This is a genomic window from Glutamicibacter sp. AGC46 (assembly GCF_053543715.1).
In genome coordinates this window covers 50,693-135,870 of sequence record NZ_JBLVOJ010000016.1, presented here as the reverse complement: position 1 = coordinate 135,870, position 85,178 = coordinate 50,693, and the positions used below count along the sequence as shown (strand labels likewise).

The 85,178-nt window shown below is 61.2% G+C and carries 85 protein-coding genes and 1 tRNA gene; 36 read left to right on the top strand and 50 right to left on the bottom strand.

From position 1 onward, the window contains the following. The 3 genes from ACNPM8_RS11285 to ACNPM8_RS11275 all read left to right on the top strand — a co-directional run. The coding region (locus ACNPM8_RS11285; protein WP_448939851.1) for an HNH endonuclease at positions 1–343 on the top strand (343 nt) is incomplete at its 5' end. A gap of 380 nt (positions 344–723) precedes the next feature. Further along, a complete protein-coding gene (locus ACNPM8_RS11280) occupies positions 724–1,518 on the top strand; it encodes a creatininase (protein WP_426733586.1) in 795 nt (264 codons plus the stop codon). A gap of 121 nt (positions 1,519–1,639) precedes the next feature. Next, the gene (locus ACNPM8_RS11275; protein WP_426733585.1) at positions 1,640–3,265 is read left to right on the top strand and encodes a BCCT family transporter; all 1,626 of its coding nucleotides are present in this window, start codon (positions 1,640–1,642) and stop codon (positions 3,263–3,265) included. On the opposite strand, the gene ACNPM8_RS11270 is transcribed toward ACNPM8_RS11275, so the two are convergent. After that, complete coding sequence (locus ACNPM8_RS11270) at positions 3,231–3,491, bottom strand: hypothetical protein (protein ID WP_448939850.1); 261 nt, start codon at positions 3,489–3,491, stop codon at positions 3,231–3,233. The two genes, ACNPM8_RS11275 and ACNPM8_RS11270, sit on opposite strands and share 35 nt — an antisense overlap. Before the next feature lie 69 nt (positions 3,492–3,560). Between ACNPM8_RS11270 and ACNPM8_RS11265 the strand changes: the two genes are divergently transcribed. From ACNPM8_RS11265 to ACNPM8_RS11245, 5 genes are all read left to right on the top strand, one after another. Next, a complete protein-coding gene (locus tag ACNPM8_RS11265; protein WP_426733583.1) occupies positions 3,561–4,814 on the top strand; it encodes an aminopeptidase P family protein in 1,254 nt (417 codons plus the stop codon). A 192-nt stretch (positions 4,815–5,006) separates the two neighbouring features. Beyond that, positions 5,007–6,359 (top strand): MFS transporter, encoded by a 1,353-nt coding sequence (locus ACNPM8_RS11260; RefSeq protein WP_426733581.1) that lies wholly within the window; start codon positions 5,007–5,009, stop codon positions 6,357–6,359. A gap of 31 nt (positions 6,360–6,390) precedes the next feature. Beyond that, positions 6,391–7,164: an IclR family transcriptional regulator gene (locus ACNPM8_RS11255; RefSeq protein WP_400341169.1), complete on the top strand. Its 774-nt coding sequence runs from the start codon at positions 6,391–6,393 to the stop codon at positions 7,162–7,164. 2 nt (positions 7,165–7,166) lie between these two features. Further along, the gene (locus tag ACNPM8_RS11250; protein WP_426733579.1) at positions 7,167–7,502 is read left to right on the top strand and encodes a cupin domain-containing protein; all 336 of its coding nucleotides are present in this window, start codon (positions 7,167–7,169) and stop codon (positions 7,500–7,502) included. 138 nt (positions 7,503–7,640) lie between these two features. Continuing rightward, on the top strand, positions 7,641–8,228 hold the full coding sequence (locus ACNPM8_RS11245) for an NADPH-dependent FMN reductase (protein ID WP_400341173.1): 588 nt from the start codon (positions 7,641–7,643) through the stop codon (positions 8,226–8,228). A 16-nt stretch (positions 8,229–8,244) separates the two neighbouring features. Here the strand turns inward: ACNPM8_RS11245 and ACNPM8_RS11240 are convergent, their stop codons facing one another. Both ACNPM8_RS11240 and ACNPM8_RS11235 read right to left on the bottom strand, forming a co-directional pair. Beyond that, entirely contained in the window at positions 8,245–8,817 is a 573-nt protein-coding gene (locus ACNPM8_RS11240; protein WP_426733577.1) for a dihydrofolate reductase family protein, read from the bottom strand. Positions 8,818–8,951: 134 nt separating this feature from the next. Next, positions 8,952–9,027 (bottom strand) — tRNA-Ala (locus ACNPM8_RS11235). A 191-nt stretch (positions 9,028–9,218) separates the two neighbouring features. On the opposite strand from ACNPM8_RS11235, the gene ACNPM8_RS11230 reads away from it, so the two are divergent. Continuing rightward, entirely contained in the window at positions 9,219–9,644 is a 426-nt protein-coding gene (locus ACNPM8_RS11230; protein ID WP_426733576.1) for a VOC family protein, read from the top strand. A 9-nt stretch (positions 9,645–9,653) separates the two neighbouring features. Here ACNPM8_RS11230 and ACNPM8_RS11225 read toward each other — a convergent pair whose 3' ends face one another. Next, positions 9,654–10,880, bottom strand: coding sequence for an MFS transporter (locus ACNPM8_RS11225; RefSeq protein ID WP_105656358.1), 1,227 nt, complete (start codon positions 10,878–10,880; stop codon positions 9,654–9,656). Between the two features lie 208 nt (positions 10,881–11,088). Between ACNPM8_RS11225 and ACNPM8_RS11220 the strand changes: the two genes are divergently transcribed. Then, a complete protein-coding gene (locus tag ACNPM8_RS11220) occupies positions 11,089–11,967 on the top strand; it encodes an endonuclease/exonuclease/phosphatase family protein (protein ID WP_388023018.1) in 879 nt (292 codons plus the stop codon). On the opposite strand, the gene ACNPM8_RS11215 is transcribed toward ACNPM8_RS11220, so the two are convergent. Beyond that, on the bottom strand, positions 11,964–12,638 hold the full coding sequence (locus ACNPM8_RS11215) for an alpha-ketoglutarate-dependent dioxygenase AlkB family protein (RefSeq protein ID WP_426733573.1): 675 nt from the start codon (positions 12,636–12,638) through the stop codon (positions 11,964–11,966). The two genes, ACNPM8_RS11220 and ACNPM8_RS11215, sit on opposite strands and share 4 nt — an antisense overlap. 290 nt (positions 12,639–12,928) lie before the next feature. Here ACNPM8_RS11215 and cobA point away from each other — a divergent pair, with 290 nt between their 5' ends. The 4 genes from cobA to ACNPM8_RS11195 all read left to right on the top strand — a co-directional run bounded on the left by cobA (position 12,929) and on the right by ACNPM8_RS11195 (position 16,978). Further along, positions 12,929–13,948: a uroporphyrinogen-III C-methyltransferase gene (cobA, locus tag ACNPM8_RS11210; protein ID WP_402696947.1), complete on the top strand. Its 1,020-nt coding sequence runs from the start codon at positions 12,929–12,931 to the stop codon at positions 13,946–13,948. Next, on the top strand, positions 13,948–15,048 hold the full coding sequence (locus ACNPM8_RS11205) for a uroporphyrinogen-III synthase (protein WP_448939849.1): 1,101 nt from the start codon (positions 13,948–13,950) through the stop codon (positions 15,046–15,048). Before cobA ends, ACNPM8_RS11205 begins: the two co-directional genes overlap by 1 nt. 46 nt (positions 15,049–15,094) lie before the next feature. Beyond that, complete coding sequence (locus tag ACNPM8_RS11200) at positions 15,095–16,003, top strand: carbohydrate kinase family protein (RefSeq protein WP_448939848.1); 909 nt, start codon at positions 15,095–15,097, stop codon at positions 16,001–16,003. Between the two features lie 201 nt (positions 16,004–16,204). Then, positions 16,205–16,978, top strand: a complete 774-nt coding sequence (locus ACNPM8_RS11195; RefSeq protein ID WP_402735141.1) for an IclR family transcriptional regulator — start codon at positions 16,205–16,207, stop codon at positions 16,976–16,978. 7 nt (positions 16,979–16,985) lie between these two features. Here the strand turns inward: ACNPM8_RS11195 and ACNPM8_RS11190 are convergent, their stop codons facing one another. From ACNPM8_RS11190 to ACNPM8_RS11160, 7 genes are all read right to left on the bottom strand, one after another. Beyond that, on the bottom strand, positions 16,986–17,996 hold the full coding sequence (locus ACNPM8_RS11190; protein WP_448939847.1) for a sugar phosphate isomerase/epimerase family protein: 1,011 nt from the start codon (positions 17,994–17,996) through the stop codon (positions 16,986–16,988). Between the two features lie 13 nt (positions 17,997–18,009). Then, positions 18,010–19,116: a Gfo/Idh/MocA family protein gene (locus ACNPM8_RS11185; protein WP_448939846.1), complete on the bottom strand. Its 1,107-nt coding sequence runs from the start codon at positions 19,114–19,116 to the stop codon at positions 18,010–18,012. 18 nt (positions 19,117–19,134) lie between these two features. Then, entirely contained in the window at positions 19,135–19,974 is an 840-nt protein-coding gene (locus tag ACNPM8_RS11180) for a carbohydrate ABC transporter permease (RefSeq protein WP_105656351.1), read from the bottom strand. Further along, complete coding sequence (locus ACNPM8_RS11175) at positions 19,967–20,959, bottom strand: carbohydrate ABC transporter permease (protein WP_105656350.1); 993 nt, start codon at positions 20,957–20,959, stop codon at positions 19,967–19,969. Before ACNPM8_RS11175 ends, ACNPM8_RS11180 begins: the two co-directional genes overlap by 8 nt. A 95-nt stretch (positions 20,960–21,054) precedes the next feature. After that, on the bottom strand, positions 21,055–22,407 hold the full coding sequence (locus tag ACNPM8_RS11170; protein WP_448939845.1) for an ABC transporter substrate-binding protein: 1,353 nt from the start codon (positions 22,405–22,407) through the stop codon (positions 21,055–21,057). A gap of 46 nt (positions 22,408–22,453) precedes the next feature. Beyond that, a complete protein-coding gene (locus ACNPM8_RS11165) occupies positions 22,454–23,566 on the bottom strand; it encodes a Gfo/Idh/MocA family protein (protein WP_105656348.1) in 1,113 nt (370 codons plus the stop codon). Positions 23,567–23,571: 5 nt separating this feature from the next. After that, positions 23,572–24,312, bottom strand: a complete 741-nt coding sequence (locus tag ACNPM8_RS11160) for a sugar phosphate isomerase/epimerase family protein (protein ID WP_426733562.1) — start codon at positions 24,310–24,312, stop codon at positions 23,572–23,574. A gap of 158 nt (positions 24,313–24,470) precedes the next feature. Between ACNPM8_RS11160 and ACNPM8_RS11155 the strand changes: the two genes are divergently transcribed. Continuing rightward, positions 24,471–25,685, top strand: coding sequence for an ROK family transcriptional regulator (locus ACNPM8_RS11155; protein ID WP_133834000.1), 1,215 nt, complete (start codon positions 24,471–24,473; stop codon positions 25,683–25,685). Positions 25,686–25,815: 130 nt separating this feature from the next. Then, the gene (hutU, locus tag ACNPM8_RS11150) at positions 25,816–27,492 is read left to right on the top strand and encodes a urocanate hydratase (protein WP_448939844.1); all 1,677 of its coding nucleotides are present in this window, start codon (positions 25,816–25,818) and stop codon (positions 27,490–27,492) included. Positions 27,493–27,570: 78 nt separating this feature from the next. Here the strand turns inward: hutU and ACNPM8_RS11145 are convergent, their stop codons facing one another. After that, positions 27,571–28,080 carry a Dps family protein gene (locus ACNPM8_RS11145; RefSeq protein ID WP_105656344.1) on the bottom strand — a complete coding sequence of 170 codons (510 nt, stop codon included), beginning with the start codon at positions 28,078–28,080 and terminating at the stop codon, positions 27,571–27,573. 379 nt (positions 28,081–28,459) lie between these two features. On the opposite strand from ACNPM8_RS11145, the gene ACNPM8_RS11140 reads away from it, so the two are divergent. From ACNPM8_RS11140 to panD, 4 genes are all read left to right on the top strand, one after another. Further along, on the top strand, positions 28,460–28,873 hold the full coding sequence (locus ACNPM8_RS11140) for a hypothetical protein (RefSeq protein ID WP_426733556.1): 414 nt from the start codon (positions 28,460–28,462) through the stop codon (positions 28,871–28,873). A 273-nt stretch (positions 28,874–29,146) separates the two neighbouring features. Beyond that, complete coding sequence (locus tag ACNPM8_RS11135; RefSeq protein WP_448939843.1) at positions 29,147–29,725, top strand: DUF3060 domain-containing protein; 579 nt, start codon at positions 29,147–29,149, stop codon at positions 29,723–29,725. A 169-nt stretch (positions 29,726–29,894) separates the two neighbouring features. Then, positions 29,895–31,436: a histidine ammonia-lyase gene (hutH, locus tag ACNPM8_RS11130; protein ID WP_133834003.1), complete on the top strand. Its 1,542-nt coding sequence runs from the start codon at positions 29,895–29,897 to the stop codon at positions 31,434–31,436. Positions 31,437–31,546: 110 nt separating this feature from the next. After that, the gene (panD, locus tag ACNPM8_RS11125; RefSeq protein WP_332503325.1) at positions 31,547–31,969 is read left to right on the top strand and encodes an aspartate 1-decarboxylase; all 423 of its coding nucleotides are present in this window, start codon (positions 31,547–31,549) and stop codon (positions 31,967–31,969) included. Between the two features lie 7 nt (positions 31,970–31,976). Here panD and ACNPM8_RS11120 read toward each other — a convergent pair whose 3' ends face one another. Both ACNPM8_RS11120 and ACNPM8_RS11115 read right to left on the bottom strand, forming a co-directional pair. Then, a complete protein-coding gene (locus tag ACNPM8_RS11120; RefSeq protein ID WP_448939842.1) occupies positions 31,977–34,433 on the bottom strand; it encodes an ABC transporter in 2,457 nt (818 codons plus the stop codon). Between the two features lie 53 nt (positions 34,434–34,486). Continuing rightward, positions 34,487–34,864, bottom strand: coding sequence for a hypothetical protein (locus ACNPM8_RS11115; RefSeq protein WP_359185519.1), 378 nt, complete (start codon positions 34,862–34,864; stop codon positions 34,487–34,489). A gap of 155 nt (positions 34,865–35,019) precedes the next feature. Between ACNPM8_RS11115 and ACNPM8_RS11110 the strand changes: the two genes are divergently transcribed. Further along, positions 35,020–35,505: a DUF6328 family protein gene (locus tag ACNPM8_RS11110; RefSeq protein ID WP_105656337.1), complete on the top strand. Its 486-nt coding sequence runs from the start codon at positions 35,020–35,022 to the stop codon at positions 35,503–35,505. A gap of 12 nt (positions 35,506–35,517) precedes the next feature. Here ACNPM8_RS11110 and ACNPM8_RS11105 read toward each other — a convergent pair whose 3' ends face one another. The 8 genes from ACNPM8_RS11105 to ACNPM8_RS11070 form a co-directional block, all read right to left on the bottom strand. After that, positions 35,518–36,318 (bottom strand): oxygenase MpaB family protein, encoded by an 801-nt coding sequence (locus ACNPM8_RS11105; protein WP_359185517.1) that lies wholly within the window; start codon positions 36,316–36,318, stop codon positions 35,518–35,520. Positions 36,319–36,381: 63 nt separating this feature from the next. Further along, positions 36,382–36,573 carry a TRADD-N-associated membrane domain-containing protein gene (locus ACNPM8_RS11100; RefSeq protein WP_359185514.1) on the bottom strand — a complete coding sequence of 64 codons (192 nt, stop codon included), beginning with the start codon at positions 36,571–36,573 and terminating at the stop codon, positions 36,382–36,384. Positions 36,574–36,626: 53 nt separating this feature from the next. Then, positions 36,627–37,010 (bottom strand): D-ribose pyranase, encoded by a 384-nt coding sequence (rbsD, locus tag ACNPM8_RS11095; protein ID WP_359185512.1) that lies wholly within the window; start codon positions 37,008–37,010, stop codon positions 36,627–36,629. Positions 37,011–37,044: 34 nt separating this feature from the next. After that, positions 37,045–37,968 carry a ribokinase gene (locus ACNPM8_RS11090; RefSeq protein WP_359185510.1) on the bottom strand — a complete coding sequence of 308 codons (924 nt, stop codon included), beginning with the start codon at positions 37,966–37,968 and terminating at the stop codon, positions 37,045–37,047. A gap of 74 nt (positions 37,969–38,042) precedes the next feature. Beyond that, positions 38,043–38,978 carry a substrate-binding domain-containing protein gene (locus tag ACNPM8_RS11085; RefSeq protein ID WP_105656332.1) on the bottom strand — a complete coding sequence of 312 codons (936 nt, stop codon included), beginning with the start codon at positions 38,976–38,978 and terminating at the stop codon, positions 38,043–38,045. Between the two features lie 49 nt (positions 38,979–39,027). After that, positions 39,028–39,996, bottom strand: coding sequence for an ABC transporter permease (locus tag ACNPM8_RS11080; protein ID WP_359185508.1), 969 nt, complete (start codon positions 39,994–39,996; stop codon positions 39,028–39,030). After that, positions 39,996–41,510, bottom strand: coding sequence for a sugar ABC transporter ATP-binding protein (locus ACNPM8_RS11075; RefSeq protein ID WP_105661958.1), 1,515 nt, complete (start codon positions 41,508–41,510; stop codon positions 39,996–39,998). Before ACNPM8_RS11075 ends, ACNPM8_RS11080 begins: the two co-directional genes overlap by 1 nt. A 21-nt stretch (positions 41,511–41,531) precedes the next feature. Continuing rightward, positions 41,532–42,563, bottom strand: a complete 1,032-nt coding sequence (locus ACNPM8_RS11070) for a LacI family DNA-binding transcriptional regulator (RefSeq protein ID WP_426733543.1) — start codon at positions 42,561–42,563, stop codon at positions 41,532–41,534. A gap of 239 nt (positions 42,564–42,802) precedes the next feature. On the opposite strand from ACNPM8_RS11070, the gene ACNPM8_RS11065 reads away from it, so the two are divergent. Next, positions 42,803–43,480 carry a metal-dependent transcriptional regulator gene (locus ACNPM8_RS11065; RefSeq protein WP_133834013.1) on the top strand — a complete coding sequence of 226 codons (678 nt, stop codon included), beginning with the start codon at positions 42,803–42,805 and terminating at the stop codon, positions 43,478–43,480. Between the two features lie 291 nt (positions 43,481–43,771). Next, positions 43,772–44,644 carry an HNH endonuclease family protein gene (locus tag ACNPM8_RS11060; RefSeq protein WP_448939841.1) on the top strand — a complete coding sequence of 291 codons (873 nt, stop codon included), beginning with the start codon at positions 43,772–43,774 and terminating at the stop codon, positions 44,642–44,644. Between the two features lie 290 nt (positions 44,645–44,934). Here ACNPM8_RS11060 and ACNPM8_RS11055 read toward each other — a convergent pair whose 3' ends face one another. From ACNPM8_RS11055 to ACNPM8_RS11030, 6 genes are all read right to left on the bottom strand, one after another. Beyond that, positions 44,935–45,810 (bottom strand): metal ABC transporter permease, encoded by an 876-nt coding sequence (locus ACNPM8_RS11055; RefSeq protein ID WP_448939840.1) that lies wholly within the window; start codon positions 45,808–45,810, stop codon positions 44,935–44,937. Next, positions 45,807–46,562 (bottom strand): metal ABC transporter ATP-binding protein, encoded by a 756-nt coding sequence (locus ACNPM8_RS11050; protein ID WP_448939839.1) that lies wholly within the window; start codon positions 46,560–46,562, stop codon positions 45,807–45,809. Before ACNPM8_RS11050 ends, ACNPM8_RS11055 begins: the two co-directional genes overlap by 4 nt. Beyond that, entirely contained in the window at positions 46,559–47,515 is a 957-nt protein-coding gene (locus ACNPM8_RS11045; RefSeq protein ID WP_448939838.1) for a metal ABC transporter substrate-binding protein, read from the bottom strand. The genes ACNPM8_RS11050 and ACNPM8_RS11045 overlap by 4 nt, the downstream gene beginning before the upstream one ends. Before the next feature lie 113 nt (positions 47,516–47,628). Further along, positions 47,629–48,594, bottom strand: a complete 966-nt coding sequence (hutG, locus tag ACNPM8_RS11040) for a formimidoylglutamase (RefSeq protein WP_332487565.1) — start codon at positions 48,592–48,594, stop codon at positions 47,629–47,631. Positions 48,595–48,672: 78 nt separating this feature from the next. Further along, a complete protein-coding gene (locus ACNPM8_RS11035) occupies positions 48,673–50,634 on the bottom strand; it encodes an SH3 domain-containing protein (protein ID WP_448939837.1) in 1,962 nt (653 codons plus the stop codon). A gap of 145 nt (positions 50,635–50,779) precedes the next feature. After that, positions 50,780–51,433 (bottom strand): peptidyl-tRNA hydrolase, encoded by a 654-nt coding sequence (locus ACNPM8_RS11030; protein WP_105656322.1) that lies wholly within the window; start codon positions 51,431–51,433, stop codon positions 50,780–50,782. Between the two features lie 147 nt (positions 51,434–51,580). On the opposite strand from ACNPM8_RS11030, the gene ACNPM8_RS11025 reads away from it, so the two are divergent. Continuing rightward, positions 51,581–51,850: a hypothetical protein gene (locus ACNPM8_RS11025; RefSeq protein ID WP_105661964.1), complete on the top strand. Its 270-nt coding sequence runs from the start codon at positions 51,581–51,583 to the stop codon at positions 51,848–51,850. A gap of 124 nt (positions 51,851–51,974) precedes the next feature. Here the strand turns inward: ACNPM8_RS11025 and ACNPM8_RS11020 are convergent, their stop codons facing one another. Beyond that, positions 51,975–52,784: a hypothetical protein gene (locus ACNPM8_RS11020; RefSeq protein ID WP_332487560.1), complete on the bottom strand. Its 810-nt coding sequence runs from the start codon at positions 52,782–52,784 to the stop codon at positions 51,975–51,977. Positions 52,785–53,288: 504 nt separating this feature from the next. On the opposite strand from ACNPM8_RS11020, the gene ACNPM8_RS11015 reads away from it, so the two are divergent. Continuing rightward, positions 53,289–54,080 (top strand): MerR family transcriptional regulator, encoded by a 792-nt coding sequence (locus ACNPM8_RS11015; protein WP_332487558.1) that lies wholly within the window; start codon positions 53,289–53,291, stop codon positions 54,078–54,080. Between the two features lie 47 nt (positions 54,081–54,127). On the opposite strand, the gene ACNPM8_RS11010 is transcribed toward ACNPM8_RS11015, so the two are convergent. Next, positions 54,128–54,334: a helix-turn-helix domain-containing protein gene (locus ACNPM8_RS11010; RefSeq protein ID WP_105656318.1), complete on the bottom strand. Its 207-nt coding sequence runs from the start codon at positions 54,332–54,334 to the stop codon at positions 54,128–54,130. 227 nt (positions 54,335–54,561) lie between these two features. On the opposite strand from ACNPM8_RS11010, the gene ACNPM8_RS11005 reads away from it, so the two are divergent. After that, on the top strand, positions 54,562–55,044 hold the full coding sequence (locus tag ACNPM8_RS11005; protein ID WP_105656317.1) for an Lrp/AsnC family transcriptional regulator: 483 nt from the start codon (positions 54,562–54,564) through the stop codon (positions 55,042–55,044). A 74-nt stretch (positions 55,045–55,118) separates the two neighbouring features. On the opposite strand, the gene ACNPM8_RS11000 is transcribed toward ACNPM8_RS11005, so the two are convergent. Both ACNPM8_RS11000 and ACNPM8_RS10995 read right to left on the bottom strand, forming a co-directional pair. Beyond that, complete coding sequence (locus ACNPM8_RS11000; protein ID WP_105656316.1) at positions 55,119–56,312, bottom strand: MFS transporter; 1,194 nt, start codon at positions 56,310–56,312, stop codon at positions 55,119–55,121. Positions 56,313–56,326: 14 nt separating this feature from the next. Next, positions 56,327–56,731 carry an arsenate-mycothiol transferase ArsC gene (locus ACNPM8_RS10995; protein ID WP_105656315.1) on the bottom strand — a complete coding sequence of 135 codons (405 nt, stop codon included), beginning with the start codon at positions 56,729–56,731 and terminating at the stop codon, positions 56,327–56,329. A 167-nt stretch (positions 56,732–56,898) separates the two neighbouring features. Between ACNPM8_RS10995 and ACNPM8_RS10990 the strand changes: the two genes are divergently transcribed. After that, entirely contained in the window at positions 56,899–57,147 is a 249-nt protein-coding gene (locus tag ACNPM8_RS10990; protein ID WP_146112217.1) for a hypothetical protein, read from the top strand. A 91-nt stretch (positions 57,148–57,238) separates the two neighbouring features. Here ACNPM8_RS10990 and ACNPM8_RS10985 read toward each other — a convergent pair whose 3' ends face one another. The 3 genes from ACNPM8_RS10985 to ACNPM8_RS10975 form a co-directional block, all read right to left on the bottom strand. Continuing rightward, positions 57,239–58,762, bottom strand: coding sequence for an APC family permease (locus ACNPM8_RS10985; RefSeq protein ID WP_448939836.1), 1,524 nt, complete (start codon positions 58,760–58,762; stop codon positions 57,239–57,241). 151 nt (positions 58,763–58,913) lie between these two features. Then, positions 58,914–59,786: a universal stress protein gene (locus tag ACNPM8_RS10980; protein WP_359185483.1), complete on the bottom strand. Its 873-nt coding sequence runs from the start codon at positions 59,784–59,786 to the stop codon at positions 58,914–58,916. Positions 59,787–59,789: 3 nt separating this feature from the next. Continuing rightward, positions 59,790–61,217, bottom strand: a complete 1,428-nt coding sequence (locus ACNPM8_RS10975; RefSeq protein ID WP_448939835.1) for a flavin monoamine oxidase family protein — start codon at positions 61,215–61,217, stop codon at positions 59,790–59,792. 106 nt (positions 61,218–61,323) lie between these two features. Between ACNPM8_RS10975 and ACNPM8_RS10970 the strand changes: the two genes are divergently transcribed. Further along, positions 61,324–61,971, top strand: a complete 648-nt coding sequence (locus ACNPM8_RS10970) for a TetR/AcrR family transcriptional regulator (protein ID WP_448939834.1) — start codon at positions 61,324–61,326, stop codon at positions 61,969–61,971. A 2-nt stretch (positions 61,972–61,973) separates the two neighbouring features. After that, the gene (locus ACNPM8_RS10965) at positions 61,974–62,195 is read left to right on the top strand and encodes a LapA family protein (RefSeq protein WP_105656309.1); all 222 of its coding nucleotides are present in this window, start codon (positions 61,974–61,976) and stop codon (positions 62,193–62,195) included. Here the strand turns inward: ACNPM8_RS10965 and ACNPM8_RS10960 are convergent. The 10 genes from ACNPM8_RS10960 to ACNPM8_RS10915 all read right to left on the bottom strand — a co-directional run bounded on the left by ACNPM8_RS10960 (position 62,192) and on the right by ACNPM8_RS10915 (position 71,184). Continuing rightward, a complete protein-coding gene (locus ACNPM8_RS10960; protein WP_332487547.1) occupies positions 62,192–62,380 on the bottom strand; it encodes a hypothetical protein in 189 nt (62 codons plus the stop codon). The genes ACNPM8_RS10965 and ACNPM8_RS10960 overlap by 4 nt on opposite strands. 163 nt (positions 62,381–62,543) lie before the next feature. Continuing rightward, complete coding sequence (locus tag ACNPM8_RS10955; RefSeq protein WP_105656308.1) at positions 62,544–62,915, bottom strand: hypothetical protein; 372 nt, start codon at positions 62,913–62,915, stop codon at positions 62,544–62,546. 359 nt (positions 62,916–63,274) lie between these two features. Next, positions 63,275–63,520, bottom strand: coding sequence for a hypothetical protein (locus ACNPM8_RS10950; protein WP_105656307.1), 246 nt, complete (start codon positions 63,518–63,520; stop codon positions 63,275–63,277). A gap of 200 nt (positions 63,521–63,720) precedes the next feature. Continuing rightward, positions 63,721–64,209, bottom strand: coding sequence for an Lrp/AsnC family transcriptional regulator (locus tag ACNPM8_RS10945; protein WP_105661972.1), 489 nt, complete (start codon positions 64,207–64,209; stop codon positions 63,721–63,723). A 152-nt stretch (positions 64,210–64,361) separates the two neighbouring features. Then, a complete protein-coding gene (locus ACNPM8_RS10940) occupies positions 64,362–65,618 on the bottom strand; it encodes an MFS transporter (protein ID WP_332487544.1) in 1,257 nt (418 codons plus the stop codon). A gap of 7 nt (positions 65,619–65,625) precedes the next feature. Continuing rightward, entirely contained in the window at positions 65,626–66,759 is a 1,134-nt protein-coding gene (locus tag ACNPM8_RS10935; RefSeq protein ID WP_332594609.1) for an NAD(P)/FAD-dependent oxidoreductase, read from the bottom strand. Next, positions 66,760–67,077, bottom strand: coding sequence for a bifunctional 3-phenylpropionate/cinnamic acid dioxygenase ferredoxin subunit (locus ACNPM8_RS10930; RefSeq protein WP_105656303.1), 318 nt, complete (start codon positions 67,075–67,077; stop codon positions 66,760–66,762). It lies immediately after the preceding gene. A 96-nt stretch (positions 67,078–67,173) separates the two neighbouring features. Then, positions 67,174–68,103 (bottom strand): N-acetylglucosamine kinase, encoded by a 930-nt coding sequence (locus tag ACNPM8_RS10925; RefSeq protein WP_448939833.1) that lies wholly within the window; start codon positions 68,101–68,103, stop codon positions 67,174–67,176. Between the two features lie 571 nt (positions 68,104–68,674). After that, positions 68,675–69,991 (bottom strand): ABC transporter substrate-binding protein, encoded by a 1,317-nt coding sequence (locus tag ACNPM8_RS10920; RefSeq protein WP_105661977.1) that lies wholly within the window; start codon positions 69,989–69,991, stop codon positions 68,675–68,677. A gap of 173 nt (positions 69,992–70,164) precedes the next feature. Continuing rightward, on the bottom strand, positions 70,165–71,184 hold the full coding sequence (locus ACNPM8_RS10915; RefSeq protein ID WP_105656299.1) for a LacI family DNA-binding transcriptional regulator: 1,020 nt from the start codon (positions 71,182–71,184) through the stop codon (positions 70,165–70,167). A 174-nt stretch (positions 71,185–71,358) separates the two neighbouring features. On the opposite strand from ACNPM8_RS10915, the gene ACNPM8_RS10910 reads away from it, so the two are divergent. From ACNPM8_RS10910 to ACNPM8_RS10890, 5 genes are read left to right on the top strand one after another with little or no spacing between them, the layout of a single operon-like run. Continuing rightward, positions 71,359–72,495: a Gfo/Idh/MocA family protein gene (locus ACNPM8_RS10910; RefSeq protein WP_365943759.1), complete on the top strand. Its 1,137-nt coding sequence runs from the start codon at positions 71,359–71,361 to the stop codon at positions 72,493–72,495. A gap of 11 nt (positions 72,496–72,506) precedes the next feature. Further along, a complete protein-coding gene (locus ACNPM8_RS10905) occupies positions 72,507–73,745 on the top strand; it encodes a dihydrodipicolinate synthase family protein (protein WP_448939852.1) in 1,239 nt (412 codons plus the stop codon). Continuing rightward, positions 73,742–74,650 (top strand): sugar phosphate isomerase/epimerase family protein, encoded by a 909-nt coding sequence (locus ACNPM8_RS10900; protein ID WP_105661980.1) that lies wholly within the window; start codon positions 73,742–73,744, stop codon positions 74,648–74,650. Before ACNPM8_RS10905 ends, ACNPM8_RS10900 begins: the two co-directional genes overlap by 4 nt. A gap of 30 nt (positions 74,651–74,680) precedes the next feature. After that, positions 74,681–76,810, top strand: coding sequence for a DUF6807 family protein (locus ACNPM8_RS10895; RefSeq protein WP_448939832.1), 2,130 nt, complete (start codon positions 74,681–74,683; stop codon positions 76,808–76,810). Between the two features lie 2 nt (positions 76,811–76,812). Beyond that, complete coding sequence (locus ACNPM8_RS10890) at positions 76,813–77,907, top strand: M24 family metallopeptidase (RefSeq protein ID WP_105656294.1); 1,095 nt, start codon at positions 76,813–76,815, stop codon at positions 77,905–77,907. A gap of 76 nt (positions 77,908–77,983) precedes the next feature. Here ACNPM8_RS10890 and ACNPM8_RS10885 read toward each other — a convergent pair whose 3' ends face one another. The 4 genes from ACNPM8_RS10885 to ACNPM8_RS10870 all read right to left on the bottom strand — a co-directional run bounded on the left by ACNPM8_RS10885 (position 77,984) and on the right by ACNPM8_RS10870 (position 82,252). Next, positions 77,984–78,892: an NAD-dependent epimerase/dehydratase family protein gene (locus ACNPM8_RS10885; protein WP_105656293.1), complete on the bottom strand. Its 909-nt coding sequence runs from the start codon at positions 78,890–78,892 to the stop codon at positions 77,984–77,986. A gap of 8 nt (positions 78,893–78,900) precedes the next feature. Beyond that, positions 78,901–80,256 carry a Gfo/Idh/MocA family protein gene (locus ACNPM8_RS10880; protein ID WP_105656292.1) on the bottom strand — a complete coding sequence of 452 codons (1,356 nt, stop codon included), beginning with the start codon at positions 80,254–80,256 and terminating at the stop codon, positions 78,901–78,903. A 96-nt stretch (positions 80,257–80,352) separates the two neighbouring features. Next, positions 80,353–81,333 carry a carbohydrate ABC transporter permease gene (locus tag ACNPM8_RS10875; RefSeq protein WP_286134060.1) on the bottom strand — a complete coding sequence of 327 codons (981 nt, stop codon included), beginning with the start codon at positions 81,331–81,333 and terminating at the stop codon, positions 80,353–80,355. After that, complete coding sequence (locus tag ACNPM8_RS10870; protein WP_105656291.1) at positions 81,326–82,252, bottom strand: carbohydrate ABC transporter permease; 927 nt, start codon at positions 82,250–82,252, stop codon at positions 81,326–81,328. The genes ACNPM8_RS10875 and ACNPM8_RS10870 overlap by 8 nt, the downstream gene beginning before the upstream one ends. A gap of 280 nt (positions 82,253–82,532) precedes the next feature. On the opposite strand from ACNPM8_RS10870, the gene ACNPM8_RS10865 reads away from it, so the two are divergent. Both ACNPM8_RS10865 and ACNPM8_RS10860 read left to right on the top strand, forming a co-directional pair. Next, complete coding sequence (locus tag ACNPM8_RS10865; protein ID WP_448939831.1) at positions 82,533–83,756, top strand: mandelate racemase/muconate lactonizing enzyme family protein; 1,224 nt, start codon at positions 82,533–82,535, stop codon at positions 83,754–83,756. 259 nt (positions 83,757–84,015) lie between these two features. Beyond that, positions 84,016–85,149 (top strand): L-talarate/galactarate dehydratase, encoded by a 1,134-nt coding sequence (locus ACNPM8_RS10860; protein WP_105656289.1) that lies wholly within the window; start codon positions 84,016–84,018, stop codon positions 85,147–85,149. Positions 85,150–85,178 lie beyond the last annotated feature (29 nt).

Below are 85,178 nucleotides of genomic sequence, written 5' to 3'. Positions count from 1 at the left end.
CCGCGACCGGCACTGCCGCACCCCGTTCTGCGACGGCATCGTGGAGGAAATAGACCACGTCAAGCAATACGCCCGCGGAGGCAAGAGCACCGTCTTCAACGGCGATGGCCGATGCGCTAGTTGCAACAAGGCCAAGGAAGCCGCCGGCTGGTACGAATACACGACCTACGGCAACGGCCACACCATCATGATCTGTCCCGGCTCGGCGATGTCCTACAAGTCCACCGCCCCGCCAGCCACGGGGTACGCGCACAAGCCGTTCCCGCAATTGAGACGCGACTCGAAATGGATACAGCAACTCAAGGAACGGCTGAAGCCCCCACCCGAACAACCGGATCCATGAGCCGCGAGGTAAACCGATCGTTTGCACCGCTCGCCGCTATTACGCAACCACGCATCACCCCGTCCCACCCCTGCTTGGCGCGCTAATCCAAACCGCCTGGCATGCATCCGCCACGCAACACTTCGATTTTCGTGCACCGCGCAAGCTGGCACCTCGTTACCGCACTGGCTTGGCACCTCTTCTTGCCGCTCATCGTGCAGATGCTGAACCCGCGAGATGCGCCACGACCACCATGCGAAGTTTTTCACCATGAGGCTTGACTGTGACGTGAGCCACTGAAATGATTCAGTGAAACACTGTTGCGCTTCTTGCAACCGTATTCCGATACCGAATCTTTCCCGCCTGCGGCATTACTTGCCCCACGGGTCCAGGAGAATTCCATGCACTCAGTATTCATAGACGAACTCGATGCCCAGACTTACGCCGAGAACGTAGCGCGTACCGGATCCACCATTATCATCCCGGCCGGAGCGACCGAACAGCACGGACCTCACATGCCACTGGGCGTAGATGCCATGCTCTCGCGTTCCATCGCAGAAGCCGTCGCGCAACGCACAGGTGCTTTGGTTGCGCCGGCGTTGAGCTACGGGTACAAATCCCAGCCCCGCTCCGGCGGCGGCAACCACCGCAAAGGCACCACCAGCCTCGGCGGCACTTCGCTTAGCTTGATGATTGAGGACGTAGTTGCATCCTTCATCTCCCAGGGCTTCGATAATGTTGTCGTCCTCAACGGGCATTTCGAGAACTACCAGTTCATCTACGAAGGATTGGACAACGCAGTAGCCAAGTGCCGAGCCGCCGGCGCGGCGTCGCGCGCCATCCTGCTGTCTTACTGGGACTTTGTCGATGAGGAAACCTTGGCCAAGGTCTTCCCCGACGGCTTCCTCGGCTGGGACATCGAGCACGGAGGCATCCTCGAAACTTCCTTGATGCTCCTGCTCCACCCGCACCTGGTAAACATGGATCGGGTTGTCGACCACCCGCCCGCTAAGCTCGCGCCCTATGACATCTTCCCGGAGGATCCGTCACGCACCCCGGACAGCGGTTGCCTCTCTTCTGCGAAGGGCGCCACGGCAGATCGCGGCCAGCTGCTATTCGAAACCGTCACAAACCAAGTTGCCGATGCACTCAAAGGCGAGCTGCTGCTGGGCAACATCAGCATCGAGGTGAAATAGCATGTCTGTGGATAGCTCGACATCCCAAGACAGGAAAAAGTCCGCGAAAGCACCCCGGACCCCTGAAGGCACTAAGAAGCAAGTTGAGGTACCACGTTTCATGGGGCGGCACATACCTCCCATGGATCGACTGCTCATTCGCGTAATCCCCCCAGTACTGATTATCGCCGTGATGATTTGGGTCCTGTCCAATCCAGAAGCCGCCTCAGCCGCGATTTCCGAAATGCGCACTTTCGTCACCGGAAAATTCACCTGGCTCTTCATCTTGTATTCAGTATTCACAGTGGTGGTGTGCATTTGGCTCTCCATGAGCCGAGTAGGCAAGATCCGTCTCGGTGGCCCGAATGCCAAACCGCAGCACAGCAAATTCGCATGGTATTCCATGCTGTTCGCTTGCGGCCAAGGCATCGGCTTGATCTTCTGGTCAGTTGCCGAACCAATTATGCTTCGCGATGAAAACCCCGTGATCCCAGCAGGGCCAAACGGTGGCGGCGAAGAAGGGGCCATTGTTTGGACCTACTTCCACTGGGGCTTGACCGCCTGGGCAATGTATTGCGCCGTTGCAGTGTGCTTGGCCTACTCGCATCACAACCTCGGCAAGACATTGACTTTTCGCGAGGCTACCGTGGATATGCTGCCCCGCTGGTCGCGACGCGGAGCCGGTGTCATCGTTGAGCTCCTGGCAATTATCGCGACCGTACTCGGCCTGGCTACCTCCTTCGGATTCGCAGCCATGCAGTTCTCCTCCGGCCTGACTTCCTTCACTGGATTAACCGCCAGCCCAATGATGTGGTTCATGGTCATTCTGATCTTCGCCGGCATCACCTCAATTTCGGCTATCGTCGGCATCAGCAAGGGTATGGCACGCATCAGCGGATTGAACTCGATCCTCAGTATCGTGCTGATCGCAGCGGTGCTGATTTTCGGCCCATCGCTGTACATCATCTCGAATCTGTCCCAGACCTTTGGCAGCTTCTTCACGAACTTCGCCAATATGAGCCTATGGAGCGATTCAGGATTGGCCACCACCACCCTGGATTCATGGCAAGACAGCTGGAATGGCTGGTGGACGGTCTTCATATGGTGCTGGGTTATTGCCTTCTCCCCATTTGTGGCCGGATTCATTGCCCGCATTTCGCGTGGCCGTACCATCCGCGAATTCGTTCTCGGCGTGACCATAATTCCTTCATTGATCGTGATGGTTTGGGTTGCAGTGATCGGCTCCGCAGCCCTCTACTACGATGACCAGACTAATCGTGGCATCAGCAGTGCAGTCGCCGAGGACACTTCCTCCGGCTTGTTCGTCATGCTTGACTCCGTGCCTGTCGTTGGCACGGTCTTGCTAGTTGTTTCCACCATCCTGGTGGCCACCTACTACGTGACATCCTTGGACTCTGGCATTTACGCACTCAGTGAATTCGTCTCCGCCCCGGGCAAATCCGGTCCAGTCTTCCGTGTAGTCCTCGTGCTGTCTGTCGCAACGGTGACCACCGTGCTGCTGACCATGGGCGGAACCGCGGTGGTCGATACGGTCCAAACTGGCACCATTATCGGCGCCTTCCCCTTCTCCTTCGTGATCATTTTGATGATCATCAATTTGATCCGGAGGCTGCTCAAACGAGACAAGGCGATCAAGCAGCTGGAAAAGGACATCAACAACCCCGACCCGAATCTGGTCTTCGTAGCCGACCCCGATGGCGGCGGAGCGATCCTCAAGGAAGACCCAGGACAGGACCCACAGAATTAAGCAGTAGAACCCGCATTGGCATGAAGGCCGCGATGCTCGCCATGATGAGCTTCGCGGCCTCCTGCATTACCTCGTGGTTTTCATATTCATGCAGGACAATTCCGATCTTGTGCACTGCAGAAAAAGTTTTCACAATCGCCCTTGACAGTGACGCAGGGCACACATAATCTAAATGCAACGGCGTTGCAGTGAGCGCAACACGTACTTCTTCTCCGGCGATTCCCATGAATCCTCGCAATCCATCTGATTGGGCCGGCCTCCCTTGACAGTTGATTTCCCACAAGGAGCCAAAACCATGACTACCGCCAATATCGCCACCAATGTTTCCGAACTGGCCCGACTGAAGACCCTGCACAACGGCGCCAAGGAGCAGCTGACCTTCTCGGATGCCGAGTTCGAGCGCCGCCTGGCCGGCCTGCGCCAGATCATGGCCACGAAGTCGCTGGACGCAGTCATCCTGACCAGCTACCACGGCATCAAGTACTACTCGGACTTCCTGTACACCACCTTCGGCCGCAACTACGCGCTGGTGGTCACCGCCAGCAACTCCACCACCGTCACCGCGAACATCGATGCCGGCATGCCATGGCGCACCAGCTACGGCGACAACATCGTGTACACCGACTGGAAGCGCGACAACTTCTTCTACGGCCTGCAGGAAGCACTTAAGCGCGACGGCGTGAAGGCAACCCGGATCGGCGTGGAAGACGACTTCCTGCCAGGCCGCACCCGCCAGCAGATCGCCGACACCTTCGACGGGGCGGCTCTAGTAGATGTTTCGCAGGACGCCATGCGCCAGCGCATGATCAAGTCCGCCGAGGAAATCGAAGTCATCAAGCACGGTGCGCGCATCGGCGACCTGGGCGGCGAAGCCATCAAGGCAGCGATCCGCGAAGGCATCAGCGAATACGAGGTCGCACTGATCGGCACCGAGGCGATGGTGCACGAGATTGCCAAGACTTTCCCGCACCGCGAAGTGCGCGATACGTGGGTCTGGTTCCAATCGGGCATCAACACCGATGGCGCCCACAACTGGGCCACCACCCGCAAGCTGGAGCGCGGGGACATCCTCTCGCTGAACTGTTTCCCGATGACCTCCGGCTACTACACCGCTCTGGAGCGCACCTTGTTCCTCGGCGAGCCGGATGCCCGCAGCCTGGAACTGTGGAACGTCAACGTCGAGGTCCACAAGCGTGGCCTGGAGCTCATCAAGCCCGGAGCGGTCTGCAAGGACATCGCAGCGGAGCTGAACGAAATCTACATCTCCCACGGACTGCTCCCGAACCGCACCTTCGGCTATGGCCACTCCTTCGGCGTGCTCTCGCACTACTATGGCCGCGAAGCTGGTCTGGAACTGCGCGAGGACATCGAGACTGTTCTGGAGCCGGGCATGGTCGTTTCGATGGAGCCAATGATCACCGTCGCTGATGGCGAGCCAGGTGCCGGCGGCTACCGCGAGCACGACATTCTGGTCATCGGCGAGGACGGCGGCGTCGAGAACATCACCAAATTCGGCTTCGGCCCGCAGAACAACATCATCGATGCCTAGGGGCAACTGATAACCGTGGGGCGGGGCCCGAGCCCCCCCCCACGGCTGCTTTAGCCATCTGGGGCGCAGCAAGCAGGGGGCTGTGCCTAGAACCGAAGACCACCCACCGGTCTGCCGGAACACTTCATCATTCCAGCGGCAAAGAAGCCAGCACTGGCCAAAGCCGTTGCCCTCCAGAGGCGGTTTCACCCCATGAACCATTCCAGCAACTCCCCACTGCAAGCTCCCACCGGAACCACGGCCGCAGCGGCCACCGGCGTGCCCCAGTCCCGCACCATTGACGCGAAGACCCGCCGCAAGGTGATCGCTGCCAGCTTCATCGGCAACTTCGTGGAATGGTTCGACTACGCGGCCTACGGCTACTTCGCCGTCACCATCGCCGCCGTATTCTTCCCCAGCGACGACCCCCAAGCTGGTCTGCTGATGACTTTCGGGGTATTCGCCATCTCCTTCCTGGTCCGTCCTGTCGGCGGGTTCATATGGGGGCATCTGGGCGACAAGATCGGCCGGCGTGAAGCCCTGTCGTGGTCGATCCTGCTGATGACCGGTGCCACCTTCTGCATAGCGCTGCTCCCCGGCTACGCATCCATCGGTTTTGGCGCGCCCCTGCTGCTCCTGGCCCTGCGTCTGGTCCAGGGCTTCTCTGCCGCCGGCGAGTATGCCGGCGCCTCCGCCTTCCTGGTCGAGTACGCGCCGGCCAACCGGCGCGGCCTGTACGCGGCAGTGGTTCCGGCGAGCACTGCCACCGGCCTGCTCTTCGGCTCACTGATGGCCGCCGGGCTGACCGGGTTGCTGTCAACCGGGGATCTGGAGTCCTGGGGATGGCGCATACCGTTCTTGCTAGCTGCGCCCATGGGGCTGATTGGCCGCTATATCCGCACCAAGCTGGAGGATTCGCCAGCTTTCCTTGAAGCATCCGAGTCCTCCACTCCTGAGGGATCCCCAGTCGGATCGTTGCTGAAGAACCACTGGCGCCAGCTGGTCCAGGCTGCGGGCGCAGTGCTGCTGAACGCCGTCGGGTTCTACGTCATCCTTTCCTACATGCCGACCTATCTCTCTGAAGAGCTCGGACTGGACGCCACCCGTTCCTACCTGGCAACGACAGTTGCACTGTTGACCTACGTCGGATTCATCTTTGTCACCGGCATGCTTTCGGATCGCTTCGGCCGCAAGCGTGTCTTGATCAGCGCATCGATTCTGTTCATCCTGTTCACCGTTCCTGCATTCATGGCCTTGGAATCGGGAAACTTCTTGGTCATTGTCTTGGTCCAGGTCCTGCTCGGCGCGATGCTCACGCTCAACGACGGCACCCTTCCGAGCTACCTCGCGGAAATGTTCCCCACCAAGGTCCGCTATTCCGGCTTCGCGGTGTCGTTCAACCTCTCAAATGCATTGTTTGGCGGAACGGCGCCATTCGTGGCCACATTACTGATTGCCACTAGCGGCAACGTCCTTGCCCCCGGCTGGTACTTGATGGGCGCAGCGGTGATTTCGCTGGTGGCGGTGGCCTGCTCGGTCGAAACCAGCCGCAAACCACTGGTTTGAGCCGTAGGATAGTAGCAACTCAGGAGGGGAAATGACTGAAATTCGCAGTGAAACCCGAGGCACCTCGGTGATCGTCAACGTGCTCGATGTGCTCCGTTGCTTCACCGTTGAGCGCCCGGTAGTGGGCGTCACCGAAATCGCGGAGCAGGTCGGCCTCCACAAATCGAGCGTCTCGCGCATTCTGGCCACCCTTGAGCAGGAACGCGTTGTGGATCGCGACGCGGAAACCCGCAAGTACCGCTTGGGTGTCGGCCTGATTGCCATTGCCGGACCATTGCTTGCCAACCTGGACGTGCGGCAGGTGGCTTACCCCATTCTGGAAGATCTGCGTGAAGCTACCGGCGAGACCGCTGTACTGAACATCTGGGACGGCAGCGAGTCGATTTCGGTAGAACAGCTGCCTTCAACCCATCTGGTCAAGCACACCTCGGTCATGGGGTCGCGGTACCGTTCGGGGCTGAGCGCTACCGTCCAGGTATTCCTCGCCAATGAGGATCCAGCACGCCGCGCGGAGCTGATCTCCAACGGAGAGATCGATCTTGCCGGCACGGCCCCCGCCGAATACCAGGCACGCCTGGATCTTGTACGCGAGCGGGGCTACGCGGTCAACTACGGCGAGACCTCCGCCGAGGAGGTCGGAGTGGCCGCAGGAATTCTCGATCACCGCGGTGAACTCGTCGCCTGCGCCATGACCGCCGCTCCGTTCTACCGCATCGGCGCCGATGAGCTGGAGCAGCTCTGCTCCAGCACCCGCACCGCAGCAAGGCGAATCAGCACCAGGCTGGGATACCAGGCGGAGGGATAGCCATGGATCCGTTTGAAGCGCGCGATGCCCATGCCTTCGACTACGGTATGCACGAAGGGTCAGCTATGAAAGTCAGCCACCACTTCGCCGGGCATACCGGGATGCCAGTAGCCATCCAGACCTGGGTGATCGAACCAGGCGGATTCGAGGGCTTCCATCGCCACGAGGGCGAGAGTGCTTCGCAGGAGTTCTACCAAGTGCGAGAGGGTCGGGCGCTGATGCGGGTCGGCGAGCGCGACTACGAGCTGGGCCCGGGCGACAGCATCTTGGCCGATGCAGGGGTGGACCACGACCTGCGAAATACCGGCGGCACTGGCCTGCGCGTGCTCACGGTTTAGGTCCCGCCACGCAAAGCCGACTTCTCAGCCTTCGGCTCGCAGCAGATTACCCAGCGCGGTCAACCAGGCGGACTGGCTTAGCTGGGAGTTTGCCCGAGGGCCTTTTGCCACCCCTCGCCCCGGTGCTGAAGTGGTTCCATGGATTACAACATCGGCTATTTCGTCGGTTCGCTCGCCACGAACTCCATCAACCGCGTCCTGTCCAAGGCCCTGATAGCCCTGGCACCTGAAAACCTCAGTTTCACGGAAATCCCGATCAGCGATCTGCCCTTGTATAGCGCTGACTACGATGATAATTATCCCGAAGCCGGGACCGCGCTAAAGACCGCCATCGAGGCCTCGGACGGCCTGCTATTCATCAGCCCGGAGTACAACCGTTCAATTCCCGGTGCGCTGAAAAATGCCATCGACTGGGGTTCGCGGCCCTGGGGCACCAACTCCTTCGCCCGCAAGCCCACCGGCCTGCTCGGCGCTTCGGTCGGAGCCATCGGTACCGCGGTCATGCAGTCCAGCATGCGCAGCGTCCTCAGCTTCCTGGATGCCCCGCAGCTGAACTCCCCCGAGGTCTACCTGCAGTACCGTCCCGAAGACTTCGGCGAGGACGGGAGCATCAGCAACCCGGACACCCAGAAGTTCCTGGCCCACTACATGGGCGAATACGCGGCGTTCGTTGAGCGTGTGCTCGATGCGACAGCTGCGGGTCATATCGGAGACGAAGGAATGTAGCCGCCTCCAACGTCCACTAGCCGCGCGAGTATTCGGCAAGGCAGACTCCGGAGGCAAAAGACTGCATGTTCTCCAGCTTCCAGCGATCCGGGGCATACCCGGTGTCCCCGAAGAGCCTGATACCCGACCCGAACATCACCGGCTGCACTTTCAGGGCCAACCTGTCGATGTCCGGCCGGAGTCTGGCGGCCAATTGCCCTCCGCCGCACAGCCAGATGCCGTCACCCGGTTGGGATTTGAGTTCCCCGATGACCTCTCGCGGATCCGCGCTGGTGAACTGCACCTCTTGGCTTCCTGGAGGTGCAGAGTGCTCGCGCGTGAAAACCATCTGCCTCAGATGCGAGTAAGGGCTGGGCAGTGCTGGCAAGCCGACAGCGTAGGTATTCCAGCCCATCAGCACCGTATCGAAAGGGCACCCCTCGATAGGCAGTCCAGCCGACTCTGCCAGCTGGGTCGGCGCGGTGCCGCGGTAGCGGTCCCAGATGGGCGCCGCATGGTCACCAGCCACCGCGAAAGCATCGAATTCACCGTTAGGACCGGCAATGTACCCGTCCAAGCTCACTGCAACGAAGTAGGTTAGTTCTCTCATTGATTCTCCCTTGGTTCGAAGACGGGATCGTCTGGGAAATTGAGCCAACCCTACAGCATGGCCTGTTGGGAACTTGGGAGAATGCGAAAAAGCCGGGAAACATCATTTCTGATGTTTCCCGGCTTGTTTCCATTTGGTGGAGGTAAGGGGATTCGAACCCCTGACCTTCTGCATGCCATGCAGACGCGCTACCAACTGCGCCATACCCCCAAATGAGGTGGTTTTCCGCGGTTTGAACAACCGCTGAACCGAGATAAAACTCTACCGGAGCACTGCCGAAAACGCCAAATCGGCCATTCGAGATGCTGGTCACACTCCGCTATTCACACGGTGCTCCCCAAGTGGAAGAATATGGGTCGGGACCTGCCGGCCCCACCCACTCCTTCGAAAGGCGCAATCCCATGACCATCGGACTGACCCCATACCTGCGTTTCGCCGGAGACGCCAAGGAAGCAATGGAGTTCTACCACCAAGTACTCGGTGGCGAGCTTTCCATGATGACCTTCCAAGAAGGCATGAATGACAACAATCCGGCCGTTGCCGACCAGATTATGCACTCCTCGCTATTCGTTGAACGCGGCCTGCACTTCATGGCCTCGGACACCCCGCCCGAAATGGACGCGCGGGGCAATGGCGTGATCGCGCTCAGCAGCGACGGGACGGCCGGAGCCGACGCGGAGACCCTGACCCGGTGGTGGGAAGGATTGGGCGAAGGCGGCCAGATCAACATGCCATTGGAGCGGGCCCCGTGGGGCGACTCTTTCGGCGAGCTGCGCGACAAGTTCGGCGTGGTCTGGATGTTCAACATCACCGCGGTGGCAAGCTAGCCGAAGCAGCTAGTGGGTGCGCGCCTGCTCGCGGGCTTCCAAAGCTTCGCGGCCTACGAGCAGGCCAACCTTCTTCGCGCGGATCTGGGTTATCCACGCTATCAGCAGGCCCAAAGCGGCCAGTCCAGCGCCGACCACAGATGGGGCGCGGAATCCGTAACCGGCGGCAATCACCGCGGCACCCAGGGCGGCGCCCAGCGCGTTGGCAACATTCAGCGCGGAGTGGTTCAGCGAAGCAGCCAGCGACTGCGCATGCGGGGCCGAATCCATCAGCAGCGTCTGCAACGCAGGGATCAGCAGGGAACCCACCGCGCCCATCACGAAGACCATGATCATCGTCGGAACCACCCAGCTGGTCACGGCCGCGAAAATCAGCATGGTGGCGATCATGAAAACGGAAGAAAGCTTGATCGCGCCGAAGATCGACCAGTCGGCAAGCCTGCCACCGGCCAGCGAACCAACGACCATGCCTACGCCATAGAGCGCCAAAGCCAACGGCACCAGCTCAATTGGCAGTCCTGCTTCTTCGGTCAGCGTGGGCGAAATGTAGGAGTACACCGCGAAGAATCCGCCGAAGCCGACAATGCCGGTGAGCATCGCCAGCCACACCTGGGCACTCTTCAAGGCGGTCAGCTCGCGGCGGATGCTCGCCCCGGCATCGGTCTTGCGCCATGGGACGAACAAGCTAATCAGCACAGCGGTCAACACGCCGATCGCAGTGACGACCAGGAACATCGAACGCCAGCCGTATTCCTGGCCGAGCCGGGTCACCAACGGGACACCGGCAACGTTGGCCACCGAGAGCCCGAGCATCACCCAGGCAATGGCGCGTCCGCGCATCGTGGCCGGAACCAGGCTGCCGGCAAGCACACCGGCCAGTCCGAAGTAGGCCCCATGCGGCAGGCCTGCAAGGAAGCGGGTCACCAGCATGGTGTTGTAGTCCGGAGCGAAGAATGAGGAGAGGTTGGCGAGCGTGAAGAAGAGAATCAGCAGCTGCACCGCACGCTTGCGCGGGATCTTGGCAGCCAGCGCAGTGAGCACCGGGGCGCCCACCACCACGCCGATTGCGTAGGCGCTGATCATCAGGCCCATCTGCGCATAGCCCACTTCCAGATCAGCGGCACCTTCCTGGAGCAAGCCCATCATGGCAAACTCAGTGACACCGATGCCGACGCCGCCCATGGCCAAGGCAACAATTGCCAGCAGTAGTTTTCCGCCAGATACATAGGCAGTCATTCAATTTCTCAATTCATGGCAGGGTCTTGGGAAGCGGCTCCCTCGGCGCTCTTATCCATCGTAGTGACTGCATCGGGCGACAGTGGCAATCCCCGAGCGGAAAATTACGAATCCCACAGTATTTTGTGCCACTGTATTAAGTCCTATGCCTCATTCATCGCACCATCGCCTGTCGGCCTCGCGAATAATCGCGAGGTTCTTCTTTGTCATGCTCTGTCTCGCGCTGGCCGGGCTAATGGTGTTCCACCAGCAGATCCCCGATGTCCTGGGTCTCGGATTGATCGTCGATAACCTGGCCCCGTGGATGGGCCTCGGAATTCCAGTGCTCTTGCTGATGGCCTTGGTGGTGCGCGGACGCATCAGCTTCATCGGCCTGCTCGTACCGGTCGTTGTTTGGGCTGTGCTCTTCGGGCCGGCGTTCCTGCCTTCGGACCGGCGCGCACCAGAAGCTTCCCTGCTGGTTGCCACGCAAAACGTCCACGAGTCTGCGGGCGTGCAAGCCGCCCGCGAATTGGCAGCCAACGGCGCGCAGGTCATCACCCTGCAGGAAATCGGTGAAGGCCAAGAGCCGGAAATCACCGCCGAGCTCGCCCAATCCCATCCTTACAGCTACATGGTCAGCACCGTAGGCGTGTGGAGCGCCTATCCGCTGAAGAATCCAGAGCCCCTGGATCTGGGGCTGGGTTGGGACCGCGCGTTGCGGGTGGACGTGGCCAGCGAAAAAGGGGATGTCCGCCTGTACGCTGTGCATGCGGCGTCGGCCAGGCCTACCGGCCATCACGAGCGGGACATGATGCTTGCTTCCTTGGCCGGCTACCTCGCCGATGACGATTCTGCGAAGATCGTTGCCGCCGGAGACTTCAACGCCACCAGCTCCGACCGCCACTTCGCGCCGGTCGCTAACCAGCTGGAGGAAGCCCACTACAGCGACTGGGGCTTGGCCCTGACCTGGCCGCGGTCCCTGTTCCCGATGCTCGGCATCGATCATGTGATGCTGCGCGGCGTCGAATCAGCAGGCCTGGAGCGGCTGGAAATCGCCGATTCCGATCATTACGCGCTCGCTGCCACGATCGATCTGGGGAACTAGTTCGCTTCCAGCCCGGTCTGGCGCAGCGTGATGTTAATGCGTCCGCCGCCAAGGCCCAGGCCTGCAGGCGCGGTCCCGGCATGGATCTTGCTCACCCCGTGATAGGCGAAGCGTGAGGGGCCGTCGAAGACGAACAGGTCCCCCGAAGCCAGCCGGATCTCTTGCCATGGCCGGTTGCGGTTCTCGGTATTGCCCAGGCGGAATGTTGCCGAATCGCCGATGGACAGCGAAACCACTGGGGCGTTGATGCGTTCTTGCGCATCCTGGTGCATGCCCATGGCGGCCTGCTCGTCGTAGTAGTTCACGATAGCCGCATCGGGCTGGTAGTCCTGCGCGCGCTGCAGGTCACCAGTAGCTTCTGCGACCGCTTGCTTGCCCAAGCGGACCAGCCAGTCTTCCATGGGCGCCACTGATTGCCCGTCCAGGTCGTCAGCGGTCTTGGAGTAGCGGTTCGGGCTCCAATGCCATCCCAGGCACAAGCTCTGCACGCTCATCGGATGGCCGTTGACGGCTGTGCGGTGCGGCGGAACAGGCCCGCTGCCCCATTCGAAGAAGCGCCGGACGATCCACTGCTGCGCGGGCGCGTCCAGCCACCCCGGCAAGTGCCAGGCTCCTGGGCGCAAGGCTCCCCCGGTACGGGGCAGTGCACTGTCGTCGAACAGGGATTCCATGTTCCCAGCGTGCCCGTTGCAGGCAGAACTCGGCAAGTCTCCCGCGTATTCGCTCACTGAACTTTGCAGGATCAGCCAGGCCGGTGCCTCGCAACAATATTTACATTAGAGACTTTGTGTTTCGTCTTACCCTCGCGAACATTTCGAAAAGGTTAACCTTTACTCGAATTATTGCGCTTGAAACATTTGCGATACCTCCGGGAAAACCTGGGCGCCTAAGCTGGGTGCATCCACTAGTTCAAGGAGAATCCCATGTCACCCCTAGAAACTCGAGCAGAATCAAGGAAACCATGATTGGCATCGACCTCGAACTGCGCGGATGCACTGTGCTGATCGCTGGAAGTAAATCCGGGAGCAAAAATACTGCGCTGCGCTTCCAGGCGGAGGGCGCCACGGTGCTCACCGCCGACGGGCCCTTCCAGGCAGTACAGTTGCTGGAACAAGCCGGCCTGCTGGTGATCTGCGATGCCGAACCGCTGCGCTTCGCCTCGGTGGTGCAGGCCGCGCGCATTCCCGTCATGCACCTTGGACCAGCGACCCGGGCCGGATCCATCACCCTGCTCGGTGGCGGCCCCGGCGCATTGGACCTGCTGACCCTGCGCGGCGTGCGGGCCCTGGCCGAAGCAGAAGTCGTCTTCGCCGACAGGCTCGGTCCCGCAGCGCACCTGCCGGCTCTCGCACCGCAAGCTCAAATCGTGGACGTCGGCAAGCTTCCCGGACACCACAAGCTCACCCAACGGGATATCGAAGCCCTGATGATCGAAGCGGCCCGCGGTGGCGCTGCCGTAGTCCGGCTCAAGGGCGGAGATCCCTTCGTCTTCGGCCGCGGCTTCGAAGAAATCGCGGCCGCTACCGCTGCGAGCATCCCGATCAGCGTCATCCCGGGACTGAGCTCGTGCATCACCGTGCCGGCAGCAGCCGGCATCCCGGTCACCGCGCGCGGGGTGAACACCATGTTCACCGTGGTCTCGGCCCACGATCCACTCAGCGATGCGCAGCTTGACCACCTGGCCAAGCTGGGCGGAAGCATCGTGATCCTGATGGGCATGGGCACCATCGAGCAGACCGTCGCCGGGCTGCACCGGGTCGGCATGGACCCGCAAATGCCATGCGCCATCGTCGAATCCGGCACCACCGACATCCAGCGCACCAGCTGCACCCGGCTAGCCCGTCTCGCCGAAACAGCCCGCGGCCATTCCAACCCTGCAGTCATTGTCATCGGTGAAGTCGCTGGGCTGCCGGCCACCCTGGTGAACGCGGCAGCGCAAGAAGAGCCGGCCACGCTGGCAGCGCAATTGGAAGTGGCCTGATGAGCAGCCCCAAACCCTTGGCCGGCTTCCGGCTGGCCGTCACCAGCGACCGCCGTTCCGCAGAACTCATCGAAGCCTTCGAACGCCGCGGCGCCGAGGTGACCCATACTCCGCTGCTCCAGCTCGCCCCGCTGGACGATGAGCAGCAACTGATCGCGCAAACGCAAAAGCTGATTGAGGTCCGTCCGCAGGTAGCCATCATTACGACCGCCTACGGACTGCGCCGCTGGGTTGACACCTCCGAGGCTGCCGGCATTGGCGACGAGCTGCTGGCAGCGCTCGGGCAGGCGCAGCTCTACGTCCGCGGGGCCAAAGCCCATGGCGCCGTCAAGGCGCTGGGCCTGGAACCGGCCGCCGTGGCCAAGGACGGGCGCAGCGCCTCCATGCTGGAACTGCTGGAGGGCAAGCTCCAGGGCGCCACCGTCGCCTTGCAGCTTCATGCCGATTCCGACCATGGAATGCCCCAGAGCCTGCGCGAGCTGGGCGCTCGCCGGGTGCTGAAGGTGGAGCCCTACCGCTGGCAGGACACCAGCAGCGATAGCGGGATTTCTGCTTTGGTGGAGGGCCTGTGCGCCGCCCACTTCGACGCGGTGACCTTCACCAGCGCGCCAAGCGTGCACGCGCTGTTCGCCGCTGCCAAGGCGCGCAATCGCTTGCCCGCACTGCTGCGCTCACTGGCCGAGCGCGTCGCAGTGGCCACCGTTGGACCGGTGACTGCTGCCCCGCTGATCGAGGCGGGCATCTGCCCGCTGGTTCCCGAGCGCCATCGCATGGGTGCGATGATCGGCCAGCTCGTGGAGCATCTGGCCTCGCTGGGCACGTTGCAGGCGCAAACGGTCCACGGCCAGGTGCAGCTGCGCGGTCGCACCCTCTCAGTCCAGGACGAAAACTGCGAATTGACTCCCGGGCAGGCCGAATTGGTGCGCGCGCTGATCGAGGCCGGCGGCAGCGTCCTCTCCCGCGAAGAGCTGGGGGCCGCACTTCCGGAAGCCAGTTCCAAGCATGCCTTGGATATGACCCTGAGCCGGCTGCGCAAGGCGTTGCCGCAACCAGAAATCATCGCCACGGTCATCAAACGTGGGTACAGGCTGAACGTATGATCACCCCGATGGGCTTTTTCCCTCCGGGTTACGTAGGATCGATGTCATGGTTAATATTCAGGTTGCCGGTGAAGCCCTAGTCGATATCGTCGATGGTGTGGCGCATCCCGGCGGTTCCCCGATGAATGTTGCTGTTGGACTGGGCCGATTGGGCCACGAAGTCCTGCTCCAGACGGACATCGGCGATGACGAGCATGGCCGGCTGATCGCCGAACATGTGGCGGCCTCAGGCGTTCAGCTCGCAGCCGGATCACACACCGATGCGCAGACTTCCAGCGCCACCGTCGTGCTGGACGAGTCCGGAGATGCCAACTACGAGTTCCAGCTGAACTGCAAATTGCAGAGCATGGCTTCGACCCAAGCCACCTTGTTCCATTCAGGATCCGTTGCAGCATTCCAGGGTCCGAGTGCCGCTCGAATCCATGAGGCTTTCGAGGCTTCCCCACCGGGCCAGATCCTGAGCTTCGATCCGAACCTGCGTCCGGAGCTGGTCGAGGACCGGGCAGAATCGGTCAAGCAGATCGAGAAGCTGGCCGGGCTGGCGGATATCGTCAAGCTCAGTGACGAAGACGCCCTGTGGCTCTATCCGGGATGGGACACCAATCGCATCCTGGAGCACTTCTTGGAGCGCGGGGCATCGCTAGCGATCATCACCTTCGGCGCACGCGGAGCCGAGGCCCGGACCAGGCAAAGCGAGGTCATGGTTCCCTCGATTTCGGTGCGTACCGTAGATACGGTCGGCGCCGGTGATGCGTTCATGGCCGGGCTGCTCCACGCCATCTTGGACAGCTCGCTGGCCAAGTCCCTTCGCGATGGCACGCAGCCGGACAGCGTCGAGCTGGAGAAGGTCATGCAGATCGCTTCGGTGTGCGCGGGAATCACCGTGTCGCGCGCCGGGGCGAATCCTCCAACCCTTGACGAGCTGAATCATTTCCTCAGTTCCACGACGCGCTAGACCTTTCATTTCTGGCCGATAGTCGCTGGGATCTCCGCCTGGAATGGCGCTGATCCCAGCGACTATTTATTTCATTCGTTGTGGGTGACTAGCATTATCCGCCGGCAGCCAGCCCAGCAGCCTGGACTATCGAAGGAAACCGCTGACCAGGTTGCTAGAGTTCCTTGCAGAGCACTATGCACGATTCATTGAGGAGGCCCCATGGGCAGCAAGGTTCCAGCGGCCGATAACACCTTGCGGATCCTCAGGTTGCTGGCCAGCAGGAAGACCCCGACTCCGGCGGCAATGATCGCCACGTTGCTGGAGCTTCCTCGATCCAGTGTCTACCAGCTGCTGAACGTGATGCTGGAGCACGGATTCATCACCCACTATCCAGAGGACAAATCCTATGGTCTGGGTGTCTCCGCTTTTGAGCTTTCCAGCGCCTATACCCGCCAGGAACCGCTGGCACGGCTGGGTGCCCCGCTGATTGCCCAGCTGGTCGACAAGGTCGGGGAAAGCGCCCACCTGGCCGTGCTGCATGGTTCCGATGTTCTCTACATTGTCGAAGAACGCGCCAAGGGCCGGCCATCCTTGGTCACCGACGTGGGTGTTCGCCTGCCTTCGCACCTGACCGCATCCGGCAGGGCAATTCTCGCCGCGCTGCCCAAATCCCAGGTGCGTGCGCTCTACCCCGGTGCTGCCAGCTTCACGGAGCGAGTGGCCGAGTCATCGATCTCCAGCTACTCGCAGTTGCGCCGCGAGCTGGACCAGAGCACGCAGCGCGGCTATGCCGTAGAGCGCGGGGATGTCACCCCGGATTTCCACTCGCTCGCGGTAGAAATCCGGGATTCCAGCGATTGGCCGGTGGCCGCCGTTGCTGTCACCTTCCTGGCCGATCGTGTCCCCGAAGAGCAGTGGGAGACTCTCCTGCTGCAGATCCGCGCCACCGCTTCAGTGATTACCTCGCGGGTGCAGGGCAAGCGTCAGTCCTAGCCAGGTGCTACTGGTTCGAGAATGCCGCGTCGAAGGACGCTTCGGGGCGCTTGAACAGGAGGCTGCGGATGTAGCCCACAGCTTCCTTCGCACCGTGCAAGCGGTCCATTCCCGCGTCTTCCCATTCAATGGAGATGGGGCCCTTGTACCCGTGGAAGTCCAGTGCGCGGAAGGCATCTTCCCAGTTGATGTCTCCGTGGCCGGTGGAGACGAAGTCCCAGCGCCGGCGGGGATCGCCCCACGGGAGATGGGAACCCAGGATGCCATTGCGCCCGTTGGGATGATGCATCCGGGTGTCCTTGCAATCCACGTGGTAGATGCGGTCGGCGAAGTCGGTGATGAATGCGACCGGGTCGATGCCCTGCCAGAACATATGGCTTGGATCCCAGTTCAGCCCGAACGCTTCGCGGTGGCCGATTGCTTCCATGGTGCGCACGGTAGTCCAGTGATCGTAGGCGATCTCGGATGGGTGCACCTCCAGGGCGAACTTCACTCCCTGCTCATCGAATTCGTCCATGATCGGATTCCAGCGATCCGCGAAGTCCTCGTAGCCTGCAGCGATGACCTCGCCCGGAACCGGCGGGAACATGGCGACGTACTGCCAGATCTTCGAGCCGGTAAAGCCAACCACTACATCGGCACCGAGCTTGCGGGCGACGCGGGCCGAGCGCTTCATGTCCTCGGCGGCCCGCTGGCGGACGCCTTCCCCATCTCCATCGCCCCAGACATAGTCGCGCAGGATGGCCTGGTGGCGGAAGTCGATGGGATCATCGCAGACAGCTTGGCCGCCCAGGTGGTTGGATATCGCCCAGGCTTTCAGCCCGTACTTGTCCAGGATTTCCAGCCGCGACTGGAGGTAGGCCGGATCCTCGTCGGCACGCTTGAGGTCCAGGTGGTCACCGCTGGCTGCGATTTCCAATCCGTCATAACCCCATTCGGAAGCCAGCCGGGCGACTTCTTCGAAGGGCATATCAGCCCACTGGCCGGTGAAAAGCGTCACTGGATGCGTCGCGTTCATGGTGGTTTCTCCTCTAGTCATCGGTGTCGATCCAGTCCCCGGAATCAGCCGATTCCAGAACGGCATCGGTCAAACGGCAGGCGCGGGCGCCATCGGCAAAAGTTGGAAGCCCTTCGGGTGCTTCGCCACGGATCGCCGCGTAGGTGTCGGCCACGAAAGCGGCGAAAGCATCAAGGTAGCCCATCGGGTGTCCTGCAGGTACCACCGACAAGCGTGCGGCGTCGGGGCTGAGATCAGCGGCCTGGCGGGACAGGATCGAGGACATGTCGGGTTTGCCGATCCACAGTTCTTCCGGCTTTTCCTGCTTGAATTCCAGCGCCGACCGGTCTCCGGACAACTCGATGGTCAAGGCGTTTTTCCGGCCGGCGTTGACCTGTGACACCATCAGCGTGCCGATGGCGCCCGAAGCCATCTGCACAATCAAGGCGGCAGCATCCTCGGTATCGACGTCCACGGCGCCCCGCTGCTGGTGGGCAATGGAGGTGGTCGCGTTCAGCCGAACGATCCGCTCCCCCGCAATGAATTCCAGCAGATCCACCAGATGCGAACCGATGTCCGCGAAGGCCCGCGAAGGCCCGCCTTTGGCTGGTTCTACCCGCCAGTTGCTGTCGCTGACCGTATGCATCCAGTCTTGCAGGTACTGGCCACGCACGGTCAGCAGCCGGCCAAGTTTCCCTTCCTGCACGTGGGCCCGGGCCTGCCGCACCATGGGGTGGTAGCGGTAGACGAACGGCACCGAAGCCACGGCCCGGGAACGCGATGCCAGCAATGCCAGCTCGCCGGCTTCCCGGGCGCTGGTCGCCAGCGGCTTCTCGCAAACAACGGACAGGCCAGCTGCCAGTGCGGAGGCTGCCTGCTCGGCATGCAACGCATTGGGCGAGGTGACATGCACGGCGTCGCATTGGGCGAGCAGCGCTTCGACGCTGCCGAAACCGGGCACGCCCAGGGCGGCTGACGCTTGGCGGGTGGATTGCTCGCCGTTGGACCGCACCCCGATGAGCTGGGCGCCTGCCCGGCGGATCGCATCGGCGTGGGTCCGGGCCATGAAGCCGCCGCCGATGACGCCGCCCTTCAGTTCCTGCATGGCCGGTGCAGCCTGCTGACTGTTCAACTGGGACATGTAATTCCTTGTCTTTTCTTACTTGACCGCGCCGGAGGACAAGCCTGCGACCAGGTGCCGTTGGGCGAAGAGGAAACCGACCAGCACCGGAATCGATACCACCACCGAGGCGGCCATCATCTGGTTCCAGTACACATCGGTCTGCGAAGCGTAGGCCTGCAAGCCGATGGACAGCGTCCTGGTGTCCGAATTGGTGAGCACACTGGCGAAGAGCACTTCGCTCCAGGAGGTGATGAAACAGTAGACCGACACCGCGATGATCCCCGGGCGTGCTACCGGCAAGACCACCTTGAGCAGTGCGCCGAGCCGGCCAAGTCCATCGACCATGGCCGCCTCTTCCAGTTCCTTGGGCATGGCGGCAAAGAAGCCGGTGAGCATCCAGATGGAGAATGGCAGGGAGAACGTCATGTAGGTGACGATCAGCCCCAGGTAGGTTCCGTTCAGCTGCAGTCCCACGGCACGCTCCAGCTGGGTGAAGATCAAGAAGAGCGGCAGCAGGAACAGGATGCCGGGGAACATCTGGGTGGAGAGCACGATCAGCCGGAAGGACCGTGCCCCGCGGAAGTCGAAGCGCGAGAGCGCATAGGCGGCCAGGATCGCGATGGAAACCGAGAGGATGGTGGCGCTGATGGTCACGATCAACGAGTTGGCGAAGTACTTGCCCAGCGGCACCGTGGTCCAGATATCCAGGTACGGGGCCAGCGTGATTTCCGAGGGAATCCACTCGAAGGCGCCGCGCACATCCTTGAGGGGCTTGATGGAGGTCGTGAGCACCACGTAGAGCGGCAGCACGATGATCAGGGTGATGAAGGCTAGTCCGAAAACTCGCAGGATGCGGAAGCCGCGGGTCTCAATCATCGATGCTCTTTCCCTTCGGCATGACAAGTCGGATGTAGAACGCTGAGACGATCAGCAGGGCAATCAGCAGGACGACGCTCAAGGCGCCACCCACGCCGAAGTTCCAGTTGTTGAAGGACTGCTGGTAGATCAACGGGGAAATCAGGGTTGCTTCTTCCGGGGACACCGGGCCGAAGAGCAGGTAGGGGATGTCGAACTGGTTGAACACCCACAGTCCCAGCATCAAAAGCAGCACCACGTTGGCGTGCTTGATCATTGGCAGGGTGATCCTGGTGAACTGCTTCCACAGGCTGGCTCCATCCAGGGAAGCGGCTTCATAGACTTCGTTCGGGATGGATTGCAGGGCGGCCAGCAGCATCAGGAAAGCGAAAGGCCAGAATTGCCAGACGGCGACAACCACCATGACAAAGAAGGAATTCCCGCCCAATAGCCAGAACGGCCCTTCCTCCAGGATCCCGAGGTCTTCGACCAGGAAGCGGTTGACCATGCCATCGCGCTGGTTGAACATGAACGCCCAGGCGATGGTGGTGACGTAGCTTGGCAGTGCGTAGGGCACCAGGAACAGGGTGCGGAAGAATCCGTTGCTGCGGAATTTGGATGCCAGCAAGACCGCGGCGAAGATGCCAAGGCTCCAGGCGATTGCCACTACCAGGAAGGTGAACAGGAAGGTGCGCCCGAGGGCGTCGAAGAATTGGGAACCGATCGGACCGTTGGGGTCCAGCGCGGTGGTGAAGTTCTGCAGTCCCACGAACGGGGCCTTGACCCAGTTGGCAATGGAGAACTGGGTCAGCGAGAGGAAGGCGATCCATACGCCGAGCAGCATCGGAATGATGTGGATCAGCAGTTCCAGGAATGCTGCGGGAGCTGAGAGCGCATAGGGGAAGAACCGGTCGCGCTTGATTGAACTGCGCTTGATCGCCCTTGAAGCGTCGCGGGGCTTGAGCGGTTCGCTGATTCGAGGCGGTGTCTGGGCTGGCGCCGACATTCGGTCTCCTTTCATGAAAACGAATTTGGGTGCTGCAACTGGCCGCGGGGGCGCAAAGAGGTCCGCTCCCACGGCCAGTGCAACGTGTCGGGCCGCTAGCTAGCCGGCATCTGCTTCTGCGCGTCTTCCAATGCCTTGCGGACATCGGCCTCGGTGATTTTTTCGCCCTGGGCAATCCTGGCGAATTGCTTGGCGATGGCCTCGCCTACGAGGGATTCCATCTGCCCTTCGGTGGGGAACAGCGGCATCGGGGCAGCGTTATTGGCCAGGATCTCCTTCTTGGCCTGCTGCTCGGGGGTGTCGAAGGCCGGGTCGTCGAAAGCTTCGGTGACCGATGGCAGCGAGGTGTACTTGGCGTTCAGCTTCTTCTGCTCATCGACGCTGAGCAGGTGGTTCACGAATTCAAGGGCGGCATCCTTGTTATCCGAGTTCTCGAAGACGCTCACGTTGATGCCGGCAACCAGCGACTGGGTGGCTTCCAGCCCGGTGGCATCGGCGTTCTTCAGCGGGATGGGCGCCATGGCGTAGTCCTTGAAGTCAGCGGCATTGAAGGACTTGCCCGGGGCCTGGTCGAAGAACATGGCGGCGTTGCCGTCCATGATTTCCCCTGGCAGCACCGAACCGTCATTGATCTCGGCGTTGGACTTGGAGACAACGCCGTCCTCGCCCATCAGCTGGATCCAGTCGTTGACGCCGCTGACGACGCCATCATTGGTGAAGTCCGGCTTGCCGTCCGTGGTGTACAGCTCGCCGCCGTTCTGCATGCCCAGGATGAATGCGGAGTGGGCATTATTGGCGGTACGCTGTCCGGCCAAGGTGAAGCCGTACTGGTCGACCTTGCCGTCGTCGTCGGTATCCTTGGTCAGCTTCTTGGCGGTGGCCAAGAATTCATCCCAGGTCTTCGGAGCCTGCTTGATGCCGGCTTCCTCGAACATCTTGGTGTTGTAGTACAGGCCGTAGGCCATGGAATACAACGGCAGCGAGGTTGGGGCCTGGCCCGCGGCGCCGCCGGTGGCCAGGGCTGCCGGCACGAACTTCTCGGCTCCGCCTATGGCCTCCAGCGCCTCGCCTTCAAAGGGGACGAAGGCGCCGCTGGCCTGCAAGGTGGTGGCCCAGGTGTTGCCGATGTTCAGCACGTCCGGCCCTTCGCCGCTGGAGACGGCGGTGAGGATGCGGTTGTACAGGTCGGCCCAGGGAACGACTTCCAGCTCGACCTCGATGCCGGTTTCCTCGGTGAACCGCTTGATGGATTCGCCCAGGATCTCCTCGTCCTGGGTGACCGAGCTGCCCTGGTTCGAAGCCCAGTAGGTGATGGTCCCGCCGGCTTCTTCCGAGCCGGAGCCGGAAGCCGAGCCGGAACAGGCGGCCAGGCCGCTGAGCGACAACGCTGCGATGGAGGTAATCGCCGTGAAGCGCCCCAGCTTGCTCTTGAAATGTGGTGCAGACATGTTTATTCCTTTTCAGGTGCGGGTGATGCTGTCAAGGGGTGGTGCTTCAGGCAAGGATGCCGGGAGCCGAAGGATCCCAGGCTGGGTCCAGCAGCGCGATGGGCTCGATCGTCGAGGCCACGTCGATGAATGCTCCCGATTCCATTGCTTCCGCGGCGCAGACCATGATGTCCAGGACGTGGAACGCCAGTTCGCCGGGCACGCGTTCCTTGCGTCCCTCGCGGATGGCTTGGGCGAGTTCGGCAACGCCGGTGCCGCGCCCGTAGGTGGATCCTTCGGCGGTGACAACGCTCGGCTCCTGGTCCTCCAGGTGCAGGATGGTGTCTCCGGTGAATTCGTTCGGATCCGGCAGCTGCGCGGTGCCTTCCGTTCCGGAGATCTCCACGAACCCTGCACGCTTGAGCTTGGAGTCGAAGCTGAAGATGCACTGCGCACTGGCCCCGGATTCGAAGGAGAGCAGCGCTCCGACGTGGGTTGGGACCTCGACCGGGAAGCTGGTTCCGGCCTTGGGGCCTGCACCGATGACCCGCTGCGCGCGGGCCTGCGAACCCAGGGCGGCAACCTTGGCTACCGGGCCGAAGACCCGCACCAGGGTGGTCAGGTAGTAGGGCCCGAGGTCGAAGAGCGGTCCCGCGCCGTGGGCGAAGAGGAATTCCGGGCTGTGGTGCCAGGATTCCGGGCCGGGGCCCTGGAAGATGGCCAGGCCCGAAAGCGGGGTGCCGATGGCGCCTGCTTCAATCTGCCGCAGGCCGGTCTGCAGGCCCGCACCCAGGATGGTATCCGGGGCCACGGCGACGCGGACTCCTGCTGCCTTGGCGGCTTCGACCAGCTGCCGTCCGGATTCGCGGTCCAGCGCGTAGGGCTTCTCGCCCCAGACGTGCTTGCCGGCGGCCACCGCCTGCAGGGCTACCTCGACATGCACTGCCGGGATCGTCAGGTTCACGACGATCTGGATGTCTTCGCGGGCCAGCAATTCAGCATAGGTTCCCGAGGCTTCCACGGACCATTTGCGCGCTTGGCTTGCTGCGCGCTCGGTATCCAGGTCGGCGATGAACCGCACGGCGAGGTCCGGGAATGCGGTGAGGTTCTCCAGGTACTGGTCGCTGATGGTGCCGGCTCCGACAATGCCCACGCCCATGGGCTGATTCTGAAATTCCATAGTCCCTAGTTCTTTTCTGCTACGAGGTAGGCGCGGCTTTCGGACACGGCCTGGAAGATGTCGCCTGCGAAGTCATCGAGTTCCACTACATGCAGCATGCCGTTGGTGGCGTCGATGATCTGGTCGATCGGCATGGATCCGCTGCCCACTGGAACCTGTTCCTTGTGGTTCTTGGACTTCGGCCCGTCCTTGATGTGCAGGGCTACGACGCGGGGTGCCAGCGCTTCAAGCAGCTGGAGCACATCGGCGCCGCCCACGGCAACCCAGTAGGTGTCCACTTCCAGGACGACTTCCGGGTCCAGCAAGCTAGCCAGGTATTCCAGGGCCGTCTTGGAATTGATCTTGCTGGAGATCTCCCAGTCGTGGTTGTGGTAGCCGACCTTGATGCCGTATTCGGCCCCGCGCCGGGAGGCGGCGTTGAGCTTCTGCGCGATGGCACCGATGGACTCGGCATCCTGCCACTGCTCCGCCGGGATGAACGGATCGATGACGGTGCTGATGCCGAGTTTGCCGGCCGCGGCGAAGACCTCGTCGTAGTCCGAGGAGAGCAGCGGTGCGTGCGCCGTTGGCGCGCTGAGTTCGTTCTCGGCCAGCGCCTGTGCATACTCGTCAGCGCGGGCCACGAAGTTGTACGGCTCGACTTGCGTGTAGCCGATGCCAGCTACGCGTTCGAGCGTCGCGGCCAGGTTCTCTGCGATGTGCTCGCGCAGCGTGTACAGCTGGATTGATAGGTCGTGGGCAGGCAAAGGCGTCTCCTGAAAGAAGTGGTGGGTGCGATCCAGATGCTCATGACTTGCATCACACCTTGAGACTAGTTTTACTTTTGTCGATAGTCAATAGAAGTATGTCGACATTCTCATAAAGTGTTTCGGCTTCGCGTCCATTGCTGTGTTTTACTGGGTTCATGGCCAATCCTTCGAGCCCCCAAAGCATGCAATTCGCCCGCGGCGCCAGTGGGGCAGGCGACGTCTTGCAACTGTTCATGGACGGTGCCGCGCACAGCCGCACGGACCTTGCCGCCCTGACCGGCATGGCTCGCTCCACCCTGCAAGAGCGCCTCGACGTGCTCATCCAGCTGGGCCTGGTTGGCACCATCGCGGATGGCGCGTCCACCGGAGGCCGCCCTCCCCAGCGGCTTGCCCTGCTCCCCGATGCCCGCCTGGTGCTGGCCGTCGATCTGGGAGCCAGCCACCTGCGCGTTGCGCTGACCGATCTGGCCCCCACTCCCCTAGTGCAATCCCAGGCTCCCATTTCCTTCGCCGACGGCCCGGTGGCGATCTTGCAGACCGCGATGGATCTGGCCGATGGCTTGCTCGATTCGCTGGGCCGCACCCGTGACGATGTCATTGCCATAGGCATGGGAGTGCCAGGGCCGGTGAATTTCGAGACCGGCCGTCCCGCCAATCCGCCCATCATGCCCGGATGGGACGACTTCGACATCCCCGCTTGGTTCCAGCAGCAGCTGGACGCCTTGGTAGTCGTGGACAATGACGTCAACCTCATGGCCATTGGCGAGAAGGACCAGCTGGAGACCGGCAGCGAGGACTTCATTTTCGTCAAGCTGGCCACCGGCATCGGCTCGGGCATCATTTCCGGAGGACTGCTGCAACGCGGAGCGCAGGGCACAGCCGGCGATATCGGGCACGTGCGCATCCGCCGCGGCGATGGCATCTACTGTCATTGCGGCAATGAAGGCTGCCTGGAAGCCGTAGCCGCCGGACCCAAAATTGCCACCGCATTGCGGGCGCAGGGCATCGAAGCGCACAGCAACACCGATGTGGTCGCCCTGGTGAACTCGGGGAACATCCAAGCGATCCATGCAGTGCGCCAAGCCGGCCGCGACTTGGGCGAGGTTTTGGCTGCCAGCGTGAGCTTGCTGAACCCGTCGCTGATCGTGGTCGGCGGACGCATCTCCGCCGCCGGAGAGCACCTGCTGGCAGGCATCCGCGAGGTGGTCTACCAGCGCGGAGCGCCGCTGTCCACCCAGCACCTGCAGATCCGCACCTCGCGCAGCTGGGAAGTTGGAGCCCTGCGCGGTGCCAGCATGATCGCCATCAGCCAGGCCCTGAGCCCGCAGGCCATCGAACGCAGCGCGCTGGCGCTGATCCCCGCCACCTAGGAGCTGGAGGCAACCGGAAATTCCTCTGATTCTGAAATACCGGACAGCTCTGCCTATTCTCCGGTACCCAAGCCATGGCCGATAGCCAATGATGGAATCAGTTAGCTACGTTACATCGTAAGGAATTGCCATGAGCCACGAATCACGTGTTGTCCGCGCCCCGCGCGGTACCGAACTGACCGCCAAGTCCTGGGCCACCGAAGCCCCATTGCGCATGCTGATGAACAACTTGGATCCGGAAGTTGCCGAACGCCCCGAGGATCTCGTGGTCTACGGCGGCACCGGCAAGGCAGCCCGCTCATGGGAGGCATTCGATGCGATCGTCCAGACGCTCAAGGACCTGGAAGAGAACGAGACGCTGCTGGTGCAGTCCGGCAAGCCGGTCGGCGTCTTCAAGACCAACAAGTGGGCACCACGGGTGCTGATTGCCAACTCCAACCTCGTTGGCGACTGGGCCAACTGGGAGCACTTCCGCAAGCTCGAAGCCGAAGGCCTGATGATGTACGGCCAGATGACCGCCGGTTCGTGGATCTACATCGGCACCCAGGGCATCTTGCAGGGCACCTACGAAACCTTCGCCGCGATCGCCGAGAAGCGCTTCAAGGGCTCGCTGGCCGGAACCCTGACCTTGACCGGCGGCTGCGGCGGCATGGGCGGCGCCCAGCCGCTGGCCGTGACCCTCAACGGCGGTGCCGTGCTGATCGTTGACGTGGATGAAACCCGACTGCGCCGCCGTGCCTCCAAGCGCTACCTCGATGAGGTCGAGCTGGATCTGGACAAGGCGCTGGGCAAAGTCCTGGCCGCGAAGTCCGAGGGCCGCCCGCTGTCGGTGGGCTACGTCGGCAATGCCGCCGAGGTCTTCCCGGCGCTGCTCAAGCGCCACGTAGCTGGAGAATTCTCCTTCGAGATCGTCACCGACCAGACCAGTGCCCACGATCCGCTCAGCTACCTGCCGGTGGAATACACCATGGACCAGTGGCACGCCGAAGCCGAAGCCGATCCGGCCGGCTTCACCAAGAAAGCCCAGGCCGCCATGGCCGCGCAGGTCGAGGCGATGGTGGGATTCCAGGACGCCGGCGCGGAGGTCTTCGACTACGGCAACTCGATCCGCGACGAGGCACGCAAGGGCGGTTTCACCCGCGCCTTCGAATTCCCCGGCTTTGTCCCGGCCTACATCCGTCCGCTGTTCTGCGAAGGCCTGGGCCCGTTCCGCTGGGTAGCGCTGTCCGGGGATCCCGAAGACATCAAGGTCACCGACCAGGCGCTGAAGGACCTGTTCCCGGAAAACGAGCACCTGCACCGCTGGCTGGATGCCGCACAGAAGCACGTGGAGTTCGAGGGCCTGCCTGCGCGCATCTGCTGGCTGGGCTACGGCGAGCGCCACAAGGCCGGCTTGCTGTTCAACCAGCTGGTCGCCGAAGGCAAGGTCTCTGCACCTATCGTGATCGGCCGCGACCACCTGGATTCGGGTTCGGTAGCTTCGCCGTACCGCGAGACCGAGGCCATGAAGGATGGCACCGATGCCGTGGCCGACTGGCCGCTGCTGAACGCCTTGACCGCAACCAGTTCGGGTGCCACCTGGGTTTCGATCCACCATGGCGGTGGCGTGGGCATGGGCCGTTCCATCCACGCCGGCCAGGTCTCCTTGGCTGACGGCAGCGAAATGGCCGCCGCGAAGCTGGAGGCGCTGCTGACCAATGACCCGGGCATGGGCGTCATCCGCCACGTCGATGCCGGATACGAACGCGCCGCCGAAGTTGCCGCTGAACGCGGCGTGCGCATCCCGATGGCCGCACAGGAGAAGTAGGACGCGCACATAGCCTGAGGCACCACTGATTGTGGTGCCTCAGGCTATTTATTCAATTCCAGGACCGCGCGGCCCGGGTTAAGGCTTCCGGGTTTCCGCGCTGATAAACCAGGCTTGCTGCTCCAGATCCGCAATGTACTGGTGCAGGATATCGGCGGTGGTCGGATCCGCTTCATCCACCGGGTCATGGACCTCTCGCATGACTCCCACAGTGGTCTGCAGTGCCTTGACAACCATGTCCACTGCATTAGTGGTCAGGATTTCGGTATTCACCGGTTGTTCCAGCTTCGTGTACTTCGTGACCGTTGCTGCCAGCCCGTCCGGAGTGGCATGCAAAGCTCGCATCCGCTCGGCGACTTCATCCGAGCCGCGCCGCGCGATGTCAACGATTTCGTCGAGGTTCTGGTGCAGGTCGCGGAAGTTGGGACCAACAACGTTCCAGTGGATTTGCTTGCCCACCAATTGCAGGTCCAGCAGCTGGATCAGCACGGTCTGCAAGGACTCGCGCAGCACTTCCGGAGCCACGAACCCGTTTTCTGCGTTTTCGCGATCAGTTTTCTTTGCTGGAGTCTTCTTCGAATTAGCCAATGCTTCTCCTTACGTTGTCATGGACGCTTGGGGCAAGACCTGTCTCGGTGTCCCAGTCTGGACACTATCGATTTACCGGGCGGATTCCGACCGGATGGACAATTCTTTCGGAGAACGCTCAGCTTTCCCTTCGCGCCTGTTGAGCAATTCCAGAAGCCGCCATGGCAGCTGCGGAAAATCCTCCTTGTCCCTCGGGTTCCCGGGAATGGCGATTCCTTTAGCACGCAGTAGTGAATATTGGCCGAAGTCTCTGAACACCATGGGTATTGGCTTAACTGCGGGTTTCCAGCGGCCCTGAGCTTCCCCGAAATCCTTGAACCGGGCTTTTTCTACGCATAGCGTAGGGCAAGTCAGGATCCACCGACCCACGGAGGACAGCATGTCTGAGCAGGATGCAAACGAGCAGTTCGGGAACTTCGATAACAACGAATCTGAAGGCTTCGAAAGCCAGTCCAATTCAGATTTCGGATCAAATGACAATGGCGGATTCGAAAGCCAGCAGTCAGAACAGCAGTCCTATGGCGGTGGCGAAAGCCAGCAGTCCTACGGCAATGACAGCCAGTCGGAACAGCAGTCCTACGGTGGCGGCGAAAGCCAGCAGTCAGAACAGCAGTCCTACGGCAGCGATAGCCAGTCCGGACAGCAGTCGGAGCAGCAGTCCTACGTCGATAGCAACGAATCCGGTGAGGAATCGTTTGGCGGCGAAAGCCAGTCCGGACAGCAGTCCGATGGCCAATCGTATGGAAACGATGAAAGCCAATTTGGTTCCGAAGAGCGGAATGAAGGATTCTAGGAACCAAATAGCCCGGTAGGTTCGCCTGCCGGCTCAAATCGTGCCCGTTCTCCCCCTGGGCACTAGTAATCGCTTCACTGCTTGCACTGGGCAAGCGGTGAAGCGATTACTTTTGTCCCCGCACGGAATCGTCAGCAAATTGCATGGTTGCGTGCTCCCGGGGCACGAGAACTCATTCGTTCCTGAGCCGTTCGCGTTGGTCATTTATCGTCATTCAACGCAGAATGTATCTATACCGCGTGTCCAAATGCGCTGGCCGGTTCGATTGACAGGATGGTTATGTTCTCGAAAATTACCACACGCCTCGCTGGGCCGCTGGCGGTTGGAATCCTTGCAGTCGCACTGGCAGGTTGCGTGAGCATCCAACCCTCCAGCGAAGAGACAAGCGCACCAGCAGAAGAAAGCATGGCACCGGAGAACGCCGGGCCTATCGAAGGCAGCGTCACCCCAAGCTCCAAAGCCCCAGAAGGCGCTTCTACTGGTACTCCCAATGTTCCGAAGGCACCTGCGGACAGCACCTTCCAGTCCGTCTATGATTTCCTCGATGCGCAAGCGACCGAAATCAGGTGCACGGGCGGCATGGATATCTCTGAAATGGGTCAAATGCTGAAGCTCATCGGCGATTGCCAGAACGTCACCGTCTCTGGTTCCGGAAACATGATCGTCGCTCCGCACATCAAGAATCTTGAGCTGGACGGCAGCGGTAATATCGCAGCGGTCAAGAACATCAAGCACGTAACCTTTAGCGGCATCGGCAATTCTGCCGCATCCCTTAACGAGAACGCCAAGGTCACGGACAACGGCTCGTCCAACAAATTTGGCGAGGAAGCCTTCGAAGGCATCATCTTCTGAAACCGGAACCCCTGAACGGGCCTCCAATTGGAGGTCCGTTCTTTTCTCCCTCCAGGGCACTGTCTGGCATTTCGGACAGATGACCCGAATATCAGTGCCGTGCAAACTCGTTCTGCCGAACAATGGAGATTAGAGACCTCATTGCAGCGTAGAGAACGGATTGAAAATCATGGCTACTTCCCCGCACGTAACCCTGGACCTAGCTGGCGCCACCGCCGATGACGTGATTGCGGTAGCCCGGCACAACGCGCAGATTAGCCTCGCGCCTCAGGTTCTTGAAGAACTGGCAGCAGTCCGCGCCCACATTGATGCCCTGGCTTCAGCCGACACCCCGGTCTATGGCATTTCCACCGGGTTCGGCGCCCTGGCAACGCGCCACATCGCTCCCGAGGACCGCGCTAAACTGCAGCGTTCGCTGATCCGCTCGCATGCAGCCGGCATGGGCGACCCAGTTGAGCGCGAAGTGGTGCGCGCGCTGATGTTCCTGCGCGCCAAGACCCTGGCCTCGGGCCGCACCGGCGTGCGCCCGGTAGTGCTGGAAACCATGGTTGGACTGCTTAATGCCGGCATCACCCCGGTGGTGCGTGAGTACGGTTCGCTGGGTTGCTCAGGAGACCTTGCTCCGCTCTCCCACTGCGCACTGGTCTTGATGGGCGAAGGCGAGGCCACTGACCGCGAAGGCGTGAAGCGCCCAGTGCCGGAGCTCTTTGCTGAAGCAGGACTGGAACCTGTCGAACTGGCGGAGAAGGAAGGCCTGGCGCTGGTCAACGGCACCGACGGCATGCTCGGCCAGCTGCTGATGGCACTGGCAGACCTGGAAGAGCTCGCAGACATTGCCGACGCCACCGCGGCCATGAGCGTCGAAGCCCAGCTGGGCACCGACCAGGTCTTCCGTGCTGAACTGCACGAACCGCTGCGCCCGCATCCGGGCCAGGGCCGCAGTGCTGCGAACATGTTCAGTTTCCTTTCGGGCTCCCCCATTGTCGCTTCGCACCGCGAAGGCGACGGCCGGGTGCAGGATGCCTACTCGCTGCGCTGCTCCCCGCAGGTTACCGGCGCAGTGCGCGACACCATCGCCCATGCCCGCCTGGTCGCCACCCGCGAATTGGCGGCAGCCATCGATAACCCTGTCGTGCTGCCATCGGGTGAAGTCACCTCCAACGGCAACTTCCACGGTGCTCCCGTGGCGTACGTCTTGGACTTCTTGGCCATTGCCGTAGCTGACCTGGGATCCATTGCAGAGCGCCGGACCGATCGCATGCTCGACCCGGCTCGTTCCCGCGATCTGCCAGCTTTCCTTGCCGATGACCCGGGCGTGGATTCGGGCATGATGATCGCCCAGTACACGCAGGCCGGACTGGTCGCGGAGAACAAGCGTCTGGCCGTACCGGCCAGCGTGGATTCCATCCCGTCATCAGCGATGCAGGAAGACCATGTTTCCCTGGGTTGGCACGCGGCGCGCAAATTGCGCACCTCGGTCGCCAACCTGCGCCGCATCCTGGCAATTGAAATGCTGATTGCCGGTCGAGCCCTGGATCTGCGCCAGCCATTGCAGCCTGGCCCGGCTACCGGCGCCGTATTGGAGCTGCTGCGCACCAAGGTCGCAGGTCCGGGCGAGGACCGTTTCCTCTCTGCCGAGCTGGAAGCTGCTTGCCAGTTGCTGGCCTCCGGGGAAGTGCATCGCGTGCTGGAAACCCATCTGCCAAAGTAGCCGTTCGCGGCCAACTGTGTGGGGTGCCGGACAATGCCCGGGCATCTGCGCGCAAGAGGCGTAAGCTTGGATACCGGGAAACCACTTACCTCGCGTGAAAGAATCGTCTAATGCAACGCACCATGTTCAAGTCCAAGATCCACCGGGCAACTGTCACCCAGGCAGACCTGCACTACGTAGGCTCGGTCACCGTTGACTCCGAGCTGCTCGAAGCCTCGGATATCCTGCCCGGCGAACTGGTCAGCATCGTAGACATCACCAACGGCGCCCGCCTGGAAACCTACACCATCGCCGGCGAGCCGGGCAGCGGGGTCATCGGCATCAATGGTGCGGCAGCGCATCTGGTGCACCCCGGGGACCTGGTCATCCTGATCAGCTATGCGCAGATGGAAGACGCCGAGGCTCGTGGCTATGTGCCGAGCGTGGTGCATGTGGATGCCGATAACAAGATCATCCACCTCGGCGATGATCCTGCCGAAGCGGTGGCCGACGGGGTGCAGACCCCGCCGTACGCACTGCTGAACAGCAACTAGTCCAGCTTCACAAGGCCAGCCGGCGCGCAAGGTATTGCGCGGTTCTGCTGGCCTTGTCTTGCGCCACCGCCGTTGGGGTCCCCTCGGCAACGATGCGCCCGCCGCCATCCCCGCCGGCCGGCCCCAAATCGATCACCCAGTCGCTTGCGGCAACCACATCCATCTGGTGTTCCACCACGATGACGGTGTTGTCCTGGTCGACCAGCTGCTGCAGCTGCGATACCAGCAGCTGCACGTCGGCAGGGTGCAGTCCGGTGGTGGGCTCATCGAGAAGATAGAGCGTGTGCCCGCGGCGCTGGCGCTGGAGTTCGGTGGCCAGCTTGATGCGCTGGGCTTCGCCGCCGGACATTTCGGTAGCTGGCTGGCCCAGCTGCAGATACCCCAGTCCGACTTCGCGCAGGGTCGCCAGGGCCCGTGCCGCGGAAGGGATTCCGGAGAGGAATTCTTCGGCTTGGCTGACGTCCAGTTCCAGGATCTGGGCAATGTTCTTGCCCTGGTCTTCGACGTCCAGGGTCTGCTGGTTGTACCGGGTTCCGCGGCATTCGGGACATGGCCCGTAGGTCCCTGGCAAGAAGAGCAGCTCGATTTCCAGGTAGCCTTCGCCCTGGCAGTTCTCGCACCGCCCGCCGGCAACGTTGAAGGAGAAGCGTCCGGCACTGTAGCCGCGTTGCCTGGACAGCGGCAGCTCGGAGAAAGCCTTGCGGACCGCATCGAACAGGCCCGTGTAGGTTGCGACATTGGATCTGGGCGTGCGCCCGATGGGCTTCTGGTCCATGAGCACTACGCGGCTTAGCTGGTCTGCGCCGGTGACCTCGGCGATCACCGCGCGGTCCGCCGCCGCCTCCGGATCCTCCGGCCCGGAAAGCACCGGGCCGCCCGCAGCCTGGGCCAGGGCACCGCAGACCAGGCTGGACTTGCCCGATCCCGACACGCCGGTGACCGAACAGAAGACCCCCAGCGGGAACGCGGCGTCCACGTCGTCCAGGTTGTGCAGGTTCACCCCGCGCAGCTGCACCCATCCTTGGGCTTCGCGCGGCTCGCGGCGCGGCGCAGGCCCGGGATCGAGGAAGCGCCGGGTCACGGATCCCTGAATTCCGGACAGCCCGGAAACTTCTCCGCTGTAGAGCACCTGCCCGCCGTTGCTGCCTGCGCCCGGGCCGACATCGACAATCCATTGCGCACGGCTGACCACATCCATATTGTGCTCCACCACGAACACCGAGTTGCCTTCGGCCTTGAGCGCATCGAGCACCTCGATCAGCGGCTGCACATCGGCCGGGTGCAGTCCGGCCGATGGCTCATCGAGCACGTAGATGACGCCGAACAGTCCCGCGCGCAGCTGGGTGGCGATGCGCAGGCGCTGCATTTCCCCCGGCGACAGCGTCGGGGTGGCGCGGTCCAGGCTCAGGTATCCCAGCCCGAGCTCGACCAGCACCTGGATTCGGCCCAGCAGGTCGGCGCTGATGATGCTCGCGACTTCAGCCTGCGCTTCTGCCTGGGCATCAGCCGCGAAGGGGCGCAAGAGCTCGGCCAGGGAGCTGAGCGGCTTGCCGTTGAATTCCGCGATATCCAGGCCGTCGAAGGTGACCTGGAGGGCATCGGGGCGCAATCCCGTCCCCGAGCACGCCGGGCAATCCTGCGAATGCATGAAAGCCAGCGCCTTGGACCGCAGGTTCTCGCTCTTCGAGGTCGCAACCGTGTGCCGGACGTAGCGTTCGGCACTCCAGAACCGGCCCTTGTACGGTTTGGCCACGCGATCCCGTTCCGGGGTGACCTCCACGACTGGCTGGTCTTCGGTGAACAGCAGCCACTTCCGTGTTTCCGCGGGCAGCTGCTGGAACGGAACGTCGATGTCGTAGCCCAGGTGCGTGGTGATGTCCCGCAGGTTCTTGCCCTGCCAGGCGCCGGGCCAAGCCGCAATCGCGCCGTCCCTGATGCTCAGGGAGGAATCCGGGACCAGCGATTCCTCGCTGACCGAATGCACCGTTCCCGCACCGTGGCATTGCGCGCAGGCGCCGGCCGCGGTGTTGGTGGAAAAGGCATCCGAATCCAGCCTCGGTGCACCCTGGGGGTAGGTTCCAGCGCGGGAGAACAGCATGCGCACGGAGTTGGAGAGCGTAGTCAGGGTCCCGACGGTGGAACGGGAACTGGCAGCACCACGCCGTTGCTGCAGGGCCACGGCCGGTGGCAGCCCGGAGATGAATTCCACCTTGGGAGTGTGCCCCTGGGCGATCAGCCGCCGCGCGTAGGGAGCCACCGATTCCAGGAATCGGCGCTGGGATTCAGCGAAGATGGTTCCGAAGGCCAGGGAAGATTTCCCGGAACCGGAGACCCCGGTGAAGGCGACAATGGAATCGCGCGGAATGCGCACTTCGACATTATCCAGGTTGTTCTCGTTGGCACCCCGCACATGGATGAAGCCGTCATGGTCGGCAGGTGCCCGGAAGGATGCAAAGCTCTTCATCTTTCCCACACTATGCGCCTGCACGGGGCGAACTCAATTCGCACCTCGCGCGCTCACCCTTCGGATTGGCAGGCCGCGTCGGGGCAGCCTTGCCAGGTCTTCGAGAAGTATCCGACAATATCGGTACCGTGTTCCCACGGGTAGATTTCATCGACCTTCCCGTGGATACGCATCGCCGCCTGCTCCACGGCCAGGTGGAAGAACCGGCAGACCTGTGAGTAGTGCCAGAGATCTGCAATCAGCTCGGCCAGCTGTCCATGGGCCAGCGGCCGGCCGGGTCCAAATCCGGCTGCCGCCATAGCCTGGAGCACGATATCCTCCGTGAGTTCATGGCCTTTGCCGCAATCGCACCAGGCCAGGCCCTGGCTGGGCATCGACCACACATCAATGCTGCTCCCGGCGGCGCCATCGGGTTCCATCTGCTCCTCCATCGTCGAATTCTGCTTGGCTCCCGAATGTACCGGCCACGACCTACAGTTTGGCCCGGCGGGCCGGCAGGCTCTTGCCTGCACCGGCATTGCTTGGCATAGTCGTTTGAGCCGGCGGGGTTCAACCAACTGGCGGATTGAGGCCGAGGAGAACAGTGATGATCAAGCGTTCCCACCCCGATACCAGCGATGGCGCACCGCACCGGCAGTGGAACGAGCTGCTGCAGGAAATGCGGGTGATGCAAACTGGTGTGCAGATCCTGGCTGCTTTCCTGGTGGTCCTGCCCTTCCAGGCGAGGTTCGAGATGCTCAGCCGAACCGACGAGGTGGTCTACATCATCTTGCTGGTGGCGGCCACTGTGCTGATTCTGCTGCTGATCACCCCCGTGGCCGTGCACCGGTATCTCTTCGGGCAGCGGCTCAAGGAGCAGACGGTCAGCTTGGGCCACGCCATCGTGAAGATCGTGGGCATCGGCGTGGGGTTGCTGGTCTCGGGTTGCGTCTGGTTTGTGCTGCAGGTGCTCTTCGGCTGGCAAATCGGGGCCTGGATCGGAGGGCCGCTGATCCTGGTGGCCTTGTTCCTGCTGGTGGCGCTGCCGCGGATCCTGATCCGGGTTGGACCCGAGAACGGCTCGGGGCACTAGGCTTCGGGCCGGCTAGGCCATCTTGTCGACGCGGCGCAATATCAGCCGCATCGGGGCATGCCTGAGGGCTCGCGGCAGCAGCCGCGTGGCGGCCCTGGCGACGGCGATGACGCGGGCGTTGCGCCTCGCGGCTTTCCCGGTGAGGCGATAGCCGAAGCCTTCGCGCACCGGGGCCGGCAGCTGGGCGATGGTCACGTCGCGCATCAGCGGCATGCCGATCCGGACCCACCGTGGGGCATTGCGTGCTTCGAAAAGTTCGCGGGCCAGCGCCCTGGTCTGGTCGGTGACTTCCAGCTCCGCTTGATTCTGCGCAAAGTACTGCTCGAAGCCGCCGAGGTCCTGCGGCCAGTAGTCGACCGGCATCTGCAAGGCCTCACCGAGCCGTGCGTACTGCAGGTAGAGCTCTTCCTGGTCTGCCTCGTTTTCATCCAGGATCTGGCCGGCAATTACGCGGGCCGAATCATAGAGCGTGGCCGCCACCCACAACTGCAGCCTGGGATCCAGCGCAGAATACGCGGGCCTGCCCTCGTCACGTGTTGCGCGAATGGGCCGGTGCGCCGCGTCCACATGGGCGATGATCTTGCGCTGCTGTTCTGCTGTGCCATTGCTCAATGCATAGATATAGCCGAGGGTATGAATCAGCCGGCTGAGCGGGTTGGCGGCGAAATCAGAGTGCTCGGCAATGGCCCGGCCAATCTGCGGGTGGGCCAGCTGAAGCAAGATGGCTCGGCCCGCTCCGAGCAGCAGCCCGGCTTCCGGCGCGATGCGGGAGAAGGGCTCGCCGTTCTCTGCGGCCAGGTTCCTTTGCGTCATGACCCCCATTCTAGGCAGTCGGCTAGCCCAAGGTCATTGGCGCCGATGGCTGCAGGAAGTTGCTCAGGATTCTTGCGTCGCAGCCTTCTTCAGCAGGACAACGACCGAAGTTGCGGCCATGAACACGGTTCCCGCGATCACCGCAATGCTCTGGGGCGTCTGGCCCGGGTCGCTGGACAACGCCGGCACGGTGAGAATCAGGACGGCGGCCCCCAGCACCATGAGGGCAAAAGCTGCATAGAACATCTTCTTCACTGCGTCTCTCCTCGGGTAGCGCGCTGCCGCGAAACAGCTGCGGCATCCGGTGCCTAGAATGCTACCCCACAGTGCAGGATCGCGTTGGCGTAGGGGGTAGCTTCCCCCGTGCGCACGATGACCTTGGCCTGGGGCAGTTGGGCTTTCAGCTCTTCGTGGGAGAGGAAGTCCGGGTCCAGGCCCTTGGCCAGGCACAGTTCCTGGACCGGGCCGTTCTCGGCTTCGGCCGCCAGGGTGCTGTTCTCGATCACCAGGTTCCGGGCCAGGACCTCGAGCACCTGATCGAAGCTGGGCAGCCCCTGCACCAAGGCCAGATCGATGACCAGTGGGCCTTCGGGCAGCGGCAGGCCGCAGTCCGCTATCACCACGGTGTCGGTATGCCCGCACTTGGCCAGGGCGGCCAGCAGCGGGGCGTTGAGAATTTCGGATTTCAGCACAGCGGCTTCCTTAGGTCTTGCTCGAAAAGGGGTCTCAGAGGTTCTGCAGGGAACGCGGGTAGGAAGCTTGGGCTCCGTGCGCCTGCACCGTCAGCGCGGCGAACTTGCCGGCGAATTCTGCGGCCTGCGCCAGGTCATCGCCCTTGGCCAGGCGGGCAGCCACCGCACCGGTGAATGCGTCGCCGGCACCGGTGGTGTCCACGGCCTTGACCTTCACGGCGGGCAGCGCGCGAACCTGGACCCCGCCGTTCTCCCCTGGGAAACGGTCGGCAACCAGGCAGCCATTGGCGCCGAGGGTGATGACCACGCTGGCGATGCCCTGGTCGACCAGCATCCCGGCCAGGCGCTCGTACTTGCCGTCGAACTGGCGAGCCGGGTGCGGGTTCAGCTGCTGGAGCACGGCTTCGGCCTCATGCTCGTTGACCACCAGCGGGTTGGCCTTGAGCAGGTACTCGCGGTCCAGTTCGATCACCGGCGCCAGGTTGAGCACGATGCGCTGTGTGGCAGCATCCATGGCGGCCTTGATGCCCGAGGCAGGAATCTCGCCCTGCAGCACCAGGATGCCCTCGATGCCCCCGGCGCCCTGCACAGCCTCGCCGGAGACGGTCGAGTTGGCCCCGGAGACCACGGCAATGGAGTTCTCTGCGCCACGGTCCACCTGGATGATGGCTACGCCGGTCGGCTCGCTGGTGCGGGCCACGCGATCGAGCTTCACGCCGGCTTCCTCGAGCTGGCCCAGCGCGATTTCGGCGTGCGAGTCGTTGCCGACGGCGCCGATGAATTCCGTGGCGGCACCGGCCAGCGCGGCGGCCAGCGCCTGGTTGGCGCCCTTGCCGCCGGGCGAGAGCTGGTAGGAATCTGCCAGCACGGTTTCGCCCGGGCCGGGAAGGCGGGCCATCAGCGCGGTGATGTCCACGTTGCTAGAGCCCACAATGGTGACCTGGATGTCCTGCTGCATGCTATTTCCTCTGGTTCTCTCCACCCGGCGGCCGATGGGCGCCGGTGCACTGCTTGATTGCCGCTAAGGGCAGATTACTCGCCTGCGTAGTCGGCGACGTTCTTCTCATCCACCGTGTCAACGGCGACCTGCACGTTGGCTTCGACTTCTTCGCCCTTGATGGCCTTGGCCAGGATCTGCACCGACTGCTTGCCCAGCTCGGCCGGGTTCTGGGCGATGGTGGCAACCAGGGTGCCATCCTGGACTGCCTTGAAGCCGTCGTCGGTGCCGTCGAAGCCGACTACCAACACGTCCTTGCCGGCCTTGTCGCCCAGTGCCTGGATGGCGCCCAGGGCCATTTCGTCGTTCATCGCCAGCACGCCAGCGGCATCCGGGTTGGCCTGCATCAGGTTGGTGACCACGTCCAGTGCTTCGGCTCGGTCGAAGTTGGCGGTCTGCGAGGAGACGACCTCGATGTCCTTGAACTCGGCCAGGCCCTTATCGAAGCCTTCGCCGCGCTCGTTGGTTGCCGAGGCGCCTGGAACACCTTCCAGCACGATGATCTTGCCCTTGCCGCCCAGCGCCTCGCCCAGCGCCTTGGCAGCCTGCTCGCCGCCGGCAACGTTATCCGAAGCCACGAAGGAAGCGATCTTGGTCTCGCCCACCGCGCGGTCAACCGCAACGATCGGCAGGCCGGCCTCGGCCACCGGGTTCAGGCCGGCTTCAGCGGTTTCGGTATCCACGGCGTTGATGATCAGGCCGGCCGAGCCGTTGGTTGCCGCGGTTGCCAGCTGGTTGGCCTGGGTTGCGGAGTCGTTCTGCGCGTCGACGACGGACAGGTCGATGCCCTGCGCTTCGGCCTCGGCCTGGGCGCCGTCACGCAGGTCGACGAAGAACGGGTTGTTCAGGGTGGACACTGCCAAGGTGGCCGAGCCGGCCTCTGCTTCGGTGCCGCGGTTGCAGGCGGCCAGGCCGGCCACCAGGGCCAGTCCGACGCTGACGGCTGCGGTCTTGCGGATGATGTTCTTCATGGGGTTCTCCTTTGAACTTTTCTTGAATTGCTGGGTACGGAGGGAAAATCTAGTGCTTGACGTTCTTGCGGCGCAGCACGTCGAAGCCCACGGCGATCGCAATCACGGCGCCGATGACTACCTGCTGCCAGAAGGCGGAAACCGAAAGCAGGTTCAGCCCGTTGCGGATCACGGCCAGCACCAGGGCGCCGATCAGGGTGCCGGAGATGCGTCCCACGCCGCCGGAGAGCGATGCGCCGCCGATGACTACGGCCGCGATGGCATCCAGTTCGTAGCCCGATGCCAGGGTCGGCTGGGCCGAGTCCAGGCGGCCGGCCAGGATCATGCCGGACAGGGCCGCGAAGACGCCGGAGATGATGAAGACGGTGACCAGCACGCGCTTGACCGGGATGCCCGACAGGCGCGCGGCTTCGGTGTTGCCGCCCACGGCGAAGGCGTTCTTGCCGATGACGGTGCGGTTGAGCACGAAGGCGGCAAGCAGGCCGGAGACGACCAGGATCAGGATCGGCACCGGGATCGGGCCCAGGTCATCGCCCAGCCAGGACACCGAGGAGCTGGTGGAGATCGGCCGGCCATCGGAGATCACCAGGGTCAGCCCGCGCACCACGGTGAGCATCGCCAGCGAGGCGATGAAGGTGGGCAGCTTGCCGTAGGCGCTCATCGCACCGGTGACCCAGCCGCACAGTGCACCGACGGCCAGGCCGATCGGGATGGACAGGCCATCGGGCAGGCCGGCGGTGGTGATGGCATAGGAGGAGCCCATGGCCGAGAGCGCCGCGACCGAGCCGACCGAGAGGTCGATGCCGGCGGCGACGATCACGAAGGTCATGCCGAAGGCCATCACCGCGATGGTGGAGACCTGGATGCCGATGTTCATCAGGTTCGGTCCGGTCAGGAAGCGCGGGGTGGCGATGAACAGGGCCAGGCAAAGAATGACCAGGCCAACCAGGGCTCCGTTGTTGGCAAGGAATGCCTTGAAATCAAAGCCCTTCTTCGGGGCAGTAGCTACGCTGCTCATTACTTGGTTCCCATTTCTTCTTCGCGGTGCACATTGCTGACGGCCAGGGACATGATGGCGTCCTGGGTGGCTTCTTCGGTGGCCAGTTCCCCGGCGATGCGTCCCTGGCTCATGACCAGGACGCGGTCGGACATGCCCAGCACTTCGGGCAGTTCGCTGGAGGCCATCAACACGCAGCCTCCGGAGGCGGTGATCTCATTGATCAGTTCGTAGATTTCGACCTTCGCTCCCACGTCCACGCCGCGGGTCGGCTCGTCGAGCAGCAGCACCTTGGCCCCGGCGGTGAACCAGCGGCCGAACACGGCCTTCTGCTGGTTTCCGCCCGAGAGCGAGCGGATGGGCGCATCGATGCTGCCCATGCGGATGCGCAGGCGTTCGGCGACCTGCTGCGCGCGGGCCTTCTGGCCCTTGCGGTCCACCAGTCCGTTCTTGGCGGTGGCGGCCATGGTGGCGTAGCCGATGTTCTCGGCCACCGAGGCATCCAGCACCAGGCCCTGGGTCTTGCGGTCCTCGGGAACGTGCCCGATCCCAGCGCGGGTAGCTGCAGCGACGTCGAAGCTGGCCAGCTTCTTGCCGTTGACCGCCACGACGCCGCTGGCGTACTTGTCGGCTCCGGCGATGGCGCGGATCAGCTCGGTGCGCCCGGCACCCATCAGGCCGGCCAGGGCAACCACTTCGCCGGGGCGGACTTCCAGCGAGATGTCCTTGAGCATGCCCTCGCACAGGTTCTGCACGCTCAGCAGCGGCTTCTGGCCTGGCTCGGTGGCTACGCGCGGGAACTGGGCGTCGATGTCGCGGCCGACCATGAGCCGGACCAGCTCGTTCTCCTCGGTGTCCGCCGGCACGGTGGCAATGAATTTGCCATCGCGCAGCACGTTCACGAAGTCGCCGATTTCGGCAATCTCATCGAGGTGGTGGCTGATGAACACCATGCCCACCCCTTGTTGCTTCAAGGTGGCGACCACCGAGAACAGGTGCGCGATTTCGGCCTTGGTCAATGCCGCGGTGGGCTCATCGAGGATCAGCACGCGGGCGTCCAGGCTCAGCGCCTTGGCGATCTCCACGAGTTGCTGCTGGGCCAGGCCCAGCTGGCCCACCGGCGTATCGACATCCAGCGCCAGTCCGAGCTTGTCCATCGCTTCGCGGGCGATCTGGCGCATGGCGCGGCGGTTGATGATGCCGAATTTGCGCGGCACGCGGCCCAGGGTGATGTTCTCGGCGATGGTCATCGACGGGACCAGGTTCAGTTCCTGGTGGATAGTGGCGATGCCCAATGCCTCGGAGGCCTTGGTGTTGGGAATCTTCACGGCCTTGCCGTCCACCAGGATCCGGCCGGCGTCCGGCTCGTGCACGCCGGCGATCATCTTGATCAGCGTCGACTTGCCTGCGCCGTTCTCGCCGAGCAGCACCGAGACCTTGCCGGCATGCACCTCGACGGTGACCTCGTCGATCACCTGTACCGGGCCGAAGGACTTGCAGACCTTGTCCAGGACCAGCAGAGCGTCATTACTCATTTTCGTTCCTTCCATCCTCGCCTATGCGCCGGTGGGTTGCGTTGGGGCCAGCGACTCACGCGCGGTGAATCGGCTGATGAATTCTTGGGGCTCGGGGCTCTTGCCCGCCATGACGTCCTGGAGCGCGGTGACCGCGGCGCGGCCCATGCTGGTCAGGTCGTGGCTGATCGTGGCGATCGGCGGATCGTGCATGAGCATTGCATCCACCTCGTCGAAGGTGATCACCGAGAGCTGCTTCCCGATCCGGATGCCGGCTTCGCGCCACACGGTCAGTGCGCCGATGGCCATCGGCGCATCGGCGATGACCACCGCGGTCGGCTGCAGTTCATGGCCCAGCAGCCAGCGGGCGCCTTCGGCCCCCGAGGCGGCGCGGAAGTCGCCGGCAAAGTGCAGGGCAGGATCGGTATCCAGGCCGTTGGCGGCCATCGCCGAGTCGAAGGCGCTGTGGCGTTCGCGGGCGGTGGATGCGTGGTCCGGGCCGCCCAAGAAAGCGATTTTGGCGTGGCCCAGGGCCTTCAGCCGCGCGATGGCTTCTTCCAGGGCGCCGGTGCTGGAGGCGGTGATGGATGGGATTCGAAGCTCGGGCAGGGTGCGGTCGACGAAAACCAGCGGAGTGCCCGAGGCAATGATGCGCTGCATCATCTGGCTTGGCCGGTCGGCGTCTTCATCAAGGCCCTGGGGAACGAGAATCAATCCGTCAACGCGGCGCGAAAGCATCGCGGCGAGGAACTGGTCCTGCTGTTCGGTGTCCTCGTTGGCATTGCCGATGAAGGTCATCATTCCCGCGGCGTGGGCCTGCTGCTCGACGGCATGCGCGAGATCGGAGAAGTAGGGGTTGCGCACATCGGATATCAGCAGCGCGATGGTGTCGGTTTTGGTGGAGCGCAGGGAGCGGGCCTGGGCATTGGGCACGAAACCCAAATCCTTGGCGACAGCTTCCACTTTTTCGCGGGAAGCGGCCGAAGTGGCGGGGTGGCCGGATAGAACGCGCGAGGCAGTCGCGGAAGATACTCCGGCTGCAAGTGCCACATCCTTGATGGTGACAGCGTTCATGTCGATAAGCCCCTTTGCTTACGTGTAATCGATTCCATGGAATCGATTACACAGTTTTCCGCACAAAGAAATTTAAGTCAATACGCTGCCCCTGGGCCTCGGATAATCCTTATCCATGGAGCAGAATTTTTAGGCTCGTGACTAGCCGCTTTCAGTTGTCAGCGGTCTCCAGCCCGAATTGCCCAATAATCAAAGTCACCTCGCGACCAGCTGGCCCGATGGTCGCTAAGATGGTGCTTGTGTCGGTCAACCAGCTTTCAGATAGCGCCCAGAACTATCTCAAGATCATCTTCGGTCTCAACGAGTGGTCGAGCGATCCGGTAACCGCCAGCATCATCGCCAGCAAATCAGGCATGAAGCTCTCCACGGTTTCCGGCGCCCTGGGCAAATTGCGCCAGCAGGGCCTGCTCGACCATGCGCCCTATGGCGCCGTAACGCTGACCGAACTGGGACGCGAGTATGCGGTGACCATGGTGCGCCGCCATCGCCTGATCGAAACTTTCCTGGTGCAGATGCTGGGCTACCGCTGGGACCAGGTGCATGACGAGGCCGAGAGCCTGGAGCATGCGGTATCCGATTTCATGATCGAGCGCATCGACAGCTTGCTGGAGCACCCCACCCGCGACCCGCATGGCGACCCCATCCCGACGGCCGAAGGCAGCATTTCCATCCCGCAGGCGTTCAACCTGAGCGAAGCCAGCGATGACGCCCAGGTGGTTGTCGAACGCATCGCCGATGACGATTCGCAGCTGCTGCAGTATTTCTCCGATCATCGGATCGTTGTCGGCGCGCAACTGCGCATTACCGCTGGCGAGCAATTCTCCGAGACAGTGAATGTCCAGGTCTGCTCAACTGGCGAAACCCTGCGGTTGGGTTCGCGTGCAGCCGCGGCCGCATGGGTCTCCCTTCTCCCCTGAATAGCCTTTCCAGGTCCTGGTCAACGGCAAGCGGAAGGCCCGTGGCATCGACGCGTCCCTGCACCCAGGGTGCTGATTGTCCGGCCAATAGTCTAAAGTGATGATCAACCAGGGATACTGCAATGTACAAGTTTTACATGGGGGTACATTGCAGCATTCTTGGCGAACTCCTGCGCTCACACTCTCTTGAAAGACATCACCTTGCCAAGAAAACTCATTGCTGCGCTCTGCGCTGCAGTTTTGGTGCTCGCTGGATGCAGCGCACCGGCAGAACCTTCGGCACTTACCGGGATGGATCCCGCACCGGTTGAAGACCTGCTGGCAACAGATCGGCCATTGCTGGTTGAACGGGCTGCCACCAGCAGCAAGAAGGTCCTTCCCGGGGCGAAGCTCAAGGGCCCCAAGGCCACCGCAATGCTCAAGACCCTGCCAGTAAAGGGCAAGGCGGCCGCCACTGGGTACAACCGGAACAAGAAGTTCGGCAATGGGTGGAAGGACTTCGACAAGGACAAATGCGATGAACGCCAGGACACCTTGTCCCGGGACATGTCCAAGGTGAAGTTCAAGGACCGCAAGAAGTGCACCCTAGCTTCGGGCACGTTGCATGACAGCTACACCGGCAAGAGGATCAACTGGAAGGTCAAGTCAGGCAGCGTCGACATTGACCACGTGGTTTCCCTGAAGAACGCGTGGATCTCCGGCGGCCAGAAGCTTTCCCAGGCCCAGCGCCAGGCTCTGGCTAACGACCCGCTGAATTTGATGGCCGCTGATGCCTCTGCCAATCGCCAAAAGGGCGATAAGAACACAGCTGAATGGCTCCCCAAGAACAAGTCCTTCCGATGCCAGTACGTAGCCACCCAGATCAGCGTCAAGAAGAAGTACGCGCTGTCGGTCACCAAAGCCGAAAAGCAGGCCATGTCCAAGGTGCTCAAGAGCTGCCGCAACCAGAAGGCCGCGAAAGTCACCACGATCGAGCCTGCCGGTTCCAAGCCCAAGGCATCACCGAAGAAGGACGTGCACAAGGCTCCTTCCGTGGTCAAGGGCACCGTGCACCCGGGCGCTTACTGCAAGCAGGCAGACAAGGGAAAGCGCGGCAAGTCCAAGGCCGGCAAGCTCTACACCTGCAAGACCGATGCCAAGGGCAAACTGCGCTGGCGCGCCTAATGCCGCTTGCAGGTCCCGATCGAGCCAGCTGGTTCAGCTGCCTATCCGGGCGCAGCGCAGGGCAGCGCAGGGCAGCGCCTTTCCAGATAGCAGGGTGGTCGGGTGGAGGTTCAAGCCATGCGCCGGATCCGGATCCAGCCATGAATCGAGAGGACCTGCCGCAGCGTTGCCGGCCATGGGAAATACGCTGATTCGATGATGCGTGCACCCATTGCCCATCAGCTGACGCCGGCGAGCGCACGTCTCACACGCCAATTTCCTTTCAGCTGCGGGAAACTTGCCACCGCCTTCTACGTGTTCGCCGCAAGCGCCTTGCGCCGCCCCTTGCTGGCCAGCCGGGTGGCAATGAGTCCTTGCTTCGGACTGAACAGATAGGCAATTCCAAAAATCGCCGCCTGGGCCAGAACCACCATTCCACCGGTTGATGCATCGAGGTAATAGCTCATGTAGACACCCAGGATTCCTGCACAGGCTGCGAGGATCGGCGAGATCAGGAGCATCTTCCCGAATCGATCGGTCAACAGATAGGCCGTGGCGCCGGGGATGATCAGCATGGCAACTACCAGGATGACGCCCACCGCCTGCAAAGCCACAACAGAGGTCATGGCCAATAGCCCCAGGAGCACCGCGCCGATGATCCGCGGGCTCATCCCCAAGGCATGTGCGTGCGTTTGGTCAAAGGCATAGAGGGTGAAGTCCTTGCGCTTGAGAATCAGGATGGCGAAGGTGATCGCGCCAAGCACCAGGACCTGCCACAGGTCATTGGCCGAGACGCCCAGCAAATTGCCGAAGATGATGTGGTTCAGATCCACATGGCTCGGCGTGACCGAGACCAGCACCAGCCCGATGGAGAAGAGCGTGGTGAAGACGATGCCAATGGCAGCATCTTCCTTGAGCTTGGTGGTGTCGCGGACTCCCCCGATCAGGGCCACCGCGAGGAATCCGAAGACCACGGCACCCAGGGCAAAGGGAGCACCCACGATGTAGGCCAGCACGACTCCGGGCAAGACCGCATGCGAGACTGCATCGCCCATCAGCGACCAGCCAATGAGGACCAGCCAGCAGGACAGGACCGCGCACAGTACCGCGGCGATGATCGTAACCAGCAGGGCGCGCACCATGAAGGTGTAGCCCAGCGGCTCAGCTAGCAATTCAATGAGGTTCATTCCCCGCCTCGCTTCATGGGATCCAGCCCGAAGGCCAGGGCCAGGTTTTCCGCCTGCAGCACGAGATCCGGATGGCCATGCATCAGCACCTTGCGCATCAGGAGCACCGCTTCATCGGCAAGTTCCGGAAGCGCGTGCAAGTCGTGGGTGGAAATCAGCACGCTGCCGCCTTCATCAGCAACTTCGCGCAACAGCTTGGTGATTGTTGCCTCGCTGCGTTTATCCACGCCTGCGAAAGGCTCGTCCAGCAGCATGATATTGGCGCCCTGGGCAATGCATCGGGCGACGAAGGCACGCTTTTTCTGGCCTCCGGAGAGCTGGCCGATTTGCCGGTTGGCAAAGCTGGCCAGCTCCACCCGTTCGAGGGCTTCATCCACTGCGGCGTGGTCCCTCTTCCTGGCTCTCCTGGTCCATCCCATTTGCCCATAGCGCCCGGTCATCACCACTTCACGCACCGAGATCGGGAAGTTCCAATCAACGGCTTCGCTTTGCGGCACGTAGGCAAGCTGCCCGCTTTTCCGAGCTTGCAGCGGGTCGGTGCCGTTGATGCGCACGCTGCCGGTGTCGGGCTTGATCTGCCCCATGATGGTTTTGAACAGCGTGGATTTGCCCGAGCCGTTCATCCCGACCAGGCCGCAGATCCGTCCGCGTCCCAACTGCAAGGAGGCATGGTCCAGGGCCAGCACGGGGCCGTAGTGGACGGTCGCGGCCGAGACATCAATTGCGAGGGCATCGATGGGCTTCGCGTTCATGGTGTTCCGCCTTTCAAGGCACGGGCGATGGTTCTGGTGTCATGCGAGATCAGGTCCAGGTAGCTGGGTACCGGACCGCCAGGCTCGGAGAGCGAGTCCACATAGAGCGTTCCGCCATAGGAGGCATCGGTGGATTCGACGACTCGTTGCATGGCCGCATCGGAGACCGTGGATTCGCAGAAGACCGCAGGAACGTCGTTTTCCCTGACATAGTCAATCGCCGCGGCAACCTTGCGCGGCGTAGCCTGCGATTCCGCGTTGACGGCCCAGAGATACTTTTCGGCCATGGCGGTATCCCGGGCCAGATAGCTGAAGGCCCCTTCGCAGGTAACCAGTACCCGCTGGCGTTCGGGGATCTCTGCCAGTGCCGCTTCGAGCTCGTCGTGGACCTTTTGCAGTTCGGCTTGGTAGGCCTTGGCGTTGTCCCGGTAGTCGCGCGCATTGGCCGGGTCCAGTTCGGTAAATGCATCTGCCATGCGGTCCACGTAGATTTTCACGTTCAATGGGCTCATCCACGCATGCGGATTGGGCTTTCCCGCACCTTCTTCCTGGACGATATCGATGGCCTCGATCCCCTGGCTGACGGTGGCATGCGGAGCGTCGTTGCCTTCGACGAATTGCTGGAACCAGGCTTCGAGGTTCAGCCCGTTATCGAGAATCAGGTCCGCATGCGATGCCCGGCGCAGATCATCAGGGGTAGGTTCGTAACCGTGGATCTCCGCACCAAGACGGGTAATTGATTCAACGCGCAGGTGATCGCCTGCGACATTCTGGGCGATGTCCTGCAGGACCGTGAAGGTTGTCAGCACCACCGGCCGGTGGTCTTGGCTGTCGGCGGGCACGGCACTTTGGCTACCGCCGCATCCAGCGAGCGCGAACAGGCATGCCAAGCCAGCAGCCAGCCAGCCTGCGCGTTGCCCCGCACGTGATCGGGGCTTGAGGGTTCGCACCATTGCACACCATTCCAAATCTCGCCATGACGATTAGTTCGTCCCCCTCAATCATAATGTTTGAGGGGTCGAACATTGCAAGTTCGCGTCGGCAGATTTCGGTGCGCCCTACTGCATCAGACCCCCAGCAGGGTATTAACCAGCCTGGCTGCGGTGCGGGCCGTTCTTCCGTCAATATCCAATGATGGATTCAATTCGACAACATCGACCAGCGCCAGCTTGTCACTGCGCGCCAGCATCGCGCAGACCCCGTGGATTACTTCCAGCGGCACCCCGAATCCGGCAGGGGCGCTAACCCCGGGGGCGACCGAGGCAGGAAGCACATCCAGGTCAATGGTCAGGTACAGCTTGTCTACGCTCTCCATGAAGTCGGCAATGAAGGCCAGGACGGAAGGCAGCTGCCCGGCAGTGCACTGCTCGTCAAGCAGGTAGCGCACTTCCAGGGCGCGGGCCTGCTCGAAGAGGACCCGGGTATTGTTCGGTTTGCTGATGCCCACCACGGCATAGTTGAAATCTTGTCCCGCCGCCTGCAGGTCCTTGGCAATATCCAGGAAAGGAGTGCCGCTGCTCCGCCGCGGAGCACTGCGCAGATCGAAATGCGCATCCAGATTCAAGATGCCCAGCCGAGTTCCAGGCTCTTGGCTGCAATGCCGGAAAAGGCCGTTGAACGAACCGTAAGCCGTTTCATGGCCGCCGCCGAGCACGACTGGAAGCATCCCTCCTCCGAGCAAAGCGCTCACCGACTGCGCCAGCCGCTCCTGCCCTGATTCAAGCTCATCGCCAGATACTGCGACATCACCAGCATCAATCAGGAGCCGTGGCTCGTGGATAGCAAGGGAACCCAAGGCGGCACGCAGCGCCTGTGGTCCTTGCGCCGCCCCGGCCCGGCCCTCGTTGCGCAGCACGCCGGCATCCGAAGCGAAACCGAGCAGCGCTGCCGGTCCCCGCCCGCTGGACTGGTCGTCAGCCTTGCGGTTGATTTGCTGATGCCATCTCAGGTGCTGCTCGCCGGCACCGTCATTGCGCCCGCTCCACGTAGCCGCTGCCCGGTCAACAGCCAATTCCGGCTTAAAATTCTCCATGGTTCCAGCTGACCAGAGACACCGCGAGTACGCTATGCCCCCTGCGCATCTTCGTCTGAAACACCAGACAGCAGCAGATTAGCGGGTTCGCAGCGCCCCGTAGTCCAGCGGACCTCCCGTGGCCGAGTTGCCGTAGACCTCCACATGGATGTGATCCATATGCATCGTGGTGTCATTCCAATTGCCGGTGAACTGGTTTCCGTACTTTCCTGATCCGGAATACGGCGTCCAGCCTGTCGTGGGAAGCCAAATCCGGTCTTGCCAGATCAGGTAATAGATACCCAGCTGACTGCGGTTATCCAGCAGGAACTGGGCCAGCTTCTTGCCCTGGGCAACCCGCTGCCTGTTCTTGTAGTCGCGAATCATCAGGTCCACGGCCTTCCCGGAGCTGTGCCCGGCAGAGCCGCTTCGAATGGTATGAATGGCGCTGATAGTATCGCCGGTCTTCCCCTGCAACGCAGCGATGACGCGCTGCGCATCGGGTTGCAACGTTCCCGGCTCATTTTTGGAAAGGTAGTTTTCCTTGACCCAGCCGGTGGCCTGGGGAGCGGCGACTTGCGCCCATCCGGAATCGCTGCGCAGGTAGGCGACTTTCTGCCCCGCTGGCAGCACGGCTTTGCTCTGGTGGCTGATTCCCGCGCCGGCGCGGAGGTTCACGTTGGTTGTGGTCCAGCGGTATTCGACTTTCGGTGCCGGTGCCGGTCGCGGCGCCTGCGGTTTGCTAGTAGCAAGATAGCCATTGCTGATCCATCCGGTGCCCTGCGTTGAGGCAACTCGCGTCCAGCCATTGGCCGTTCCCAGGACGCTGACCTGCTGGCCCTTGGAGATGACCGCCAGTGATTTATGGCCGGTGGAGTACCCGGAGCGCAGGTGCACATTAGCCGTCGTCCAGCGCTTGGCCTGCTTCAGCGGCGTGTAGGCCTTGGCCACCAGTACGCTTGATGGAACCCATCCCATCGTCTTGGAAGTCTTCACTCGCGCCCAGCCATTCGACGTGCCGTGCAGGGTGAGCTTGGACCCCGCTGGCACGGTCCCCAGGGACTTGGCAGAGCCCGAAGCGCCGACGCGCAGGGCGGTATTAGCCAGGATCCAGCGAGCCGATGGGTTGGCGGGCTTGTAGGCGGTGCTGGACAGGCTAGTGCTAGGCACCCAGCCGGTGCCGCGCTGGGACTTGATCTGGGACCAGGAACCTCGGGTTGCGTACAAGCCGACTTTTTCACCCGGCGCAAGGCTTCCAAGGGATGGAGATGAGCTGCGATTGGACTGGCGCAGGACGCTGCTGCTGATCAGCCAACGGTTCCCGATCGTTTTCCGGGTTGCTGCCGGTTGCGACGACAGCTGCTTGGCCGGCAGCCAGCCGCGTTTTCCGGCAGAAATGGCATAGGTCCACGAGCCTGACGTGCGCAGCCACTCGACTTTGGCTCCAGCTGGAACGCCCGCAACGCGTGCCGCTTTGGCAGAGGCGGACTTGCGCAGCACTTGCGCGGTTTTCGCATACCGGTACACCGGCGCGGGCATTGCGGTAGACAGCTGGCTGGTGGGCACGAAACCGGTGATCTTGCCGATTCTGATCCGGCTCCAGGAACCGGTTGCGCCCAGGCGCTGGACCTCGGCTTTGCGCATGGCCCCGGTCAAGGCCGCGGATGCCGCCGATGCCTTCTTGCGCACCGGCTGGAAGGAAATCAGATAGCGCACGGCTGAGGTCTTGGGCTTTGCCGGCGCCAGCGCTTTCGGCGTTGCCAGGTACTTGGCCGAGACCCAGCCGGTCTTCTTCATGTAGCTCGCTTGCACCCAGCCCGATGAACCCTTGGACGCGAGGAGCTTGGCACCTTTGGGAATGACTAGCAGCGACGCGGATCGGGCCGATGGCGACTTGCGCAAATTCAGGTTGGTGGTGGTCTGCTTGGCAATTGCCGGAGGAGCGGCAGCGAGTTGCGCCAGGCCGGCTGGAGCCTGCGTTGAGGCGCTGGCGCCAGCTGCGGTCCCGAAGGACAGCATCAGGACCAGCAGCAGGCCCAGTACACGTTTAGAGAATTTCAATGTCAGTGCTTTCGAGCAAGGGCATATTGCCGTTTCCTGCGGCCCACGGAAGTGCACAGCGATCCGCTGTGGTGACAATTGCTGTTACCGCCAAGGAAATCATGACACAGGTATGGCGGTTTCACCGCGCTTGGATTCTAAGGTTCTAGCGTGCCTCGGAAATGACGAAAGCGGTGACGGATCCGGGTTCGATTTCAGTTCGCCCGGCATCCTGGATGACAGGTCCAGCGGCCTGCCGCGACAAGCGGTCGAATTCCCTGCGCGGCAGGTGCTTGATGCCCACCGGAGCATGGGCGTGGAGCCACGCTTCGACCTCTTCCGCTGGGGATTCTGTCAGCCAGGCGAACAGCGCGTGTGCTGCCTGCGCCGCGGCCTTGCCTGTGGACATGTCCAAGGATTTGTTCAGTACGATGCTGATCTGCGCATCCAGGACTTCCTCCGCTTTTGGAAGCTGCGTGCCGGAGACCTGCAACTTGGCAATCAGCTTCGGCAAGTCAGCGGCCGGCAATGGAGGCAAGCCAACGGCTCGGGCCTTGCCCACTTCACTGACCATTTGCTCAGGGAACATCTCCAGCACCTTGGCGAACATCTTGGGATTAGCCCGGCGTACCGATTTGGCGTAGGCCTGTGAAGCCCACTGCTGCCAATCCGGGTTCTGCGGATCTTGCAGATAGGCAATCACGGCTGCTCGTGCCACCGCTGACAGGCCCTCGTCCTCGCTCGACGGATCCTCCTTGTCGATTCGCAGGATGATGGGCTGGACCAGTTCTCCGGGGTCGCGATCGCGCAGTTCAGTCATAGTCTTATTCTATGGCGAGTGGTGGCCCTGAAATACTCGGAGCGGACTAGCAGTGCCCCGACTGGCGAAGCCGATTGCTCCCCGGCTTCCACCGCGTGCACAGCGCGGCATTGCGCCATGTTCCAATGCTTGGCTTACTGCTGGCCTATGGGCCCGAGCACTGGTGCTTCGGGGAACGGCAAGCTGACCAGCAAGCTGATTCCAATCACCTCCGCGAACACCACCGTTTCGCCAGTGGGCGTGCAGTTCATCGAGCCCACGGTACGTACCGATGGGCTGGGCACCGTGCTGCTCGATGAGGCTGTCGGCAAATCGTGGTGGACCCTGCTGTTCCGGGCAACGATCCAGCGGAGATCCTGCCGGCGCGCACTCTTGCCAACTACGAGGAGCTGGGCGCGCCTGGTGCCGTTGTCCTAGAAATCCATTACGGATGGCCCGCAAGCCTTTGATGCTGTCTTGGCAGCAATGAACTTCCAGGGTGCAGTTCGCGTCGTTGCGGATATTTGGCCAGCACCGGCTAACTAGCGGCTTGGACTCTTGCCTAGCGCCGCCGCACCTTGCGAACAATCAGCAAGATGACACTGGTAAGCATGGCCGTCGCCAAGCTGACCAGCAGCGGAGTCTGCCACGGAATTTCCAGGACACTTCCGGTGAATTGTTCCCAGAAGGAGCCGACGGTCTTCCAGCCAGTGGTCTTCGATCCAATAACTCTGGCCGCGCTTTCCACGACTGCCGGCATCATCCATTGGATAGCCAATGCGAAAACCCACATCAGCAGGTTCATGACCCTCGAGAACCCGACGAATCCCAAGATGAGGCCGAGGATCAGCGGCCCGGAATACCAAAGGTAAACGTAGTACGACTGGGCGCCCGCAACGAGCGATGCGATGATCTGCAGCCAATAGCTCACGCCTACAGTGAGCGTTGCATAGAAGAGCACCGCTATGGGCAGCCGCAATTTAGTGGCCAGGAAATACCAGGCTTGGCTGACCAGCAGCAGGCCACCGAAAACCCAAAGATGGCGAATCGAAGCTGGGGAGAGTTCCCCGTCCAAGAGCCCCGGTTCGAATGCTTGGAGTCCTTGGAACCCCAGGCCCAAGAGTCCCAGGACCATGCCCACGGCAGTCACGATGGCAAAGCCGGTGCGACTATATCCAATGCGTCGGGCAAACCAGCAGCCCCAGAGGGTGATCACGGAGAAAACCACCAGCAGCCCTTGGGCGTCGTCGCTGGCATGCGGGAGAATTGAGCGGTCTTCCTGACCGATCCATAACCACGGCAACACCGCGATCGCAGTGATCAGCAATCCGGCGACCAATTGCATCCACCAGTTTTGCCAGACGCGCCTCATTGAACCCACTCTTACTCCTCGGTGTCCCTACGCGCTCATTGTTCCAGAGCCAGAGCGAAGCATCGCGAATGCCGGCAGGCGTTTCCTCCAACTCGCTCGGAGCTTGTGATTCGAATGTGAGTGATTTTGGCAGAAATGCCAGATGGCCCGTGGGCATTCCACCCAACTGGAATGCCCGCGAGCCATCTGGACTATGTCTTCTACCTTGCCTTGGCGTGGGTGGCCAGGGCTCCTTGATCCCGTAAATGCAGATGGTTTACGTCATCAGGCGGTCCTCGTTGATTTCGGCGGTAACCTGTTCAACTTCATCTACCAACAGTGAACTACACATAGATCACACTGTGCAACAGGCGTGCTAACAACTAGTCAATATGATCAATCGGACAAGGAATATCTCGTTATTATTCACCATTTTGTCGTGAGATCTGAATCACAAATTTTTGATCAGGAAATGCGGCTGGGACTATTGACCTTGACGTTGCGTCAACCATTAGCGTGGTAGCCATGAAGGATTCAACTAGCCACGAGCCGGCAGTTCACCACTCGATTGCGCATGTCTCAAAATCCGCTGGCATCAGCAGCCGTACCTTGCGGCACTACGACCAGATCGGCTTGCTGAAACCTGACTACCTGTCCGCCAACGGCTACCGGTTCTACACCGACGGGCAGCTGGTCCGGCTCCAGCAGATTCTCCTGCTCAAGCAGCTGGGCATCAAGCTGGAGACCATCGCTGAAATCCTGGACGAGCAACGCGATGAACTGGTCGCGCTGAGCACCCACAAGGAACAGCTCCATAGGCAGCGTGCGGCGCTGGACCGGCAGATCGCTGCCTTGGAGCACAGCATTTCAACACTAACGACAGGAGGAAACATGGAACCGGAAAAGAGCTTTGACGGCTTCAACGAGCAGTACAAGCAAGAGGTTGCCGAACGCTGGGGCGCCGACGCGTATGAAGCATCGAATCGCTGGTGGCGTTCCAAAACCGGGGACCAGCAAAACGCATTCATGGAAGAGGTGAAGATGCTCAATCAGGATTGGATCGTGGCGGGGAAGAATTCCGTCCCAGCGGACAGCTTCGAAGCCCAGGAATTAGCGGCTCGACATGTGCGCTGGCTCCAGAGCGCCAAGGGCACCCCGCTGGATTCCGGCGATCCGGCACAGCACAAGGCATATATCTGCAATCTCGGCGAGATGTATGTCGCTGATCCGCGGTTTGCAAAGAACTACGGCGGATACGCGGAGCTGGTTCGCGACGCATTGCGGATCTTTGCAGAACGGGCTATCGAGCTGGACTAGGCTGTGGCTGTTCCCTATGGACTCGGGAACAGCCAAGGGCACCGCATTCAGCTCTGGGATTCGTTCGCGATATCGTCGCGGGCCTGCGCATAGCGTTCTTGGATATAGTTCTCCAGTGCAACGCGTTCCACGCGCCACATGCCCCGCCCGCCAATTTGGATGGCCGGCAGCTCGCCGCTTTTCACCAAAGCGCGGACCTGGGGCAGCTTCACATTCAGTTCCTCTGCCACGTCTTCCAACCGCAAAAACCTCATATCAACAGGTTACTGTGATTAGCGCCCATTTGATCTCAGCCTGGTTATTTTGTGGATAAAAGATGGCTTTTCGCCCGAGCATTCGCCCTGTTGACCCCAGTAGCCGACTTGCACGCAATAATATCGGCCAATCCGCGCAACACATTTGGGATTCACTGGTCATATTGACTAAAATCTAGGTTGGTACTTATGCACGCGCAACACAACCTGTCTCAGGAGACCACCACATGAATTCGGATACGTATCAGCTCGATGAAACCGACCGGCGTATCCTTCTGGCACTCGATGCGGATCCGCGTGTGCCGATCATGATGCTGGCGCAGCAGCTGGGCCTGGCCCGCGGCACCGTGCAGACTCGTTTGGAACGCTTGGCCCATTCAGGTGCGTTGCGCCCGAACACCGCGCGAATCCTCCCTGCGTCCATGGGCCGTGGCGTCAGCGCTTTCGTTAGCGCTGAATTGAACCAGGCCAGCTTGAATGAGGCCATCGCCGCACTGCGCCAGATTCCCGAGGTTCTGGAATGCGTCGCGCCGGCGGGAGACACGGACCTGTTGATTCGTGTGGCCGCGACTGACCCGGATGACCTGTACCGGGTCAGTGAAGAGATCCGCCTCTGCCCGGGCATAACCCGCACTTCCACCTCGATGATCCTGCGCGATGTCATCCCATTCCGCACTACCGAGCTGCTCAAGAAGCTGAGCCAGGACTAGCTCCCAGTATGTTGGAGTCCAATGCGTAAACGCCGTTGCCGGCACCGCAAGGTGGCCGGCAGCGGCGTTTGGCATTATGGCCTGTTTGGAACTTCTTCGAGAATGGCAGCGGGCAGATACTTGGCCGAGCGGTACACCTGCATCATGGATAGCAGGCAGAGCACGGCAAGCAGGCCAATGAATAGAGCAGGATGAGCGACCGTGCGCCACAGTGCAAAGAATGTCGGGAAGCTGAACCCGATGAAACAGCACATGTAGAACCGGCCGGTCAATTTGCCGACGTCGGCGCCGCCGGCAAGATCCAATACCTGGCTTAGCCCGGCAACCAGCAAAATGCCATTGGCCGAACCGGCTATGGCGAATGCGATAATTCCCAAGAATTCTGAGCCGCTCAGCGACACTGCGATCATCATGAGCAGTGCAGCCAGCGAGGTAGCCAGTCCAGCCATGAGCAGCTTGATCTTGCCCAAGTCATTGAATCTCTTGACGAATGGCTGGATCAAGGTACCCATGCCCATGGTGACCGCGACTGCCAAGGTGGTGTAGAACAGGCTGGATTCACCGGCGCCGTTGCTCAGCGCCGGAACCACGGCAAACCCTGTTGCCGCCATGCCAAAGACCCATGGGGCTGCGGGCAAGACGATGCGGTAGAACCGCTGGAGGTTTGCCGGAGTCGTCACGTCGGCCTCCAGATGATGCCCTGCCCGGTCAGTGACTCGGTCTTCTCGGGTGAAGAACATCAACAGCAACCAGGAAAGCGCCGCGGCGGCATGGACGATGTATGCCAGTTCCGGGCTGCCGCTGGTCCCGACAATTGCCCCTGAAATGACCGGTCCCAGCGCGAAACCCAAGGACGTGCACAGCGCGGCACGAGTCGCGCCGGCAGCTCCCGGGCTAAGCAGCTTCACCCAGCTGGTGATGGCAACCATGGCCAGGCCCATGCCCAAGCCGGTCAGGATGCGTCCCGCATAGAGACCGGACTCGTGAACCGATCCGAAGATGAGCCCGAGGGATCCCAGAATGGAGCAGGCAAGGGCAAGCAGCGAAAATGGCTTGCGCCCGAACTTGTCCGCCAGCGGTCCGCCGAAAGCCAACGCCGGGATCATGCCCGCCAGGTAGCTGCCCATGACCAGCATGGCCTCGAACTCACTGAGCTCGCGGAATTGCTGGTACCAATTGATCAGCGATACGTATTGGTTGGCACACCAACCAGTGAGCACAAGGCATACGCCCGGAAGCCACCACGGAGTTGCCTTTCGGGTGGTCATGCGAACAGTGATTTCTACCGCTCCAACTCGTGGAACAGTTCACGGACGCGATCAGCAATTTCATCGCGGATCATGTTCATTCGTTCGGCACCGGTGATGCCGTCTTCACTGGGTTCGTAGGTGACCCAGCGTTCGGTCTTGATGGACGGATCGAACTGCGGATTCGCATCGGAGCCAAGGATTACCACGCGGTCAACTTGCTCGACGACGCGAGGGTCGATGGCCTTGGGCGTGCCCTGCGACATGTCCGCGCCGGCCTGCGAGAGCGATTCAACCGCTTCGTGGTTGATGCCTGAACCTGGGTTGGTTCCAGCCGAGTAGCTGGTAACTTTCCCTTCAGAAATGTAGTCCATCAATGCGGCCGCCATTTGCGATTTGCCTGCATTGCGGGAGCAGATGAAAAGTACCGAGTTAGCCATGAACCTATTGAACCATTTGCGCGCCGGTTAGGGGCCTTTGGACGAGAAGGTTGCGAAGCAGGAAAAGACCTGCCCTTGGCGAAAGCAAACAGCACTCCCGCTATAGCTAAAAGTGGCGGATTTGGCTACGGTTGGAAATACTCAGCCCAAGGCAATAGGAGAAAACGTTGCTTGCTCTACATAAGAAGATGATTGTATCCGGCGTCGTCATCGTGTTGGCAGGCGTTCTCATCAGCAGCATCTTGCCAGTCCTGGCGATGTGGAGCTTCGAATCCGGTTTTGGAAGCAGCCCTTTGGGCAGCGCGCCGCTGGCTTTCCTTAATTCATTGATCCAGAGCGCGCTCATCCCCTTCGGCGCCGTGCTGGCCGCCATCGGCGTGGCCAAGCACATGACCCGGGCCGACGCCGCCGATTAGCGGCAAGATAGCTCCTGCGGCGGCGGCACCGAACACGAAGGACCACCCGCGATTCGTTCGCGAGTGGTCCTTCTGGTTCGTTGCGCCGGTCCTACTTCAGCAGCTTGTAGGTCTTGATGGTTTCTCCCTTGAAGAACGCCGGGTGGCGCACCCGCATCCACAGCATGATGCCAACGCCCAGCAGCAGCACGCCGACCCCGAGGATGAACACCATGCCCACTCCCCCGATATTGGAGCCCGAACCGTAGTCCGGATTCATGGATTCGATGGCGGTGGCAAAGAACATCACCAGCAAGACGACGCCACCTGCCAACGGCGCCAAGAACTTGCAGAAGAAGTTCCTGGCATTGGCGAACAGTTCCCCGCGGAAGTACCAGACGCAGGCCAAGGCGGTCAGCCCGTAGTAGAAGCAGATCATCAGGCCCAGCGCCGTGATCGTGTCCCACAATGCGTTCTCCGAGAGCAGCCTGGTGACCACGTAGAACACGGCAGCGGCAGCAGCGGAGGCGAAAGTCGCCACCGACGGGGACATGAAGCGCGCGGAGATCTTCGCGAAGCTGGAGGGCAGCGCCTTGTAGTAGCCCATGGCCAGCAAGGTGCGCGCCGGCGAAACCATGGTGGATTGCAGCGATGCCGCGGAGGAGGACAGGATGGCCAGGGACATCAGCATGGCCAGCGGCCCCATGATCGGCCCGGAGAGCACCGCGAAAATCGATTCCTGGTTCTCCGGATTGCCGGCGCCCAGGCCGGTGGTGCCCACGCCGGCCCAGTAGATCACCCCGAGGGACACGGCCAGGTACAGCGCAATGATCACCAGTACCGTCCAGGTGGCGCCGCGTCCGGGGACCTTCTTCGGATCGGTGGTTTCCTCGTTCATGGTCAGGGTGACATCCCAGCCCCAGAAAACGAAGATGGACAGCGAGATGCCCGCGGCGAAGGCCGAGAAGGTATCGATGCCGGCCGGATTAAACATCTGCCAGGTGATGGGTGTCGGATCATTGGGCTGGCTGGAGGTCAGGGACATGACCGCGAAGAGCAGCAGCACCGCCACTTGGAACCCGACCAGCACGTACTGGAAGACCTTGGTGGCGTTCATGCCCCGGTAGGAGATCCAGGCGGCCACCGCAATGAACACCAGCGTGGTGGGGATGTTGACCCACAGGTTGCCGGTCAGCTCCGCAATCCACGGCTGGCCGGTGAGCTGGGCAATCAGGATATAGAAGAAGTCCACGGCCACTGCCGCCAGGTTGGAGAGCACAATCACCGTCGCGGCGATCAGGCCCCAGCCTCCCATCCAGCCGATCATCGGGCCGAAGGCACGCGTCGCCCAGGTGAAGGAGGTGCCCGAATCGGGCATTGCGCTGTTCAGCTCGCGGTAGCCCAAGGCCACCAGCAGCATCGGCAGGAATCCGGCCAGCAGGATCGCAGGCAGGCTGGTGCCGACTTCGGCCACCGTGGCGCCGAGGCCTGCGGTGAGGGTGTAGGCCGGGGCGATGCAGGAGATGCCGATAACGACAAGCCCCAGAACGCCAACGGTGCCCTTGGACAGTCCTTTTTCGTGCAGTCCGCTCTCGGAGCGTGCAGGCGGCGATGCCTGCCTCAGGTCGTGCGACATGGTGGTTACCTTAAACAATTAGCGAGGTGTGAGTGCGTCGGCCAGAAGTACCGAGCCACCTTCCGTCAGGGGTCAGATGGGCACCGTCCGCGTGCTTCGCGACGGCAAGTGCCCGGGGAACAAGGATCGTGCAAGAATGACGCGCTGCCTTCTAGCTGGCAGCCTCGAGGGTCGGGATGACGCCTATCGGGACGTTGAGCTGGCCCAGGATCCGCTGGGCCTTGGGGCCGATGAACAATCGGCGCGGGGCGGCCAGCCGGGCCGATCCCAGCAGTGCCAGGTCCCCGTCCTGCCAGGACAGCTGGGCGGCCGCTTCGTCCAGGCCGCGCCCGGAGACCACCTCGACTACCGCCTCCAGGCCCAGGGAACCGGTCAGTTCCTGCAGGTAGCTGCGGGTTTGGGCCAGATGGTCATCCAGCTCCAGCCGGGGGTCGGCCAGATCCATATGGGAGACCAGCGTGGCCACGCGCAGCGGCAGTCCGCAGGCGGCGGCGATCCGCGCCGAGAGGCCGATGACTTCCCGTGCCCCCGGGCGGTCCCCCACGAATGCGGTCAGCCTGGTGATCTTCCCGCTGGCCGCGCGCAGCGTGGCCAGGGAGGCCGGCGAGGACATGAACACGGCCATCGGCGAGGAATGCAGCAGCGCATTGGCGATCGCCCCGGGGCTGAAGAATCCGGCGCGGTGGCGCTTGCGGCCGCCCAGCACGATCCCGTGGGCCCCGAATTCCTCGCCCAGGCCGATGAGCCCCTCGGCCACCGAGGGCACGGAACGGGCTACCACCGAGGTGGCGATTCCTTCCGGCACCAGGGCCAGGGCCTGCGCCGCCCAGCGGTCCACCTGGTCGGAGAGGATGGAGGAGAACCCATGGTCCCCGCCGGGGTAGACCGCGTTGAACGGGGTGGCGGCAGGCAGCACGATGGCGATCCGCAAGGACGCGTCGCGGGTACCGGCCACCAGGGCGCTGGCCAGTTCGATGGCTTCGGCACCGCGCTGGTCCGCGGTGTAACCTACGAGCAATTTCATGGCCTAGGCACTGGCCTTTTCCTTGGACGGGGTCAGCGTGGCAACGCCATCGTAGCTCTGGTCGTAGGCGGTGCCATCCAGTGCGGCGATGATGCGCGCGGCCGAGCGGCGGCCCATGCGCACCGCGCCGTCCACGTGCTGGAAGCCTTCGCCGGCCAGATCCGAGGAGGAGAAGTAGATCGGTCCGACATTCTCGTTCTGCGCCGGGCCGAAGCGGTGCAGCCCGCCCAGGTCGTAGCTGGTGGCGTAGGCGCCGCGGGTCCATTCCTCGGCGGCGAAGTCCGAGAGGTAGAAGACCTTGGGTTCCAGTGCCTTCTCGCCCAGGTAGCCGGCCATGGCCTTGAGGATCACCGCGCGGCGCTGTTCCTCGTCCAGTTCCCACATGGCGTCGGCCTTCAGATCCGAGATGAAGCCGACCAGTGTGCCGGTTTCCTCCCCGGCATAGGTGTTGTCGTAGAGCTCCTGGACCAGGCTGCTCGGGCCGAAGCAGGTGCCCGACAGGCCCTCTTCGCGCCAGAACGGGGTGTCGTAGACGGCGTGGACCTTGATGACCAGGCCCATGGACTGGTGCTGGTGGGTGATCTGCTGCTTGCGCGGCAGCGCCGGGACGTAGGAAATGCGCGAGTACAGGTTCGGCGGTACCGCCAGCACGGCCTTCTTCGCCGAGACGGTCACGGTGCTCCCGTGGGCCACCACCCCGCCATCGAACCATTCGAGCTTGAGCACGGGGTTGTCCAGGAAGACGGTCTGCTGGCCCAGCTTCTCGGCCAGCGTCTTGGATACGCCCTGCATGGTGCCCACGATGCGCCGGTCCAGGATGAAGTCCTCGTCCACCAGATTGTCGAAGGAGCCGGCCGAGGACGCCATGAGCACCGCCTGCAGCGCGGAGAAGGTGTGCGCCGGCTTGGTCAGCATGCCCCCGGCGATGAACAGGCCCACGTTGTTGCAGGCCAGCTCGTCGGCACAGTGCTGGCGCAGGAAGTGGTGGAAGGAGACCTGGTCCAGCTCCTGGGCCTGAGGGTGCTCCCACGGCTTGTCCGGGTCCATTTCGGCGGCCAGCTGGTTCATGAGTTCTACCAGCTTGTCCATTTCGGCCACGGTGCTGGCGGCCACCGGGAAGTCCTCGCCCTCATAGGCGATCCGCTCGCCTTCCCCGGTGAGGTAGACGCTCTTGCCCGCCTTGTAGCGTTCGAAGGTCTCGATGCCAAGTTCATTGATCAGCGAGTAGAGGCCGGTCTGGTCGGGGCTGATCCACTGGCCGCCGATCTCGATGGTCGCGCCGTCCATGACGTCGGTCCAGGTGCGCCCGCCGACGCGGTCGCGGGCTTCGAGCACCGCGACGGACTTGCCGGCCTTGCTCAGCTCATAGGCTGCTGTCAGTCCCGATGGCCCTGCACCGATGACGACGACGTCGCGTTCCAGATGTTGCATGATCGACTCCCTTGCACATTTAAATGAATAAGGTTCATTTACCTGTCATATAGCATAGGGTACGAAGATCCAGTTGTGAAGCACCCCACGTCAGGAAGAGGTCCGCATGAGTGAAACGGAAGCCAGGCGAGCCGGGCGCCCGCGCAAGGCGGTGCTGAATCGGGAGCGCATTACCGAGCACGCGCTGGAACTTGTTTCCGGGGACGGCTACGAGTCCCTGACCATGCAGCGGCTGGCAAAATCCCTGGGCGTCTCTCCATCGGCCCTCTACAACCACGTCGATTCCAAGCACGACCTCCTGCAGTGGATCCAGGAACTGGTCATGGCCGATATAGACACCTCGGTATTCGACCAAGCCGATACCAAGCAGGCTTTGCTTCAATGGGCTAGGAGCTACCGGAACGTCTTCGCGCGGCACATTCCCCTGATTCCGGTCATCGCGGTACTGCCCGTCTCCGATTCGCCGCGCACCTTGGGAATGTACGAGCGCGTTGCCGAAGCGCTGGCAGACTTCGGCATGGCAGAGAACGAGATTGTTCCGACGATTGTCGCACTGGAATCATTCATCTTCGGCTCGGCCATGGATACGGCCGCTCCGCATGACATTTTCGACACCAGCAATCACCAGGATCTCACTCCGCATTTCACCCAGGCTGTGGCCGCGCAACGCCGATCAGAGCTTGATACCAGTGATGATTCGTTCCAGCGCGGGTTGTCGGCTCTCGTTGCCGGCTTGCTGGCGAACGGAAGCTGAGCATGGGCTATCCGGAGCAGCGGCCGCCGAAGAAGGGGCTTAGCGCCAAGCAATGGGCAGCTATTGCACTGGTGATCCTCGCGGTGGTCTTCATGCTGCAGAACCTGGCCTTCGTCCGCGTTGAATTCTTCTTGATCCATTCCACGGCCCCGCTGTGGCTTGTCCTGCTCATTACCCTGGCCGCGGGGTATGCCATCGGGTGGTTCTCCAGACGGCGAGGCTAGTCGTCGAGGATTGCCCACTCCCCTACCTGCTCGTTATCCGAGTCGTAGACATCTTCCTGGGCGCCGGCAACGATCGGATACATCGTGATGCTCGTCGACCAGTCGCGCAGAATCTTCTGCAGCTCCTCCAATGGCTTGAGCTGCATGTTCTCGGTATCGAAGTTAACTTCCAAAACAAAACGCATGGCCTGCTCCCGTCCTTCCCGTTGCCGCCATCCTATGCCCGCCGGGCAAGAAATACGAGACTTGCCGCAAGCCCGGCCTCGGAGTAAGCATCTGGTCCGGAAACAGGAAAACGGGATCCCGAGTTGCCTCGGAATCCCGTTTTCCTGGAAATGCTTGCGAGAGCTACTGGCTTGCGCCCATGTAGCTCAGCGACTGGAGAGCTTCATTGCCGCCGACCTTGTACAAAGCCAAGACCAGGCCGCCGAAGACGATGCCCATGATGGCAGAAAAGCCGAGCGAGATCTTGACCAGCGAACGAACTTCGCCGCGGCTGACCTCGGCTTCATCGTTGAGGTAGCGAGCCGCGCCCTGGGTGAAGCTGGCTGCCGGGGTCAATGCGGGAACCGGTGCCGTGAGCAGGTTCGAGGCCGTATCGGTGGCTCCACCGCGCAGATGGGCAACAGTGGTGCGGTTCTTCCGATCCTGGCGGAGCTTGACGATGTTGGCGCCGTGGCGTGCCAAGAGGATGTCTTCACCGAGTGGGATCGAGGCCATTGTTGTTGCTCCTAAAGAATTAACGCTGCTGCATTTCCAGTCATATCCATCATTTCCGACCATTTATCTATTGAGAAGTGGTTTGTTCAGAACCCCACATGCCCCTGTGATGCAATCCGCATGATTCAGGGGTTAAATCGGCTTTTCTGGTGACCGGGGACATAGTTTCCCGGAATTGCGCGAGGTTAATTACCTGCCTGCATTCCGCTGGCACTTGCCGTTTATTCCCGACGCCATTTCCCGGTTCATCAGCTTTGGATAAAGACGGGGCCAGCGGCCGCCCAAGGGCCCTTGACGCGGCTGAGCCCCAGTCCGGAAATGGACTGGGGCTCAGCATCGTCAGCGCATGGGTGCAAACCCTATGCGGTCTTCAGGTCCTGCCCATCCTGCTTGCGCTGGCGCTTGGCCGCGCGGATCTGCAGTACCAGATCGTGGTTCGACAGGTCTTCCGGCGAGGCAACGCCGCGCTTCCGGGCCTTGGCAACCAGGGCCTGGCGGATTTCTGCCTGGTGGGTGCGCTTGTACCGGATCACCAGCACAACGGTTGCGATGGCCAGAACAATCAAGGTCACCAGTGCGGTGACAACAGTTGCGTCAAAATGCATTATCTTCTCGACCTCCCCATTCTTTCAGTCGCAGCTGCGGTGGGGTCCGTTGCTTGTCTGGAGAACCGATCCCCAGCTGCCAACGGGCCGCAGCCATGCCAAGAGAAGAACATCAAGTTTAGCATATTTCTTCGACCAACGCAGGGCTGCGGGTTGTTCCTGCGAACATGGGCGAGATGGAAATCGGTCAAGAATGGGGCCTAGTACTCTCCGCTGCCGTGGCCGTGTTCGAATACCAGGGAGGTTTGGGTGGTGGCCACGGCCGGATTGGCCGAGAGGTTATCGAGCACGAACTGGCGCACATCCGAAGAATTGCGCACCGCTACGTGCAGGACGAAGTCGTCAGCGCCGCCCAGGAAGAACAGCTGTCGCACCCCCGGTTTGCTGCGCATGTCAGTAGCGAAGTTCGACATCAGGTGACGGGCTCCGGGACGGATTTTCACGAAGATCAGCGCTTCGAGCTCCCGGCCCAGAACCTGCGGATCCACTTCGATGGTGAAGCGTGAAATCACTCCCGAATCGCGCAAGGCATTCAACCGCGCCAGGCAGGTGGACGGTGCTATGCCCAGCTCCTCGGCAAGGGAGTTGTTGGTCCGCCGGGAGTTCTTCGTCAGCAACGCCAGCAGTTTGCGGTCTATGCCATCAAGCTGCGTTGCACGGCTCTCCCGCCCGGATTCGTTCATCGACATTCAGCCGCACCTGCTCCTCATTATCGCGGTTCGCTGGATTCATCATACGGCCCGGTTGGCGTCCCCTTGGCGTTTTTCCGCCACCAGTTCCCGGTGCCGCACCGTTTCCGTTCCGCTCGGTGCGCGACGCTGGGGAATGCTTCGTCCAGGACCTACGGAACGCTCTTGATCTGGCGTACCAGCACGGCGCCGAGGAGGCTGATCACCACAGAGCACAGGAACAGGGTCGGGTAGCCGCCGAACCAGCTCACCGCCAGCCAGGCGATCAGCGGGGCGACCACCTGCGGCAGCGAGTTGGCAATGTTGATCATGCCCAGGTCCTTGCCGCGCGAATCGGCGTTCGGCAATACCTGGGTCAGCAGCGCAAAGTCCACCGCCAGGTAGGCGCCGAAGCCGATGCCCAGGAGCACTGCGGCGACAATGGCGGTGGCGAAGGAGGTTGCCGTCGCCAGCACGCCGGCCGCGGCGGCCACGATGACCGAAGAGATGATGACGTACTTCTTGCGCTTGCCGTCCTTGTCCGAGAGCTTGCCGGAGATCACCGAAGAGAAGATCACGCAGAAGGCGTAGATCGCGGTCAGCACCAGCACGCCCTGGGCCGGTTCTGGATGCTTGATGGCATCCTGCAGGAAGAACAGCAGGTAGACCAGGCACAGCTGGCAGCCGAGATACAGCAAGAAGCGGGTCAGCCAGGCCCATCCGAAGTCGGCATGCTTGACCGGGTTGATCCAGAAGCTGCGCACGAATTCCAGCGGCTTGACAGGCTCCAGTGCTCCCTTGGGCAGCGGAACATCCTGGCGCATCAGCACGAACGGAATGGAGCAAATGGCCACGGCGGTAGCGACGATGGCGTAGCCGAAGACCAGGTTGCTCGCAGCGACCATGCCGATCACGGCACCGATCAGCGAACCGCAGGTTTGGCCCAAGGCCACCAGCCCGCCAACCATGCCGCGCTGCTCTACCGGCACCTTGTCCGGGATGGCCGCGAAGATCGCAGCCAGCGCGGCGTTGCCGGCAGCTTGCATCAGCGCCCAGCCGATGACCAGCGTGCTCACGGTTTGCGAGGTCGACATCAGCAGCAGGGCCAGCGCAGCGCAGATAGTTCCAAAGAACACCCACGGGATGCGGCGCCCGAATTTCGATGTGCTGCGATCGCTGAGCGCGCCGAACAGCGGGTTGGCCACCAGCGAGACTGCCGCGCCGACGCCGGTGACCAGCGAGAGAATCGCGTTCTTCTGGCTGGCATCCAGCTGTTCGGCGTGCAATCCGAGCAGTACCTGGATCGGTGCGAAGAAGCCGACATTGATACCGATATGGACAATGACAACCGCAGCGATCCAGCCAGGGCCGACCCGTTTGGTGGGCGTCTGCAGGGCCGCGGGAACCTTCAGTGGTTCGGCTGCATTCATAAGTTTCTTACCGGCCTAACTCGCGCGGACCCGTCAGGGGGTCCTTCAATTGTTCAATGCTTGGGGTGGCTGATTTCGCAATGAGCCGTTTCGCGGCCTTGGCCATCAGGCCGCCATCGATCATCGAGGCGGACACCAACGCGCCCTTGGCGTCGAGCCCGAAGACCGTCTGGATCTTGCCTCGCCGGTTCAGGCGCGTCACGGTGCTGGCGGCCTGGCTGAAGTCACCCACCGTTTCCACGTGCATTTCGTGGCGGTCGCTCCAGAACCATGGCACCGAACGCTTCGGTGCGGCTGTGCCCATGATGGTTGCCGCCGCTTGGGCGGCATCTTCCATGGCAGCTTCCCAGTGCACCGCACGGGGCTGGTTTTCCTCCCGGGCGACGTCGCCGATAGCCAGCACCTGGGGGCAGCTGGCAGAACGCTGCTGCGCGTCGACCACGATCCCGTCGTCGACTTCCAGGCCCAGCTGCTCGGCGAGCGCAGTTTCGGGTTCGACGCCGATGGCTGCCACGATCAGCTCCGCATCATGGCGCTGGCCATTGGCCATTGCATAGTTGGGGCCGAGCTCGGTCACCGCACCGGTCAAGGTGGCAATGCCGTGGTTGGCATGATCCGCGTGCAGCTGTTCGGCAAGTTCTTGGCCCAGCACGTGGGCCAGAGGTGCGTCGGAGCTGGAAATCAAGGTGACTTGCGCCCCGGACATCTTGGCGGTGGACGCGAACTCGGCCCCTACCAGCCCCGCTCCGATGACAAGCACCCGCTGGCCGAACATCCCCGATTCCAGGACGTCGGATATGCGGGCGGCGTCAGCTGCGCTGTGCAGGCTGAGCGCATGGTGCCCACCGGGAACATCCAATGCCTTGGGGGTAGTGCCAGTAGCCAGCACAACCCAGTCGTCAGCGGATTGCGGCAGTTGCAGGCTTTGGACATCTTCCTGGATCAGGCCGACGCCATGGTGCTGGTACCAGGACACCGGTGCGAACGGTTCAACCTGCAGGGACTTGCTCAGCGGCGGACGATCATAGGGCAGGCCCTGGGCATCGCTGATCTTGATGGATCCGGCGTATTGCTGCTGCACCAGGTGCCGGGCCAGTGCGTACCCCGCGACCCCGCCTCCGATGATGTGCACGGAAGGCATTTAGATTTCAAGCTCCAAGAAGCCGTCCACGACGTCCACCTTGTAGGTCCGGGCGTCCACGGTGGCTGGCATGCACTGCACCTTGCCGGTTTTCAGGTCGAAGGTCGAGGAGTGGATGGGGCATTCGATGCTGCAGTCTTCGAGCCAGCCGTCGGAAAGCGAAGCGACCTCGTGGGTGCATTCATCCTGCAGCGCATAGAAGTTGCCGTCTTCGGCGTGGAAGATCGCGATGTCTTCGCTTGCGCCGCTGTCTTTGGCTTCAACCAGCAGCGATTCGCCTTCGGGGACAAGATCTACGGGACCGACTCGGAAACTCACGATGACTCCTTAATAATCACGACGTTCTCCACTAATCTTGTCACCTATTGATTGCCTGCGCCTATTTGATGGCCAGTTATCACCGCTGCCCACGTCTTATGGCTGGGCGCGAAAGCGCGATACGAGGCCTTGCAAGGCGTGGTCCGCTGGCAGGAGGGCCAATCCACGGGCTCCGTCCAGCCCATTTCCCGGCGAATCCTGGACTTGCCCGGCAGGGACCAGCAGGTGCAGCTCCCGCACGAAGCTGCTTCTGGCGAATTCGCCGGCGAGCACTCCCCCGATGGCTGCGACCGGAATCGCTCCGGCCTGTTGTTCCAGCCCCGCGCGGCGCAATGCCGTTGCTGCGGAGCTGGCCAGTTCTGCACCGGCGAGCGCGCAGATCCGCGCCGCCATTTCATCGGTCGCGGCCAACTGGGCAACCCTCTGCGCAAAGGAGGCGACGATGGCCACCCTGTCCGGCATCGCTTGCAAGTCAATATACGCTTCGGAGAGATCGGGCCAGCGCTTCGCGAGTTCCCCGGTCAGCGCGGTAGCTGGCCCGCGGCCGTCAAAGCCGCGCATGGCCGCGTTCATTGCCTTCTGGCCAATCCAATAGCCGCTGCCGGCATCACCCATGATGTGGCCCCATCCATCAACTCGGGCCACCGAGCAGGGGCCTACCGCCAAGGTGACGACACCGGTACCGGCTGCAACGACAGCGCCGTGGCGTTCTCCCAGCGCTCCGAGATAGCTGGTCACCGAGTCGTGGGCCAGCGCAATATGGGAAATAGCGCTGGATCCGATGAGGTCGTAGAGCTGCCGTGCATCATGTTCGGCTTTCACCAGGCCTGTGGTGCCTACGCTCACGGTGCCGCAGTCCCATCCGGCGGCAGCGGCAGCTTGGTTAATGGCGCGTGCCAGTTGGGGCAGGACGGGTTCATGGGTTTGCACACCGGGAAGCGCTAATTCTGCAGTTTCGCCATCCTGCTCGAATCTCAGCTTGATTCCGGTCTGCCCGCCGTCTACTGCCAAAAGTCCAGATGCCATTTTTCCATTCCTCTTGCACTTTGTTTTCAGGATACTTTGTGCTCCCCGCATTGGCCGCAGAGCTGGCGGGGTTCGCCCTGCAATCCGCAGGTGCCGCAAACCGATCACCGGCACGGTCAAGCCAGCAGCTTTGCGGCCCAGAACTGCGGGCACCGCGGTGTGGTTACCTCTGGCAATGGATGGAAGAAAGCAGGAACCCAATGGCAATTCACCTCTGCGGGATTCCAGCTGATTGGCAGCACCCTTCCGATAGGCCATGCTCTGGAAAGTTCAACGGCCGCTGGCGACTAGCATCCCGGTTGCTGGTGCACTCGCGACTCGTCGCACGCAAATGGCTGGAGAGGCTTGCTTGGGCGCAGATCACGACCGAACAAGGTTATGAGGCATCTGGAAGCCCTGGTTCAAACCGCAGCCCTGTACGGCACGCGCCGTGGCGAATTCAAGGATTGCACCGCGCAGAGAGTTGAAGGAGGAGCAGAATGAACTTTCCCTCGAACGCGCAAAGGCCGTTGCAATCCCCGGGATCCAGGGATTGCAACGACCGCAAGAACGATGGTTGATTCTCGTTCAGCTATTGGGCTACCGCAGTTTCGATTTCCTTGAAGGCATTCTGCGCCGCGTCGCTTACGCTCTGGCGCTCGAAGAACACTTCCATTTCATAACGGTAGAGGACATCCTGAACCGCACTGAACCCCATTGGCGGGATTGGTTCCGTGCTCTGAAGTTCGGGTTTCAAGCTCGTCACGAATTCTGCAGAAGAAGCTTCGATTGAATCCAATTTTGAGACGACTTGTTCCCGCACTTCGGTGTTCGAAGGTAACCCGCGGTCCATCTGGTTCAGCGCGCCAGCTTCTTGCGAATTCACCATGAAGTCAACAAATCTCTTGACCTCTTCCGGGTGTTCGGTGCGAGCATACCCCGACATCATCATTGACGACTTGTGCCAAAGACCATTGTCCTCAGCCTTGCCGGTGTGGCTTGGCAGTCGCAGCGGAACCAAGTCCGAACCAACCGCTGTGGAAAGGCCTCCCAACTGGTTGCTCCACCACATGCCGAAGGCTGCCACTCCCGTGCCTGTCATAGAACGGTCTGGACCTGCATTCTGGTTTTCCGCCAGGACCGAGGCCTTTGGATAAGAACCGTTATCCATCAAGTCCTTGTGGTGCTGGAAGTACTTGGCCAGATCGTCAGGCGAGAATCCGAGTGATCCATCCGAGCTCGTCAGATTCTTCTTGTCTTGACGCAACCAGGTCTGCAACCCGGCCGGTTCGTTCGGGGCTTCGGCTCCATATTTGCCGTCGAGCTTCTGGCTCACCGTCTCGGTGATCGTCCGGTAGTCATCCCACGTCCAGGTCTTGTCATCTGGAACTTCCAGGCCAGCTTCGGCTAAGACTTTTGGATTGGCGGTCAATGTGAAGGAATTGATTCCGGTGGTAATGCCGACAAGGCCGGCATCGGTCGTACCGTTTTGAACGGCAACGTCTTCGAACTTGGAAACATCTACGCCTTCGAGGTCCAGCAATGCGCCGCGGTCCGCGTATTCGCGAAGGTACTTGTCGTCCATCTGGATAATGTCCGGAGCATCGTTGGAGGCAACCTGTGTTGCGAGCTTGTCCCAGTAGCCGCTCCAGTCGGAGTACTCGCCTTGGACATCGATGTCCGGGTTGGCCGCTTCGAAAGCCTCAATAATTTCATTGGTTGCCTGGGCCCGCGAATCCGAGCCCCACCATGAGAAACGAAGCTGGATCTTCCCGTCCTCACCGTCGGCAGCGCTGCTACCGCCACAGCCAGTGAGGGCCAGAGCGGCTACCGCCACAACTGCAACTGATTTGCTTAGCCGCAGACCGAATTTCCGTCCAGTTTTTCTCGTGCATACCTGCTGAGTCATGAAAATCTTCCTTGGGTGGGGTGGTGATGCGAGGCCATCCTGCAAGCAACACCTGGTTTTTCATTGTGGAAAGCGCTTGCCAAACAATCTAGGTGTGATTGCGGTCACTGGTCAAGGGGTTTCGGGAATCAAGTCAGTTAGTTTTCGCATGGCACGATTCCCAATGAACATCACTACTGGCCGTCAGCCAGCTGCGTGGACTCGCGCAGGACCGGCACACCGGAAACCACAATCTTCCGCAGTTCGCCGTGGTTCAGCGCCATCTCACCAGCCCATTTTCCGATTTCTTCCAGAGGAAGTCGAGCAGTGCTGACAGTGGGCGTAATGTCGATAAGGGTCGGGATGTCGTCGAATCCCACCACAGCGATATCTTCGGGAATACGCAAGCGGTTCTCGCGAATCGCCCGAATGGCACCCAGGGCCATGACATCCGAAACGCAGAACACGCACACCCGATGGACACCGCCTGCCGACTTCTGCCGCTTGAGGTAATCGCTCATTGCAACATAGGCCCCCTCGCGCGAGAAGGGGCCGCTGATAACTTCCTCTGCATCCAGGCCACTGCGCTTCAGCTTCTCCAGGAACCCGTTGGAACGGTCCCTTGATGTCAGCAGATTCGCTTCCCCGGCCAATACGACAAACCTGCGGTGGCCGGCACTGATCAACTCGGCCGCCAGGTGCTCGGCAGTTGCCTCGTTGTCGATTTGTATGCCGCCCATATCGGTCATGGGCTGGCCGATAATCATGACTTGGCCACCATTTTCCTGATAATTCTCGATCAGTTTCAGCAACTGCCCGTTCTCGCCCAAACTGCGCGATCCCGACAGGATGATAGCGTCTGTCCGTTGCGACATGAAGGCCTGAACTGCTTCGATTTCCCGCTCGGGATCGTACTCCGTGCTGGCCAAAAGCAGCTGGACACCGCTATCACCGAGAGAACGCTGCACTCCCCGGGCGATGGTAGAGAAGTAGGGGTCGGCTATGTCCCTGACCACCAAGCCGATCAGCTTCGTGGTTGATCTGGCAAGCGCTTGCGCTTGGGCATTGGGGAAGTATCCGAGCTTTTCAGCCGCAGCACGCACTTTATCCGAGATTTCCACAGCCGGCTTGCGTGCTGACCCATTGAGCACTCGCGAAGCGGTCGCCAGGGAAACCCCGGCTTCATTAGCCACATCAGTTAGTCGAACAGCCATCTGAAATCCTTATCATTCTCTGCAACCTGGCACAAGCTTATCTTTCGCGAACGTGATGGTTGACACTCCAATTACACCTCACTATCGTGGAAAGCGCATTCCCATTCTATTCCCTTACGCATTCCCCGTTTTGAGGAGACCCCAGTGACAGAAACAAAAGTTCTACGCATCGCCATGAACGGCATCACCGGCCGCATGGGATACCGCCAGCACTTGCTGCGTTCAATCCTTCCTATCCGAGACCAGGGAGGAATCATTCTCGGGGACGGTTCGAAGCTGACCGTTGAACCGATCCTCGTTGGACGTAACGAAGCGAAGCTGCGCGAACTTGCTCAGAAGCACCAGGTTGAGCACTACAGCACCGATCTTGACTCCCTGATTGACGACCCGAGTGTCGACATCATTTTCGACGCGTCCATGACTTCCTTGCGTTACGAAACGCTGTCGAAAGCCATCGGGGCAGGCAAGCATATCTTCACCGAGAAACCGACCGCTGAAACCCTCGAAGAGGCCGTTGATCTCGCCCGCCAGGCACAGGCCAAGGGAATTACCGCCGGCGTCGTGCACGACAAGCTCTACTTGCCCGGCCTGGTGAAGTTACGCCGCTTGGTCGACGAAGGCTTCTTCGGACGCATTCTCTCAATGCGCGGCGAGTTCGGCTACTGGGTATTCGAGGGAGACATCCAGGAAGCGCAGCGGCCTTCCTGGAACTACCGTCTTGCGGATGGCGGATCGATGACCACCGACATGTACTGCCACTGGAACTACGTCCTTGAAGGAATCATCGGCAAGGTCAAGTCGGTCACCTCGACCACGGCAACCCACATCCCTACCCGCTGGGACGAACGAGGCGAAGCCTACGAAGCCACCGCAGATGATGCGGCCTACGGCATCTTCGAACTCGAAACTCCTTCCGGCGATGCAGTAATTGCGCAGATCAACTCCTCGTGGGCAGTGCGCGTCTACCGCGATGAACTGGTGGAATTCCAGATCGACGGCACCCACGGTTCCGCCGTCGCGGGATTGAACAAGTGCGTTGCCCAGCAACGCGCCCACACTCCGAAGCCTGTTTGGAACCCCGATTTGCCAGTCACTGAGTCGTTCCGCGACCAGTGGATGGAAGTTCCCGCCAATGCCGACCTGGATAACGGCTTCAAGCTGCAGTGGGAAGATTTCTTGGCCGACGTCGCAGCGGGACGCGAACACCAGTATGGCTTGCTTTCGGCAGCTCGCGGTGTCCAGCTGGCGGCTTTGGGATTGCAGTCAGCCGCCGAACGACGCACCCTCGATATCCCGGAGATCACGCTATGAGCTACGCATCCTTGCCCGAATTGACACTCATTGACGAAAACGGGCAGAACTTTTCCTATCGGTTGAAAGGCCCCGGAGAATTCCAGCGGCCGTCTGCCCCGCTTTCCTCGCGCAAGGCCTATGCCGCAGCCCATGTCATCCCCCTCATGGGAGCAGACAATACGCCTGGCGCACCGGCAAGCATCGATTGGGATGCGACGCTGGCCTACCGGCACGAGCTATGGTCCTACGGGTTGGGTGTCGCCGATGCGATGGATACGGCGCAGCGAGGCATGGGGCTGGACTACGCGGCTACCTGCGAGTTGATCAGGCGATCGGCGATCGAAGCGGCCGGGGTTCTCCAGAAGAACAGCTACCCGGCCTTGGCTGGGCTCACCGTCAGGGATATTCTCGCCTGCGGTGTCGGCACGGACCAGCTGTCGGCAGACACTGTCCAGCCGGGCCAGCTGGCTGAAGTCACCAACGCTTATTTGGAGATGCTGCGCCTTGTTGAAGGTTCAGGTTCGAAGGCGATCTTGATGTGCTCCCGGGCCCTGGTCAAGGCTGCGCGCACCTCGCAGGATTATCTGGACGTGTATGCGACTTTGCTCGATGCTGCCAAGCAGCCAGTGATCCTGCATTGGCTTGGCGACATGTTCGATCCACAGTTGAGCGGCTACTGGGGAACACCGGATTTGGCAGAAGCCACCGGGGTTTTCCAGTCCATTCTGGAGCAGCACGCGTCGAAAATCGACGGCGTCAAAGTCTCTTTGCTCAATGCCGAGCATGAGAAGCAGCTTCGTGCCGCATTGCCAGCTGGAGTGCGCCTCTACACTGGCGACGATTTCAACTATCCCGAGCTGATTCACGGTGACGGGCAACTGCATTCCGATGCGTTGCTGGGAATATTCGCCGCCATCTATCCCGCTGCGTCAACGGCCTTGCAGGCTTTCGATGCAGGCGACGCAGAACGCGGCCGGAAGATCCTGGACTCCACCAGAGAGCTGGGATTGCATATTTTCAGCGCCCCAACGTTCTACTACAAGACCGGGATTGCCTTCCTTTCGTGGCTCAATGGGCACCAAAGCGGTTTCCAGATGATCGGCGGGCTGCACGCCGGACGTTCCCTGCCGCATTTGGTGCGCACATTCGTTCTCGCTGATGGCGCTGGCCTGTTGCAAAACCCGGATCTGGCTGCTGAGCGAATGGAACAGCTCCTGGCAATTTCTGGAATCAAAACTACAACTTCGTCCCTGACAGGTGTGTCATGACATTCGAACTATCGCTTAATACCGGCACTACCCCGAATCTCAGCCTCCACGAAGCCGCCGAAGCTGCAGCGCAGGCGGGCCTGAGCCATATTGGTCCGTGGCGGCATTTGCTTGCCGAGGCCGGTGGCGCTGGGCCAGCAGCCCAGATCATCGCTGGGGCAGGGCTCAAAGCCAGCACCTTGTGCCGTGGCGGCTTTCTCACTGCACCTTCGGCCGAAGCCCAAGCTGCCGCGCTGGCATCGAACCGGCAGGCCATCGAGGAAGCTGCCGTCATCGGCGCCAATGAATTGATCATGGTCGTGGGCGGCTTGCCGTCGGCCGCGCATATTCTGGGCGGCACCGGGGATCCAGCAGACAAGAACATTGTCGCGGCTCGCGATCGCGTCGCGCGCGGCTTGGAAGAGCTGGTTCCCATCGCCCTGGAACACGGCGTTCGGCTGGTGCTAGAACCGTTGCATCCAATGTATGCCGCCGACCGAGCGGTGCTTTCCACACTCGGACAGGCCCTGGACTTGGCCAGTCCTTATCCGACCAAGGCCGTGGGCGTTGTTGTTGACACCTTCCATGTGTTCTGGGATCCGCAATTGCAGCAGCAGATCCAGCGGGCAGGCCTTGAGCATCGCCTGGCCAGCTACCAGATCTGTGATTTCAATCTGCCGATTGCCAGCAATGCACTGCAATCCAGAGGCATGATGGGCGACGGCCATATCGATTTCTCGGCGATTTCCCGATGGGTGTCACAGGCTGGATACCGAGGTCCAGTTGAAGTCGAGATCTTCAATGACGAGATCAACCAGCAGGATTCCGCGCTGACCTTGGCAACCATGTCCCAGCGCTACGAAACTCTCGTACTGCCCCACCTTGAGCAAGCTGCGGGCGTTCAGCCGGCCAGCGCATTAAACTGATCTGAATTCGAATAACTCTGAAGGAACACGATGAATCAGCAAGCCACCGCAGCGGGATCTGCAACGACTAGTGCCCTGGCAGCGCCAACTGCTCCTGCGGTGGTGCTGATTGGTCTGAACGGATTCGGACGCCAGCATTTGGCAAATATCCATCGACTCGCAGCCGAGGAGAAAATCACGTTCCTTGCCGGCATCGATCCGGTCGATCCCGGGAAAGAGATTCGCGGCAAGGACACGCACGTGTTCGCCGACTTTGATGCTTTCCTCAGCTCCGGATTAACCCCGGACATCATCATTATTTCAACGCCGATCAGTACGCATGCCGACCTGGCGATGAAGGCCTTGCGTACAGGTGCAGATCTCTACCTCGAAAAACCGCCGACAGCGACCCTGGATCAGTATTCACGCCTGCTGCAAGCCGCGGCCGATGCTGGCGCCCACGTGCAAGTAGGGTTCCAGGCCCTTGGCTCGACAGCCTTGAAAACCATAGATGGGTTCTTCGCCGATAACGCGAAGAACTCTCCCATCGGGGCCCTTCGTGCGGTGGGTGCCAGTGGAAATTGGCTCCGCACCACGGGCTACTATGCACGTTCGCCTTGGGCAGGACATCGAAAACTCGACGGCGTCGAGATTGCCGACGGTGTGGTGACCAATCCCCTGGCCCACGCGGTCGCCAGCGCCTTGCACATCGCCGGAGCGCGCAAAGCCCAGGACGTCGCCCATCTTGCCACCGAGCTGTATCACGCGCACAGCATCGAAGCAGACGATACCTCCGTGGTGCGCGTGCAAACGAGCACCGGAATCCCCGTCATTGCCGCGCTGACCGTTTGCGCCAGTGAACAGCAGGATCCATGGATCACCATCTATGGCACCGAAGGCACCGCAACCTTGTACTACACCCGTGATGAGTTGCTGGTTCGATCCAACCCGGACTTGGGACTTCCAGAATCTTCTGAAGTTTTCGGACGAGTCAACCTTCTCGAGAACCTCGTCGATGTGCGCAACGGCAGCGAAACCGAACTCTTGAGCTCATTGGCGTCGGCCGGTGCTTTCATGCGCGTCCTCGAGCAGATACGGACCTCGGATGCTCCAACTCAGATCGCAGAAGAGCAGGTTATCCCTGCCGGTGATGGAGCAGATTTCCACCCAGTGATACCGAACATCGAACGATTCATCGACCGAGCGGTGGCGGCGCAGTCCAGTTTCTCTTCACTCGGAGCGCCTTGGGCCTTGCCACCGAAAACCAGTGGCTCGTTGTCGCTGATCAATCCCGCAACAGGGAAACAGCGCACCCTTGCGGAGTTGCGGACGGGAGAAGATATTTCCCGCACCAATTCACCGCGTCCCTTCTTGGATAACCTGAAGACCTTCAACGGAGTCGTGGTCAGTGAGCAGCAACCGCTTGACCACACCTGGCATCTAGGTGTCGGGGTTGCATTGCAAGATGTGAACGGGACCAATTTCTGGGGTGGGCGCACCTACACCCGCGACGCCTCACGCTACATATGGCGCGCGGACCATGGACATATTCGCACAGTGTCCAATGCGTTCGCCCGCAATGGCAGCGCTTTGGATTCGCAGCTCGAATGGGTCAGCCACGAACAGGAAATCCTGCTCGATGAGCACCGTTCAATTGAGCTCAATGCATTTGAGGACCATGAAAGCGCCATCACCGGCTGGAGCCTGGATTTCAGTTTCAGGCTCTCGGCGCGCGAACGCCAGGTGTCGCTTGGCTCTCCGGGTACCAACGGCCGTCACAACGGCGGCTACGGAGGTTTCTTCTGGCGTCTGCCGCCAATCGCTGATCCACAGATTTTTACCCCATCGGCTTCCGGGGAATCGCAAGTCCACGGTGTGCACAGTCCGTGGCTCGCCTTCAGTGCCACGTTCTCCTCGGACTCGGTGGCTTTGGCTGATCTTGCTGAAGGCCACGGGGATGCCACCATCATTTTCTGCAGTGAGCATGATGACCCATGGTTTGTTCGCAGTTCTGGATATCCGGGTGTCGGCAGTTCGCTGGCCTGGTCTACACCGGTTGTGCTGGACCCTCAGGAAGCGATAACCCGCCAGGTACGAGTACTCGTGGTTGATGGGAGGGTCCCGGTGCAGACCGTGGCCCTGCTAGCCCGAAAATACGGTTCAGGTTCCAAGGAAGGCTGATTGTGCCCACCACCGCCACTCATGAATACGCAAAGAAGCATGCCCAACTGGTCGAGCTCATCAGAAGCCGCGATGGGCAGTATCTGCTTCTCTCAACCCCCGCTTCGCTTGCCTGGCTCTTGGGCGGTGCCCGCACGCACGTATCTCTTGCGGCACCACCCATTGCCAGGGTTCTGGTTCATGCCCAGGGGTGCGAGCTTGCAACGTCCGTGAGTGAAGCTGCACGGATCCAGCGAGAAGAGCTCGGCAACGTGGAACAAGTTTCGGTGCATGTCACCGCCTGGTACCAGGATCTCGACAATGTCCGAGAATGGTTTCCAGCGGCGAGCGGACAAAAGATCCTCAGCGAGCGGGAAATCGAGTCCGATTTGCGAGCCCTTCGCTCAGCACTCAATGAAACTGAGATTAATAGGTATCGCGCTCTTTGCCGCGACACGGCTGCGCTCATGACCCAAGTGCTGTCGGCCGCCCGTAGCGATGATTCCGAGTTCGACGTGGCAGCCAAGCTGACAGCTGGAGCCGTCGTCCAAGGAGGCGAAGTGCTCGTTGCCTTGGTCAGCGGCGATTCACGTGCCGCAGCCCGGCACCCCCTGCCCACCGCGGCCCCGCTCGGAGGCAAAGCCATGGCAGTGCTGTGCGTAAGACGTCATGGGCTCATTGCCAACATCACCAGGTGGGTGCGATTCGGTGCGCCGACGCCTCAGGAACTCTCTGGAGAAGACGACATCCTGGCTGTCGAGGCAGATATCCTTGCGGCAATTCGCCCTGGCGGCGTTCTCGGTGAATTATTGCCCGTCATCCAGGAATCCTACCCGGAGCATGGTTTCGATGCCGGGGAATGGTCGTTGCATCATCAAGGCGGCATTGCCGGCTACAACGGACGAGATCCCCGGCTCACCCCAGGAGCAACTGATCTCTTCCAGTTGAACCAGGCTTTTGCGTTCAATCCCAGTGCAGCACGCGATGGTCTGGCGTTCAAAGTTGAGGACACCATGCTGCTGACCGAGTCCGGGGATTTTGAGGTTCTCACCTTCGATCCGCTCTGGCCCTCAAACCTGGTTAACGGTTTGCCACGGCCGGCAGTACTTCAACGCTAAGCGCACCCCTAAACAATTATTGGCTGGGAAATCCTTTTGAGGTTTCCCAGCCAATAATTTTATGTACCGATGCCTTTTATACGGTGGCCTTCAATTCCGAGCGCCAGCTGCGTTTCGGTTCCCAGCCAAGGACATCTCGCGCTTTCTGGATACTGAAGGCAGGGCTATCCGTGGTGAGTCCCGCTGCGACGTCCTCGAGCTCCGGATAAATCTCTGGGATCAGCTCTGCGAGCGGACGCGTTGCCATGGCATCCTTTGCACCAACGAAGAACACCGAGCCATTCTCTACGCGGTCAAACCGTTCAAGCAGTACCAGCAGGAAATCTGCCACGTCCCGCGCATCAACGTAATTGAATAGCGCAGGCGCTGACAAGCGAGGATCTTGTAGGCGCTCAGCAACAGTGTGTCCCTGCTGCGTTGGAGCGCCGGCCCACTCTTCCTCTGCGATCACATAGCAGGGCCTGAAGGAAGCGAACTTCACCGAACTTGCCGGTCCCATTTTCGCTGCGAACATGGCGGCAATCTGCTCGGCTACGAATTTGGAAAGCCCATAAGCATGCCATGGCTTGGGAACTTCGTTTTCATCAAGAGGCAGCTTCTCCGGCACCCATCCGCCCGGAGAACCATAGCCCATTATTGATGGGCTGGAGGCCAGCACGACCCTGGTAGCACCGGCCTCCACTGCCGCCGAGGTGACGTTATGGGCAATGGTCGCGTTCGTGTGCAGAAGCACCTCCTCCGGGGCCATGAAAGGAACAGCCATTGCCGCGAGGGACACCACCGCTTGCGGAGCAAGCTGCTCGAATAGCGCATGCGTAGCCTTCGCATCCATCAGATCGATGCAGTGATACTCCACGCCATCGAGAGGTTCTTCCGGAATCTGCCTGTCAAGAGAGATCACTTCATGCCCTGCGTGAGAAAACCCCGCGAGCACGGCACGGCCTAAACGCCCTGCTCCCCCGGTGATGACGACTTTTTCACCCATGGCTCCGTTTACACCTTGACCTTCGGTTGAAACGAAATGTCCACGCCCAGGCCAGCACTCCCGACGTCCACGAGCTGCCTGGTTTCCAGCGATTGATTTCCGCAAATCCCGACAGCAATGGCGCGCACACCGTCGATGAATCCGGCTTGCCGCGCATATCCATCCTCGTTGGCTCCGCGGAAGAGCTCTTCGAGCAGGAGCTTGTCGCCGCCACCATGCGATCCATTCGAGTTTTCGATCTGAATCTCCACTGCTTCTTCCCAATGCCGCTGCAAAAGCAATCTCTCGCCTTTCGACCTGGCATTGCCGCTCTGGCCATCATTGCTATATGAAGGATCCACCGGATGCCCGCCGGCCGCGGGCAGTACTGCTGCCCGTTCGACAACGTCCAGTTCCAGGCGTCCTTCCGTCCCGTTCACCGCAACCCGGTATCCTTCCCATGGGCTGTGCGCGTTCAGGGAATATGAAAGCACCGGTCCGTTTTGATACTCAGCAGTCAGGCTCAAATTGTCTTCGATGGTGATCTCGCCATTGAAGACTCCCTGGTCTCGGCGGTACCCATCAAAGTGTTCGTTCTCTAGATAGAGCTTTTCCAACCGCTCATCGCTGCGAAGATCCAAATCAAACGGATCCTTATCGCTTAGCCCGTGGGTACCGCGTTCGTTGGCTTGGCGGCCCCTGAACTCTGCGTTGTCGGGCCCGTAGAACTTCAGCCCTCCTGTTGCAAAGACCTTCTGCGGTGAATCGTCGAGCCACCAATTGACCAGATCGAAATGATGGCTGGACTTATGGATTAGCAAGCCGCCAGAGTTTTCCTTGAGTCGATGCCATCGGCGAAAGTAGTCTGCTCCGTGAACGGTATCCAGCATCCAGTTGAAGTCCACGGATGTGACTTGGCCGATTTTCCCATCGTCGATGGCCTTCTTCAGGGCTGTATTCCGAGGAGAATAACGGTAGTTAAACGTGACCACGATTTCATGGCCGCTTTCTTCCACCGCCCGAGCTATACGAGCGGTGCTCGGCGCATCAATTGTTAGTGGTTTCTCAACTATCACATCGGCGCCGGCATACAGAGCGGTGCAGATCAGCTCAGCATGCGTGTAGTCCGGGCTCGTGATGATTACCCGGTCAATGTGGCGTTCTCGAATGACTTTGGCCAAGTCTTGCGGGTCAAAGGACCCAACCTTCTCGCCGAAGGTCTGTTCAACTACGTCTTGGTAGTACTCGATTCGCCCCTGGTTGGTATCTGCCAATGCGACAAGTTCAGCGACGTCGCTATGTTCACCGAAGATAGCAGTCAGGTACATTTCGCATCGGTTCCCTGTGCCGATCAGTACGTAGCTGGTGCGTGATGAGCTTCCCATGCGGTTTCTCCTACGATAAGTTTCTGGCGCTTGTGTCTGGTATCGGTCGAGGCCACTGGCCTAGCGCTGTTGTCCTAGGCCAGTGGCATATTCCTGCTATTTGATACCAGTAGTTGCGATGCCCTTGACCAGGTATTTCTGCCCGAAGAGGAAGGCAAGGAATACAGGGACCAACGTGACGATCGACATTGCGAACAGTGCGCCCCAGTTGGATTCTCCGGTGGAGTCTATGAATGCGTTGAGCGCAACTTGCACGGTGTAATTACTCGGGTTGGTGAGGTAGATCAGTGAGGTAAAGAAGTCGCTCCAGGTCCAGATGAACGTGAAGATTGCCGTAGTTGCCAAGGCTGGAACCATAAGCGGCAGGATGATCTGCAGGAAGATCCGTGGATGGCCGGCGCCATCGATTCGGGCTGCTTCATCCATATCCTTAGGGATTCCTCGGATGAATTGGATCATCAGGAAGATGAAGAACCCGTCCGTGGCAAGCAGTTTCGGAACGATGATTGGCCAGAAGGTATTGACCCAGCCGATCTGAGAAAACATGATGTACTGCGGAACGATAATCACGTGGATCGGCAGCATGATGGTCATCAGCATCAGCGCGAACATAATCTTCTTGAACTTGAAGTCAAGCCTGGCAAATGCGTATGCCGCCATGGAGCAGGACACCAAGTTGCCAAGGATGCATCCCAAAACCAAAATCGCAGAGTTCATCAAGTACTTGCTGAAAGGTTCAGACAGCGCGTTCCAACCGCTGGGGTAGTTATTCCAGTCCACCTGGGAAATAACCAAACCGGCCTCGCGGAAGATCAGGTCGTTCGGGCGGAAGGAGCTAGCTACCATCCACAGCAATGGATAGATCATGACTCCGGCACCCAGGATCAGCAGCGCATGCTTTAGCAATGAGCGCATTGAAACCTTGAACTTCGGGCTCTTACCCTTTACGGTCTTGCCTCGTTCATCAGTACCGCCAACCGGCGGCTTTTTTCCGAGAAGTTCTTCCTCATCAAGCACGAGTTCTTGCGGTGACCCACCGCGTACTTGCGAATCTGGAAGTGAAGTTTGATTAGTCATCGTAAAACACCCAATACTTAGAAACGAAGAAGTTCACAGCGGTAAATGCACCAACTATGAGCACCAGGAGCCATGCCATGGCTGAGGCATAACCCATATCGAACTGTTTGAATCCTTGCTGGTACAGGTAGAGCGTGAAGAACATGGTGGAATCGGCAGGACCGCCCGATCCATTGGACACGATGAAAGCTTGAGTGAAGTTCTGGAAGGCCCCAATGATCTGCAGGACCAGGTTGAAGAAAATAATGGGGCTAATCATCGGCAACGTGATACTCAGGAACTGCCGCCATTTGCTCGCCCCATCAATGGAGGCTGCTTCGTAATACATCATGGGAACTTGACGCAGACCTGCAAGGAAGATCACCATCGGTGAGCCGAAGGTCCACACGTTGAGCAAGATCAGGCTTCCAAGTGACGTGTTTGGATCGGAGATCCATCCAATGCCTTGGATACCGACCAATTCCAAGAGCTGATTCACCAGGCCGGTGGTACCGAAAATCTGCTTCCACAGCACTGCGATTGCAACTGAGGAACCCAGCATGGAAGGCAGGTAGAAAATTGAGCGGTAAAAAGAGAGCCCGCGCATTCCCCGGTCAAGCAAGATTGCTACGGCGAGGGCCACTGCCAGCTGCAACGGAACACCGATCAAAACGTAGGTGAACGTGACCCGCAATGAATTATGCAGCCGCTGGTCGTCGAGCATCCGTTCAATGTTCTCAAACCCTGAAAAGGACGGAGCCTGCAAAAGGTTGTAGTCCGTAAACGCAAGATACAGCGACATGGCCATGGGCCCCAGGGTGATAAGGAATAACCCGATCGTCCACGGAATGAGGAAGATATGCGCTGCCTTGTTGTCCTTGGGAGGGACTTTGCGGCCATTGTTCTTGCTGAGGTTCTGCAGTTCGGCAATGGCGCTCATTGACCACTACCTCCTTTCGACGAAACGCGTAGGCAGCCCTTACGAATCGGGACCGACATGAGTGACTCCTTGCTAGAAGCGCTTGGTGAAGATGATTCGAAATCGACTTCAGGAATGCGCTTTCCAATCTCTATTCCTCAACGCTAAACTAAACACCAACGTGAGGTCAACCACACTGGCGAGATAGGTTTGAGGAATCGCCTCGGAGCCACCGCTGGACGCCATCACACGGTGCGAACAGTCGCTGGATGCGTCCATATGAAAATAGGAGATCAGTATAATGTCGCAGGCCAAAGACGGTTTAAGTGACACTATCGTGTCAATAGAGCTCTATTGGATATCGCTGCCTTTTGATGCCGCGCGGCGAAGCCAGGAAGATTCCAATGCGGAATCAATCGATGCTTTCAATGCATCATCACGCACGTTGACCCAGATGGAATCATTAATGGTGAAGGTGCAAACCGCGGATGGGTTCACCGGCTGGGGCGAAGCCTTCGGCCACAAATCCAATCCCGCGACATGGGCTGCCCTTGAACAGATCGTGGCCCCCTTTTTCTTGGGGCGTTCATCGGCCCTCGACGGGAGCATTGCCTCGGCCGAATATGCATTCCACGCCTTCGGGCGCACCGGACCCATTCACTTCGCACTATCCGCAGTGGACATCGCTCTTTGGGATATAGCGGCACGTCGTGCAGGACAGACGCTGCGGGAATTCATCAATATCGATGCCCGCCATGAAATCAATGCCTACGCGTCTTTGGTCCACTATGCCGAGGATCCGCAGGAGGTTGCTTTTCATCTTTCCAGGGCTTTGGAACACGGATTCAAGGCGTTCAAAATCCATGAGTCCTCGATTCCAGCCATCAAGGCCGCACGGCAGGCCGTGGGCTCCCACCCGCTGATGGTCGATGTCAATTGCAAGTGGCATCATCCAGCCGAAGCCGGGTCGTCGATTGCTGCCATGGCGGACCTGGAGCTGCTGTGGATCGAAGAACCGATCTTCCCGCCAGATGATTCGCAATCACTAGCCGCCCTCAATGCTCGTTTCGGCAACGTCTCCGGTGGAGAAAACCATTCAGGGGTCCAGGGGCTGACCTCGGATATGGAACTCGGCGCCCTGCAGTTTGCCCAGCCTAGCGTCGGAAAGATTGGCGGACTCAGCGCCATGCTCAAAATTCGCGAGGCGGGTCAACGGCTTAATGTCCATGTGGTGCCACACTGCTTCTACTACGGTCCGGCCCTCCTGGCCACCGCGCAGCTGATCGCCGCAGACCAGGAAGTCCAGCTTGCCAACGGGTCACTCCGTCCGGAATTGGAAATCCCCTTCCTCGGTTGGGAAACCCAGCTCCACCCTTGGCATGCGCCGCATCAGGGGAAGCTCACTGACGAGGGTACGATCCGTCTGCCAACGGAAGCCGGGCTCGGTTTCACTCCGGATCCAGTCGTTCTTGAAAACCATGCCCTCAAGCATCTGGTCTTGACCACTGCGCCTTGCGAAGGGTAATGATCCGGCAAGGCAATAGCCGCTTCAAGCATTGCGGACAGCCCGCGATTGCCTGGAGCCCCGCCGTCCAGACGGGAACCTGCCTTGGTTTCAAGCACCCGAGCGGTAGCTCCGGGCGCATTCGACCACAGAGAAGAAAGGGGCAGCAGGCCACCGAAGAAAACACTCGAAAAATCACTTGTGTAATAAGTTCCTTACTTATAGGATAAGTAATTAAATGAGCTTACCCCCACAGTGATCCCAACAGGAGATTCCCGCCATGACCTATACCCCCGACGCCATCCGCCACGTCAAGCTTTCAACGGCCCGGTTGCCGCTGGCCACACCGATCTCCGATGCGAAAGTTTTCACCGGTCGCCAGAAGCCAATGACCGAGGTGGTCTTCCTCTTCGCGGAGATCACCACGGAACAGGGCCATGAGGGTTTCGGGTTCTCCTACTCCAAGCGGGCTGGCGGTCCTGCACAGTACGCCCATGCCAAGGAAGTCGCACAAGCGATGATTGGTGAAGATCCAAGTGACATCGCCAAGTTGTACACCAAGCTCCTCTGGGCCGGCGCTTCGGTGGGCCGCTCTGGTGTGGCTACCCAGGCGTTGGCCGCACTGGATATCGCGCTCTACGACATGAAAGCCAAGCGCGCGGGGCTTCCGCTAGCCAAGTTCCTCGGCTCCCACCGCGATTCGGTGCGCACCTACAATACTTCCGGCGGCTTCTTGAACGCCAGCATCGAGGAGGTCAAGGATCGGGCTACCCAGTCCATCGAGGAAGGGATCGGCGGCATCAAGATCAAGGTCGGCCTGCCGGACAGCGCCGAAGACCTGCGCCGCGTTGCCGCAGTGCGCGAGCATATTGGCCCGGATTTCCCGCTCATGGTCGACGCCAACCAGCAATGGGACCGCGCTACCGCATTGCGCATGGGGCGCAGGCTCGAGGAGTTCAACCTCGTCTGGATCGAAGAACCGCTGGATGCCTACGATGCTGAAGGCCATGCGGCCCTGACCGCTGCCCTGGATACGCCAATAGCCACAGGAGAGATGCTTGCTTCGGTATCCGAGCACGAACGCCTGATTGCCGCACGCGCCTGCGACATCATCCAGCCTGACGCTCCCCGGGTTGGTGGCATCACCCAGTTCCAGAGACTGGCAACTTTCGCTGACCAGGCTGGGCTGGATCTGGCACCGCACTTCGCAATGGAAATCCACTTGCATCTGGCAGCAGCGTACCCACGCGAGCCTTGGGTGGAGCACTTCGACTGGCTCGACCCGCTGTTCAATGAGCACTTGGAAACCAAGGACGGCCGGATGATCGTTCCGAACAGGCCAGGGCTCGGCTTCACCCTGAGCGACCAGGCCCGCGCGTGGACCACCGAAACCGCGCAATTCGGCACCGCCTGAGTCCCCATGACTGGACCTTCGCGGGGGGG

Coding starts and splice junctions, on each gene's coding strand:
- ACNPM8_RS11280 (WP_426733586.1), top strand. CDS start 724: ATGCACTCAGTATTCATAGACGAACTCGATGCCCAGACTTACGCCGAG.
- ACNPM8_RS11275 (WP_426733585.1), top strand. CDS start 1,640: ATGGATCGACTGCTCATTCGCGTAATCCCCCCAGTACTGATTATCGCC.
- ACNPM8_RS11270 (WP_448939850.1), bottom strand. CDS start 3,491: ATGGGAATCGCCGGAGAAGAAGTACGTGTTGCGCTCACTGCAACGCCG.
- ACNPM8_RS11265 (WP_426733583.1), top strand. CDS start 3,561: ATGACTACCGCCAATATCGCCACCAATGTTTCCGAACTGGCCCGACTG.
- ACNPM8_RS11260 (WP_426733581.1), top strand. CDS start 5,007: ATGAACCATTCCAGCAACTCCCCACTGCAAGCTCCCACCGGAACCACG.
- ACNPM8_RS11255 (WP_400341169.1), top strand. CDS start 6,391: ATGACTGAAATTCGCAGTGAAACCCGAGGCACCTCGGTGATCGTCAAC.
- ACNPM8_RS11250 (WP_426733579.1), top strand. CDS start 7,167: ATGGATCCGTTTGAAGCGCGCGATGCCCATGCCTTCGACTACGGTATG.
- ACNPM8_RS11245 (WP_400341173.1), top strand. CDS start 7,641: ATGGATTACAACATCGGCTATTTCGTCGGTTCGCTCGCCACGAACTCC.
- ACNPM8_RS11240 (WP_426733577.1), bottom strand. CDS start 8,817: ATGAGAGAACTAACCTACTTCGTTGCAGTGAGCTTGGACGGGTACATT.
- ACNPM8_RS11230 (WP_426733576.1), top strand. CDS start 9,219: ATGACCATCGGACTGACCCCATACCTGCGTTTCGCCGGAGACGCCAAG.
- ACNPM8_RS11225 (WP_105656358.1), bottom strand. CDS start 10,880: ATGACTGCCTATGTATCTGGCGGAAAACTACTGCTGGCAATTGTTGCC.
- ACNPM8_RS11220 (WP_388023018.1), top strand. CDS start 11,089: ATGCTCTGTCTCGCGCTGGCCGGGCTAATGGTGTTCCACCAGCAGATC.
- ACNPM8_RS11215 (WP_426733573.1), bottom strand. CDS start 12,638: ATGGAATCCCTGTTCGACGACAGTGCACTGCCCCGTACCGGGGGAGCC.
- cobA (WP_402696947.1), top strand. CDS start 12,929: ATGATTGGCATCGACCTCGAACTGCGCGGATGCACTGTGCTGATCGCT.
- ACNPM8_RS11205 (WP_448939849.1), top strand. CDS start 13,948: ATGAGCAGCCCCAAACCCTTGGCCGGCTTCCGGCTGGCCGTCACCAGC.
- ACNPM8_RS11200 (WP_448939848.1), top strand. CDS start 15,095: ATGGTTAATATTCAGGTTGCCGGTGAAGCCCTAGTCGATATCGTCGAT.
- ACNPM8_RS11195 (WP_402735141.1), top strand. CDS start 16,205: ATGGGCAGCAAGGTTCCAGCGGCCGATAACACCTTGCGGATCCTCAGG.
- ACNPM8_RS11190 (WP_448939847.1), bottom strand. CDS start 17,996: ATGAACGCGACGCATCCAGTGACGCTTTTCACCGGCCAGTGGGCTGAT.
- ACNPM8_RS11185 (WP_448939846.1), bottom strand. CDS start 19,116: ATGTCCCAGTTGAACAGTCAGCAGGCTGCACCGGCCATGCAGGAACTG.
- ACNPM8_RS11180 (WP_105656351.1), bottom strand. CDS start 19,974: ATGATTGAGACCCGCGGCTTCCGCATCCTGCGAGTTTTCGGACTAGCC.
- ACNPM8_RS11175 (WP_105656350.1), bottom strand. CDS start 20,959: ATGTCGGCGCCAGCCCAGACACCGCCTCGAATCAGCGAACCGCTCAAG.
- ACNPM8_RS11170 (WP_448939845.1), bottom strand. CDS start 22,407: ATGTCTGCACCACATTTCAAGAGCAAGCTGGGGCGCTTCACGGCGATT.
- ACNPM8_RS11165 (WP_105656348.1), bottom strand. CDS start 23,566: ATGGAATTTCAGAATCAGCCCATGGGCGTGGGCATTGTCGGAGCCGGC.
- ACNPM8_RS11155 (WP_133834000.1), top strand. CDS start 24,471: ATGGCCAATCCTTCGAGCCCCCAAAGCATGCAATTCGCCCGCGGCGCC.
- hutU (WP_448939844.1), top strand. CDS start 25,816: ATGAGCCACGAATCACGTGTTGTCCGCGCCCCGCGCGGTACCGAACTG.
- ACNPM8_RS11140 (WP_426733556.1), top strand. CDS start 28,460: ATGTCTGAGCAGGATGCAAACGAGCAGTTCGGGAACTTCGATAACAAC.
- ACNPM8_RS11135 (WP_448939843.1), top strand. CDS start 29,147: ATGGTTATGTTCTCGAAAATTACCACACGCCTCGCTGGGCCGCTGGCG.
- hutH (WP_133834003.1), top strand. CDS start 29,895: ATGGCTACTTCCCCGCACGTAACCCTGGACCTAGCTGGCGCCACCGCC.
- panD (WP_332503325.1), top strand. CDS start 31,547: ATGCAACGCACCATGTTCAAGTCCAAGATCCACCGGGCAACTGTCACC.
- ACNPM8_RS11120 (WP_448939842.1), bottom strand. CDS start 34,433: ATGAAGAGCTTTGCATCCTTCCGGGCACCTGCCGACCATGACGGCTTC.
- ACNPM8_RS11115 (WP_359185519.1), bottom strand. CDS start 34,864: ATGGAGGAGCAGATGGAACCCGATGGCGCCGCCGGGAGCAGCATTGAT.
- ACNPM8_RS11110 (WP_105656337.1), top strand. CDS start 35,020: ATGATCAAGCGTTCCCACCCCGATACCAGCGATGGCGCACCGCACCGG.
- ACNPM8_RS11105 (WP_359185517.1), bottom strand. CDS start 36,318: ATGACGCAAAGGAACCTGGCCGCAGAGAACGGCGAGCCCTTCTCCCGC.
- ACNPM8_RS11090 (WP_359185510.1), bottom strand. CDS start 37,968: ATGCAGCAGGACATCCAGGTCACCATTGTGGGCTCTAGCAACGTGGAC.
- ACNPM8_RS11085 (WP_105656332.1), bottom strand. CDS start 38,978: ATGAAGAACATCATCCGCAAGACCGCAGCCGTCAGCGTCGGACTGGCC.
- ACNPM8_RS11080 (WP_359185508.1), bottom strand. CDS start 39,996: ATGAGCAGCGTAGCTACTGCCCCGAAGAAGGGCTTTGATTTCAAGGCA.
- ACNPM8_RS11075 (WP_105661958.1), bottom strand. CDS start 41,510: ATGAGTAATGACGCTCTGCTGGTCCTGGACAAGGTCTGCAAGTCCTTC.
- ACNPM8_RS11070 (WP_426733543.1), bottom strand. CDS start 42,563: ATGAACGCTGTCACCATCAAGGATGTGGCACTTGCAGCCGGAGTATCT.
- ACNPM8_RS11060 (WP_448939841.1), top strand. CDS start 43,772: ATGGATCCCGCACCGGTTGAAGACCTGCTGGCAACAGATCGGCCATTG.
- ACNPM8_RS11055 (WP_448939840.1), bottom strand. CDS start 45,810: ATGAACCTCATTGAATTGCTAGCTGAGCCGCTGGGCTACACCTTCATG.
- ACNPM8_RS11050 (WP_448939839.1), bottom strand. CDS start 46,562: ATGAACGCGAAGCCCATCGATGCCCTCGCAATTGATGTCTCGGCCGCG.
- ACNPM8_RS11045 (WP_448939838.1), bottom strand. CDS start 47,515: ATGGTGCGAACCCTCAAGCCCCGATCACGTGCGGGGCAACGCGCAGGC.
- hutG (WP_332487565.1), bottom strand. CDS start 48,594: ATGGAGAATTTTAAGCCGGAATTGGCTGTTGACCGGGCAGCGGCTACG.
- ACNPM8_RS11030 (WP_105656322.1), bottom strand. CDS start 51,433: ATGACTGAACTGCGCGATCGCGACCCCGGAGAACTGGTCCAGCCCATC.
- ACNPM8_RS11025 (WP_105661964.1), top strand. CDS start 51,581: ATGGGCCCGAGCACTGGTGCTTCGGGGAACGGCAAGCTGACCAGCAAG.
- ACNPM8_RS11020 (WP_332487560.1), bottom strand. CDS start 52,784: ATGAGGCGCGTCTGGCAAAACTGGTGGATGCAATTGGTCGCCGGATTG.
- ACNPM8_RS11015 (WP_332487558.1), top strand. CDS start 53,289: ATGAAGGATTCAACTAGCCACGAGCCGGCAGTTCACCACTCGATTGCG.
- ACNPM8_RS11010 (WP_105656318.1), bottom strand. CDS start 54,334: ATGAGGTTTTTGCGGTTGGAAGACGTGGCAGAGGAACTGAATGTGAAG.
- ACNPM8_RS11005 (WP_105656317.1), top strand. CDS start 54,562: ATGAATTCGGATACGTATCAGCTCGATGAAACCGACCGGCGTATCCTT.
- ACNPM8_RS11000 (WP_105656316.1), bottom strand. CDS start 56,312: ATGACCACCCGAAAGGCAACTCCGTGGTGGCTTCCGGGCGTATGCCTT.
- ACNPM8_RS10995 (WP_105656315.1), bottom strand. CDS start 56,731: ATGGCTAACTCGGTACTTTTCATCTGCTCCCGCAATGCAGGCAAATCG.
- ACNPM8_RS10985 (WP_448939836.1), bottom strand. CDS start 58,762: ATGTCGCACGACCTGAGGCAGGCATCGCCGCCTGCACGCTCCGAGAGC.
- ACNPM8_RS10980 (WP_359185483.1), bottom strand. CDS start 59,786: ATGAAATTGCTCGTAGGTTACACCGCGGACCAGCGCGGTGCCGAAGCC.
- ACNPM8_RS10975 (WP_448939835.1), bottom strand. CDS start 61,217: ATGCAACATCTGGAACGCGACGTCGTCGTCATCGGTGCAGGGCCATCG.
- ACNPM8_RS10970 (WP_448939834.1), top strand. CDS start 61,324: ATGAGTGAAACGGAAGCCAGGCGAGCCGGGCGCCCGCGCAAGGCGGTG.
- ACNPM8_RS10965 (WP_105656309.1), top strand. CDS start 61,974: ATGGGCTATCCGGAGCAGCGGCCGCCGAAGAAGGGGCTTAGCGCCAAG.
- ACNPM8_RS10960 (WP_332487547.1), bottom strand. CDS start 62,380: ATGCGTTTTGTTTTGGAAGTTAACTTCGATACCGAGAACATGCAGCTC.
- ACNPM8_RS10955 (WP_105656308.1), bottom strand. CDS start 62,915: ATGGCCTCGATCCCACTCGGTGAAGACATCCTCTTGGCACGCCACGGC.
- ACNPM8_RS10950 (WP_105656307.1), bottom strand. CDS start 63,520: ATGCATTTTGACGCAACTGTTGTCACCGCACTGGTGACCTTGATTGTT.
- ACNPM8_RS10945 (WP_105661972.1), bottom strand. CDS start 64,209: ATGTCGATGAACGAATCCGGGCGGGAGAGCCGTGCAACGCAGCTTGAT.
- ACNPM8_RS10940 (WP_332487544.1), bottom strand. CDS start 65,618: ATGAATGCAGCCGAACCACTGAAGGTTCCCGCGGCCCTGCAGACGCCC.
- ACNPM8_RS10935 (WP_332594609.1), bottom strand. CDS start 66,759: ATGCCTTCCGTGCACATCATCGGAGGCGGGGTCGCGGGGTACGCACTG.
- ACNPM8_RS10925 (WP_448939833.1), bottom strand. CDS start 68,103: ATGGCATCTGGACTTTTGGCAGTAGACGGCGGGCAGACCGGAATCAAG.
- ACNPM8_RS10920 (WP_105661977.1), bottom strand. CDS start 69,991: ATGACTCAGCAGGTATGCACGAGAAAAACTGGACGGAAATTCGGTCTG.
- ACNPM8_RS10915 (WP_105656299.1), bottom strand. CDS start 71,184: ATGGCTGTTCGACTAACTGATGTGGCTAATGAAGCCGGGGTTTCCCTG.
- ACNPM8_RS10910 (WP_365943759.1), top strand. CDS start 71,359: ATGAACGGCATCACCGGCCGCATGGGATACCGCCAGCACTTGCTGCGT.
- ACNPM8_RS10900 (WP_105661980.1), top strand. CDS start 73,742: ATGACATTCGAACTATCGCTTAATACCGGCACTACCCCGAATCTCAGC.
- ACNPM8_RS10895 (WP_448939832.1), top strand. CDS start 74,681: ATGAATCAGCAAGCCACCGCAGCGGGATCTGCAACGACTAGTGCCCTG.
- ACNPM8_RS10885 (WP_105656293.1), bottom strand. CDS start 78,892: ATGGGTGAAAAAGTCGTCATCACCGGGGGAGCAGGGCGTTTAGGCCGT.
- ACNPM8_RS10880 (WP_105656292.1), bottom strand. CDS start 80,256: ATGGGAAGCTCATCACGCACCAGCTACGTACTGATCGGCACAGGGAAC.
- ACNPM8_RS10875 (WP_286134060.1), bottom strand. CDS start 81,333: ATGACTAATCAAACTTCACTTCCAGATTCGCAAGTACGCGGTGGGTCA.
- ACNPM8_RS10870 (WP_105656291.1), bottom strand. CDS start 82,252: ATGAGCGCCATTGCCGAACTGCAGAACCTCAGCAAGAACAATGGCCGC.
- ACNPM8_RS10865 (WP_448939831.1), top strand. CDS start 82,533: ATGTCGCAGGCCAAAGACGGTTTAAGTGACACTATCGTGTCAATAGAG.
- ACNPM8_RS10860 (WP_105656289.1), top strand. CDS start 84,016: ATGACCTATACCCCCGACGCCATCCGCCACGTCAAGCTTTCAACGGCC.